The 115343-nt window shown below is 49.1% G+C and carries 91 protein-coding genes (2 of these 91 cut by a window edge); 40 read left to right on the top strand and 51 right to left on the bottom strand.

The features are described from left to right. Nucleotides 1-184 carry the 3' portion of a hypothetical protein gene (locus H7F15_RS06965; RefSeq protein WP_185196236.1) on the top strand. Its footprint begins 128 nt before the window's first position, so only the last 184 of its 312 coding nucleotides appear in the window; its start codon lies off the left edge, out of view; the stop codon is at nt 182-184. A gap of 17 nt (nt 185-201) precedes the next feature. Here H7F15_RS06965 and H7F15_RS06960 read toward each other — a convergent pair whose 3' ends face one another. The 4 genes from H7F15_RS06960 to H7F15_RS06945 all read right to left on the bottom strand — a co-directional run bounded on the left by H7F15_RS06960 (nt 202) and on the right by H7F15_RS06945 (nt 4292). Then, nucleotides 202-765: a hypothetical protein gene (locus H7F15_RS06960; protein ID WP_185196235.1), complete on the bottom strand. Its 564-nt coding sequence runs from the start codon at nt 763-765 to the stop codon at nt 202-204. 256 nt (nt 766-1021) lie between these two features. Next, nucleotides 1022-1252, bottom strand: coding sequence for a hypothetical protein (locus H7F15_RS06955; RefSeq protein ID WP_185196234.1), 231 nt, complete (start codon nt 1250-1252; stop codon nt 1022-1024). A gap of 296 nt (nt 1253-1548) precedes the next feature. After that, nucleotides 1549-2949, bottom strand: coding sequence for a neutral/alkaline non-lysosomal ceramidase N-terminal domain-containing protein (locus H7F15_RS06950; RefSeq protein ID WP_185196233.1), 1401 nt, complete (start codon nt 2947-2949; stop codon nt 1549-1551). Nucleotides 2950-2966: 17 nt separating this feature from the next. Then, complete coding sequence (locus tag H7F15_RS06945) at nt 2967-4292, bottom strand: mechanosensitive ion channel family protein (protein WP_185196232.1); 1326 nt, start codon at nt 4290-4292, stop codon at nt 2967-2969. A gap of 376 nt (nt 4293-4668) precedes the next feature. Between H7F15_RS06945 and H7F15_RS06940 the strand changes: the two genes are divergently transcribed. The 11 genes from H7F15_RS06940 to H7F15_RS06890 all read left to right on the top strand — a co-directional run bounded on the left by H7F15_RS06940 (nt 4669) and on the right by H7F15_RS06890 (nt 14865). Beyond that, complete coding sequence (locus H7F15_RS06940; RefSeq protein WP_185196231.1) at nt 4669-6936, top strand: Tex family protein; 2268 nt, start codon at nt 4669-4671, stop codon at nt 6934-6936. 173 nt (nt 6937-7109) lie between these two features. Further along, nucleotides 7110-7661: an outer membrane beta-barrel protein gene (locus H7F15_RS06935; protein ID WP_185196230.1), complete on the top strand. Its 552-nt coding sequence runs from the start codon at nt 7110-7112 to the stop codon at nt 7659-7661. A gap of 133 nt (nt 7662-7794) precedes the next feature. After that, nucleotides 7795-8445 (top strand): porin family protein, encoded by a 651-nt coding sequence (locus H7F15_RS06930; protein WP_185196229.1) that lies wholly within the window; start codon nt 7795-7797, stop codon nt 8443-8445. A gap of 132 nt (nt 8446-8577) precedes the next feature. Continuing rightward, on the top strand, nt 8578-9177 hold the full coding sequence (locus H7F15_RS06925; protein ID WP_185196228.1) for a hypothetical protein: 600 nt from the start codon (nt 8578-8580) through the stop codon (nt 9175-9177). 126 nt (nt 9178-9303) lie between these two features. Next, on the top strand, nt 9304-10200 hold the full coding sequence (locus H7F15_RS06920) for a membrane-binding protein (protein ID WP_255481127.1): 897 nt from the start codon (nt 9304-9306) through the stop codon (nt 10198-10200). Nucleotides 10201-10323: 123 nt separating this feature from the next. Next, nucleotides 10324-10917 (top strand): hypothetical protein, encoded by a 594-nt coding sequence (locus H7F15_RS06915; RefSeq protein ID WP_185196227.1) that lies wholly within the window; start codon nt 10324-10326, stop codon nt 10915-10917. A 119-nt stretch (nt 10918-11036) separates the two neighbouring features. After that, nucleotides 11037-11237, top strand: coding sequence for a hypothetical protein (locus tag H7F15_RS06910; RefSeq protein WP_185196226.1), 201 nt, complete (start codon nt 11037-11039; stop codon nt 11235-11237). A gap of 53 nt (nt 11238-11290) precedes the next feature. After that, the gene (locus tag H7F15_RS06905) at nt 11291-12214 is read left to right on the top strand and encodes a M28 family peptidase (RefSeq protein ID WP_185196225.1); all 924 of its coding nucleotides are present in this window, start codon (nt 11291-11293) and stop codon (nt 12212-12214) included. 207 nt (nt 12215-12421) lie between these two features. Further along, nucleotides 12422-13192, top strand: a complete 771-nt coding sequence (locus tag H7F15_RS06900; RefSeq protein WP_255481126.1) for an outer membrane beta-barrel protein — start codon at nt 12422-12424, stop codon at nt 13190-13192. Nucleotides 13193-13273: 81 nt separating this feature from the next. Beyond that, the gene (locus H7F15_RS06895; RefSeq protein ID WP_185196224.1) at nt 13274-14299 is read left to right on the top strand and encodes an SDR family oxidoreductase; all 1026 of its coding nucleotides are present in this window, start codon (nt 13274-13276) and stop codon (nt 14297-14299) included. Between the two features lie 47 nt (nt 14300-14346). After that, complete coding sequence (locus tag H7F15_RS06890; RefSeq protein WP_185196223.1) at nt 14347-14865, top strand: NUDIX domain-containing protein; 519 nt, start codon at nt 14347-14349, stop codon at nt 14863-14865. A 265-nt stretch (nt 14866-15130) separates the two neighbouring features. Here the strand turns inward: H7F15_RS06890 and H7F15_RS06885 are convergent, their stop codons facing one another. Together H7F15_RS06885 and H7F15_RS06880 are read right to left on the bottom strand one after the other, a co-directional pair. After that, on the bottom strand, nt 15131-15862 hold the full coding sequence (locus tag H7F15_RS06885) for a hypothetical protein (RefSeq protein WP_185196222.1): 732 nt from the start codon (nt 15860-15862) through the stop codon (nt 15131-15133). A gap of 68 nt (nt 15863-15930) precedes the next feature. After that, nucleotides 15931-17754, bottom strand: a complete 1824-nt coding sequence (locus H7F15_RS06880; RefSeq protein ID WP_185196221.1) for a glycoside hydrolase family 3 N-terminal domain-containing protein — start codon at nt 17752-17754, stop codon at nt 15931-15933. Between the two features lie 171 nt (nt 17755-17925). Between H7F15_RS06880 and H7F15_RS06875 the strand changes: the two genes are divergently transcribed. From H7F15_RS06875 to H7F15_RS06855, 5 genes are all read left to right on the top strand, one after another. Further along, entirely contained in the window at nt 17926-18810 is an 885-nt protein-coding gene (locus tag H7F15_RS06875; RefSeq protein WP_185196220.1) for a rhomboid family intramembrane serine protease, read from the top strand. Further along, complete coding sequence (locus tag H7F15_RS06870; RefSeq protein WP_185196219.1) at nt 18752-19477, top strand: TVP38/TMEM64 family protein; 726 nt, start codon at nt 18752-18754, stop codon at nt 19475-19477. The genes H7F15_RS06875 and H7F15_RS06870 overlap by 59 nt, the downstream gene beginning before the upstream one ends. 203 nt (nt 19478-19680) lie before the next feature. Further along, nucleotides 19681-20178: a hypothetical protein gene (locus H7F15_RS06865; RefSeq protein ID WP_185196218.1), complete on the top strand. Its 498-nt coding sequence runs from the start codon at nt 19681-19683 to the stop codon at nt 20176-20178. A gap of 81 nt (nt 20179-20259) precedes the next feature. After that, nucleotides 20260-21087 (top strand): ion transporter, encoded by an 828-nt coding sequence (locus H7F15_RS06860; RefSeq protein WP_185196217.1) that lies wholly within the window; start codon nt 20260-20262, stop codon nt 21085-21087. A 51-nt stretch (nt 21088-21138) separates the two neighbouring features. Continuing rightward, complete coding sequence (locus tag H7F15_RS06855) at nt 21139-21702, top strand: HD domain-containing protein (protein ID WP_185196216.1); 564 nt, start codon at nt 21139-21141, stop codon at nt 21700-21702. Between the two features lie 36 nt (nt 21703-21738). Here the strand turns inward: H7F15_RS06855 and H7F15_RS06850 are convergent, their stop codons facing one another. Beyond that, nucleotides 21739-21930 carry a hypothetical protein gene (locus H7F15_RS06850; RefSeq protein ID WP_185196215.1) on the bottom strand — a complete coding sequence of 64 codons (192 nt, stop codon included), beginning with the start codon at nt 21928-21930 and terminating at the stop codon, nt 21739-21741. A 139-nt stretch (nt 21931-22069) separates the two neighbouring features. On the opposite strand from H7F15_RS06850, the gene H7F15_RS06845 reads away from it, so the two are divergent. Then, entirely contained in the window at nt 22070-23002 is a 933-nt protein-coding gene (locus H7F15_RS06845; RefSeq protein WP_185196214.1) for a sterol desaturase family protein, read from the top strand. Between the two features lie 39 nt (nt 23003-23041). Here H7F15_RS06845 and H7F15_RS06840 read toward each other — a convergent pair whose 3' ends face one another. Then, entirely contained in the window at nt 23042-23548 is a 507-nt protein-coding gene (locus tag H7F15_RS06840; RefSeq protein WP_255481125.1) for a hypothetical protein, read from the bottom strand. A gap of 24 nt (nt 23549-23572) precedes the next feature. Continuing rightward, nucleotides 23573-24622 (bottom strand): nucleoid-associated protein, encoded by a 1050-nt coding sequence (locus H7F15_RS06835; RefSeq protein WP_185196213.1) that lies wholly within the window; start codon nt 24620-24622, stop codon nt 23573-23575. 553 nt (nt 24623-25175) lie between these two features. On the opposite strand from H7F15_RS06835, the gene H7F15_RS06830 reads away from it, so the two are divergent. After that, nucleotides 25176-25865, top strand: coding sequence for a porin family protein (locus H7F15_RS06830; protein WP_185196212.1), 690 nt, complete (start codon nt 25176-25178; stop codon nt 25863-25865). A 153-nt stretch (nt 25866-26018) separates the two neighbouring features. Here H7F15_RS06830 and H7F15_RS06825 read toward each other — a convergent pair whose 3' ends face one another. The 3 genes from H7F15_RS06825 to H7F15_RS06815 form a co-directional block, all read right to left on the bottom strand. Then, entirely contained in the window at nt 26019-26654 is a 636-nt protein-coding gene (locus H7F15_RS06825) for a hypothetical protein (RefSeq protein ID WP_185196211.1), read from the bottom strand. Between the two features lie 233 nt (nt 26655-26887). After that, the gene (locus tag H7F15_RS06820; protein ID WP_185196210.1) at nt 26888-27586 is read right to left on the bottom strand and encodes a response regulator transcription factor; all 699 of its coding nucleotides are present in this window, start codon (nt 27584-27586) and stop codon (nt 26888-26890) included. Between the two features lie 131 nt (nt 27587-27717). Continuing rightward, nucleotides 27718-29886, bottom strand: coding sequence for a HAMP domain-containing sensor histidine kinase (locus H7F15_RS06815; RefSeq protein WP_185196209.1), 2169 nt, complete (start codon nt 29884-29886; stop codon nt 27718-27720). Between the two features lie 269 nt (nt 29887-30155). On the opposite strand from H7F15_RS06815, the gene H7F15_RS06810 reads away from it, so the two are divergent. Beyond that, nucleotides 30156-31328, top strand: a complete 1173-nt coding sequence (locus H7F15_RS06810; RefSeq protein ID WP_185196208.1) for a T9SS type A sorting domain-containing protein — start codon at nt 30156-30158, stop codon at nt 31326-31328. Between the two features lie 62 nt (nt 31329-31390). Here the strand turns inward: H7F15_RS06810 and H7F15_RS06805 are convergent, their stop codons facing one another. Then, nucleotides 31391-31618, bottom strand: coding sequence for a hypothetical protein (locus tag H7F15_RS06805; RefSeq protein ID WP_185196207.1), 228 nt, complete (start codon nt 31616-31618; stop codon nt 31391-31393). 220 nt (nt 31619-31838) lie between these two features. Here H7F15_RS06805 and H7F15_RS06800 point away from each other — a divergent pair, with 220 nt between their 5' ends. Both H7F15_RS06800 and H7F15_RS06795 read left to right on the top strand, forming a co-directional pair. Beyond that, a complete protein-coding gene (locus H7F15_RS06800) occupies nt 31839-32213 on the top strand; it encodes a hypothetical protein (protein ID WP_185196206.1) in 375 nt (124 codons plus the stop codon). A 138-nt stretch (nt 32214-32351) separates the two neighbouring features. Continuing rightward, the gene (locus H7F15_RS06795) at nt 32352-32951 is read left to right on the top strand and encodes an AraC family transcriptional regulator (RefSeq protein ID WP_185196205.1); all 600 of its coding nucleotides are present in this window, start codon (nt 32352-32354) and stop codon (nt 32949-32951) included. A gap of 37 nt (nt 32952-32988) precedes the next feature. Here the strand turns inward: H7F15_RS06795 and H7F15_RS06790 are convergent, their stop codons facing one another. Both H7F15_RS06790 and H7F15_RS06785 read right to left on the bottom strand, forming a co-directional pair. Next, entirely contained in the window at nt 32989-33405 is a 417-nt protein-coding gene (locus H7F15_RS06790) for a two-component system response regulator (RefSeq protein ID WP_185196204.1), read from the bottom strand. Continuing rightward, the gene (locus H7F15_RS06785; RefSeq protein WP_185196203.1) at nt 33374-36760 is read right to left on the bottom strand and encodes a PAS domain S-box protein; all 3387 of its coding nucleotides are present in this window, start codon (nt 36758-36760) and stop codon (nt 33374-33376) included. The genes H7F15_RS06790 and H7F15_RS06785 overlap by 32 nt, the downstream gene beginning before the upstream one ends. 397 nt (nt 36761-37157) lie before the next feature. On the opposite strand from H7F15_RS06785, the gene H7F15_RS06780 reads away from it, so the two are divergent. Further along, nucleotides 37158-39395 (top strand): cation-translocating P-type ATPase, encoded by a 2238-nt coding sequence (locus H7F15_RS06780; protein WP_185196202.1) that lies wholly within the window; start codon nt 37158-37160, stop codon nt 39393-39395. A gap of 27 nt (nt 39396-39422) precedes the next feature. Continuing rightward, on the top strand, nt 39423-39629 hold the full coding sequence (locus H7F15_RS06775; protein WP_185196201.1) for a heavy-metal-associated domain-containing protein: 207 nt from the start codon (nt 39423-39425) through the stop codon (nt 39627-39629). A gap of 136 nt (nt 39630-39765) precedes the next feature. Here H7F15_RS06775 and H7F15_RS06770 read toward each other — a convergent pair whose 3' ends face one another. The 3 genes from H7F15_RS06770 to H7F15_RS06760 form a co-directional block, all read right to left on the bottom strand. Further along, nucleotides 39766-40140 carry a transmembrane 220 family protein gene (locus tag H7F15_RS06770; protein ID WP_185196200.1) on the bottom strand — a complete coding sequence of 125 codons (375 nt, stop codon included), beginning with the start codon at nt 40138-40140 and terminating at the stop codon, nt 39766-39768. A 124-nt stretch (nt 40141-40264) separates the two neighbouring features. Continuing rightward, complete coding sequence (locus H7F15_RS06765) at nt 40265-41284, bottom strand: type IX secretion system membrane protein PorP/SprF (protein ID WP_185196199.1); 1020 nt, start codon at nt 41282-41284, stop codon at nt 40265-40267. 9 nt (nt 41285-41293) lie between these two features. After that, nucleotides 41294-48502: a gliding motility-associated C-terminal domain-containing protein gene (locus H7F15_RS06760; protein WP_185196198.1), complete on the bottom strand. Its 7209-nt coding sequence runs from the start codon at nt 48500-48502 to the stop codon at nt 41294-41296. A 1087-nt stretch (nt 48503-49589) separates the two neighbouring features. On the opposite strand from H7F15_RS06760, the gene H7F15_RS06755 reads away from it, so the two are divergent. The 7 genes from H7F15_RS06755 (at nt 49590) to H7F15_RS06725 (ending at nt 57072) form a co-directional block, all read left to right on the top strand. Next, nucleotides 49590-50984, top strand: a complete 1395-nt coding sequence (locus H7F15_RS06755; RefSeq protein ID WP_185196197.1) for an undecaprenyl-phosphate glucose phosphotransferase — start codon at nt 49590-49592, stop codon at nt 50982-50984. Further along, nucleotides 50974-51801: a WecB/TagA/CpsF family glycosyltransferase gene (locus H7F15_RS06750; RefSeq protein WP_185196196.1), complete on the top strand. Its 828-nt coding sequence runs from the start codon at nt 50974-50976 to the stop codon at nt 51799-51801. The genes H7F15_RS06755 and H7F15_RS06750 overlap by 11 nt, the downstream gene beginning before the upstream one ends. Before the next feature lie 386 nt (nt 51802-52187). Next, a complete protein-coding gene (gene rfbF / locus H7F15_RS06745; protein ID WP_185196195.1) occupies nt 52188-52991 on the top strand; it encodes a glucose-1-phosphate cytidylyltransferase in 804 nt (267 codons plus the stop codon). Nucleotides 52992-53031: 40 nt separating this feature from the next. After that, nucleotides 53032-54120, top strand: coding sequence for an NAD(P)-dependent oxidoreductase (locus H7F15_RS06740; RefSeq protein ID WP_185196194.1), 1089 nt, complete (start codon nt 53032-53034; stop codon nt 54118-54120). Between the two features lie 12 nt (nt 54121-54132). Beyond that, nucleotides 54133-54696 carry a dTDP-4-dehydrorhamnose 3,5-epimerase gene (rfbC, locus tag H7F15_RS06735; RefSeq protein ID WP_185196193.1) on the top strand — a complete coding sequence of 188 codons (564 nt, stop codon included), beginning with the start codon at nt 54133-54135 and terminating at the stop codon, nt 54694-54696. A gap of 43 nt (nt 54697-54739) precedes the next feature. After that, entirely contained in the window at nt 54740-56107 is a 1368-nt protein-coding gene (locus H7F15_RS06730) for an NAD(P)H-dependent oxidoreductase (RefSeq protein ID WP_185196192.1), read from the top strand. 203 nt (nt 56108-56310) lie between these two features. Further along, complete coding sequence (locus H7F15_RS06725; RefSeq protein WP_185196191.1) at nt 56311-57072, top strand: sugar phosphate nucleotidyltransferase; 762 nt, start codon at nt 56311-56313, stop codon at nt 57070-57072. A 45-nt stretch (nt 57073-57117) separates the two neighbouring features. On the opposite strand, the gene H7F15_RS06720 is transcribed toward H7F15_RS06725, so the two are convergent. From H7F15_RS06720 to H7F15_RS06705, 4 genes are all read right to left on the bottom strand, one after another. Then, nucleotides 57118-58224 carry a glycosyltransferase gene (locus tag H7F15_RS06720; protein ID WP_185196190.1) on the bottom strand — a complete coding sequence of 369 codons (1107 nt, stop codon included), beginning with the start codon at nt 58222-58224 and terminating at the stop codon, nt 57118-57120. A gap of 79 nt (nt 58225-58303) precedes the next feature. Then, nucleotides 58304-59539: a DUF563 domain-containing protein gene (locus H7F15_RS06715; protein ID WP_185196189.1), complete on the bottom strand. Its 1236-nt coding sequence runs from the start codon at nt 59537-59539 to the stop codon at nt 58304-58306. Nucleotides 59540-59593: 54 nt separating this feature from the next. Beyond that, nucleotides 59594-60712: a hypothetical protein gene (locus H7F15_RS06710; RefSeq protein WP_185196188.1), complete on the bottom strand. Its 1119-nt coding sequence runs from the start codon at nt 60710-60712 to the stop codon at nt 59594-59596. 12 nt (nt 60713-60724) lie between these two features. After that, nucleotides 60725-62203 (bottom strand): MBOAT family protein, encoded by a 1479-nt coding sequence (locus tag H7F15_RS06705; protein ID WP_185196187.1) that lies wholly within the window; start codon nt 62201-62203, stop codon nt 60725-60727. A 340-nt stretch (nt 62204-62543) separates the two neighbouring features. Here H7F15_RS06705 and H7F15_RS06700 point away from each other — a divergent pair, with 340 nt between their 5' ends. The 4 genes from H7F15_RS06700 to H7F15_RS06685 all read left to right on the top strand — a co-directional run bounded on the left by H7F15_RS06700 (nt 62544) and on the right by H7F15_RS06685 (nt 73322). Further along, entirely contained in the window at nt 62544-65921 is a 3378-nt protein-coding gene (locus H7F15_RS06700; RefSeq protein ID WP_185196186.1) for an Ig-like domain-containing protein, read from the top strand. Between the two features lie 6 nt (nt 65922-65927). Continuing rightward, nucleotides 65928-66905, top strand: a complete 978-nt coding sequence (locus tag H7F15_RS06695; protein WP_185196185.1) for a type IX secretion system membrane protein PorP/SprF — start codon at nt 65928-65930, stop codon at nt 66903-66905. Between the two features lie 364 nt (nt 66906-67269). Next, on the top strand, nt 67270-69585 hold the full coding sequence (locus H7F15_RS06690; protein ID WP_185196184.1) for a LamG-like jellyroll fold domain-containing protein: 2316 nt from the start codon (nt 67270-67272) through the stop codon (nt 69583-69585). Between the two features lie 179 nt (nt 69586-69764). Continuing rightward, entirely contained in the window at nt 69765-73322 is a 3558-nt protein-coding gene (locus H7F15_RS06685; protein WP_185196183.1) for a LamG-like jellyroll fold domain-containing protein, read from the top strand. Between the two features lie 167 nt (nt 73323-73489). On the opposite strand, the gene H7F15_RS06680 is transcribed toward H7F15_RS06685, so the two are convergent. From H7F15_RS06680 to H7F15_RS06630, 11 genes are all read right to left on the bottom strand, one after another. Further along, nucleotides 73490-76870, bottom strand: a complete 3381-nt coding sequence (locus H7F15_RS06680; RefSeq protein ID WP_185196182.1) for a PA14 domain-containing protein — start codon at nt 76868-76870, stop codon at nt 73490-73492. 697 nt (nt 76871-77567) lie between these two features. Next, on the bottom strand, nt 77568-78452 hold the full coding sequence (locus H7F15_RS06675; RefSeq protein WP_185196181.1) for an alpha-1,2-fucosyltransferase: 885 nt from the start codon (nt 78450-78452) through the stop codon (nt 77568-77570). A gap of 85 nt (nt 78453-78537) precedes the next feature. Beyond that, the gene (locus H7F15_RS06670) at nt 78538-79776 is read right to left on the bottom strand and encodes a glycosyl hydrolase (RefSeq protein WP_255481124.1); all 1239 of its coding nucleotides are present in this window, start codon (nt 79774-79776) and stop codon (nt 78538-78540) included. Between the two features lie 12 nt (nt 79777-79788). After that, on the bottom strand, nt 79789-80628 hold the full coding sequence (locus H7F15_RS06665) for a glycosyltransferase family 2 protein (protein WP_185196180.1): 840 nt from the start codon (nt 80626-80628) through the stop codon (nt 79789-79791). Between the two features lie 16 nt (nt 80629-80644). Next, a complete protein-coding gene (locus H7F15_RS06660) occupies nt 80645-81892 on the bottom strand; it encodes a glycosyltransferase family 4 protein (protein ID WP_185196179.1) in 1248 nt (415 codons plus the stop codon). Between the two features lie 3 nt (nt 81893-81895). Beyond that, nucleotides 81896-82837, bottom strand: a complete 942-nt coding sequence (locus tag H7F15_RS06655) for a nucleotide-diphospho-sugar transferase (RefSeq protein WP_185196178.1) — start codon at nt 82835-82837, stop codon at nt 81896-81898. A gap of 52 nt (nt 82838-82889) precedes the next feature. Beyond that, on the bottom strand, nt 82890-84188 hold the full coding sequence (locus tag H7F15_RS06650) for an O-antigen ligase (RefSeq protein WP_185196177.1): 1299 nt from the start codon (nt 84186-84188) through the stop codon (nt 82890-82892). Nucleotides 84189-84211: 23 nt separating this feature from the next. Beyond that, complete coding sequence (locus H7F15_RS06645; RefSeq protein WP_185196176.1) at nt 84212-85420, bottom strand: glycosyltransferase family 4 protein; 1209 nt, start codon at nt 85418-85420, stop codon at nt 84212-84214. Between the two features lie 20 nt (nt 85421-85440). Next, the gene (locus tag H7F15_RS06640) at nt 85441-86967 is read right to left on the bottom strand and encodes a lipopolysaccharide biosynthesis protein (protein WP_185196175.1); all 1527 of its coding nucleotides are present in this window, start codon (nt 86965-86967) and stop codon (nt 85441-85443) included. 88 nt (nt 86968-87055) lie between these two features. Next, nucleotides 87056-89431 carry a polysaccharide biosynthesis tyrosine autokinase gene (locus tag H7F15_RS06635; protein WP_185196174.1) on the bottom strand — a complete coding sequence of 792 codons (2376 nt, stop codon included), beginning with the start codon at nt 89429-89431 and terminating at the stop codon, nt 87056-87058. Between the two features lie 3 nt (nt 89432-89434). After that, entirely contained in the window at nt 89435-90124 is a 690-nt protein-coding gene (locus H7F15_RS06630; protein WP_255481123.1) for a polysaccharide biosynthesis/export family protein, read from the bottom strand. Nucleotides 90125-90491: 367 nt separating this feature from the next. Between H7F15_RS06630 and H7F15_RS06625 the strand changes: the two genes are divergently transcribed. Next, nucleotides 90492-91481 carry a polysaccharide deacetylase family protein gene (locus H7F15_RS06625; protein ID WP_185196172.1) on the top strand — a complete coding sequence of 330 codons (990 nt, stop codon included), beginning with the start codon at nt 90492-90494 and terminating at the stop codon, nt 91479-91481. Between the two features lie 802 nt (nt 91482-92283). On the opposite strand, the gene H7F15_RS06620 is transcribed toward H7F15_RS06625, so the two are convergent. The 6 genes from H7F15_RS06620 to H7F15_RS06595 form a co-directional block, all read right to left on the bottom strand. Continuing rightward, nucleotides 92284-92913, bottom strand: coding sequence for a class I SAM-dependent methyltransferase (locus H7F15_RS06620; protein ID WP_185196171.1), 630 nt, complete (start codon nt 92911-92913; stop codon nt 92284-92286). 154 nt (nt 92914-93067) lie between these two features. Beyond that, a complete protein-coding gene (locus H7F15_RS06615; protein ID WP_185196170.1) occupies nt 93068-93280 on the bottom strand; it encodes a DUF1737 domain-containing protein in 213 nt (70 codons plus the stop codon). A gap of 302 nt (nt 93281-93582) precedes the next feature. Next, nucleotides 93583-94221 carry a hypothetical protein gene (locus H7F15_RS06610; RefSeq protein WP_185196169.1) on the bottom strand — a complete coding sequence of 213 codons (639 nt, stop codon included), beginning with the start codon at nt 94219-94221 and terminating at the stop codon, nt 93583-93585. Nucleotides 94222-94276: 55 nt separating this feature from the next. After that, a complete protein-coding gene (locus tag H7F15_RS06605; protein WP_185196168.1) occupies nt 94277-94807 on the bottom strand; it encodes a CopD family protein in 531 nt (176 codons plus the stop codon). Between the two features lie 942 nt (nt 94808-95749). Further along, entirely contained in the window at nt 95750-97123 is a 1374-nt protein-coding gene (gene hemN, locus H7F15_RS06600; protein WP_185196167.1) for an oxygen-independent coproporphyrinogen III oxidase, read from the bottom strand. A gap of 220 nt (nt 97124-97343) precedes the next feature. Next, nucleotides 97344-98219, bottom strand: coding sequence for a hypothetical protein (locus H7F15_RS06595; protein WP_185196166.1), 876 nt, complete (start codon nt 98217-98219; stop codon nt 97344-97346). 189 nt (nt 98220-98408) lie between these two features. Between H7F15_RS06595 and H7F15_RS06590 the strand changes: the two genes are divergently transcribed. Next, entirely contained in the window at nt 98409-99521 is a 1113-nt protein-coding gene (locus tag H7F15_RS06590) for an alanine racemase (RefSeq protein WP_185196165.1), read from the top strand. A gap of 275 nt (nt 99522-99796) precedes the next feature. On the opposite strand, the gene H7F15_RS06585 is transcribed toward H7F15_RS06590, so the two are convergent. From H7F15_RS06585 to H7F15_RS06575, 3 genes are all read right to left on the bottom strand, one after another. Further along, nucleotides 99797-100561 (bottom strand): hypothetical protein, encoded by a 765-nt coding sequence (locus H7F15_RS06585; protein WP_185196164.1) that lies wholly within the window; start codon nt 100559-100561, stop codon nt 99797-99799. A 197-nt stretch (nt 100562-100758) separates the two neighbouring features. Next, nucleotides 100759-101802, bottom strand: coding sequence for an SDR family oxidoreductase (locus H7F15_RS06580; RefSeq protein ID WP_185196163.1), 1044 nt, complete (start codon nt 101800-101802; stop codon nt 100759-100761). Between the two features lie 12 nt (nt 101803-101814). Beyond that, nucleotides 101815-102447 (bottom strand): hypothetical protein, encoded by a 633-nt coding sequence (locus tag H7F15_RS06575; protein WP_185196162.1) that lies wholly within the window; start codon nt 102445-102447, stop codon nt 101815-101817. 473 nt (nt 102448-102920) lie between these two features. Here H7F15_RS06575 and H7F15_RS06570 point away from each other — a divergent pair, with 473 nt between their 5' ends. After that, nucleotides 102921-103163, top strand: a complete 243-nt coding sequence (locus H7F15_RS06570; protein ID WP_255481122.1) for a hypothetical protein — start codon at nt 102921-102923, stop codon at nt 103161-103163. Between the two features lie 32 nt (nt 103164-103195). On the opposite strand, the gene H7F15_RS06565 is transcribed toward H7F15_RS06570, so the two are convergent. Genes H7F15_RS06565 through H7F15_RS06540 form a run of 6 tightly spaced genes read right to left on the bottom strand, consistent with a single transcriptional unit; the run spans nt 103196 to nt 109819 of the window. Beyond that, complete coding sequence (locus H7F15_RS06565) at nt 103196-104587, bottom strand: alkaline phosphatase family protein (RefSeq protein ID WP_185196161.1); 1392 nt, start codon at nt 104585-104587, stop codon at nt 103196-103198. Beyond that, a complete protein-coding gene (eboE, locus tag H7F15_RS06560) occupies nt 104580-105812 on the bottom strand; it encodes a metabolite traffic protein EboE (protein WP_185196160.1) in 1233 nt (410 codons plus the stop codon). The genes H7F15_RS06565 and eboE overlap by 8 nt, the downstream gene beginning before the upstream one ends. A 12-nt stretch (nt 105813-105824) precedes the next feature. After that, nucleotides 105825-107018 (bottom strand): 3-dehydroquinate synthase, encoded by a 1194-nt coding sequence (locus H7F15_RS06555; RefSeq protein WP_185196159.1) that lies wholly within the window; start codon nt 107016-107018, stop codon nt 105825-105827. 28 nt (nt 107019-107046) lie between these two features. Then, entirely contained in the window at nt 107047-107949 is a 903-nt protein-coding gene (gene eboC, locus H7F15_RS06550) for a UbiA-like protein EboC (protein ID WP_185196158.1), read from the bottom strand. Further along, nucleotides 107950-108891, bottom strand: coding sequence for a TatD family hydrolase (locus H7F15_RS06545; protein ID WP_255481121.1), 942 nt, complete (start codon nt 108889-108891; stop codon nt 107950-107952). 37 nt (nt 108892-108928) lie between these two features. Next, nucleotides 108929-109819, bottom strand: a complete 891-nt coding sequence (locus H7F15_RS06540) for an EboA domain-containing protein (protein WP_185196157.1) — start codon at nt 109817-109819, stop codon at nt 108929-108931. A gap of 278 nt (nt 109820-110097) precedes the next feature. On the opposite strand from H7F15_RS06540, the gene mug reads away from it, so the two are divergent. Beyond that, nucleotides 110098-110661 carry a G/U mismatch-specific DNA glycosylase gene (gene mug / locus H7F15_RS06535; protein WP_185196156.1) on the top strand — a complete coding sequence of 188 codons (564 nt, stop codon included), beginning with the start codon at nt 110098-110100 and terminating at the stop codon, nt 110659-110661. A gap of 703 nt (nt 110662-111364) precedes the next feature. Here mug and glgP read toward each other — a convergent pair. Further along, nucleotides 111365-113017, bottom strand: a complete 1653-nt coding sequence (gene glgP, locus H7F15_RS06530; RefSeq protein ID WP_185196155.1) for an alpha-glucan family phosphorylase — start codon at nt 113015-113017, stop codon at nt 111365-111367. Nucleotides 113018-113321: 304 nt separating this feature from the next. Here glgP and H7F15_RS06525 point away from each other — a divergent pair, with 304 nt between their 5' ends. Next, nucleotides 113322-114392 carry a transglutaminase domain-containing protein gene (locus H7F15_RS06525; protein WP_185196154.1) on the top strand — a complete coding sequence of 357 codons (1071 nt, stop codon included), beginning with the start codon at nt 113322-113324 and terminating at the stop codon, nt 114390-114392. Nucleotides 114393-114465: 73 nt separating this feature from the next. Here the strand turns inward: H7F15_RS06525 and H7F15_RS06520 are convergent, their stop codons facing one another. Together H7F15_RS06520 and H7F15_RS06515 are read right to left on the bottom strand one after the other, a co-directional pair. Continuing rightward, nucleotides 114466-115122: a YitT family protein gene (locus tag H7F15_RS06520; protein ID WP_185196153.1), complete on the bottom strand. Its 657-nt coding sequence runs from the start codon at nt 115120-115122 to the stop codon at nt 114466-114468. A 69-nt stretch (nt 115123-115191) separates the two neighbouring features. Continuing rightward, nucleotides 115192-115343 carry the 3' portion of an aminoacyl-histidine dipeptidase gene (locus H7F15_RS06515; protein WP_185196152.1) on the bottom strand. 1312 nt of this gene lie beyond the right edge of the window, so 152 of the gene's 1464 nt are visible here — the last part of the coding sequence; its start codon lies beyond the right edge, outside the window; the stop codon is at nt 115192-115194.

Here is a 115343-nt window from a genome sequence, read left to right as displayed (position 1 = left end):
GCTCGTGTACGCCTTCCTGCTGGATAAGGCGCTGGAAAAACAAAAAGAGCGCCTCCTGCGTCTGGGAGCCCATAGAACAGGAAAGCGGTGCGGGAATACTCCCACACCGCTTTCCCGCATCCGCCTGGCGCTGACCAAGCTCTGGAAGCTGCCCTTTCTGTCCATAAGACAAACTCCGGGATGAGTCATGTCTTCGTGATATTATTTTGTTTTCAGCAGGTACTTGCCGTCGTAAAAGCCGATATATAAAAAGCCGTACGCTTTATTGAACAGTATCTGCTTCACGCTGCTTGGCTTGGTGCTGTCCGGGGTTACTTCGTACACGTTGGTGTAGGTCTGGCCATCCAGTTCAATGGTTGGGTAAGTCGGGTTATCTATATCCAGCGACCATTCGCCACGGTTCTCCACACTTACTTTTACATCCAGTTTGTCTGGCCTTTTCAGAAAATAGGTGATCAGGTTCAGGTTTCGGTCGGTTGTATCCTGTAAAATAACCCAGCCCTGTGAGTCCAGCTTATCAATACACTCATCGCTGACAGAATAGCCAATGCCCGGCACGTTGTTAACAGCTGTATTGGCAAATTTGTACACAACGGTTTCCTCCTTCTCGTTTACAAAGTCCACCATGCTGGTGCGCTCATACACCAGCCAGTCCAGGTCAGACTGTGTCGGATCGGTTACCTGTGGCTGTGCGCAATCTTTGCACGAAAACAGAAGGGTACTGCCCACTAAAAGGGTAAAGACAGTGGTAAGCGTTTTTTTCATAATTTATGGTATAATAGAAGTGCAAAATAACAGATTATCTGTTAAATGGAAAACGTTTTCCATTCCTATGCAAATATATAGTCTGTATTGAATGTTGCAACATTAAACCACATGTATTTACCGGAAATATAACCAGGAGAGGAAAGGGCATAAAAAAGCCGGAAGCAAGGCTCCAGCAAATGAAATCGCACTTCAACTACCCAACTTCACTTCATTTGCTTCTGCGCTGCTTACCGGCAGTGTAAAAATGCAGTTTTTAATAACTGCTGATAGGCTGCGGTTTAAGCTTGGGCCTAAAAAGCAACCATACGAATGTCCCGGCTATAGTTCCGGTTAAAAAGGTGATAGCGGTAACAAGCCACCCATTAACTCCACGTAATTCGGCATCGTGGTATACCCAGGTAAGGATAAATACCAGTAGCGCCATGTATAGTATAAAGGTGCCTAAAACTACTGCTGATGTTATCAGAGGCATCCAGGTTTCCATAGTATCTGTAATCGTTGTAAAACAAAACAAGTGTGTAAAATTGCACTTGTTACTGTAGGTTAAACCACGAAACAGAACTATAGTTTTGGATATTATTTAGAATGTGCTTGTATTGTAATTAATGTACAATAAGATTCATTGCATTATTCTAAAACTATAGTTGTAAAAGTTGCATTACCTTACGCAGGGAGCACATTAGCAACTATAGTTTAGATGGAGAAGGCTGGTGCGCTTTTATCAGGTTTCGGAACAGGTCTGTCAGGTAATCGCCTCCCCATTTGCCGTAAAAATTCATATCACGCACTTCGTAGGCATCCAGCATATAGTGCCGGGAAGGAGTGAGGTAGCTTTATCAGGTTTCGGAACAGGTCTGTCAGGTAATCGCCTCCCCATTTGCCGTAAAAATTCATATCACGCACTTCGTAGGCATCCAGCATATAGTGCCGGGAAGGAGTGAGGTAGCCCATGTAGCCGCCGTTAAATCCGGTAACTATAAGTTGTTGATCCTGCTGCCCGGCCAGTTGCTCCAGCTCTTTCATGTATTCGCCGCTATAGTCGGCCGGGGCGCCAACCAGCAACAGGTTCCCTATTTGCAGGGAGTTTACAAACGAAGGATAGTTGCCAAACAAACTATAGAACAGCCAGGGCGCCAGGTGGTAATTATCACTTATCCTGAACTCAGGTTGCGGCAAACTGATCGGTGTCCTGCTGTAGCCAAGTTTTGTAACATAGTGCATTTGTACGTCCGGCAGGGCTGTAGCTATAGTTCGGGCCAGCTGTGTTCCTAAAGAATCCACGCTCTGGAAAGTATCGCCGTGATGGTAAACCGGGCGGTGACTGGCAACGGCTCCCGCGGCAAAGGCTGCAAAATCTACTTGTTCTTCCAGCTTATCCACCAAAGCACCCGGGTAATCGCGCGACAGGACAGGTTGTTTGGATGGTAGTACCGTGGCATGCGCTGCAAAAGTGGTAAGCAAAGCAACGTCGCCGTCGGCCTGCTCAAATTTTACAAACCGGATGGTGGTGTCGAGTACGCTTTCGTTGCCGGTCAGGCGGTTTTCCACCAGGTTACCTGCAAACGCTTCGCCATACCCAACCCTGGCTTTCCCGGCGTTGGCGCGGGCCTGTTTTATGCTTTCTATAATGGTGGCGGTAGTTTTATGCAGTTGCTCCTCGCTATAGCTGCCGGCCATTACCCAACCCATCAGTTTTTCGCCCCAGCCGCCAAAACTGGTATGCGTGTGCGTGGCCGAGAGGTACAGTTGTTCCGGCTTCAGCCCGATCTGCTGCGCAGCTTTGTTCAGTTCTGCAGTCAGGGTCATCGGGGTTATCAGCATATCCAGGGCAATAAAGTAGGCCTGCTGCCTGCCATTGTCAAAGGCAAATGTTCTTACATAAGCAGAGTCGTGCACTTCGGTGTATTCTTTGCCCAGGCGCTTGCCATAACCGGCCAGCGGAAAAGGTGCGGGCGGTGTAATGCTCCGCTTTGCCCAACCAACTTTCAGGGTATCGCCTTCGGTTATAGTTGGTCTGTGCTGGTCCAGTGCTGCTATAGTTTGTTTATAGTAGGCTGTTTGCTGGTAAGGTGTATAGTCGTTTTTGCGGATGGCGCAGGCCAGGAAGAGCAGCACCAGTACCGGAACCAGCAGGTAACGGAACACCTTGCGGCGGGTAGACACTTTTTTGACAGGTTTCATGGTAGGGCAGCGCCGGCTTAGTTTTTCATAGTTTCGATGGCCGCGTAGAGGGCATTTTTATCGGTGGCAGGGCGGCCGGAAAGCTGGCGCACATCATCAGCAGCCGGATGCTCAAATACTTCCAGGTCAAAATAACGGACTGCGGCCAGCAGGTGGTCAAAAATATCAGCTGATATCTGCTCGTAATAGGCCCAGCGCACATCGTTGGCAAACGCGTATAGTTCGATGGGCATGCCGGTGGTGGTAGGCTCCAGCTGGCGCACCATCATGCTCAGGCCTTTGTGTATGTTTTCGTTCTGCTCTAAATACGCGCTCGCATACGCCCTGAAAACCCCCACATTGGTCAGGTTTCGGCCATTTATCAGCAGGTTCTTGTCAATGCCTTTGGCCTGGTTGTAGGCTTCAATTTCCAGTTGCTTGCCCTGCAGGTAGTCTTTTATAAGCTGTATCTGGCTCAGGCGCTCGAGGTCGGCGTGGGACAGAAATTTTATGCTGGAGATCTTGATATGAACCGAACGCTTGATGCGGCGGCCTCCTGTGCTTTGCATGCCACGCCAGTTCTTGAACGAATCCGAGATCAGGTTATAAGTCGGGATGGTGGTAATGGTCTTGTCCCAGTTCTGTACTTTCACAGTGGTCAGGTTTATCTCGGTCACATCACCGTCAGCGCCATATTTCTCCATGCTTATCCAGTCGCCGATGCGTACCATGTCGTTGGTGGTTACCTGTATGCTGGCTACAAAACCGAGGATGGTGTCTTTAAAGATCAATAACAAAATAGCCGATGCCGCACCCATGGCAGTAATAAACGTCCCTACATCCTTGCCTGTCAGCAGCGAGAAAATGAGCAACGCTCCCACAAAATATAAAAAGATAGAGATCACCTGCAGGAAACTGTCAACAGGTTTATCCTTAAACAGATCGGTGGTTTTAAGGTAATCCTTTACCGAACGCAACAGGGCCCGAACTATAGTTATGGTCAGCACCACGGTATACACGTCCGTCAGGGTCTGCAGCGGCTTTATCCAGCCCGGGAAATCGGCGAAAACAACAGGCAGGCTCTGCACCACTATGATCAGGGGTACAATTTTGGCCAGGTGCCTGAATGTGCTGTTCCGAATCAGGAAGTCATCGAACTGGGTAGAAGTTCTTTCTGAAAACTTCTGGGCAGCTGTCAGCATAATTTTGCGTGCCAGCACGGCCGTAACGTACACCAGCACCAGCACCATTGTTAAAAGCAGGCCCATGTTCAGGTAAATGGCCGACGCTTTAGAGATGCCCAGGTTAAGAAGTGTCTGGTAGGTAAAATGGCTGATCTGGGTGGCAAAGGCGGCAGTTTCCATGAACAAAAGGTATTGGTTGAAAGATGGATTGCCCTGCAAAGGTAAGAAAAAATAAAGGGACCTTATGGACGTGTTATAGTTGCGGGATGTAAACTATAGCTGGCCGGTTTCGGCAGATAAAGTTTTCAGGTTTGGTAATTACGCTTAAATTTGAAGCTTCTGAAGAGCCGGCGCCGGACTTGTGAGCACGAAACTGCGGGGTAGGGCTGAAAACTATAGTTATAAAACGGAACTACCGGGTTGTTTACAGCACCAAAAAAAGCAGATGTACAGCCAACTATAGTTTAACAGCGCCACGGGTTAACTTCAGTCCGATTGTATTTTTACCTGGAATTAAAAACTCATTTTAACTGATCTGATCAGTCTTTTACCACTTATGGATTTCAACATCACACATTTGCTGAAAATTGCGTCGGAGCTTAACATTACCATTAAGCAGATAGAAGCAACAGCTACCTTACTGGACGAAGGTGCCACGGTGCCATTTATCTCCCGTTACCGGAAAGAAGCGACCGGCTCGCTTGACGAAGTGCAGGTAGCCGCTATACGCGACCGCCTGGAACAGCTGCGTGAACTGGACAAGCGCCGCGAAAGCATCCTGAAATCGATCAGAGACCAGGAAAAGCTGACGCCGGAACTGGAAGACCAGATCATGGCTGCCGAAACTATGGCCGTGCTGGAAGATATTTACCTGCCATACAAACCGAAGCGCCGCACCAAAGCAACTATAGCCCGCGAAAAAGGACTGGAGCCACTGGCGCAACGCCTGTTTGCCCAGGAGAACTTTGATGTGGATGCCGAAGCTGCCAACTATATCTCGGAAGAGAAAGAAGTGAAAGATACAGCAGAAGCCCTGGCCGGTGCCCGCGATATTATGGCCGAGTGGATGAACGAGAACGCCGAAGCCCGTGCCACCATGCGCCAGCTTTTCGAGAAGAAAGGCGTGTTTAAGAGCCGCGTGATGCTGGGTAAGGAAGAAGAAGGCCAGAAGTTCAAGGATTACTTTGAGTGGGAAGAGCCGATCGAGAAAGCGCCGTCGCACCGTATTTTGGCCATGCGCCGCGGCGAAACCGAAAATATACTGATGCTGAGCGCACAGCCGGACGAGGAGGAAGCACTTGCTAAACTGGAGGCTATGTTTGTGCAGGGCAACAACGCCGCATCGGAGCAGGTGAAACAGGCTGCAAAGGATTGCTACAAGCGCCTGCTGAAAATGAGCATGGAAACCGAAGTGCGTTTGAGCTCAAAAAAACGCGCCGACGAAGAAGCGATAAGAGTATTTGCCGATAACCTGCGTCAGTTGCTGCTATCCTCGCCGCTTGGCCAGAAAACGGTGTTGGCATTGGACCCTGGTTTCAGGACCGGTGTAAAATCGGTGGTGCTTGATAAGCAGGGCAAACTGCTGCATAACGAGACAATTTATGCCCACTCCGGCCAGCGCCAGCAGGAGGAAGCGGCACAGGCAGTGCGTTACATGGTTACCCGTTTTGAAGTGGAAGCCATTGCCATTGGTAACGGAACAGCCAGCCGCGAGACCGAAGCCTTTGTAAAATCCTTGAAACTGCCTGCCTCGGTGATGGTAGTGATGGTAAACGAAAGCGGTGCCTCTATCTATAGTGCCTCTGAAGTTGCCCGCGAAGAATTCCCTGACCAGGATGTAACGGTGCGTGGAGCTGTATCTATTGGCCGCCGTTTAATGGACCCGCTGGCAGAACTGGTGAAGATAGACCCTAAAAGCATAGGCGTAGGCCAGTACCAGCACGACGTGGACCAGTCTGCATTAAAACACTCGCTTGATGATGTGGTAATGAGCTGCGTGAACGCCGTGGGCGTTGAAGTGAACACGGCCAGCAAGCAGCTGCTAACTTACGTTTCAGGTTTAGGACCAGCCCTTGCCCAGAACATAGTAGACTACCGTAACGAGAACGGCCCGTTCCGTACCCGCACCGAACTGAAGAAAGTACCGCGTCTGGGCGACAAAGCGTTTGAACAGGCAGCTGGCTTCTTAAGAATACGCGATGCGAAGAACCCGCTGGATGCCTCGGCTGTGCACCCGGAAAGTTACCCGATTGTGGAGCAAATGGCCAAAGACCTGGGCGTAACCGTGCAGGACCTGATGAGGAGCGATGAACTCCGCAAAAAGATAGAACTGAAGAAATACGTGACTGATACCGTTGGTCTGCCAACCCTGCAGGATATCTTAAGCGAGCTTGCCAAACCAGGCCGCGACCCGCGCCAGACCTTCGAAGCATTCAGCTTTACCGAAGGCGTAAATGAAATAAAAGACCTGCGCGAAGGCATGAAACTACCGGGCATCGTGACAAACGTGGCTGCTTTTGGTGCTTTCGTGGATGTGGGGGTGCACCAGGACGGCCTGGTACACGTGAGCCATTTATCCGACCGCTTTGTAAGCAACCCGCACGACGTAGTAAAAGTTGGGCAGAAGGTGGAAGTAACCGTGCTGGAAGTAGACGTGAACCGCAAGCGCATCTCGCTGAGTATGAAAGGTGACCCGGCTGCTCCAAAACCTGCCGGTGGCGGAAACAGAGACCGAAGCAACAGCAAAGGCGCCAGCAAGCGCGAGGAAGAACCAATGGACGATTTCCAGGCGAAGCTTGCCAAGCTGAAAGGCATGTTTAAGTAAGCTAACAACTATAGTTCATAAGAAGAGCACAGTCATTTAAGGCTGTGCTTTTTTCTTTTATAGTTATCCGTTCGATACCTACTTCTGATGACTTTTCAGAAATAAATATATCCGGACTTGAATATTAGAATTTTTTTATAAAATTTTGCAGGTAATCTTTCAACCAAAATTTTATGAAAATGAAAAAATTATTACTCTCTTTAAGCCTTATTTTTATGGCTGCAGGTGCAACTTTGGCACAGGAGCAAGGATCAATCAGAATCGGTGCAGGTTTAGTTTATGGCACTAAAGCTGGTATTAACGATGAAGGCGATTCGAAAGGTGGTATAGGTATCAACATTGGAGGCGAATACTTCTTTACTGATAAAATCTCTGCTGCTCCAAGCTTAACTTATTTTTTGAAATCAGAATCTGAGGTTACTACTGGATTTGGTACGTACAAAAGCTCTGTTCAATTCACATCAATAAACATTGATGGTAGATATTACTTCGGCGAAGGTGATATTGCTTTCTATGGCTTAGCAGGTCTATCAATTGCATCTGTTAAAATAGATTCTAATAGTGACTTCGGTGGTTCGGGTTCAGCAAGTGAAACAGGTGTTAACCTTGGTGCTGGTTTAATCTATCCTATTAATGACCAGCTTGGTTTAAACGGCCAGATAAAGTACAACACTCCACTTGAGCAACTTGCAATACAAGCTGGTATTTCTTATACTATCAAGTAAGTTTTACTTGCATTACAAACAGAAAAGCCCGGCCGCAAGCCGGGCTTTTTTTATTCCTTTGATCCAAAAAATAAAATAAACGTAGAGCTTTCCGAGTTAATAGAGATAATATTAAATAACCGGAATTATGAATATGAGATTTGTATTGGCTTTGCTTTTTATAGTTGGCTTAAGCTATAGTTCAATGGCACAAACTATAACCATTGGTCCGCGGGTAGGTGTAAACTTTGCCACTCAGGTTATAACCGGCGACGACGATGAGTATGCTGAATGGTGGAACGACGAGGTAAAGGCCTCTCCGGGGCTACAGGCGGGCCTGGTGTATAACATCATGGTAAGCGACATGTTTTCGGTGCAGCCGGAACTGCTATACACCCGAAAAGGCTATAAGTTTACCACTGACGACGAGACCGTGATCGGCAAGTATAGTTACCTGGATCTGCCCATATTGGCCAAGCTGTCGTTAGGCACCGGTGATTTAAAAGGCTTTGTAACAGCTGGCCCAACCCTGGGCTACTGGATGAGCGGCAAAGACACATATGAGTCGGATGACCTGAACGGAGATGTGGACATTGACTTTGACAACGACAACGACGGCTTAGAAAAACAGTTTGAGTTTGGAGCCAGCATTGGTGTGGGCATGGGCTATAATACCGGCGCCGGCGAACTGAACCTGGATGTGCGGTACGGCACCGGCTTTACCTCCGTGTACGACTCCGACGACAAGGCCAAACTCAGAAACAGCGGCATCAGCATTTCAATAGCATACCTGTTTGGTTTGTAACATGCAGCATAACTATAGTTTGAGAAAGGCCCTGCACCGCGCAGGGCCTTTTTGTTTGCGTATACTAAAAGGTCAACTATAAACTATAGCTGGCCTGTAGTTTGCTTAGCAACTGTAAAACCTGAATAGCACATGAAGTATAAAACTATAGTTTTCGGGATAATGGTCTGGCTGGCGGGGCTAACCTCGTGCAAGCAGGCTGCCGACCTGAAAGCCTTTACCGAAGCCAACTATAAACTACAGGGCATCGAAGACCTGCGCCTGAACGGAGTAGATGTAACCGACAAACGCAGTCCGTTCGATTTCAGCAGTGCCGAAGGAGACAGCCTGCTGAATGCCTTTACCACTAACAAACTACAAGCCACCACCACGCTGTACCTGGATGTGCAGATGCCCGACCCGGAAGTTGCCCGCTCGATGCAGGTGACCAACCTGACCTGGCAACTGCTGGTAGATGGCCGCGAAACACTGACCGGAACTATAGCCGAACCGCTGCACCTGCAAAACGGACTGAACAAGCTCCCTGTAAACTCTACAGTAACATTGGCTGAAGTAGGAGGATTACAGAATTACGAAGGTTTTTCGCTGCTCACCACCCTGATCTCGTCGGGGAAGGATGCGCGCGACAGGCTGGAATTCCGCATCAAACCAACTATAGATACGCCTGTCGGCAACATCACGCTCCCTGATTACATAACCGTAGCCAAGCCATCGGCAAGGGCTCCACAATAAACCAGCACCCAAAAAAATAACTATTTTGCTTTTTCGTTTTAAAGGCAGCTAAATTGCTGTTGTGGTTATAGTTAAGTTAAATTCTGGCAACATAGTTGCTACCTGTATTCAGAGATAAGAACTGCTATGATGAAGAAGAAAATGACTCCGCTGGTATTGGCCCTTGCCCTGCTGCTGTCGCCGGTAGCAGGCGTTTTTGCGGCCGGCAATGCTTCTGCTGCCCCGGAAATAGCCACCACTACAGCCGGCGCCCGCGATATTGTAAAAGAGATAATTGATGTGGTAGGCCTGAAACCTCGCTTTGAGTTGCGGGCAGCCAACATCGAGAACGCCGCTGCCGTGATCTATAACGGGAACCGCTACATCCTATACAACGAAGATTTCCTGGCTGCCATTAACAATGCCGTGCACACCGACTGGGGTGGCGTAAGCATATTGGCGCACGAAATAGGCCATCATTTAAACGGACACACCCTTACAAGGCAGGGCAGCAACCCGGCCGATGAACTGGAAGCAGATGAGTTTTCGGGGTTTGTGCTGCGTAAAATGGGAGCCAGCCTGGCCGAGGCGCAGGCAGCTATCAACCTGTTATCGGAAGAGCGTACCTCGAGCACGCACCCGGGCCGTAACTACAGACTGGCCGCTATCAGTAAGGGTTGGCGCAACGCCGATGCCCAGCTACTGGCAAGTGCACAGGGTACAAAACCAGCCAGCAACGAAATTGCCACCCGACCGGCACCCCGCCAGCCACAACAGCAGGCACAGCGTGTATCGCTGGATAGCCGCTATGTACTAAGCCGTGTGCATTTATCCGGGGCACCAAACGAGCAGCTTTACCTTACCACGCGTCTGCAGCTGGTGTATGTAACCGGAGATGGGCCTAAAGTGATCGGCAAACTGACTAAAACAGGAAACGCCAACTACCCTTATTACCTCGAGAGCGAACACCTGCAGCCGCTTTTCGTTACAGACCGCGGCGAACTGGTTAACCAGAAAGGGCAGCGGGTTGGTTACCTTACCTAATTGTTTGCGGCCACTTACACGGTGGCCGCTCTCATTTTATAGCTATAGTTGCTTTGTAGTAACTATAGTTGCCACGCAGCACGTTGCAAAGGCATAATTCCCGGATTTACGTATCTTTAGCACATGATCAGAACCAACATATCAACTATAGTTAAAGTGGCCGTATGGCTGCTGCTGCCGCTGTTTATACTGAGCTGCAGCACCAAAAACGATGTGGAAGCCTTTAAGGAAGCCGACTACGATCTGGCAGGAATAGATGCTTTGCAGTTGAACGGCATTAACCTGCTGAACAAGTCCGATATCAGCGATTTTTCTTTTTCGGATGCAGCCCAGCTTTACAGTGCCGTAGCGCATAACAAACTGGCAGCAACCTCTACCTTAGGCCTGCGCGTAACCCTGCCCGAAGGCAGCAAGGACAGAACCATGACCGTGCAGCAACTGAAATGGCAACTGCTGGTAGATGGCAAACAGGCCGCCACCGGGCTGGTGAGCGAACCGGTTGAGCTGAAGGATGGGTTGAACACGATAAACGTAAAATCGCCGATAACCCTGGTGGAGCGCAATGGCCGCGTGGATATGAACCAGTTGCTCGACCTGGCCTTGTTACTGAACCAGAAAGGTGCTGATAAGCCATCGGTTTCGCTGCAGATAAAGCCAACTATACAGACTTCCATCGGGCCAATAGAGTTGCCGGCTTTTATTTCGGTAACTAAGTAATGTAATATTTTTAGATAAGTTTATAAATAATTATAACTTTTATAAAAAACTGCCGTAGCATGGCACATTCCTTGTAATAGTTGTGTTAGCACATCAATAACCAACTAATAGCCAAGGGAATGAACACAGACGTAAACGTAAACCGCGACCAGCTGAACACGAACAGTACTGTTAAAAATACAATGCTGAATGGCTGGGTAAAGATGGGGAATGTGATTGCACAGACTGACCGAATGGTTAAAGCGATCTCAAGCGACCCTTTCCTGAAATATAACACACAGCAGGCCATCCGTGACCAGCGCAGCTGGGTACGCTGGTAACCAATGTAGGTAGGGCTGTTGCTTTTTGATGCAGCTTATACGTACTTTGGTTTATGCTACAGAAACTTATACTTGGGGCGTTTTTAGCCCTTCCATTGGCCGGACTCGCACAGCAACCCAAGCTGGAGTCCGGCCAATTGCTTAATGATGTCCGGATACTTGCAGCCGACTCGATGGAAGGACGCCGCGTAGCCACAGCGGGCAGCCAGATGGCCCAGGACTACATCATCAGCCGGTTCAGGCAGGTTGGGCTAAAACCTTACGGCAACAGCTATAAGCATCCCTTCACATTTACCCGCCGCGACAAGCAAACCTACCAGGGTACGAACCTGATCGGCTACATTCCAGGCAAGTCCGGTAAAGCTATCGTTATCTCAGCTCATTACGACCACGAAGGCGTAAAGCGTGGAGAGATCTTTAACGGTGCCGACGACAACGCCAGTGGGGTAGGAGCTTTGCTGGCCATTGCTGCTTACTTTAAAAATAACCCGCCACAACACACGCTCATCTTTTTATCGCCGGATGCCGAAGAAATGGGATTGCAGGGAGCCAACGCATTTCTGGACAACCCATCGGTGCCTTTAGACAAGATTCTTCTGAACGTGAATATGGACATGCTGGGCGTAAACGACAAAGGCGAACTATATGCCAGCGGCACCTATCATTATCCGGAGCTTAAAACTATAGTTGATAAAATAGCACCACGGCCCAACGCTAAACTAAAGACCGGCCACGACAAACCCGAAGAAGGCCCCAACGACTGGACCCGCCAATCCGACCATTACCAGTTTCACAAGCGCGGCATCCCTTACCTGTACTTTGGGGTAGAGGATCATCCGTATTACCACAGGCCAACCGACGATTTTGAGCATATAAAACAGCAGTTTTACCCCGATGCAGCTGCCCTGGTGCTCGATTTTATACTGCTCGCCGATAAACACGCACATAAATTGCCAGCCCGCAAGCACAAAAAGTAAACTACAAACTATAGTTGTTACCAGTGTATTACATTATTTTGATATAATGATGTAATTATCTTTAATTCGCTATCTTTTTAAGCAGTGCCGCGTAGACGGAAAATAGCAGATGCCCCGTTAAAACTATAACTGTCTGTGCCGGTGTAGCAATCATGTACGGGCGCCTACTCACAGCTTTTCCTGATAACAAACTCTTACCTGTGTAACATGAACAGGATCAGTACGATCTATATAATTATACTTTGCAACCTGTTTTTCTTTTCAGATGCTGCCGGGCAGTCGATGCTGCTGAAGCGCATGCAGGTTAGCAAAACCCCGGAGCGCGGGCTGGTAGTGCTGGCTGGTGCCGGCGTTGCAGCCGTACGCAGCGATATCTGCGGTACGCCGGGCTGTAATGAGTTCAGGCCGGTGTTTGGCATCGGAGCCATGTATAAATTCGATCCGATGTGGTCGGCAAGTCTGAACCTGGACTATGTAAAACTGGGAGCGACTGAAAAAAGCGAGGCACGGCCTCTGAATGTCTCTTTCAGAACCGACTTATATGAAGTGACGGCTAATATCCATTTCAATCTGCTGGATGCTTACAGCGGCTCGGGCGGTTACCGGTCCTCTCGTAAGCGTTTTGTAGTGCCGTATGCCAAGTTTGGGGCTGGTTTTATCTACTATACGGCCACCTCGTACCCAGGCACCGGCGATCTCAGTGAGTCGCAGACCAAGTATGATCCGGAGCGGGAATACCCGGCTTTCGGTATTGTGGTGCCGTTTGGCGGTGGCCTGCGTTTCCGCTTCTCCGACCAGGTAAGCATTGCCCCGGAACTCATCTACCACCTTACCTCCTCCGACTATCTGGATAACATAGGCCCGCGCCTTGCCCCCGGCAACAGCCGCGACCATTACGGTGTAGCTTCTATCCGCCTGATGTACACGCCCGCCATCAAAGAAAACATTTTCAGCCGCAAAGCGCAGCAGGGCAAGTAAGTGAGCCCGAACCAGCACAGGTGCCTGCCGTAGTGTTAGTATATTTTGCCGGTCAGGCTTTTGTACTTACACAACTTACCTATGAAAACAAATCAGAAAGAAAACAAACTATGGTGGCTGGCTGCCGGGGCAGCAGCTCTGATGGCAGGCGTAGCCGTGTATCGCAAACTTACGTCCTATGATTTTAACGGAAGAGTAGTGCTGATAACCGGTGGCTCGCGCGGGTTAGGGCTGGTAATGGCACGCCAGCTGGCCCGGGAAGGCGCCCGCCTGGTGCTTTGCTCCCGCGACGCAAACGAACTCGAAAATGCCCGTATGGAACTGGCCGGCAACGGTGCCGATGTACTGGTAACCAAATGCGACGTGACCTCAGAAGAACAGGTGAACAGCATGATCACGAATGTGCAGAACGAGTTCGGGCCGATAGATGTGCTGATAAACAATGCCGGTGTGATACATGCCGGGCCGGTAGCAGAAATGACGATCGATGATTTTAAGGAATCCATGGACACGCACTTCTGGGGTCCGCTTTATACGATTTTAGCGGTACTGCCCGCTATGAAAGCCCGCGGAGAAGGTCGCATCCTGAATATCTCCTCCATTGGTGGCAAAATAAGTGTACCGCACCTGGTGCCCTACAGTGCCAGTAAATTTGCGCTCACCGGTTTGTCAGAAGGGTTGCGTGCCGAACTGGCGAAGTATAACATAACCATAACTACTGCTACGCCCGGCTTAATGCGCACCGGCAGCCCGAGACATGCCATTGTGAAAGGCCGGCACAAGGAAGAGTACGCCCTTTTCAAGATCATGGACTCCAGTGTGCTGACCTCTAAAAGTGCCGAAGCCAGTGCTGCTAAAATAATTGATGCCCTGCGCTATGGCGAAGCCGAAGTAACCACTACCTTGCCGGCTATAGTTGCCGAATACCTGCACAACCTGTCGCCGGGGCTGATGAACTCAGTGTTCTCAGCGGTAAACAGCATACTGCCCGGCGAAGGCGGCATCGGCAAGAACAGGGCAAAAGGCTACGAAAGCGAAACCGAGCTCTCGATGTCCGGGTTGACGGAACGCACGCAAAAAGCCGCCGCCCGAAACAACGAACTATAGTTTACCAATGATCACCCTTAAACGCTGCCTTGCAGCAAAATAAAACCATGGAAGTAAAAGCCAGAAAAAAAGTATACGACGGCTATTTTAAGATGTATGAATTAACCGTGGAGCAGGACGGCCACACGTTTACCCGCGAGCAGTTTGACCGTGGAACCGCCGTAGCCGCCCTGGTGCACGATACCGAAAAAGACAGCTATATCCTGACCCGGCAGTTCCGCATTGGTTCGGAGTCGGAGCTGGTGGAAGTGGTGGCAGGCATGGTAGATGCCGGCGAAAGCCCGGAAACAAGCATTAAACGCGAGATAGAAGAAGAGATCGGGTACCATGTGGATCAGTTGGAGCATCTGTACACTTTTTACTCCTCGCCGGGCGGTACAACCGAGCAGGTGCTTTTATATTTTGCCGAAGTAAGCAGGCAACACAGCAACGGCGGTGGCAAAGCCGATGAGCACGAAAAGATAGAGATCGTGGAATTATCAGAACAGGAACTGCTGCAGCTTGAAACACCGGACGCTAAAACCATTATAGCCCAGCAATGGCTGCAACTGAAAAAGAAACTATAGTTACATGGCAAAGCCCTCGTTATGTTAAGCGAGCGTTTTTAAGAACTTCCAGTTGTGTTATGTTTCGGCAAGAAACTATAGTTGCATGGCAGGAACTTAGTATCAGCAACTATAAACTTTAGTTTTAAGCGGCTGGAGTTCGCGGTTGGCACATGTATGCAGGTCGCGGGCGATGGCTCAGGCAAGTGATTTTAAACTATAACACAAAGGCCGGTCTCAGAACCGGCCTTTGTGTTATAGTTGGTAGCTTTTAGGTAACTATAGTTTACTTTTCGTCCACCCCATTGATCATGCTGCGGGTATCGGCGGCTCCTTCCAGAGCCAGGTATTCGGCTTGCAGGGTGCGTATCTTCAGTTTATCGGCAGTGCTCAGGTTATTTTCTACCTGGCCGCGGCGGGCGTTCAGCGAGCTGTAAACATGATCCACATAATCCCAGTCGTCCTGTGTCCAGTTGCGGCGCTTGGTGCGTACGGTTCCCATAAAGGTCAGGTAAGCTTCGCGCAGGTTGGCTGGTTGTATGTTGCTGATATCTTTGTACTCGCGCAGCAATTGTTCTCTCCAGGTACGCAGTTTGCTTTCCTCTAAGGGCTGGTTCTGGCGCCGGTCCTGCCGTTCTTCCCATCGCTGGTAGCGGTCGCGCAGCTGCCGGTATTCTTCCTTCGATTCAGTGGAAAGGCTGTCGACGTTGCGTTCGAGGTCGGCGTTTATGCGACGCAGCTTTTCGCGTGTCGCTGGCCAGTTGCTGCGGATGGCCGTATCGGTGCGGTCGGCTTTCTCGTTCATCCAGGAGCGCAGTTCTTCCAGCTTTTCCTCCGTGGTCTCGCCGGTTTTTGCCACCACCGTGGTGTCACGATCGCGTTCACGGTCGTTGGTCTGCTGTTCTGTTAAAATTATTGTCTCGTTCTCGTCGGTGGTGCGGCTGCGCTCGCAGGCTACTAAACTACAGCTCAGGAGCAGCGCAGCCAGCAGGTATAGTTTGTCAGGTCTTCTTTTCATTTTTATGGGCCGGTAGCGGCTTTTTTTGTTGTAGCCTTACCTACGCAAACCCTGCCCTGTAAGATGCTTCAGCGCCGCGCAAATACTGCTTTGCCTTTCCGGATGCCATCGCCGTAGCGGTAGTGCCTGTTTACGGTTACCGGTAGCCTGCCATGTGCCGGAAGCTCGCCGAACACAATACGGGCAGCTGCCAGTTGGGCATGGTACAACGGCTGGTACGCCACGATCAGGGCGCGACTCTTCTCGATGCCCGGAAACTGGTTAAGGCCATAGGCATTTTCGAACAGGACCGTTACCGTTTGCTTATGGCGGATGATGTCCTGCACCAGTTTGGTAGAGGCTTCGGAATACCCAAGGTTGTTGCTGGGCCGTATGCTGGAACCGTATAGACTGAGCAGCACCACATCGTAATTCCGGAGTTGTTTCCGGAGTTTGTTAGCTTCTTTTCTGCTGGCTTTGCGCGAGATAACAAACGCTGTTGTTTTGTGATGCCTGGCAGCTTCGCGCTGAAAAGCAGTTGGCCTAACCGCACCCACCGATACCGTGGCAATACGTGCCTTCCGGCGTGCTTTTATGGGCAACATTCGTTTCTCGTTCTGCAGCAGGGTAATGGCAGCCTCGGCCAGCACCTTGTTCGTACTGTCCGAAATAGGCGGGTTCAGGTCCTCGTACAGGTTGTTCAGGTCAATGGGTTTATAGTTATGCAGCCCCAGCCATTGCTTGGCCGCCAGCACCCGTTTGCATTTCAGGTCTATTTCTTCCTGTGTCAGGTAGCCGTGCCTGATAGCTGTTTTGATGGCTTTAATGGCTTTGGGAACATTGTTCAATCGCTCCAGTATATCGTTGCCGGCCATCAGGGCACGCACTTCAGCCTCGCCTGGTTCAAAGTATTTGGTTACGCCTTTCATCACCATGGCATCTGTAAAAATCAGCCCTTTAAACTTTAGCTCTTCCTTCAGCAGGCCGGTAACGATAGGTTTGGATAGGGTAGAGGGCAGGTACCGCGATGAGTCGAGCTGTGGGATGTGCATGTGCGCTACCATAATACTGCCCACACCATATTTGATCAGCTCTTTAAACGGGTATAGTTCCAGCGAGTCCAGGCGGTGTTTAGAATAGGGGATGATCGGCAGGTCGTAGTGCGAGTCTATATCCGTATCGCCGTGGCCCGGAAAGTGCTTGGCGGTAGCCAGTATACCGTTGTCCTGCATGCCGTGCATGTACGCCAGGCTTTTAGCGGTCACGTCCAGCCGGTCTTCGCCAAACGAGCGGTACCCGATAATGGGGTTAGCCGCGTTATTGTTGATATCGGCAACCGGCGCAAAGTTAATATGCATGCCCAGGCGTTTGAATTCCTCGGCTACTTCAGCACCCATCTGGTAGATCAGTCCGTTATCTTCTATGGCGCCCAGCATCTGCTGAAAGGGGTACTGCACCGTGCTGTCCAGTCGCATACCAACGCCGGTCTCGGCATCCATAGCGATCAGCAGCGGTACGTTGGCAGCGGCCTGGTATTTATTGGTAAGTTTTGCCTGCCGCACCGGCCCGCCCTGGAAAAAGATAATACCGCCTACCTGGTACTTTTTGATCAGCCGCATCACATCTGCTTCGTACTTAGGGCCTTTGTCCGAGAAGGCTTCTATGATCATGAGCTGGGCAATGCGCTGTTCGGGCGTAAGGGTATTAAACACCGAATCAACCCACTGCGACGAGGGATTTTCAAGTGCTTCGATGATTGTTGCCGGGCGTACGTATGGTACATGCTCTTGCGGATGGAAATCGTCCTGCTTGGTATGGCGCCCTGTATCGGTGCCCTCGCAGCCAGTAAGCAGCAGTGGCAGAAGCACGAACAGGCAAACTATAAACAAGGGGTGACGGTAGAAGCGGAGCATAATCTTGTTAAACACATACCTACTTACTTTTTATAACCGATTTAGTTATAAGCGAAAGGGGGTTTTAGTTGAACCTATCTCAGAAAATACCCCGAAAGGTGGGCAACGTATAGATTTGAAACACTATTTTTAGCTACTTTTTGAGTTAACACCACAAACTATAACCAACCAATGAGCACAGGGCAACACGAGCTTTTAACCCACGGTCAGCCGGACGGCAACCGCTTTGCCTACAGCTTTCTGCCCGGGCTGCTGTTTGTGGCGCTCATCTGGCTGGTGCACCTGCTCTCTTACCTCACCGGCGCCGACCTGGTCTGGCTGGGCGTGCTGCCGCGTAATTCGCTTGGGCTGGCAGGTATTTTCCTCAGTCCGCTTATCCACGCCGATCTGAAACATCTGCTATCCAATACCTTCCCGCTCGTGCTGCTTTCAGGGTTTATCCTTTTCATACACAGGTGGCAGGGCGTGCGGGCCATTGTGCTGGTGTATGTGCTCAGCGGCATCCTTACCTGGTTAATCGGCCGGAACGCTTACCATATAGGGGCAAGCGGAGTAGTATACGGGATGGCTGGTTTCCTGTTGTTTCGTGGTTTTTTCGGCAGAGACAGGGGCGCGCTGGCTGTTGCCCTGGCCGTACTTTTCCTGTACAGCGGGCTTTTTTACGGCCTGTTTCCGAATGAGGAGCGGGTGTCGTGGGAAGGGCACCTGGCAGGCATGCTGGCCGGGCTTGTAGCCGCACTGATCTATGGCAAAACCGACAAACCAGTACAGGAAGCAGCAGAAGAGGGACAGCAGGTGCCTGTTTCGGTGACGCAACGCCATGTAAGCAGTACCTTTGTTCCGTATTACCAGCACTATAGTTTGCAGTATACCTTACCAGCTGCAGCAAACACAAAATTAACTTATACCCTAACTTCCGACACTTACCCGGCACCCGTACAAACCAAGCGGCCCTTTACTACGTCTTTACAAGCTGAAAATTTAGCGACATCACAGTATGACTCTGCAACAAAAAGATCAGAACGAGCACCACACCCACGAAGAGAAGGAAAGTAAATGGCCGCTGGTACTAACCGGGCTCATTATCATCAGCCTGGTGCTTTCTTACTTTATTTTTCCGGGCTTTAAAGAAAATATGCAGGAAGGCTGGCACGTGCTGACCAGCGGCGACGAACAGCGCATTTCGGATTGGGTGAATCAGTTTGGGTTATGGGGACCATTTTTTATCATACTGGCTATGGTTGCCCAGATGTTTTTGCTGGTGGTTAATGTGGTGCTGCTGATGCTGGTAGCTATACTGGCTTACGGACCTGTGTGGGGCTCGGTAATAGCCATAGTTGCTGTGCTTGTCGCCTCTACTGTAGGGTATATGATCGGGAAGAGCGTGGGAGAAGCCGGTGTGCGCAAACTGATAGGCAAGAAGACAGAGCGGAAAGTATCTGAATTTATGGATGAATACGGCATCTGGGCCATTATTGTAGCACGTATTTCGCCTTTCCTGTCGAACGACGCGGTCAGTTTTGTGGCGGGGTTTGCTACCATGCGGTACTGGCAGTTTATGCTGGCTACGGTGGCCGGTATTGTGCCGTTAACTGTGCTGCTTGCCTGGCTGGGCGGCAACAACGAGCGCCTTAAAACCGGCCTTATCTGGGTATCGGTAGCAAGTTTGTTGCTGTTTATCGGGTACGTTGTCTGGGATAAGTTTTACCGGAAGAAAAAGTAGGAACCTGCGCGTTGCTATAGTTGAATATCGGGTTACGGCTATAGTTTGATTTGTATTTATATTGAAATATTCTTTATGTAAATAATTATATAAAGAATCGCCTTTTTTATAGTTGTAATCCAAATATTACATAACCTAACCGAAAGTCTGTCGTTTAAGCGGTTTGTTGTTGCCAAATCGATGTTTCACTTAAAGGATTACTTATGATTAGGTACAAATTGCTTGCGGCCGTAATCTCTATTTTTGTAGCTGTCGCCGAAGAATTTTCACTGCTGAAGGCTGAAGTCCCCGCCCCGAAAGCAGAAGTTGACCACAGCCAATGGCTGCCGATTACCGAAGCTCCTGCCGCCACCACCCTGCCCGAGATAAATTCCTTAGAAGTTTCTGCCTCTGTTTACTTCCCCGAGCCCCACCAAACAGATAATACTCCCTTTATCACCGCTGATGGTTCCCGAATTAACCGCAAAGACCCGGCTGCTCATCGCTGGATAGCTGTATCGCGGGACCTGCACACCCGCTGGGGCGGCGACCTTGCCTTTGGCGACTCCCTGTGGGTTACCGGCATTTCCGACGAACTGGATGGCCTTTACATTGTGCGAGATGTGATGAACCGCCGTTTCAGGAAGCAGGTAGACATACTGGTTGGCCGCAAAGACAAGATTATGGGCTACTGGGACGATGTACAGATAGAAAAACTATAGTTACCCAACCTGCACTGCACAACACCGTAACCACCCTTGCAACCGGGCATAGCCCTACCCTTTGCCCGGCCACAGAACCTTATGCCAGAGCAGCAGAATAAAACAGTACAGGACAAGCAACTGGAGCGGGAGAGGTATAAGCTCCTGAACCGGCTGCAGCATGTACTGGAAGGCCCGATGGTGGTGCTGGGCCTGATCTGGCTGGTGTTGCTGGTAATTGAGCTGATACGGGGCCTGAACCCGGTCATGGAGCATATCAGCACGCTGATCTGGGTAATTTTTATACTCGATTTTGTTCTCAAGTTTATTCTGGCGCCGCACAAGTCCCGGTTTTTAAAGCATAACGTGCTCACGATCGTGTCGCTGGCTGTTCCGGCGCTGAGGGTGTTCCGGATTGCGCGGGTCTTCCGGCTGGCGCGCTCGGTGAGGGCTGTGCGAGGGCTGCGGCTCGTAAAAGTAGTGGGCTCCATAAACCGGGGCATGAAGAGTCTTGGAGCTGCTATGCAGCGCCGCGCCTTTGGCTATGTGGTATTGCTGACGCTTGTGGTTATTGCTGGTGGTGGTGCCGGAATGTACGCCTTCGAGAACGAGCATGGGCTGCAAACCTATTCCGAAGCGCTCTGGTGGACGGTTATGCTGCTTACCTCTATTGGAAGCGATTATTTCCCGTTAACAGCCGAGGGGCGGGTACTTTGCTTTTTGCTGGCGGTGTACGGGTTTGCTGTTTTCGGGTATTTTACGGCCACATTGGCTACCTTTTTTATTGACCGCGATGCTGCTGACAACAAAGCCGAAGTAGCCGGAGCCAGGCAGGTAAAAGCGCTGCAGCAGGAAATAAAAGAGCTTCGCGCCGAATTGCAAGCCCTCCTGAACTATAACAAACCCGAGCCTCCTGATACCAAAGGTTAGTTTGACGGAAACTATAAAAACGCTATTTTGGCTGAAAGATAAACCATAGTTATGACCCGAGAAGAAGCCCGCCAGATCCTGTACCAGATGACAAACAGCGACAGCCTGCTGCGCCATGCCCGTACCGTAGAACTGGTAATGGAAGCCTATGCCACCAAACTGAACCAGGATGTAAACCAATGGGCCATAACCGGCTTGCTGCACGATGCCGATTACCAACTATACCCGGACCAGCACCCCAACGTGATCGTGAAGGAGCTACGGGAACGCGGCGAAGAAGAGATCGCGCACGCCATATCGGCGCATTATACGCACTGGGGAGTAAGCTATGATACCTTACTGGATAAAGCCCTGCTGGCCTGTGATGAGCTGACCGGATTTATAGTTGCCTGCGCACAGGTAAGACCGCAGCGCCTGGAAAGACTGGAACCTAAATCAGTTATAAAGAAGCTGGGGCAGAAAAGTTTTGCCGCCTCCGTGGACCGCGACGAGGTACGCATTGGTACCGGGCTGTTCGGGGTAGACCTGCAGGAACACATTGCCTTTATTATAGAAGTACTGCAGCAGCACCAGCATGAACTTAACCTGCAGCCACAAACCGGCGCACAGGTTTAAATAAACTATAGTTAAAGCGGGATAGGCCCGCTTTTTTTATTGCATGTAGTCGCTCAGTATCTCGAAACCTTCTTTTTCGTCGCGGGCTTCAACCACTTCGTTTATCACAAACTGTATTTCCTGTTCGCTCCAGTTCTCTTTCTCGGCAGCTTTCACAAACACGTCCAGGGCAGCATAACGGGTGCCGGTGGCGGGTACTTTTTCCTTTACTTTTTTACGGATCCTCATCTTCGTTTTTCTCTTCCCGAAAGATACGCAAACCTGTAATTTTATAAAAACTGCTGGCTGGCAGCGCGGCTTCATAAGTCAACAACCCAACCCGGCGGGGCCTCCATCGTTTCAGAAGAGGGATTAGCTGCTACTGCCCATGGAGAAGGTTATTTACTCGTTGGACCAACTGGATACATTACGCAACCTGACCATTATGCATTACATGGCTCCGGTTATAGTTGTGCTGGTGGTGGCAGAGGGGCTGATCAGCTATTTTAAGGACAAGCAGTATTATGATACCCGGGATACGCTGGCCGCGCTGGCCATTGGCGCCGGCAACGCAGTGCTGGGCGCTGGTTTAAAGATAGCCCTGTTTTGGGTGGCGCTGGTTATTTACAACCAGGTGCCCTGGGCTATACCGCGGGCCTGGTGGGCTTTTGTTATTTGTTTTATTGCTGTGGATTTTTGCCGGTACTGGGCGCACCGCATCGCACATGAGCAGCGTTTCTGGTGGGCTACCCATGTTACGCATCACTCTTCCCGTAAAATGAACTTCCTGATATCGCTGCGTACCGGCTGGACCAACCCCATCAAGTTTGTCTTTTTTGTGCCGGTCCCGCTACTCGGCATCGATCCGTTCACCTTCTTTATTTGCCACCAGGTAGCAGTGCTGTACCAGTTTTTTGTGCACACCGAGCTGGTTCGTAAAATGCCCGCTTTTATAGAATATATTTTTGTTACGCCCTCGCATCACCGGGTACACCATGGCTCAAATGCCGCTTACATTGACCGCAACTATGGCTCTACCTTTATCATCTGGGACAGGCTTTTCAACACTTTTCAACCTGAAACCGAAAAACCGGTGTACGGATTAACCACGCCGGTAAGGTCATACAATCCGGTGTACCTGGTATTTCATGAGTGGGTGGATTTGTTCCGGGACCTGCGACATTGCAGCACTGTAAAGGAAGGCTGGCGGGTACTGTTCAGTGCGCCGGGAACTATAGTTACGGACCACCAGAAAGCCAGAAAACCTGATAAAAATGACCAAGCTATAGTTGGCGGCACGGTGAAGGAAAAGGTAGTATAGGTACCAAAAAAGGCAGGGGTGAGCCTGCCTTTTATAGTATTAATTGTTGTACTGTTCGTTGTAGCGGCTGCCTTCCTGTCGGCTGGCCGGGTTGCTTTTTATCTCGTTTGGCACACCCATTTTTTCTTCGCGGCGCTGCTGGTACTGGGCAAACTGCTGCGGCGTCAGGATGTCTTTGATGAGCGACAGGCGGGTTTCGCTGATGGCATCGAGTTGGGCTACTACTTTTTTCGGATCCTTCTTATACTTTTTCTTCGCTTCTTCGGCCATCTTCATGCTGTTCAGGTTCACTTCGGCTAAGCGGCGTGCCTGCTCCGGGTTGAGTTGCAGGTGTTTTACCATGCCGTTGGTAATGGCGGTAGCGCGTTGCTCCAGGCTGGCAGGCGCCGACTGGGCCGGGTTTTTAGGGCCTTGTGCAAACGCCGTGGCGCTTACAAAAACAAGCAGGGCTGCAAAAAATATCTTTCTCATATAATAAAGGCTTGGGTCGTTATAGCTGGCAGCAAGAATTGTTCCGGTTATGCGGCGCTGCGGTTTAGGTAACATTGCCCGTCAAACTATAGTTTCTGGTTACGATTCGTTGTAGAAGTATACTTTATAGTAGTGCATGCCCCGCTCTTCGTCGAAGCCGCGCTCTACGTACTGCTCGCTCTGCTCCGGGTTATACCCACTGAACTTTATCTCTATCTGGGTATCCAGCTTTATAAAGTTGCGGAACTTGCGCTTCATATTACGCACGGTGCTCTTATTTATTGTGAAGCCCTGAATATCTTCCAGGTTTCGCTCCTCGGCAAAGTTCTGGGTATAGTTCTTAAAACGCTCCGCCGATTCCGGTTCATCTATCACGCTGCTGGTAAAATCTTCCAGGTCAAAGGTCTCGTTCTTCGAGAAATAATCCACGGAGCGGCTGATGAATTCTACCTGCGCCTTTTTGCTTTCGGTGGTAGCAAAAACTTCCTCCGAAAAATCCTTACACATGTTCAGGACCGTACGCGTCGAGAAGTTGGTATCCTTCAGCTCGTCTACGTGCAGAAAATCATCTTTCCAGAACTGGGCATCGGTGCTGTTGGCATCCACCATTTTTACGCGGTAACCATCCTCCGCCTCGGTGTTGTAGATCATGCAGCCTTTGTCCACGCTTTTCAGGTTAACACCGGCGTGGTAATCGATGCTCAGGTCGTCGCTGCTGTCCTTAAAGGTCAGGAAGGTGTCCTTGTTCTCTGATTTAAAGATACCGATCGCGTCTACTTCCTCGTCGTTCAGGATGCAGCCCGAAAAATAGGCCACGTATAGTTCGCCGCTCTTTACCTTAGGGTGATCCGATTGCTCGTACAGGTGGTTCAGGATGTGCACTGAGTACGTATGAAACTTGGCAGGCTCGTTAAAAATAAGCGTAGCATAGGCAAACAGCTCGTTCAGGGCCAGGTCAGAGGAGTGCGTAAACCGGAAAAACTCTTCCTGCTTAAACGGCGAAATAAAATAACGCAGCAGCAGTTCCCGCAACTGTTCGTCGCTCAGATCTACCAGCTCCTGCGAGGCCACCACACCTTCTTCCTTTGCTTTGTTCCCGACCCGATGCACGGCCACTTTTTTCAATTGCACCTGTATCTTATCACTCATCTATCGTTCGGCTTTCTGATTCTGGAGTGCAAAGGTATAGTTTATATTTATAGTTATTGGTTGGTAGTTATTAGTTTATAGTTATAGTTGGCAGGTATCATATTCTGCTATTTGTTTAAGGTGTAAGGGCAGAATAGCGTTAGGGTAGCTGAAAATGTGGAGTGCCTGTGTTGCAGCTTGATTTAAAAGCTTTAGAGTTTAAAAAGTCTTTTGTCAAAAAAATCTTCTAACAGGAGAAATGGTTTTGGGCGTGCCGGCAAGCCGTCGGGCTCTCGCGGCTCGCTCTATAGTTGGTGCCCAACTACAGGAGCTCAAACAACCGCTCCATCCCTCACGCAAACAATAGCTACCACTTTATTCAACTATAGCCTTAGTAACTATAGTTGCTGATTTGTAATTGCAAGTTGTTGATTATGAGTTGGCAATAATAATTATTCATTACTCATTATTCATTAGTCATTCATTTGTCCCTTTTCTGGCATGGTTTTTACATAGTGGGTATCAGAGCCGCGCAGCTTCTTAAAAAGGTAGGAACTTAAAATTACAGGGGATCATGAAAAGAATATTTTTACTCATAGCCGTGGTGCTGGGCTTTGCGGCTACAACAGTAAATGCGCAACAACAGCAGCAACAAAATCCGATAAAATTTGGAGTACGTGTAGGAGCCAACCTCTCTAACTGGCAAGGCGAAACCGTGAACAGTGCCCAGAACCTCATCGACCTGTCTGACGGCAACGTGAGCCGCAAAATGCGCGAAGGCGTGCATGCCGGCGTTTATATGAGCATTCCGGTAGGGCCGGGCTTCGAAATTGAGCCGGGGCTGCAATACTCTCAGAAAGGTACACGCTTAACCGGTAAACTGCCCTGGGTAGAGACCGAATTCCTGAACGCAAACCTTACTGTTACCAACAAAGCAGAATACATTGAGCTGCCGGTAATGGCCAAACTATACGTAGGCGAAGGCTTCCATATTTTTGCCGGTCCGCAGGTGGCTTACCTGTTATCCAACAAAGTGCAGGCGCAGGCCAGCGTGCTTGGTTTTAATGCCCTTAACCGCGAGTGGGACATGAAGAACGGTTTCCGGGAGATGGACTTTAGCGTGGTAGGCGGTATCGGTTATCAGTTTGCAAACGGCCTTAACCTGAGTGCCGGCTACGACCATGGCCTGAATACTATTGATCAGAACGGAAATTTTGAAACCTATAACAGAACATTCAAAGCGTCTGTGGGTTATACATTTTAAAGTGTGAGCTAATTGTTTAGTGTTTTGGTGATTGCAACAGGCTGCTGGTTAACCGGCAGCCTGTTGCGTTTTAAGCACAAAGGGCCGCAGACACCAACGTCTGCGGCCCTTTATAGTTTACTGAATGGGTTCAGTGGCTACCCGTTATGGTTACTATGATCTTTTGTAAGGGAATTTCTTAGATGAATTTTTCATCAGGGCATTGGTGAGTGACTGGCGGCTGCTGCCCACGCTACCTGATGCCTGATAATCGTATTTCCACATCAGGTCGCCGGCTTTGCCTTCGTGTACGGTAATGGTCGTGTTTACTGAGTTTGTATTGCCCCAGGCACCTACCAATAAACCAACGGCAATGGCAGCGCCATCCGACATCGGCTTAGACATAATTGTTTTGCCCGATACTACTGCATCCACGCCTAACAGCTGGCAGATCTCGTCTTTTGATTTCAGGCGCAGGTCATCATAGCTAAGGCCTGCATCGTTCAGAAGGGCATTGGTTTTGCTTACATCCTGGAAATTAACAGTGTACTTGTTTTTGCTCATTTCCTTCAGAAAGTAACCGTACACATCGCTCTGTATGCCGTAACCGTAGTCGCGCTGCTGGTCCTGCACCATGTCGGCGGTAACACCTTTCGGTAATCTTCTGGATTCGATGGTAACTTCGAAAGGCAGGACCGCAACAACTTTGTGCGTATCCTTCACCTGGCTGAATGATGGAGCCTGGTAGATCTGTGGCCCGCAGCTGCCCAGCGTAAAGCAAATGAGGGCAAAGAGTATAAGTTTTTTCATGGCTAAAAATTGATTGTTATAAAATTCCGGATAGCTCAGGTTAAACTATAGACTATAACAACCCGGCTTTTGCAGAGGCATCAAAGTTTATAGCAAACGTAAATATAACAGTATTAACTATATATTGCATTTGTATAGCATTCAGAATGGAATAATATTTTAATGTTGCAACTTTAAGCAGGGTGAATGGTGCGTGCTATAGTTCCTGCAGGTAATGTTACGGATACCAAAACTTATAGCATCACCCCTTGCTGCACACAAAGCCTGTAGCCCTGGCCATGCAGGTTTACGATCTCTACTGTCGGGTCGTCTTTCAGGTATTTGCGGAGCTTGGCTATGTACACATCCATGCTGCGGGCGGTAAAGTAGCTGTCCTCGTGCCAGATGTTTTGCAGGGCCAGTTCGCGCGGCATTACATCATTAAGATGCTTGCAAAGCAGGTGCAGCAGCTCAGCTTCTTTAGGCGATAATTTCTGGATGTTCCCATGCAGCATGAGCTGGCGCAACTTGTGCAAAAACCGGTATTTGCCGATGGCATATTCATCTGGCTCAGGTTTTTCTATGGTTGCCGGGTGGTGGCGGTTCAGTATTGCTTTTATTTTATAGAGCAGCACTTCCGAATCAAAAGGCTTGGTAATATAATCGTCGGCACCAATTTTAAAACCTTCCAGCATGTCTTCTTTCATGGCCTTGGCCGTCAGGAAAATGAGGGGAATATCCGGGTTCAGTTTCTTTATTTCGCGTGCCAGTGTAAAACCATCTTTTTCCGGCATCATCACATCCAGTATGCAGATATCAAAGGTCCCTTTCCTGAATGCCGAAATAGCCAGGCAACCATTCACGCAGAGCGTAACTTCATAGTCGTGCAGCTCCAGGTAATCGCGGAGCACGATACCAAAATTCGGATCATCTTCGGCCAGTAATATCTTCATAGCTACTTTATTTGCTGGTTGCTAATTGTTAAATGGTTAAATGGTTGGATGGTTAAATTGTTGTTTCTGCTATAGTATCAGCCGCAAAGTATTGCGGCTCTACGTTTCTAACTTTCTAACTTCCCAACTTTCTAACTTTCGTGCCTGAACGGTAAAAATATCTCGAAGCGGCTGCCTTTGCCGGGTTCGCTCCACAGTCGGATGTTGCCATGATGTGCCTGAACTATAGCTTTCACGTAACTGAGGCCGAGTCCGAAACCTTTTACGTTGTGCAGGTTACCGGTAGGCACACGGTAAAACTTCTCGAACACACGTTGCTGGGTATCTTTGCTCATGCCCATGCCTTTGTCATCTACGGCTATCAGAATGCCGCCATCTATGTTCCGGGTGCTCAGGCTTATTTCGGGTGCAGCTGGCGAGTACTTGTTGGCATTATCCAGCAGGTTGCAGATCACATTGTATAAGTGTATCTCATCCGATTTCAGCTCATGGGCAAGTGCATCCAGCTGCACATTAATGTTACCAAGGCGCTGTTCTACCTGCAGGCGTATGCTTTCGATGGCTTTAACTATAAGGAGGTGCACATCTACCGGGGCCAGGCGCATCTTAAATTCGTTTTTTTCGAGCAGGGCAATTTGCAGCACGTTCTCTACCTGCGTGTTCATGCGCTTGTTTTCCTGCCGGATAATGTTGGTATAGTACTTTATTTTGTCTGGGTTCTCGTAAATTTTGGGGTTGGCAATAGAGTCGGTAGCCAGCGAGATGGTAGCGATAGGTGTTTTAAACTCATGCGTCATGTTGTTGATGAAGTCGTTCTTCATCTCCGATAGTTTTTTCTGCTTATAGATAATGTGGATGGTGGTACCGAACGTTGCTATGATGATCAGTGTAAAGAATCCGGATAAAGCCATCATGCCCCACAACGACTGGATAGCATAGGTGCTGCTGTCAGGGAAATAAACGGCCAGATAGTCTTTTTTCTCGATCAGGTCGTTTGGGAAAAGTGCGGCTGCATAGTAGTGTAGATTGCCTTCTTTCGGGGCATGTTTCACGAGCAGCGTATCGTTTTGCCCGCTTACCACATGGTAGCCAAAAGGCAGGTCAATGCCCTGCTGTTTCAGCTCATCTTTCAGCAAAACAGGGAGATTTTCCAGGTTCAGGCGCTTTTGTAGGGGCTCGTCTTTGGCCACATACTCTACCACCATTTTCTGCACTACATTGTTAAGCTTCTCTTTTTTATGCTCCAGCTTCTCAATAGTAGTTTTGGAGGGTTGTGTTATAGTTGCGTTGGCAGCTTTGTTCGCATCTTTGCTGGCTTGTATAGCTGCTATAGTTTGTGCCTCTTTTTTTGCCGCCGCAGCTGCTCTCAAGTGTTTGCGCTCCTCAACTATAGCCTGAATATCCTGCCCGTACATTCTGAATGCTTCGGGTTGCCGGATTAGGGACGGAGCAGCAGAAATGTTGGCTCTGCGCTGCTGATTAACATGAACCGGTCTTTTTTGTCCCTTTCGTGTAATGTAAACGCTGTCGTTACGTACCAGAACTCTCTCCAGGTCTGCCGGATTAATGGTGGTAGCAAAATGAGTGAGGTGGTGCAGGCTATCCAGCATTGTAGCCACCATCTGCAAAGTATCCACCGAAAATTCAAAAGCTCGTTTGTAGGTTTTTGCCAGTTTAAGCAACGAGTCGGTCTGTACATTAATGTGCTGTAAGATATGCGGCGGCCGTACTTCATCTGTTACATAACTATAAACCTGCACTTTCATATCATTAGCAGGCTTTACTTTGCCATTCAGCTCAACATACTTTACCGGTTTTTTGCCCGGAACCCGGAACCCGGTTACCGGAATGCTGTCTCCAGTGAGCAAGCGTACGCGGGCGCGTTCAGGATGGTAAACTATAGAACCAGGTGCCATTTCCCTGATCTCAGTCCGCTCGCTGTTGTCGGCAAGAGTAGGTTTGTTTTTAGATTTGAGTTTAGGGGCTTTCTGCGGTTCTGGTGCTTTAGGCGGCGTTTGTTTAGGTGTATGGTTTAATGGTTCAGGGTGAGGAGGCTGGTCTGTAAGGGTATCGGGAGCGGGGAGATGCTGCAGGGTGCTCATTTTGCTGGTAACTACCGCTAAGGCTTCCTGGGTCTCAAGTTTATCAACTGTGCTGGTCAGGGCGCTGTTTACGGCCTGCTCAAACTGGGCCTGCTTTACTTCTATGGCATCGTTGATCCAGTATAGTTGCAGGCCTACCACCCCAAGCAGCGAAACGCTCATCAGCGCAATTACCCCTATAATTGTGTACTTGTTCACGTATCAAATTTACTCCTTATAGTTCAACACCGCCCGATTTTAACTTTTATTTAACACATCGTCTAAGGTAAGCTATAGTTACCAGCTTAAAACCGAGGACTGTTTATAAGTTACAATTTTATCTATAGATACACCCATAATACAATAGGTGCAGGATGTTTGGTGCCCGGGAAGCAAACTTTAACTTTTCCTTAACATTCTTTAACGAAGCCTTAACTAAAGCCGGTTTAAAAGGCCCGTACATTTGTATAAACCTTAACGCTAAAACTATGAACCTATCTATCTTACAGCATTTCTTTAAACTGGCCATCAGCTTACTGTTAGCATTGCTGCCAGTCTATTCACTTTTAGCTCAGGATACAAAAAAGGAGCAGAAGCCCGAAAAGATGCGGGTGAAAGTCCTGAAGTACGAAAACGGCGACCTGATCTATAGTTCGGATACGGTTATCAGCGCTGCAGACCATGAGAAACACATGAAAGCCCTCAGGAAGCTGGATGCAGTTGACTGGAAAAAGCTGGACGGAATGAAAGGGAAGGTGGATTCGCTTTACGCTAATAAGAAGCTGCGCGAGCTTGAAACTATAAGCTACAGAATTGCAGGTGATACAGCACTGATGGGCAAAATAAAAGAAGTGCGCGTGCTACGTGGCAAGGCTATGAGCGACGATGAACGTGCATTGCTGTTTGAAAGGCTGGAGACCATAAAAGGCGATTCGTTTATAGTTAAAGCCCTGAATGGTGCAAAAGTAATGACTCTACACGGAGACAGCCTTCAAAACAAACACATACAGGAGCTTATTGTGAAAGGAAAGCCTGGCCGTGCCTTCAGTATTATGGGCCCGGGAGATGGCTCGGATTCTACGCATACCATCGTCCGGATTACGGGGCCGGAAGGAGTTAGAATGCAGGGAAAACATGCTATAGTCTATCCTGGTGATATAAAAGCCCGCTACAGCACGTCAGATAAGATCAGGATCGAAACAGACGAGACCGGCAAAACCACGGTTTACGAAATAGACGGGAAAGGAAACAAAAAAGAGATCGACGCTTACCACTTCGGCAGATCAGGTGAAAAATCGACAGTGATCCTGATGGACCGGACCAGAATAGAACGCATCACCGAAGACGACAAGAAAACCCTGAAAGAGGCAGGCGTAAAAGTAGAGAAGTCTGAAAAGAAAGAACTGAAGATTGAAGACCTGAGCTATTACCCAAACCCGAGCAGCGGACAGTTTAACGTTAGTTTTACATTACTGGAGAAGGGGCAGGCAACTATAAAAGTACTGAACAGCGCCGGCAAACAGGTATACCAGGAAAAACTGGACAAAAACGCACGCCAGTATGCTAAACAGCTGGACCTGACAGGAATGGGCACCGGGATTTTCTACCTGCAGGTTGAGCAGAACGGAAGAACCCTTACCAAAAGACTGCTGGTTAAATAAAGAAAAGTATAGCTTAGTTTGTGAAAGAAGAAAGCCGGCACACACGTGACCGGCTTTTTATATTAATGGTGGTGGTGATGGTCGTGGTCGTCGGGGGAGCTGTTGAAATTGGCGATGGTGCCCAGCGTAAAAAATACGGCCCAGCAAATGTACAAGGCCACAAAGTTGTCTACGGTTTTGCCAACTATAGCCAGTATCAGGTGTGCTACCAGCGTCATGACAAGGCCAGTAGCTGCCACAAACTGGTAAGAATTCATCTGGCGCGGGTCGTAAATCTTCGAAAACTTCATATAATGCCTGGTTTGTACTCTCTAACGCAACAACTATAGCTTAGGTGCCCGCCGCGCAGTTTATCCGCAAATATAATTGATTTATCCGGCACAGGTGCAGTGTACCGAAAAGGCTATAGTTATAGTTCTATAGTTTGTAACTTATGTTAAGTAAAACGATGGCTTACGAACAACCAACCCAGCCGCGCGTATACAAAGCTGTACCTATTGATTTAGAACTATGGCAATTGAAGAAGAAAACATACAAAATACCCCCGACCGGGACAAGAACGTGAACAGCGATTATAACAAACGCATGACCATGAACAACCACCCCGACCCAACTGCCAAGCGCAACATGGGGCCGGGCGGTACAACCGAACGCTCGGGGCAGAAAGGCAAACTGGAGAACATGCACATCAGAGGCAACGAGGTGACCGGCTATGGCGCCAACGACCCTAAAAGCACTGATTACATGGCGCAGGGACCTGGTTTTGAATACGAAGGCAGCGACACCGCCATGGACGATAACCTGAACGGTATCCGGAGCCAGGAGCAGCCGCTGGGCCAGAAACGCACAAACCCCGACGATGATACCGACCATTCCAGAACATGATAATGATAGCAAGCCACAAAAGCGGGAGAGTTTAACAATTCTCCCGCTTTTGTGTTAATAAGATAACCAGGTGTCTGAATGTAAATTTTGCTAAGTTTGCTTCTCACTCAGCGTTAATCTTATAGTTACAAAACCTCTATGGCAGCCCAGCACCCTTATACCACCCCGGCTTATACCCTGCACATCCGCAACATGGTGTGCCCGCGCTGCATAAAAGTGGTAACCGAAGAACTGCAGAAACTGGACCTGCCGGTGGGGGAAGTAAAACTGGGAGAGGCCAGCCTGGCGCAGGAACCCACTCCCGAACAACTCAGCCAGTTAAAAGCAGCGCTCTCTGCCGAAGGCTTTTACCTGATACAGGATGTGAAGACAGAACTTACCGAAAAAGTTAAGATCGCGGTGATTGAACTGCTGCGCTCGGGCAGAGTAGAGGAGTTGCACGTAAACCTGTCTGATTACCTTTCAGATCTGTTAGGTAAGGACTATAACACGCTCAGCGCGCATTTTTCGGCTTCTGAAGGCATTACCATTGCCCGGTTTATGGTGCTGCAGAAAGTGGAAATGGCCAAAGAACTGCTGGACTATAACGAACTTAGCCTGAGCCAGATTGCCGACAAGCTTGGCTATAGTAGTGTGGCCCATTTATCCAGCCAGTTTAAGCAGGTAACCGGCCTTACCCCATCGGCATACAAAAAGAGCAGCACCGTTTCCCGCAAGCCTTTAGATCAGCTCACCTGACTATAAACTATAGTTACTATAGTTACAGCAACGCTTGTTACCGTAAATTACAGGCAAATTCTTCCTGTATAAAGCTCAGTATTTCCGGCGAAAGCGGTTTTGAGAAAAAGTCTTTTACCTCTTTTATGCTTTTGGCGCTGATAATGTCCTTGCGGTCCACAGCCGAGGATAGCATGAACAGGCAGCACTGGTTGGTTACTTCTTCCGGTAGCTTACGATACTCGTCTATAAAGCTCCAGCCGTCCATGCCCGGCATATTTATATCCAGAAAAATAAGGGAAGGAAAATCTTCAGGGTGCTCTGCTGCCGTCTTTTTTAAGTGATCCAGCGCCTCTTCAGCTAACTCGTAACTGATCACTTCATCTGCAAACTGCTCTGTTTTAATGATGCTCTCGCAAACAAAATTGTTTACCTGGTCATCATCAATCAACATTACTTTTTTTAATATGCTCATGTACTACACTACTCTTTAAAAAGTAAACACTAAAGGTTGTGCCTACTCCCACACTGCTATCCACCTCAACTTTACCGCCAAGCAGCTCTGCCTGTGTCTTAACCAAATGCAGCCCCAGGCCTTTGCCTGCAATACCCGGATGGAATCGTTTGTAGAGGCCAAAGATCTTGTCTTTCTCTTTTGCCATATCAATTCCCAGGCCATTATCGCTGATTTGCAGACAAATATAGTTATCAACTACAAAAGATTTTAGCTTTATTGTTAAAATTCGCTTCGGGTCGCGGTATTTTATGGCATTGGATATCAGGTTATGCAGGATGCTTTGCAGGTAGCTCCGGATAGTAACCACCGATGGCGCTTCGCTGAAATCGCTGGTGATGATGGCGCCGCTTTGCTCAATTTCGTCGGCCAGGCTGTCGGTTATGTGTTGCAGCTTGGCATCAAAATAGATTTCCTCCAGCATACCCTCCAGGTATTCGCTTCGCACGGTCAGCAGCTCGTTCAGGTCACGGATGGTGTTATCCAGCAGCCGGGCCGATTTAAACAGGTTATCAATTACGCGCTCGTTTATAGGAGCACCCGGATCGGTTTTGTTGTAAATAGAGGTGAGGCCCAGGATGTTGGCAATAGGCGCCCGCAGATTATGCGATACAATGTAGGCAAACTGCTGCAGGTTACGGTTCTGGTTTACCAGCTGGCGGTTCAGGTCTTCGCGCTTGGCTTCTGCCATTTTTGCCTGGGTCATGTCGGCAGCCGAGCCGTCCAGGCGTATAAGCCTGCCATTGGCATCTAAGGTAGAAGATAAGCGCAGCAGCAGCCATCTTACCTGCCCGTCCCGCCGGATTATCCTGATCTCATACTGCACCCGCTCCTCTGCCATTAAGCGCTGTATCACTTGCTTCAGTTTCGGCAGGTCATCAGGGTGAATGTTTTTGTACCAGAGGTCGGCGTTGCCTGTCAGCTCTTCGGCAGGGTAGCCCAAAATTTCCATGCACTGCGGGCTGATGTAGGTAACATTAAATTTGGCATCGGTAGAGAAAATGATCTCCGGGATGTTGGCCAGCACCGATTGCAGCAGGTTACGGGCTTCTGTTATTTCCTGTTCTGCCCGTTTTTGTTCGGTAATATCCTGCATTGCGCCGGATATGGAGACAGGCCTTCCGTCGGCATCTTTGATGATCTCGCCATTCTGTAAAAATACCCGTTCTTTGCCGGTAGCTGTTATAACGCGGTGCTCTAATATAACAGGTTTTCCTGTCTGGATACTTTCCCTGTAGGTTTTTGCCTCCAGTTCAGCATCCGCAGGGTGTATAAATCGTCGGATAAAGGTAGGCGTAAGTGTGGTGGTTTCCTTATCTACCTCCAGCAGCTTGTACAGGTTGTCAGACCAGGTGATCCTGCCGCTTGCCAGTTCGTATTCCCAGCTACCCATGTGGTTAAGTTCCTGGGCTCTGGCCAGCTGTTCCTCGCTGTGCTTTATTGTTTCCAGTATCAGTTTCTGCTCGGTTATATCTTCTATGCTCAGGGCAACCGCCAGCACGCGGTTCTCAGGGCCAAATACCGGACGGTAGGCCACTTCGTACCAGCCACCGCCATTGTTGGTTTCGTACACGGTAGTCTCGCCCTGCAAGGCTTTCCGGTGATAATCTTTTGTTTCGTCGAGGAGGCCGGAAGCGATATAGTTGAGGATAGACTCACCGGCCTGCAGTTTTTTAAGTTGAAGAAAGCTTACCTCTTCGGCGGCGCGGGTATTAAAGGCAATGATATGCAGCTGGTCATCGAGCAGGTAGATGGCCTGTGGCGAGCTGTTGAGCAGGTAGCGCAGGTTAGCCTCGCTGGCAACAAGTTTTTCCTGTGCCTCTTTCTGCGAGGTGATATCGATCAGGGTTCCGTTCCAGGTAACTACGCTGTCCTGCTTGTGGTTGGGGAGGCTGTGGCCGTGCAGCCATTTATACTTCTGCTCGTCTTTCTGCCATGCCCTGAACTCAAACTCCCAGGGTTTTACCTCGTCGTAAGCCTCTTTAATGGTTTCCCAGAGTAGTTCCAGCTCGTCCGGATGCACTGTATCAAAAATCACCTTCGGGTTAATTTTAACCTCCTCCAGTTTAATATGGAACAAGCGCTCGATGCCTTCGCTGATGAACGGGAAACTATAGTTCAGGTCCCCATCCAGCTGAAACTGGAACACAACGCCCGGTATGCTGGCGCTTATCTCACGCAGCTGCCGCTCACGCCATTCCAGCGCCTGTATGGCCAGCACACGCCGGTCGATATTAATGGCCACTACTACCCGCGGGCGGATAGGGCCGTTGGTTGGCAGCAGATGCGACTTTACATCCACATAAAACTGGGAGCCGTCTTTACGCTGGTGTTTCCAGCCGGGCAGCGGTGGTAACTTACCATCCAGGTTAGCGAGTACTTCCCGGAGTTTCTCGCGTTGGTTTTCGGGTTGCAGATCGGCAATGGACATCTTGAGGAACTCCTGGCGTGTGTAGCCATACTCTTCTTCGGCAGCTTTATTTACTTCCAGTATCTGAAAAGTATCCTGGTCAAAAACCCACATGGGCAGGGCAATGTTCCGGAAAAGCGACCGGTACACCGACTGGCTTTCATTGAGGGCGTGGCGTAGCTGTTCCCTTTCCCTTATTTCGGATTTAAGGATGACATCGTGGTAACGCAACTGCCGCAGTACCCGCCGGATGAAGTAGGAAGCTACAGCGGTAACCAGTATAGCAGCCAGCAGCAGCAGGTTATAGCTGCGCATGGTATTGTTTATAGTTTGCAGCGCTTGCTCGCCCCGTTCCCTGGTCGTCACACTGATGCTGTCACTGAGTTCATTGAGGTAGGACTGGTGCTGATGGTGGGCAGGCAAAAGTCGCTGGCCTTCCAGGGTAATGGCTTCATCGTTCTGGTTTTCGCTGCTGAGCCTGAGTATATTTTGCAACAGTGCTGTATACTGTTGCCGGCTCTTCATGTAATTCTGGATTGTCTGCTTGCGGCTGGGATGTGACAATTTCTGATTCAGGGCCTCCAGGTCCGCCATTACATTGGCGTTGAACTGCATAATGCGTTTCTCCAGCTCGACCATCGTTGCCGTGTCGGTGGTCTGCAAATGCTTTATAGTGGCGTTATAGATCTGGTCTTCGTTGTTATGCAGGCTGTTTATCAGTTCCAGCTTATGCAGCGAGTCCGATACCATGGTATTATACTTTTCCTGCACTTCGCGGGCTGCGAGATAGGAATAGGCACTGATCAGGAGCAATGCCAGCGCAAGCACAGCCAGCACAATGGCAGTAAGCCGGGTAACTCGGGTATTGCGCGCGAAGTTAAAAATGCCTTCCTGCTCGTCTTTCATGTGCGGGTCTGTAGTGGAGCCAGTATGTTAGTAAATCTACAACTATACCTTATTTAATTTATATACGATAAAGTTGTTCGTTTTCATACTTCAAACGGGTGGCGTAGGTTGAACAGGCGTCGCACTTTATTCAGCGGGAAGAAGAAATGCCGGCAGGGCATGGCTAAAAGAACCCGGAAACAAGTGTATGCGGCACCCGGCTTTTTGTGGCCAGGCTCAGCGACACTAAATATAGCAATATAAACCCAATGGCAAAGTGTATATCCCGTTTCCTATATCTGTTAATTTTTCTGACCTGGTACCATCCGGGGAATTATGTAAATCATAGTAGTAAATGTGTAAGGGCTTCGGGCAGGGATGTTCGTAAATTTGTACTGTTGAAAATGACCTGACTGATATGGAAACGTTAACTAAGACCAACTATAAAAAAGCGACCTACCCCGTAGAGGGCATGACCTGTGCGTCCTGCGCCTCGAGTATTGAAAGTATGCTGCGCCACCGCGAGGGCGTAGCCGAAGCCAATGTGAATTTTGCCGGTAAAAGCGTGCAGGTAACCTATGAGCCAACTATAGTTAACCCGGCCCAGCTGCGCGAAACGGTACAGGAGATCGGCTTTGATATGCTGATCGAGACCCAGACACAGGAAGAACTGGAAGCCCGCGAAGCCAGAGCGCTGAAAACCCTGAAGACCAAAACTATAGTTGCCGTGGTGCTGGCCTTGCCGGTGTTTATATTAGGCATGTTCTTCCACGGACACTTCACTTGGGGCAACTGGGCCATGCTGCTGTTTACCACGCCAATCCTGCTTTGGGCAGGGCAGCGTTTCTTTACCGGGGCCTGGGCACAGGCTAAACACGGCCGCGCCAACATGGACACACTGGTAGCCCTGAGTACAGGTATCGCTTTCATCTTCAGTGTGTTTAATACCGTTTATCCGGAGTTTTTCCTGAGCCGGGGACTGGAGCCACATGTTTATTTCGAAGCCGTAGCCGTAATCATCGCTTTTATCCTGATAGGTAAATACCTGGAAGAAGGGGCTAAGAACCGAAGTTCCGAAGCCATTAAAAAGCTGATGGGCCTGCAGCCGAAAACAGTACGTATTCTGCGGGATGGTGCTGAACTGGAGATCAGGATAGAAGAAGTGCGGGTAGGTGACAGGGTAATTCTGTTGCCCGGCGACCGCGTGCCTGTAGATGGTGAAGTTGCCGCAGGTACTACGTATGTGGACGAAAGCATGCTGAGTGGCGAACCGTTGCCAGTGCAGAAACAAGCAGGCGATAAAGTATATGCCGGAACTATAAACCAGAAAGGCAGTGTACAGCTTATCGCGCAAAAGACCGGTGGCGAAACCATGCTGGCCCACATCATTAAAATGGTGCAGGAAGCCCAGGGCAGCAAAGCCCCGGTACAAAAGCTCGTCGATAAGATTGCCGGAATTTTTGTGCCGGTGGTGCTGGGCATCGCTGTGCTTACCTTACTTTCCTGGATCGTGCTGGGTGGCGAAGCTTACCTGACGGAAGGTTTCCTGTCGATGATCTCGGTGCTGGTAATTGCCTGCCCGTGTGCGCTTGGTCTGGCAACCCCAACGGCTATAATGGTGGGCGTTGGCCGCGGTGCCGAAAATGGTATCCTGATTAAAGATGCCGAAAGCCTGGAGCGTGCCCATGAAGTGAATGCCGTGATACTTGATAAGACCGGAACTATAACTTTAGGCAAACCAACTGTAACAGACGTGATCTGGGCAAATAACGCACAGCAGCACGCGCAACTGGAAACGTACTTTTACTCCATGGAAGCCCAGTCGGAGCACCCGATCGCGCAGGCTGTGTATAGTTACTATAGGGAAGCAGGCGCCCAGGTGCTACAACCCGACTATTTCAGCAGTTTGACCGGGTTGGGTATTGAAGCAGATTTTAATGGTAAGCGCTACTATGCCGGTAACTATAAACTGTTGCAGCAGCACGGTATAACTATACCGGATGAACTGGCACAGCAAACTATAGCGCTGCAGAACGAAGCTAAAACCGCTATCTACTTTGCAGATGCTACCCAGGCACTTGGCGTTTTTGCGGTAGCCGACCCAATTAAAGAAAGTGCCGCCCAGGGTATAAAAGCCATGCAGGATGCCGGCATAGAAGTGTACATGCTGACCGGCGATAACAGCCAGACAGCCGCTGCCGTATCCCGACAGGTGGGTATTACGAACTATAAGGCCGAGCTAATGCCGCAGGATAAAGCCGATTTTGTGAAGCAACTGCAGGCAAACGGCAAACACGTAGCCATGGTAGGAGACGGTATAAACGACGCGCAGGCACTGGCCACTGCCGACATCAGTATAGCCATGGGGCAGGGCACCGACATTGCCATGGACGTAGCGGGAATCACACTCATGCGCTCCGACCTGACGCAGGTAGCTGCTGCTGTAAAATTATCCAGAGCCACTGTTAAAACCATCCGGCAGAACCTGTTCTGGGCCTTTTTCTATAACGTGATCTGTATTCCGGTAGCTGCGGGGCTGTTATTTCCGTTCACCGGTTTCCTGCTAAGCCCGATGATTGCCGGTGCAGCCATGGCCTTCAGCTCCGTATCGGTGGTGGGTAACAGTTTACGTTTGCGTACTATAAAGTTAAAATAAGTGTTTAGTTAATAAATTATGTTAAATATGAAGACCTATAAATTCAAGACCAATATTAATTGCGGAAATTGCGTAAAGGCCGTTACCCCACACCTGAACAAGCTGGAAGGCACAAGCTGGGAGGTAGACACGAATAACCCGGACAAGATACTGGAAGTGAAGACCGAAACGCTTGATGCAGATCAGATCAAAAGCACGGTAGAGAAAGCTGGCTTTACAGCTGAGCAGGTATAAACGATAGCAACTATAAAAAGAGAAGGCTGGCCCGAAATGGTCAGCCTTTTTTACATTAGAGAGGCCCCGCACCCTTTGCGTAAACCTTAGCGCTCTTCGTGGGTAAATTTAAACACAAGGGACGCAAAGTAGAGCGCTACGTGCGCAAAGATGGTTCACTGGTAGTTATGTTTCTGACACGGCCAGGCAAAATGGCGTAGAAGAACATTACCAGCCCGATCAAAAGCAATCCCAGTGATTCGCGTGCTTCTTCAATATTTTTGATATCGCCGCCACCAACTTCCAGGCCTTCGTACTTTACCGGCCAAACCATAAAAGCACCGATTACGCAGGCCGCGCAAGCCACTGCCATCACCACCATAGGCAATTTACCAAAAGCTGCCAGCACACATATGGCACCAGCCACCACATAAATTGCTATCCACAGGGCAGGGTCCGGGTCGTTGTACTGCATGGCCGCAAAACTGATGAACAGCAGGCAAAGAATGATTCCAGTCGTTATCCGAAGCATAGTTAGGGAGTTTGAAAACGATATAGCTATACTTGAATTTTTACGAAAAGTTATAGTTGCTATCAAAGCAAAAAGGACAGCCGAAGCCATCCTTTTATTACTTGTGAACCTCTGAAATTTATAGTTACCAGGCCCATTCCGGGCACAGGATGCGACGTGTGTTGCGCAGTTTAAAACCTACTACCACTTCGTGGCTGCCGGCATGCGCCTGTCCAAGTGGCGAGGTACTGGCATCATAAGAATAAGAGATATCAAACAAATGGCTGACGTTGATACCCGCCATGGCTGCGACAGACTCGTTGTGGCGGTACGTAACCCCAGCCCAGATGCGGTTGGCATACATCACCTTGGCTGTGGCATCTACCGAAACGGGGCTGGGTTGTGCCATTTTCACCATCACCGATGGAATAACCGACAAATAAGGCGAAACATCTACCCTGTAACCTGCTGTGGCAAAATAATGCTGCTGCAGTCGGCCTTCGTTGTCGGTTATCACAGAGTTATCGTTGATGTATTTCCGTTTGCTTGGCACCAGCTGCGAGCCGGCTAAACCTACATAAAAATCATAGGAGTAAAGCCAGATACCCATGTTCAGGTCAAACTTCATTTCGTTTACGCGGCCATCGTAAATAGCCGGGTCATTGCCTTGTGCTGTAGTTACCGTGCCCGGGTCCAGGCTGTACTGTATAAAGCCCGGTGCCACACCCGCCGATACGCGCAACGATTTGGTGAGCGGCTGGTGATAGGCATAGCTGAGGCTCATGCTACCACGCTTTAAAGGACCTGTTCTGGTGCTGGCTGCCTGCACGCCAAGTCCGTGGTGCGGACGTATCTTTTTATACTTGCTCGGCTTTTTGGTAGTAGCTTCCTTAGCTGCCGACCCAATGCGCCCGCCCCTGTAAGACGAAGACATATCCTTGTTGATCGGCATATGAAAGCTAGCATAATAAGACTGTGGTGCACCTTCCAGTCCGGACCACTGCTGTCTTGTACCCAGTTTCAGGTCGCCATAATCTTCGATACCTGTAATGGCAGGGTTAAGCAGGTAGTTGTTGGTAGAATACTGTGTGTACTGTGGTCTTTGCTGCGCCATGGCCTGGCCGGCAAGCAGTAACACAATAACTAAGGCTAAAAGTTTGTTCATAGATTACCGTTATTTAACGATTGTTATACTTCCTGATAATGGTTTCTCACCTGGCTCCAGCTGGATGATGTAGTAATAAGTAGCAAGTGGTAATTCCTGCCCGTTGTGGCGGCCATCCCACGGCGACTGGTACCCGTTCGACTGGAAGACCATAGTGCCCCACTGGTTAAACACCTGCACCTTACAGTTCGGGTACTTCTTCAGGTTGGCAATTTCCCAGGTATCGTTTATGCCGTCGCGGTTTGGTGTAAAAGTGTTTGGTATCTCCACAAAAGGAAGCACTGTTACCGTAACTTCATCCGTGAAAGTACAGCCACCCGCCGTCGTTATAGTTACTTTATAAGTTGTAGTCGATTCTGGTGTAGCCACCGGATTTGCCACATTAGGGTTGCTCAGGCCAACCGCCGGAGACCAACTGTAGCTATCACCGCCACTGGCTTCCAGCGTAGTGCTTCTGCCTTTGAGAATAGTTACATCCGGGCCTGCATCTGCGGATGGCTCTGTAACTGTTACCGTTACGGCTGTGCGTTCGCTGGCACAAGAGAGTGTTACTTCCTGCACGTAGTAAGTGGTGGTATGCGTTAGCGCAGGCGTAGTAAAGGTATTGCCCACACCCAGCAAGGCACCCGAGCTTGCCGAAGCGTACCATTCCAGCCTGCCTTCTTTGCCTGTAGCCGATAGCGTCACATTGTTGCCAGAGCAAACTATAGCACCTTTCGCCACCGGTGCATCCGGCTGTGCAGTGATGTGCACAACTATAGCATTGCTCACCAGGCCTTCGCACGACTCAGAAGTAACCACTCTTCTGAACCAGGTTTTCTGCGTCAGTGGCATTGGGTTATAGTTTTGCCCGTTGTTGGCGCCCGGTGCAGTTGTAAAACCTTTGTCCGGACCAGTAGTGCTGTATTCCCATAGGTAACTATAGTTGCCGCTGCCACCGGTTGGCGTAGTGCCAGTTAATGTAGATGGCGCTGTAGCGTAACAGATCGTTTGGTTGGTGCTGATCTTGTTATTGCTCATAGCAGGCTTCACCGTGATCATCACTTCCTGACTCTCGTGCGAGCGCGGGCCCGAGATCACAATTCTGCGGAACCAGGTATCTTGTGTTAGTGCTGGCGGAGCATAATCGATGCCGTTGCTCACACCTTTGGCAGACACCCACACAGCGCCTGGCTCCGATGTTTTGTACTGCCACTGGTAAATGTAGCCGCCTTCGCCACCTTCCGGCGTAGAGCCTTTCAGCACCTGTGGTGTGTTACCGAAGCAAATCACCTGGTCAGCCTGAATATTGTTGTTTGAAATTGATGGTGTAATCGTAATCTTGACAGCGTTGGAGATGCTTTCGCAACCACCCGAGAACACGCGTCTGCGGTACCATGTATTTTCAGAGAGAACGCCCGGACTATAGTTTCTGCCATCGTTTAATCCGGTTGCAGTCTTATAGTTTGTGCCATCTGTACTCACTTCCCACAGGTAGGTGTAAGTATTATCGCCGCCCGCCGGCAGGGAACCTGTCAACGGAGCCGGACGCTGGCCTGAGTAAATCGTCTGATCAGTTGTGATTGTGTTTCTGGTGATTTGCGGAGACACGGTCACTTTCACCACATTTGATACATGCGCACATGCACCCGAAGTAACTACTCGTCTGAAGTAAGTTGTTACCGACAAAGCGCCTGGCTGGTAGTTAACACCTGTACCCACTGTAGTGAATGCCGCAGGCGAATTAGTTGTAGTAGACTGCCACTCGTAACGATAGGTGCCATTGCCACCATTTGGGGTAGATCCTTTCAATAGGGCAGGAGTACCACCCACACACACCATTTGCTCTTCGGTGATCGTGTTATCTGCGATCACCGGATTCACATCAATCTTAACTGCAGCCGAATAATCGAAACATTTGCCGGATGTAACCTTGCGGCGGAACCAGGTTGGCACAGTTAGAGCTGCTGGCTGGTACGATTGGTTGCTGTTCACGCCCGGAGCCGGACTATAGGTTACACCATCGGTACTAATTTCCCACAGGTAAGTAAAGGCACTGATGCCGCCTGCATGCTTAGACCCGTTGATGATGCCTAGTTTGCCGTTCTCGCAAACTATAGTTTCGGTAGCTGTGATGGTATTGGCAACTATAGCCGGATGCACTATCACCTGCACCACATTGCTTTCCAGTTTAGCGCACGGTCCTGAAACTACAGTTCGCTTATACCAGGTTGTTCTGCTCAGTTTGCCCGGCTGGTAGTCTTTCACGTTGCTGTTGGCGATCTCTGTAAATGATGTGCCATTCTCACTGTAAGACCAGCTATAGCTATAGTTACCATCGCCACCTGTCGGATCTGAGCCAGCAAGTAAAGCAGGTGTTTCACCTTCACAGATAGCTACAGCCGGCTTAACTGTATTATTTTCAAGTGCTGGCAATACATCTACTTTCACCGGCTCGCTTACATGCTCGGCACATGGCCCTGAGATCACCACGCGGCGGAACCAGGTTGTTTTGGTAAGTGCTGTTGGCTGGTAAGTTGCCGAAGTTGCGCCTGCAATGGTTTTAAAGTCAGCATCCACGCCTTCGGTTTTCTTTTCCCAACGGTAAGTATAGGTACCGTTTCCGCCATCCGGTCCTGCGCCTGCTCCGCTAATTAAAGCTGGTGTTTGTCCGGCGCAGATGGCTGCAGTTGGCGCTACAAGGCTGTTGTTGCTGATGTTTTTGTTTACCTTAACGGTAACGGCAGTGCGCTCAGAGCTTCCGCAACCATTAGCATTTACTGTCTCAACATAATAAGTTGTAGTAGCGCTCAGTGCAGGCGTTTCGAAGCTACGGCCAGTGAATACCGGTTTCGTGCCATCAGCAGTTGTGTACCAGTTATAGTTGCCTGATGCAGAAACAGTAAGCGTAGCTTTGGTGCCTTCGCAGATGGTAACACCCGCCACGGCAGGAGCCACCGGAAGCGGCACTACCGTTACCTCAATGGCCGGCGACACATCCACGCACGTGCCTGACATTACTTCGCGCTTGTACCAGGTGGTGGTAGCCACAGCGCCCGGTGTATAGTTTGGCAGGTTGTTAGTGCTTGCAGCCGGTGTGTAAGTGCCGTTTGCGCCAGTTGTGCTCACCATCCAGCGGAAACTATAGTTACCATCTCCGCCGGTTGGCGTTGTACCGGTAAGCACTGCAGCTTCAGTACCGAAACAGATTACCTGGTCTCTGGAGATGATGTTGCTGGCAATAACCGGGTTCACATGAATTTTGATGGTGTTGCTGATGCTCGCATCGCAAGGGCCGCCGGTAACTTCGCGCTTAAACCAGGTACTGCGGGTTAGTGCGCCTACCTTATAGTTGATGCCGTTGTTCTGGCCGGTAGCAAGGGTAAAGTTTTCGCCGTCGGTGCTCATGTACCAGCGGTAGCTATAGTTGCCATCACCATTTTCCGGTTGACTTCCTTCCAGCACCTGCGGTATGGCATTGGCACAAACTGTTTGTTCACCAACTATAGTGTTGTTTGTGATCGGTTTATAGATCGTGATCTTCACCGGCTGGCTGATGCTCACCTGGCAAGTGCCTGATGTTACTTTTCTGCGGAACCAGGTATTTACATCTACTGAGCCCGGCTTATAGTGCTGGTCTGAATTGTTACCTGGTGCCTGCGTGTAAGTACCGTTCTCGCCGGTGGTGCTCATTTCCCACAGGTAGCTATAGGTATTGTTTCCGCCGTCTGGCAGACTGCCGTTCAGCTGGGCTATAGTTGCGCCAAGGCAATAGGTAGCATCTTCCGACACTGTATTGTTGCTGATAACAGGTGTTACACTCACTTTTACCGGCTCCGATACGTGCGAGCAAACCCCAGAAGTAGCCACTCTGCGGAACCAGGTAGGTACAGTAAGCGCGCCCGGTCGGTAATCTTTGCCAGTAGCACCTTCCACTTTACTAAAGCCTTCCGTTGCCGATTTCGTGCTGATTTCCCAGTAATAGCTATAGTTGCTGTCACCGCCGATAGGAGTAGAGCCCACTAACGGATCAGGTGTCTGACCTGCACAGATCTCAGCTACAGGCTCAATAGTGTTATTACTGATCACATCCAGCACTGTTATAGTTGCCGGAGTTCTCGGGCTGATACAACCATCAATAACCGCCTGCACATAGTAAGTTTTGCTCTCATTTACAGATGCGATGCCAAACGAACGGCCCTGGAATAACATCGTACCGCCTTCTGCCACATCAAACCACTGGTAGATGGTGGCATTGCCTTGCGCTATTAACGTGGCGCCACTGCCTGTTCCGCATAGGGTAACCGGGGCAACTGTAGGCGCCGGAGTGGCCGGACGAACTGTAACTTTTACAGCAGTACGCACGCTGGTACAGCCGCCTTCTATCGTTGTCTCTACATAATAAGTAGTGGTTTTGTCAAGAGCAGGTGTTTCAAAAATAGCGCCTTCGCCTAACAGGTTGCCACCTGTGGCAGCATCGTACCAGGCCAGTTTACCTACCGGGTTTTGTACCTGCAAAGTAGTGCCGAAGCCAGGGCAAAGAATTTCCGCCGCAGCAACATTGGGGGCTTTAGGTAGTTCGTTTACAGTAACTATAACCTGGTCCTTTGTCTCGCAGCTGCCTTCGCCGAAAGTATAGGTTAAGGTATAAACGCCTGCTTTCGATGGTGTAAACGTGCCGTTAGCTGTTACCAGCGCAGAACCGCTCCATTTACCACCAGCCGGGCTTGCTTTCAAGTTGAAGCTGCCGCTGTTCAGACACACCGTAATATCCTGACCGGCATCGGCAACCGGAGCTTCGTTAACAGTAACCTGCATTGTACTATAGTTGCTGCAGCCGTTCGGGTCGGTGTAGGTATAGGTTAAGGTAATAGTGCCGGTTTGGGCTGGTGGTGTAAACGTACCGTCTGCCGATACATGCGCACCGCTCCAAACACCACCTGCAGGGCTACCCAACAGTTTGGTTGGAACCGGGTTGTTACAAACCGTGATGTCAGGTCCTGCACTTACAACTGGCAATGGGTTTACTTTTATAGTTACCTGTGCCGTGCTGCTGCAACCGGTTTCATCATCAAATCCGGTAACGGTATAGGTTGTGGTTTGAGCTGGCGTGGCCGTTACTTCAGCGCCGGTTGTAGCCGATAAACCTGTTGCCGGAGACCATTCGTAACGGTCGGCACCGGATGCAGTAAGCACTGCCTGTCCCTGACCAACACAAATCTCATACACATCAGCAACCAGCTCTACTTTCGGTGGTTCGTTTACAACTATAGTTACAGTAGTGGTGCTGATACAGCCCGTAGCACTGTTCTTGCCAGTTATAGTATAAGTGGTTGTCTTGGTTGGTTTTGCTGTAACCGTGCTGCCAGTGGTGGCACTCAAGCCATCGGCAGGTGCCCAGGTATAAGTGTCAGCGCCGGTTACGGTTATAGTAGTGCTGCCGCCTTTACAAAGTACAGGCATTTCGGCCGTAGCTTTCAGTTCTGGCAAAGCATCAATTCTAATTTGTTGTACTGCCGGCTCCGAATCACCACATTCGTTTATCGCTACTACGCTAACTGCATACAAGCCAGCTTCCGGGAAGACTATAGTTGGGTTAGCCGATGTGCTGCTGCCTTCTGTAAAGGTTGTATTCCCGCCGGTTACTGTCCAGCGGTAGCCAGTTATAGTTCCGGATTGCGCATCGTAAGTGGGTTTGTGGGCTGCGTTAGCTGCTGTAAAAGCTATCGTTTTCGGACCACAGTATACGGCATTGGCAGGCAGCGTAACAACAGGCTTACTGCGTATAGTTATTTTCTGCTCTTTTATACTGGCCGGGGCACACAGGTTGGTTGCAACAAGCTTTATAGTGTAATCTCCTGCCTTCGTGAAATTGAACTCCGGATTTTCAGATGTAGCCGTAGTGCCATTGGCAAAGCTCCAGCCGTCCGCAGATAGTACCTGCCAGGTATAGGTTACGCCATCGCCAGTTGAGGTATTAAGGGCTTTAAACGTAGTAGGCGTACAGTTTGCAGACGGGGCAGGATCTAAGGTGAAATCTGCTACAGGCGGAGCCGCAACTATAATTTCCTGCTCTTTGCTGCTCGATCCGCAGGATAAGCTGGTATCCAGAGACTTGGCTGTTAACGTAAGTTTATATCTGCCTGGCTCGGTAAATACAATTTTAGGGCTTTTAGAGGTAGCCGTTCCGGATACAAAACGCCAGCCGGTTGCCGGCTCTATTTTCCATTCGCTCTGGTAGGTTTCGGTATTGTTGGTAGCATCGTACCCGCTCTTGGTCAGGTTTTGCAGGTTTACCGGCACGTTCACACACAGCGATGTGCCGTTGCCAACAGCAAAGTCCGCTTCAGGGCCTTTGGAGATACGAATACCGGAAAACGTGGCGCGTGATGAACTACAAGGGTTTTTGGCGTATCCGGTTAAGGTAAATCCAAACTCCGTGTTCTTTGATGATTCGTTGAAGGTATGGTAAATGTAACGGTCGGCTGGCAGCTCGTCGTGCTTGTAGGTAATGGCTGGGGTGCCGTCATCAAACTGGAATGTGTACACGGTCTCAGGGGAGTTGCCATCTACGCCAGTGATCTTGAAGCGGTAAGTGGCAGGGGCGCATTGCGTGTTATTACCATCGCTGGAGATGCCCAGTCCCGGGTTGCTGCCCACAAACATACGCTTAGTAGTGGTAGTACTACAGCCGTTTTCGCCAATTACGGTAAGTACGATATCATAGCCACCGCCGGCAGTATAGGTATGTGTTACTCTATCGAAGTTTTTGCCATAGGTATTGGTTTTGCCATCACCCCAGCTAATGTGGTATTCTTTGTTTGTTTCCTTGGTTTTGGAAGTGTTCTCTATGTTCAGCGTGAACTTAAACCCGGATGAGCTGCTGGAGTAGCTGCAATAGGTAAAGTTGAGTTCGGGATACTCGGGATCTGTGATGCTGGCATCCGGTGCACCTGCAATTGTTATGCTATCAGATGTCCCTTCGCACTCAGCGGTATTGGTGGTCTTTACCCAGTAAGTGCCAGGGGTTGTGATCTTTATGCTAGGTGTTGTTTCGCCGGTAGACCAGGTATAGGTTTCGGCTTCTGAAGCTTGTAAAATCACCTCGCCGTTACAGAGAGAAGCTCCCTGTGGCGTGCTTATTTCAGGTTTACAATCCTGTGCGAGTACACTATTTGCCCACGTCCCGAAGAAAAAAATCAGGAAGGGCAGAAGGCTGCCTCTAAGATATGACTGCATGGCTAAAAGTCAGTAAAGTGTGTTACAAAAGCAGTTTTGTTATTGTATTGATTTAAAACAGAGAGAGCAGTTCCTTGCCGCCCGCTTTGTGCGAAAAATTCAGATCGATAGTGTACTGGTACTTTTCCGGTTCTCTATCTGGTCATTTATTATGCAGCAGGTAGTTAATCTGCCTGCCTGCACAAGTTTCACTCAAATCGAAATAATAAAAATCGATCCGAGGCTTTGGAGTCAGCTGGTAATTGCAATTTTTAAAGTGTTGTAAATTACAATCCCCGTTGCGTGACAAACCAAATTTAAAAATAATAAGTTTAATCCTGTTCCTGTTTTTTTATGAAACTGCTCTTGTATCAGATGTGTAGAATATATTTTAAGCCTGGTAAGTGGTAGGTTGAGCTGCACGTTCCATAAATTCTATGCTGCGGCATTGATTTGTAACTATAGTATGATGTGTAATTATTTTTATACTATAGTTTGGGTTGAAAGTGTATTAGTTAATAAAATTATTGGTTTTGTTAAACATTTGAAGTTGCGCTAACACCGCCTGCCTTACCTGCACCTCACTTACCCATCCTTAACTATTGTTTTGGACTCCTTTTAGCGGAGTGATTCCCTTTAGCAGAAAAAAAATTGCACGAAGCCGGTAGGGTCCTTAAAACTGGTAGTACAATGTATGTATTAATAAAGTGCAAAACTATAAATTGATTAATTTTGCGGCGGAGCACTGTGTTATGGGCCAAAATGAGTGCAAAATGGGCTTAATTCTCTAATATTAATATATTTTTATATAGTGTGTTGCTTGTATTAGTAAATTAAAATTATTTAATCAATCTAAAGAAAACACTAAACCATTCGGAATTAGGTGCCGTAATTTAAACTGCCTGAAGCGGAGTAGGATTGTGCTGGCAGAGCCCTTACAGGAAGCAGGCGTACTCGATTATAGTACTATTTATGTTTTACCGGCCATATTCTGAACCAAACCATTAACAGCGGATAAAACCTGATAGCGGGTAGCCAGCATGAGTTACAGAAAACAGCCGGAAAAACGACCAGAAGTATATGGTTATAATTTTACAGTGTCTCTGAAATGAATAAATATCAACATTATTACAGTTTTAACAGGATCATTCTGCTAATTCTGGATGTAGCCCTTATTGCCCTCGCATTTAACTTATCAAACCTTTTCCGGTACGGTACGGTCGAGCTGGATCATCAGTATAGTATCTTCTTCGTGCTGTTTGCGCTTGTGTGGTGGATCGTTTCCGGATTCTCGAATTTCGTATTCCGCGTAGATGGTTTTATATCCATTGGCAAACGGTTCTCTAACCTGATCAATGCCTTTTTGCTGCATGCCTTTATACTGGCTACCTGTATCGTGATCTTCAACCTGGAAGAGATTTCACGTCTGCTGCTGCTGTATACCTATATCTCTACTGCCATGCTGATCGGTTTAAGCCGTCTGTTGTTTATGCAGCTGAGCCGCTATTTTACCAAATCCGACATGGCTTATTCCCGTTACGTTATTGTGGGCAGCGGACAGGCAGCTATAAACCTGTACCACACGTTCAGCAACGACGAAAACCCGGGTACCAAATTTATGGGCTTTTTTGACGATACGCCGGATACAAACAGTCCATACCGTAATTTGGTAAAAGGCTCGGTAGCCGATCTGCAGGAGTACTGCCTGCAACACAGCATCGACGAGATCTATTATACCAAGGCACTGGATAATAAAGAACAGGTAGATGAACTGACCGCTTTCTGCGATGACAACTTTGTGTACTTCCGTATTGTGCCGGATTTCAGTGCCATTGTGCAGAAAGATGTGAACCTGTACTTCTACCACAATATTCCGATCATCAGTGTGCGTAAAGAGCCACTCGAGCAGGTAACGAACCGCATGATCAAGCGCGCTTTTGACATTGTGTTCTCACTGGCTGTTATCCTGCTCATCTTCCCGATCGTGCTGCCGATCATCGCGCTGCTGATCAGGCTGGAATCTGAAGGACCGATCTTTTTTAAGCAACTGCGCCCTGGTAAAAAGAACCGCCTGTTTGTTTGCTACAAATTCAGAACAATGCGTGTAAACAACCAGACCGAGTTACAGGCTACTAAAAACGACCCGCGCATCACCCGCATCGGGGCTATTCTGCGCAAAACCAACCTCGACGAGTTGCCACAGTTCTTTAATGTGCTGTTAGGCGATATGTCGGTGGTAGGGCCACGTCCGAACCTAGTATCGCAGCTCGATCATTATTCAAAAGTGATATCGAAGTATAAAATGCGCCATTTCGTAACACCGGGCATTACCGGTTACGCACAGGTAAGCGGCTACCGCGGCGAGACTAAGGAAGTGCACCTGATGGAGAAGCGCGTGGAATACGACGTGAAATATATGGAGAACTGGAGTTTTATGATGGACATGAAGATCATCTTCCTGACCGTCTGGAACATGATAAAAGGCGAAAAAAATGCTTACTAACGCACCACATACCAAGCCCGCTGCTACTGCACCACCCTTGCAACTGAAGCGCCGATTACTGACTTCGGATATAACAGCAGGCACGTTTAAAGATTTTGTAAAGCAGGTGTTCTGGCTTAGTGAACACAAACAGTCGAGCTACGTGTGTTTTGCCAACGTGCACATGCTGGTAGAAGCGTACCGCGACAGGGATTTTAACCAGATCCTGAACAATGCCGATGTGGCTTGCCCCGATGGCGGCCCCCTTTCCAGGCTTATGAAACTTCTCTACGGTGAGCAACAAGACCGCGTAGCAGGCATGGACCTGTTACCGGCGCTCCTGCAGGAAGCCGAAGCCCGTGGTAAATCGGTTTACTTTTACGGCTCTACCGACGAGGTACTGGAGGCCGTAGTTAAAACAGCCAGACAGAAGCACCCGAACCTAACTATAGCAGGCCATTACTCGCCTCCGTTCCGGAAGTTAACCCACATAGAAGATACAGCTATAGTTAACATGATAAATGAAGCCAATCCGGATCTGGTATTTGTGGCACTGGGTTGCCCGAAACAGGAACGCTGGATGGCCGAACATAAGGGCAAAGTAAATGCCTGCATGCTGGGCGTAGGTCAGGCTTACATGACATTTGCCGGGCTGGAGAAACGCCTGCCGAAATGGGCGCGTGACCTGAGCCTGGAATGGGCATACCGTCTGGTGCAGGAGCCGCGGCGCCTCTGGAAGCGTTACCTGGTAACCAACAGCATGTTTGTGGCACTGACCCTGAAACTGCTGGCAAACAGAGCCCTGGGCAGAAGTTCTGGAAAGCAGTCGCTTGGCTGAATTAATCCAATAAAAAAAGTAGCATGAGGTATGGAGCTTACATAGAACATTATTATCGCTACCATTCAAACTATGGCTACTACCGGCGCTATGTGCTGCGGTACTATACCAAATTGTGTCATTCCCGCCGAAACAACAGCTCTATCCTTTACCCGAAACAAACCTGTGTGGTCACTGCCATGCAATTCTATACGTCCCGAAAAAGCCAGTACGAATTTACTGAGCCTGCTGTAACGGCAGCCTGACGTATTTCTATACAAAAAAATAAAATTAAGTAAATCAAAATATAGCAATAGCCGTATCAAATACCGACCGCAACAAAAGCTGCAGGAATAGTACAGTTTATTGGTGCGGTGCAAATTTTTAACCCGATAACCCTTATACTTATGAAAGCAGTTATACTTGCTGGTGGCTACGGAACCCGGATCAGCGAAGAAAGCGGCGTAAGACCAAAACCCATGGTAGAGATTGGTGGCAAGCCTATTCTATGGCACATCATGAAGATTTATTCTTACTATGGCATTAATGAGTTCGTGATCTGCTGCGGCTACAAGGGCCACATGATAAAAGAATATTTTGCCAACTACTGCCTGCATAATTCTGATGTAACCTTTGACATGCGCAAGAACAGCATGGAAGTGCATCGTAACAACACAGAGTCGTGGAAGGTAACACTGGTTGACACCGGCGAAGGCACCATGACTGGCGGCCGTCTGAAGCGTGTAAAAGAGTATGTTGGCAACGAAACTTTCTGCCTGACTTATGGCGATGGCGTAAGCGATGTGGATGTAGCCGCTTCTATCGAGTTCCACAAAGCACAGGGAACACTGGCCACACTTACTGCGGTACAGCAGCCGGGCCGTTTCGGTGCCTTTAACCTGTCATCAGAAGCAACCCGCATCAACCAGTTCCAGGAGAAGCCAACAGGTGGTGAAATGCCATGGATAAACGGTGGTTTCTTTGTGCTGGAACCAGGCGTATTCGATTACATTGAAGACGACAGCACCACCTGGGAGCGCGAGCCGATGGAGCAATTGGCCAAAGAAGGCGAACTGTCCGCTTACCGCCACACTGGTTTCTGGCAGCCAATGGATACCCTGCGCGACAAGCACGTGCTGGAAGAACTATGGCAGAAAGGTGAAGCCCCATGGAACGTGTGGTGCAAAATGCTGACGACTGCCAAAAACTAAGAAATTCCTTCCTCAACTATAGATTTAAATACCCTCACCTATGAAGATATTAATAACCGGAAATATGGGTTATGTGGGCCCTGACGTAGTTAGCCAGTTGCGCGCCACGTACCCCGAAGCTACCCTTATTGGCTACGATATGGCCTATTTCGCTACAAGCCTTACAAATGCGCCTTTCCTGCCGGAGAGCAAACTAGACCAGCAGCTGTTTGGCGATGTGCGCACCATGCCAGCCGAAGTATTGGAAGGTATGGATGCCGTAGTGCATCTGGCAGCCATTTCGAACGACCCGATGGGTAACAAATTTGAAGAAGTAACACTGGATGTAAACTATAGATCATCGATCAGAATTGCGGAGATGGCGAAAGCTGCCGGTGTAAAGAACTATGTGTTTGCATCAAGCTGCAGCATGTACGGTGCAGCATCAGAGCAGGCCAAGACCGAGGATTCTGAACTGAACCCGCTGACGGCGTATGCCCGCTCAAAAGTTGCCTCAGAGAAAGAACTGGCTCCTCTAGCTGGCGATGGCTTTACCATTACCTGCCTGCGTTTTGCCACTGCCTGCGGCATGAGCGACCGATTGCGCCTTGACTTAGTGCTGAATGACTTCGTAGCTGGAGCAATTTCAACTGGCAAAATCACGATACTGAGCGATGGAACGCCATGGAGACCGTTGATCCACGTAAAAGACATGGCACGCGCTATTGAATGGGCTATTACCCGAACTCCGGAAAACGGTGGCGAATTCCTGGCAGTAAATGCTGGTAGCAACGAGTGGAACTACCAGGTGAAGGAACTGGCCCAGGCTGTAGCGGAAGTGATTCCGGGTACTGAAGTATCTGTGAATTTAGAAGCGGCCCCTGACAAACGCTCTTACCGCGTAAACTTCGACCTGTTTAAGGCGCTGGCACCTAACCACCAGCCCCAGGTATCCTTAAAGCAGGCTATAGTTGAGCTTCGCGAGGGCTTAACGCAGATGGGCTTTAAAGATGGCGACTTCCGTAACTCACAACTGATGCGCCTGAAAGTGCTGAACCACCTGCAGGAAATAAACGCCATCGATGAACAACTGCAGTGGCAGCGCAGTGCCAAAAAAGTAGCTGAAGAAACTGAATTAGAGATCGCATAACATCACCCGACCATGATATTTACAGAAACCAAGCTGAAAGGCGCCTATATAATTGATGTAAAACGTCTGGAAGATGAGCGTGGCTTTTTTGGCCGTTCGTTTTGCCAGAAAGAGTTCGAAGAGTTCGGCCTGACCAATGACATCCGTCAGGCAAATGTATCTTATAACAAAGTAAAAGGTACACTTCGCGGCATGCATATGCAACTGGCCCCAAACGAAGAAACCAAACTGGTACGCTGCACACGCGGTGCTATTTATGATGTGATCATTGACATGCGCCCGGATTCTGAAACCTACAAGCAGTGGATAGGCGTGGAGCTGACTGCCGATAACTATAGAATGCTGTTTGTACCGGAGGGTTTTGCCCACGGCTTCATTACCCTGGAAGATAACACTGATGTGACGTACAATGTAACAGAGTTCTATACACCAGGTGCTGAGCGTGGCTATCGCTGGAACGATCCTGCTTTTAACATCGAATGGCCAATCGAGCCGGTGGTGATCTCTGAAAAAGACCAGGCACACCCCGACTTTGTAGAAGAAACCCAGAAAACTGAAGGAAAACTGCTGGTGTAATGCCGGCAGTTTTCTGCATTTAACCCTTTAACTATAGTATAAAATGATATTAATTGATACTGCCTTAGCCAAACGTCAGGCCGAAAATAACCCGATTAAAGTAGCCATGGTTGGTGCCGGCTTTATGGGCCGCGGTATTGCGCTTCAGATCTGCAAATACGTGCAGGGCATGGAGCTGGTAGCCATCGCCAACCGCGACATCTCTAAAGCAAAAAGAGTTTACAACGAAGCCAGCGTAAATACGGTGGAAGAAGTAGCGTCTCTGGAGAAACTGGAAGAAAACATACGTGAAGGCAAATACAGCATTACCGACGATGCCATGCTGCTATGCCGTGCCGAAGGCATTGATGCCATTATTGAAGTGACCGGTGCCGTAGAATTCGGTACAAACGTAGCCATGCGTGCTATCGAGAACGGAAAGCACATCATCATGATGAATGCGGAAGTAGATGGTACCGTTGGCCCGATCCTGAAAGTGTATGCCGACAAAGCCGGTGTGGTGTTCACGAATGCCGATGGCGACCAGCCGGGTGTGATCATGAACCTGTACCGTTTTGTAAAAGGACTTGGTGTAAAACCAGTACTTTGCGGTAACATTAAGGGCCTGCACGACCCATACCGTAACCCGACTACACAGGAAGGTTTTGCGAAGAAATGGGGACAGCAGCCATCTATGGTTACTTCGTTTGCCGATGGCAGCAAGATATCGTTTGAACAGGCTATAGTTGCCAACGGCACTGGAATGCGCGTAGCCAAGCGCGGTATGCACGGCCCGACTGTGGCGCCAGGTACTCCGCTAAAAGACTGCGTACACAACCTGTACCCACTGGAAGACCTGACAAACGGACCTGGCATAGTTGACTACGTAGTAGCTGCCGAGCCAGGACCAGGCGTATTTGTACTGGGCACGCACGACGACCCAATACAGCAGCATTATTTGAACCTGTACAAGCTGGGCGAAGGGCCATTGTATCTGTTCTACACACCATACCACCTGTGCCATTTCGAAGTGCCAACCACAGTAGCCCGTGCCGTATTGTTTAACGATGCCGCTTTAGCTCCGGCTGGTGCCCCAACTGTAGAAGTAGTTGCAGCAGCCAAAATAGACCTGAAAGCCGGGCAAGTGGTAGACGGCATCGGCCACTACATGACCTATGGCCTGTGCGAAAACGCTGATACAACTATAGCCGAAAACCTGCTGCCAATTGGCGTAGCCGAAGGCTGTATCCTGAAGCGCGATCTTCCGAAAGACCAGGTACTGACTTACGATGATGTAATTCTACCGGAAGGTCGTTTTGTAGACAAGCTCCGCGACATACAGCGCCGCTACTTTAACGCTACCGACGAAGCTGAAAAAGAGCAGATCCTGAAAAGCGTGTACGGCAAAAGCGAATCGCTGACAGAAGCATAATACTCCTTAACTATAAATTCAGCATCCCGGCAAGTTTAACTTGTCGGGATGTTTTGTTTAATCTATAATTGGGGATTAAAGCAAGGACGAGTCAACCCACCCCTACCCCTCCCAGGAGGGGATTTCTCAATAGTACCCAATTCCCCTCCTCGGAGGGGTTAGGGGTGGGTAACTACATTATTAGAAAAAGCTAAACTTTAGCCATGAAGCAAACTATAGCAGGCATTATTCCGGCAGCAGGACTGGGCTCCAGGTTAGGGCAGGTGCCTTTCAGTAAAGAACTATACCCGCTTGGTTTTAAAGCAGATGGTACACCCAAAGTGGTTACAGAGTATCTGCTGGAACTGATGCAGCAGGCAGGAGCGGAGCAGGTGTATTTTATAGTTCGAAGCGGCAAATGGGATATTCCTGCGTATTTAGGCGATGGCAGTAACTATAGCATGGCTTTCGCTTACCTGCTCATGAACCGGCCGTACGGTACTCCGTTTTCTGTGGACCAGGCTTATAGTTTTGTGAAGGATAAAACGATTGTTTTCGGATTCCCTGATATTATAGTGGAGCCGGTAACTGTTTTCCCAAGACTCCTGCAAAAGCAACAGGAAACAGGTGCAGTTATAGTTTTGGGTTTGTTTTCAGTAGCGCATCCGAATAAATGGGATATGGTTAAAACTGACCTGGATGGCAGTGTGAAAACTATAATTCCGAAGCCGGAGAAATCAAGTTTAACTATGGCCTGGTGTGTAGCGGTTTGGTCACCGGAGTTTACGGAGTTCATGCACCACTATCTGCAGCAAATAGAACCACAGTTTATAGTTGGGAAGCTAATGGAAATACCAATGGGAGCTGTAATGCAGGCGGCTATAGTTGCAGGTTTACAGGTGCAGTCTGTTCATTTCCCGGAAGGTAGCTGCCTGGATATGGGTACGCCCGATGATCTCAAACTGGCGATAAAAAACTATAGTTGATGCAAAAGACACTCACAGGAGCTGCGCACACTGTGAGGTCTCCGCTTAATTTATAGAAGCCAGGGCCTGATCTACATTAGCCAGGTAGCGTTTTTTAGAGAAACGGTCCAGTAATTTTGCTCTTGATTCGGCTATCTCCTCAGGTGTCAAGTTCAGTACATCATCCAAGGCCTTTTTAAACGACTCAAATGAGCTCAAACTAAACTCACCGGCTTTGGTGTCCTTTTCCATGATCTCAGCAACCGAAGTTCCTTCCACAAAAACAACCGGCGTATTCAGGAAATAGGCTTCGATGGCGGGTAAACCGAAACCTTCCAGTTCTGACGGAAACAGCAACGCACGCGCTTTCCGGATCTCATCCACAAATACATCTTCCGGCAAATGCGATTTACGCACAACACCAGGCATAGTAGCAACCAGCTTTTCACTTTCCGGGCAAATCTTGCCAATAATATGCAGGTCGGGCAGGTTTTTGTCCGTTTCAGCTAACTGCTTCCAGAATTTAAGCAGGGGCAAAGTGCATTTATGCGGCTGTTCCGAGGCCAGGTGTATCACATAGTTGCCTTTGTCGGTAAAGTTGCTCGGTTCCAGGTCCTCAAAATCTGACGCTTCGTAGGTTACAAAGATCTTTGGCTGTGGAATATTGTACCGCTCGCATACATCGGTTAGCTGCTTTCTGGCACTTTCCGAAACGGTCAGCACATAATCGCACTTCCGTAGGCTTGTCTTCAGGATATTCAACCAGTAGGCCAGGTCCAGTTTAGAGCGAAAATGCGGGTATTTATCAGCGTAATGCTGTAGCAGCGCATCGTGCATCAGACCAACTACCACGCCGTCCGGCTTGCTTAAATAAGGCAAGTAGCCCTTCGGGTAAAGCCAGATATCGGCTGGCACCCGCTTCAGAAAAAAAGGGTGCAGGTTATCGGTAAGCAGACGGTTTACTTTGCTGTTATCGGTGCGCCAGGGCAGGGTATGTTTCTTTATCCGGTCATCCTCAAACGCAAACGACGACTCCGACACCACCTGCGACAAACAATAGTTGGGGAGTTGAGCCAGCCCGCCCATCAGGGTTTTGGTAATATTGGTAATGCCCAGGCTGCGGTCGCGGTGCGGGTTTTGGTCGGCAAGGTAAAAGGCAATGTTCTTAGCCATAGGTAATTAAGGGTGCAGGTAGTAAAACAGCTGCCACAAGGGCAGCTGTTTATAGTTTATAGTTACAAACAAGTGGTTGTTACGCTGTCTGGTAAATGTATTTTACAGCTTTCATTTTCTTTACGGTCTGCATCACCATGTCCACGTCTGCTACAAAATGGCGCGTCTGGCCCTGCGACATGTTCTTGACAACACCGTTGCCTTTGCAGATCACATAATCATAATCCAGCTCAGCCTTGGTAGCAATATCAAAGAAAGGCTCTACCACGAAGTTCTCGTTAAAGATCTCGATAATGCGGGTGCCCGGATTGCAGAACAGCATGTTGATCAGGCCGGCACCTGTGGCCGATACCACCACGCGGGCCTGCGAGAACAAGGCTATTTTTTCGGCTATAGTAAGCTTGCTTGCCACTACGTTTATAAATCCTTCCTGCTCCAGGCTGGCAACCAGCTCATTTTCGTTCAGGATATTGCGCACACTTGAGTCGCTGCGACTGATGTAGATCAGTGGGGCATCCGGTGCCAGTTTCACCTGCGAGGCGGTTTTTGCCTTTGGTACAAACGAGTTGCGGATGTAGTCGCAGAGCCATTTTGGCACAAGTGTATGGTTGCCGCGCGGCGCCGTAGACGCTACAATGCAATCGGCAGTCAGGTGAGGGTACTTATCGCCCGGTATAATGCGGTCACGTGGTATATCCAGCAGTTCCAGTGTCTCTAACTGGTATTCGTACTTCAGGCTTGGTACCAAGAACCAGTCTATCTTATCATACAGGCCGCTTTCGCGGAGCAGGTGCAGGCGGGGAAGTACATCTAAAAACCAGTGGCTGATGTTATTGATGCCAGCGCCGCCGGTCAGCATCGAGAAGACAGTGCCTTTCACCTTAACCGGTTTGGTAAAAAAGCGCTGCTCAAAAATGTTGTTCAGGTTTGGCTCCGTTACCTTTCCGCTTGTCAGGCTCAGCGACACATTTTCCACAATGCGATTGTACTGCGAGATGACGGATACACTGGACTCGTTATCGGTATGGATGCGCCCGTTTGGCACTTCTACTACCATATAGTTGGTGGTAACACTGCGCTCCGGTTTCCAGTAAGGCGAGCAGGCATTGTATAGTTCATCCGGAATATCGAGGGTGGTAACAGCATCTTTATAAATGGTGTAGGCTGTTATTTCGCGTGGGGTAAGGCCAACCGGGTTGTCGTGGTTCAGTCTGCACACGCTGGCTGGTCTGTAATGCGTATTATAGGGTATAATACGGCCAAGTATTTTAGCTGCTTTTTTAGATCCTTTACTATAGAGGGTTTTGAGTTTCATAGGTCTGTATGTTATAGCTGTTTTGCCGGAAGCTTATAGTTGTCCGGCGTTAGCTCAGTGAGTGTAATTTACAAGGTACTTTTCGTCTTTATTGTGTTGTGCGGGCTCCTGGAGCTCATCTAATTGCGTTACTACTTTTTCTGATGCAACCTGTACGGCTATGTGATTCCAGTGTGCATCATCCACCGGAAACAGTGGTATATTTTTCTGCTGGTACAATTCTTCAAAAGGTCCCTGTATATCTACCACACTTATATTCCGCTTACGCAATTCTGCGATAAGCTTTGGTAAAAAATTGGGTTTTTTCTGATTTGGCAGCAGTTTATAGTAAATGTTTTCTTTATTAGGTATCGGCAGGAACATAAACCGGATGCCGCGGGCTTCCACAGCCTGCTTGTAACCTTCCAGTACGTCTGCTATCTGCTGTATTTCCTGGTCCGTAAAGTCGCGGTTGGCTTCTTCTCCTTCCAGAAAGAACTCGTTGTTATACGCAATGTATTCGCGTTTGCCGAACCGGCGCTCGATGGCAGCCAGGGTGCGGTGGTATAAGCCAAGTTTTGAGATGCGGTCGGCAGTGATGGCGGCGTAGGTCAGTACCGGCGATGCGTTGATCATATTGCCGGTAAAGTTCCGGATGCGGGAATCCAGGCCGTTGGCACCAACAGCGGGCAGCGAAGGAATACGGCGCTCGATGCTGGAAACGATCACCAGTTCGGGAGCATCTTCCAGGAAGCGGTCGGTTGCCAGAAAGCGGTTCATGGTGGCCGGGGCAAACGAGTATACTTCTTTTTTGAGCTGTCGTTCCAGTACTTCGGCCAGCGTCTCTTCCTGCGTCAGTTTTACGCCTGTTACATTCGAGTCGCCGATCAGGAGCACATCGCAGTTGGTATCGCGGTTACGGTAGCCGTATTCGTCGGTTATCCATTCTACTTTGCGCCGGGCTGCAAAAGGGGTGTGCGGAGCCAGCTCGCCTTCTTCTTCCATCACCCAGCGCTGGTTAGGGTAAAACGGCCCCGACATAATGCGCATCGTATTCACACTGATCGTCTCCCAGATCCGGAAGGTGAAGAAGTTCATGGGCAGTACCGTGGCCTCTATAAGGGGCCATAGTATAAAGGGAAGCACTAACAAGGTTAACTTCGCCAGCAGCTTTTTTACGCCATTGTTTTGCATAACCTTATCGTTTTAAAATTGAAAATAGATAAACTCCTGATGACCGAACTGCCCGAAAAGCAGCACCGCGATCAGGGCGATATAATACACACTCCAACGCACGATAGCCGGCCGCTGTAGCAGCAACGCCGATACACTTCCATTTCGTTGGATCAGATGTACCATCTCCATTATAAGGATAGCTGCGACCGAAACTATAAATACTTTTGCACCCTGCTCCATAAACAGCAGGTGCTCCAGGTTCACGCCGGCAAATACCTGACTGATGTTACTAAGCCCGGTTACACTGGCCTGTATGATGTAGAGCGCATCGCTCAGCGTATTTGCCCGGAAAAAGATCCAGGAAAAGCATACCAGCCCGAAAACCGTAAGTACCTGCACCCATTTATATAACAACGGACGGCTTTTCAGGCCAACTGCACTTACCAGGGCATCGCGCTGTTTTGCGGTAACTATAGCAAAAATCAGGTAAAAGCCATGCAGGGCACCCCACACCACAAAGGTCCAGTTGGCACCATGCCACAACCCGCTTACCAGAAACGTTAGGAACAGGTTATAGTACCAGCGCCACTTCACCACGCGGTTGCCGCCCAGCGGTATATACAGGTAGTCGCGGAACCAGGTAGAAAGGGAAATGTGCCAGCGGCTCCAGAACTCTGAAATAGATTTGGAAAAGTAAGGTCGCCGGAAGTTCTCCATCAGGTTGTAGCCCATCACCTGCGCTGCGCCAATGGCAATATCCGAGTAACCCGAAAAGTCGCAGTAGATCTGGAAGGCGAAAAATACGGTTGCCAGTATCAGGGTAATGCCCTCGTAATCGGTAGGGTTGTTGTATACCTGGTTTACCAGCAGCGCCAGGTTATCGGCAATCACGATCTTTTTGAAAAAGCCCCAGGCCATGCGGCGCAAACCGGCCACTACACGGCTATAGTCAAAGTCATACGTGTTGCGCAGCTGGCCGATGAGGTTGCCTGCCCGCTCGATAGGGCCGGCTACGAGTTGCGGGAAAAAGGTAACGAACAAGGCAAAAATGCCCAGGTGCTTTTCCGCTTTAATACGGCCGTGGTATACATCTATACTATAGCTCATTGTCTGGAAAGTATAGAACGAGATGCCCATAGGCAGAAGCAGCTCAAAAGCAGGTGCTGCATAAGCCACGTTCAGGCCGTGGGCCAGTTGCTGTGCACTTTCGTTAAAGAAATTGTAGTATTTAAAGAGGCCTAAAATGCCAAGGTTGGAGAGCAGCGACAGGTATAAAAAAGGTTTTCTTCTATGCTTCTCTTCGTCAGTGTAACGGCTCATGGCAAAGCCGCACAGGTAATCGATGAGGGTGGAAACAAGCAGGATTATGGTGTAAGCCGGCTTCCAGGACATGTAAAAGTAATAGCTAGCCAGGAGCAGGATGATCCATCTTCGGTTTGCCGGTGTAAGGAAATAAAGGGTAACTACTACCGGGAAAAAAATAAAAAATTCAGTAGAGTTAAATAACATAATCTCGGCTTAAAGGATGTTAAGAAGCATTTCTTACCTGCATCCGCTGATGCAGACCCATGTTTGTAGCTGCTTTCCTGATAGGGCAGGGAGTTAAGCCATCTTTCTTTCTATTATATAGTTATCAGCAAAAAAGGTTGAGTATTTTACACTATATTTTTTTTGTAAGATATAGCTATGGGTAAATATGGATATATACGGGGGTAATTTGGATCAGAATGTGATATTGATAACTTAAAATATAACTTTGTTTATAAATATGGGCAAAAAACTATAAAACTTTCCGGATGCAGCATCGTTTATATGGGGCAATAAATTTTGTATAAATTCAATAGCATCCATGGCTCACCCTTACCCTTTCAGATGGCAGTATCTGCTGCTTCTGTTGTGCCTGTTATCAGCTGTTACTGTGTCGGCTTCCCCGGGAGCAAATAAAGTTGGTATTACCCGTAACAGTCCTTTAGAAACACCTCAGCTTACAGCAGCCCCCGGTGTGGCTGGCTCCATATACCTTACCTGGTCAAATGTAAACGCCACACAATATATTATAGAGTATGCTAAACTGCCCGGCGCAGCTTTCACTACCCTTGCTACGGTCGGGGGCACTACCACTGGTTTTCATCATGGTAACCTGGGCTACTCCGAAACGCTGCAATACCGCATAAAGGCAACCGGCAGCGGGCAAACCGTTTACAGCAACACTGTTACTGCAACCACGCACCCGGCAAACTATAGTTACCGCATCATGCCGCTCGGCGACTCCAATACCGATGGCGGAAGTGGTAGCATCGATCGTGCCGACCGGGTTGGCTACCGCAATACGCTTTACAGGCTGCTTCGCTCCGCAGGTTTTACTATAGATATGGTTGGCAGTGAAGTGTCAGGTACCAACACGGTTACTGCCTTTAAACAGCAATTTGGGTACGCACCCGACCTGGACCATGCCGGTTTCGGAGGTGCCAAGATCACTGACATCACCACGTTACTTAAAAACGGGAAGAACAACAGCGGTACTCCTTACCTGGACCAGTACAAGCCCGATATTATTCTGCTGCATATTGGTACCAACAGCCTGGGCTACGACCAGAACATAACCGAGCTCGAAAGCATTTTAAAGGAAGTTGATGCCTATGAAGCCCGCGCCAAACGTGAGGTAACCGTGGTGCTGGCGCAGATCATAAAACAGTGTACCGATTGTGGTGCCAACGCCGAAGATATGCAGTGGGATATACAGAACACAGCCACCTATAACCAGCGCATGAAGGAAATGGCAACCCGCCGGCAGGCTGCCGGAGACCGGCTGGTGCTGGTAGATATGGCCAACGGAGCAGGCTTGAACTATAGCCGCCTGGCAGATATGCACGATTACCTGCACCCCAACAGCAGCGGCTACGATAAAATGGCGCAGGTATGGTTCGGTGCTCTTAAATCAATGCTTACACCAACCGATACCCATGCCCCGGAAACACAGATCACAGCCAATCCGCCTGCTATAACCAACAGCAGAACAGCTACTTTTAGCTTTACCAGTAACGAGGCAGGTGTTACCTACCAGGCCAGTATCGATGATGGGGCTTTTGCGACAGTCAGTAACCCGGTTACCCTGCAGAACCTGACGGATGGAAAACACACCATTCGGGTACGCGCTACAGATGGCTCGGGCAATACAGACCAGAGCCCGGCTGCCTACACCTGGACAATAGATGCCACCCCGCCACCGGCGCCGGCTATAGTTGCCGTTTCAGAAGATCTGGGCCCGGTTGCCAACGACAGAATTACCTCTGATAACAAGTTGCTCTTAAAAGGAACAGCTGAACCCGAAGCAGATATAACGATAAGCAGAACCGGAACCGGCGTAATAGGTACTTCCAAAGCAGGCACCGACGGCAAATGGGAATTCAGTTATGAACAGACTGCCTTACCGGAAGGCACGCATACATTTACAGCCACTGCCGCCGATGCCCTGGACAACAAGAGCGGAGCAGGGGAGAATTTTACAGTAACTATAGACAGGACATCACCGACTGCGACCCTGGCTACTACCGCCACTTCGCCGGTTAACAAGGCATTCCAGGTACAGATCAGTTTTAGCGAGGCCATCTATAGTTTGCAGGCTTCCGGGTTTATAGTTACTAACGGCACCATCAGCAACCTGCAGTCGCAGAACGAACGGACTTATACAGCTACCCTAACGCCAACTACGGATGGGGCCGTGACGCTACAACTACAGGCCGGTAAAGCCACTGACCTGGCCGGCAATACCAACACGGCTTCCAATACGCTGCAGCTCACTGCCGACATTACAAGGCCAACTATAGCCATCAGTTCAACTACTCCGGAACTGCTGAATACCGGGTTTGCTGTTACCATTAAATTCAGTGAAGCTGTTACAGGTTTCGAGCAGGCCGATATTCAAACAACTAACGGAACAATAACCAGCTTTAGTAAAGCCGATGCCAGCAACTATACTGCCCAGGTAACACCCACCGGGCAGGGAAAAGTAACTGTAAGCATTGCTTCGGATATGGCATCAGATGCGGCATCAAACGGAAACGAGCCTTCCAACACGCTATCCCGAACCTTCGACTCGGTTGCCCCATCAGGATATGCCGTTGCGTTTGATGTGCAGCAGGTAAATGTTAACAACGAGCATAGTGTCAATGTCAAGGTTACTGGTGCCGAAAGCGGTGCCAACTATAACTATACCATAACAAGTAACAATGGCGGCAATGCTGTAACAGGCACCGGAACTGCTACAGGAAATATAGTTGCCATTTCAGGGCTCGATTTGTCTGGCTTGAAGGATGGGACGCTGACGGTTAGTTTGTACCTGACCGACAAGGCCGGAAACCAGGGCGAACCGGTAACCGCGCAGGTAGCCAAAATAACCCGTGAGATCGCTTCTGTAACACCTTCGGGCCACATTACCGTGCCATTTGATACTGATTTCAGCGCGCTCGAACTACCTCAGAAGGCAAAAGTAACCTATACCACCGGCGAGGAGGATTTCCTGAATGTAACGTGGCAGCCCGGCAACTATAACCGCAAGGTAGCCGGTACCTACACACTGGCAGGCAACCTGGCGCTGGCCGAGAACACTACCAACTTCGGAAACAAAAAGGCAAGTATACAGGTAACCGTTGAGCCAAACCTGCCACCAACCGAACTGAACATCAGCGCCACCGAGTTTAAACCGGATGCAGAGCCAACCGATGTGCTTGCCAGTTTCACTACTCAGGATCCGGAGGATGAGGTGTTTACCTATGAACTGGTTTCTGGTGAAGGCGATGCCCATAACTCCTTTTTCCGGGTGCAGGATGCGCAGCTTTACCTTGTTTCGAACAAAGGCCTGTCTGGCAAAAAGGAGTTTACCATACGCGTACGCACCACCGACCCCTACCAGAACAGCCTGGAGCGCACCTTTACACTAACCAAACTGCCCTTCGACCCTGACAGGATAAAGCTGGTAAATGCCTTCTCGCCGGATGGAGATGGAATAAACGAGACCTGGACCGTGCCGGAACTGCGCTTTTACGATCAGGTAGAGATTACGGTACTGGACCGCTCCGGTACGCGCCTCTTCCACAGCACCGACCCGGAGAAAGGCTGGGATGGCAAAGGCCGCAACGGCAATGTGCAGGAAGGCCCTTACTTCTACATCATCCGGATTCTGGACATTGATCTGGTGCAAAAAGGGGTGGTAACTGTTTTAAAATAAGATGTTATGAGATTAACTATACTATTGCTGCTGACACTTTTTACCCTGACCGCTACTGCCCAGAACAGGAAGTATACCGGCAACTTCTCGCAGCTCAAACTATACTATAATCCTTCGCTTACCGGCTTCGACGGGAGCCGCCTGACGGCACTTTACCGCAACCAGTGGACCGGTTTTGAGGATGCGCCCAAAACCATTGCCGCCGCCGCAGAATTTAACCTGGCCGAACTGAACAGTGGCAGAACTTACCAGGATGGCAATCCGGTGGCTGCAGTTCCTTCGGTGCAGCACAACCTGGGGCTGCTGCTGTTTCGCGAGTCGTTTGGCCCCTTCTCCGAGACGCAGGTCCGGGCAAACTATAGTTCGGGCATTACGTTGTCAGAGCAACTGATGCTGCGCTGGGGCGGCGGCCTTACTTATACAACACTTGCGCTGGACGGTAACAAACTGACTCTCGACAACACAAACGACCCCCGCTACAGCCAGATGCTGAACGCCAATAACCGCACCGGCTGGGCAGAACTGGACCTGGGTCTGACACTCTCAGGCCGCGGGTTTTATGCCGGCTATGCCATGCAGCATGTAACAGAGGGTAAAATGCTGAATACCGGCGATGAATTCATCAGCGATATCTATGCGCGCAGGCATGTTGGCATGGCAGGCGTTCGTGCCGAGGTGTCGTCAACTATAGCATTGGTGCTGAATGGCTTGTATCAGTATGATGCTTCTTCAGGCTCAACTATAGAAGGGCAGCTGAAAGGTGTGTACCAGGAAATGCTGTGGGCCGGAGCAGGCTACCGTAACAAGCTTGCCTTTACCGCAACAGCCGGGTTCCGGGTTAATAAATTCCAAGTGAGCTATCTCTACGAAACCCCTGTAGCTGAAGCTGCAACCATTGATCAGCCCACGAACGAAATAATGGTTGCCTACCTGTTCAGGTTGCCGGAAAACAGGAGCAGAAACAGACAGGCAGCAGTTCTATAGTTACTCATACTCAGGCTTTAATTTGTATTATTTTTTAGAGCAGCATAAGCGCTTTTGAGCGTGTATTGGCAACTATAAAGTTGGTTGGTTTGTAACTGGTTGATAGTTAATTACTAACTATAGTTGCGCCTCCGTGGAGGCTATAGTTGCCCTTACAAAAATTGACCAAACCCGCTGACCGAATACCCGTAATATAAGAAGTTTCCAATAATCAGGAATTTTAATACTTACGACTTAGTGTACCAGATGCCAGGTTCCTGAAGCCAAAACACCGGCTCAGGCGTCAGAAACACAATACAGCACAAAGCAGGTTGTTTAGCTCAATCTGCACAGAGCACCCTTTACCAAGTAGATTTCAATACTTATGACATATAGTTACAGTTACAGATACATAAGTAGCTATTTTTCTGATATTACCCAGCGTATCCGCCGCAGCATGGCAGGTACAAACAGGCTACAGACCACCCTTGTCGCCCTGACAGCTATTCTCCTCTTGTTAACAACAACTGTTGTGCAGGCAAAATGTCCGCCCGGCATCGTGCACTATTTTCCCCTCGACGAAACCACAGGCAGCACTTATGCCGATAACGTATCGCCGGTCACGGCTTCCTGTACCAGTTGTCCAACGCCGATCAGCAGCATGTTTGCGGGCGCACAGAAATTCAATGGTACTTCTAACGGCCTGATCATCACGGAAAAACAAGGCTTTGAATGGGGCCGCTACGATAGCTTTACTATTGAAATGTGGGTGCAGGTAACAGGCTCAGCGCCGGACAACCGGGTTATCATGGGCCGCAGCGCCAAAGACTCGGGTATGAGCTGGTGGGTAGGCGTGGACCCGGAAGGCTATGCGGTGTTCGAACTATACGACATGCAGCGCAAAGGCTTCTGGATAGAGAAATCGGGAAAAAAGATAAACGACGGCAAGTGGCACCATGTCGTGGTGATGCGCCATGGCATGCACATGCGCAACAGACTGTACATTGATGGCTATAAAGTAGCCGAGTACCGGTACGATTACACCGCTGACTTCCTGAGTGAGGCGCCTGTTACGATCGGTTACCTGGACCTGAGCCATGGGTACCGCTACAATGGTGCTGTAGATGAGATTATAGTTTACAACCGTGCTTTAGAAGAGAACGAAGTACGTGCCAGGTTTGGCGAAGGCGCCAGTGTATACTGCGGTACAAAAACAATTGCTCCAACTATAACATCTGAACCTGTAACATTCGGGGTAGTCGGGCAGCCGTACCTGTACGATGTGCAGGCGACCGGCAATCCGGCTCCTACCTATAGTTTTAACTCAAATCCGCCGGGCATGTCAATCAACGCCTCAACGGGGCAGATAACCTGGACACCTGCAGCTGCCGGGAGGCAGAATGTAACAGTGCTGGTGAAGAACAGCGCCGGCCAGGCAGAGCAGACTTTTACCATTGATGTGAAGAACGCCATCGATAAGAGTGTAGGCCTGCGCCACCACTGGATGTTGCACGAAACCAGCGGCCTTCATTTTAAAGACTATTATACGCCTTACGATGCTACCTGCGAGTCGGGTGCCCGGCCGTCGCCTGTTCCGGGGGTTATATCAGGTGGGCAGCGCTTTAATGGTACCGAAGCCGGACTGGATGTAAAGGAAAGCTACAATTTTAACTGGGACCCTACCGAGAGCTTTACCATAGAACTATGGGCCAGAACCACCACCAACCCTTCTGATAACCAGGTAATGATCGGACGCCAGGCCATGGATTCTGATATGCACTGGTGGATAGGCATCTCAACCACGGGGCAGGCTGTTTTTGACCTGCGCGACCTGCAATGGCAGGGTACTATGGTAGAGAAAAGCGGCCCGAAACTGAATGATGGCAAGTGGCACCAGGTAGTGGCCGTGCGCGATGGCGCTGCCGGCGTGAACAGGCTGTATGTAGATGGCGAAAAAGTAGGGGAGAGCAGTTTCCGGTATCAGAACAGCTTTGCCTCGCTGAGCCCGGTCAATATCGGTTACCTGAACCTGGCCGGCAAATACCGCTACCAGGGCGATCTGGATGAAGTGAAGCTGTTCGGTCGTGCCCTGACTGACGAAGAGATACGCCAAAATTACGAAACGGTGTACGACGGCATTGTGGAGCTCATAAAGTTTGAAGGTGAGTTTGTGAACAACACGGTGCAACTGAACTGGGAAACACAGACCGAAACGGATCTCTCGCATTTTGTAGTGGAAAGGTCTGAGAACGGACTTGATTTTACGGAAATAGGTACGGTGCAGGCTAACGGCTCCAGTTCTGTTTTGCTGGCCTACAACTATACCGATGAGCAACCACTGAAAGGAACCAGTTACTACCGGCTCCGGATCGTGAAAGAAAGCGGTGCTCATACCTTCTCCAACATTGTGATCATTGAGTTTGGCGGTACGGTGCTTTCCAGTTTCTACTTATACCCTAACCCGATACAGCACGGCGATCTGAAGGTAGAAGTAAATAACCTGGTGCCTGATGAAAAGGTAACCTTCATGCTATCGGACCTGTCGGGCAGGCGGATGATGGTAAAAGAGCTGCAGGTAGAAGGAGACGGAACTATAAAACTGACCGAAGTAATACCGGAAACCATGGCCGGCGGGCTGTATATGGTAACTATAGTTACAAAAGCAAAAACACTGAGCAGGAAACTGGTTGTGCTGGACTGACAGCAGCCGTTCTGACTCATCTGAAATAATGGCCTTCCGGGGCCGGAATAGATTTTAACAGGCATGCAGGCAACCGGGCTGTAAGGCTCTGCTGCAAGCCTGTTATTGTGCCTGCCTGTGGCTTTCCGGGCCTCAGGGGTATAAATAAGTGTTAACCATGTAATATTTACGTACGAACTATGAGTAAACTTTACCTGCCAGATCCACGGCCAACACCGATACACAATAAATCTTACAACCTTTATCAGAACTACCGCTCAGCTGTGAAAGCTGCTTCTTTTACCTTACTTGCCTGCCTTTTTTGTTTATTTTCCACTTTCCCGTCTGCTCAAGCACAAAGTTCTGCAGGCCTTCCTGAGGGCTTTATAGAGCAGGAAATAGGCGGCGAATGGAACATGGCCGTGGGTCTGAAATTCTCTAAAGACGGTAAACGGCTGTTTGTCTGGGAAAAAGCCGGTAAAGTCTGGATCGTGGAGAATGGCCAGCGGCTACCGCAACCCGTGCTCGATATCAGCGAAGAAGTAGGTGACTGGGGCGACCATGGCCTGCTAGGTTTTGAGCTGGACCCGAATTTTGAGAGCAATGGCTACATTTACCTGCTTTATGTAGTCGACCGCCACCATCTGTTTCATTATGGAAAAGGCACTTACAACCCTGCCACCAACGAGTACCGCAATGCAACTATAGGCCGTTTAACCCGCTATACCGTTTCCGGTAACAACAAAACGATAGCAGACCCTGCCAGCCGTAAAGTTCTGATAGGTCAGACGCATCAAAACGGTATTCCGATCCTTTTCGAATCACATGGCGTTGGTTCGCTTGCTTTCGGGGAAGATGGTTCGTTGCTGGTTTCGGCTGGCGATGGCGCCTCTGCCGGCGGCCTGGACTATGGCTACATCGAAAACGACCCCTTTGAGCACGCTGTAAAAGATACCTATAACAAACAGGCACTGGCAGATGGCATCATCACGCAGTTAGAAAACATTGGTGCCTACAAATCACAGCAGTTAGAGTCGTATAACGGTAAAATCCTGCGCATCGACCCGGCTACCGGCCGCGGGCTGCAGAGTAACCCGTTCTATGACCCGAAACAACCCGATGCACCTATCTCTAAGGTCTGGGCCCTTGGTTTCCGTAACCCGTTCCGCTTCTCAGTTAAGCCAGGTTCGGGCAGTGCTACCAGTCCGGGCGTACTTTACATCAGCGATACCGGCTGGACATCTTATGAAGAGATAAACGTTGCCGCAAAACCGGGGCTTAACTTCGGGTGGCCCATGTATGAAGGCCTGGAGCAGATGGTGTATTACATGACCTATGACATGGCGAATAAATCAGCTCCGAACCCGCTGTATGGCCAGAATGGCTGCGACCAGCAGTACATGACCTACCAGAATTTACTGCAACAGCCAAAACGTACCGAAGCACCTTATTTTGGTAACTTCTGCGACTGGAACCAACCCATACCAAAGGAATACCCAACGTTTGTGCATGCCCGCCCAGCAATAGAATGGGGTATCGGGAATGGCAACGGTGGTGCCCGGGTAGGTATTTTTAACGGCGAAGATGCAGCCACAGCCATGATCGGCGACGCTAACTCCGGGGTAACAGGGCCGCAGTTTACCGGTAACTCTGCTACAGGCGGTATCTGGTACACCGGCAAAGATTTTCCGGCCGAGTACCAGAACAGTTACTTTTTCGGGGACTATGTAGGCGGCTGGATCAAGGTAGCTACTTTCGATGCTAACCATAAGCTGAAAGCCATCAAGGACTTTAAAGCGAACGATGCTATAGTAGTAGATTTTGCATCGCACCCGGTTACGGGTGGCCTGTACTATATCAACTATGCCTCTAAGGTGGTAAGGGTAATGTACACAGATGGTAACTACCCGCCGGTAGCTGTGGCCAAGGCCGACAAACTATACGGCACCAGCCCGCTTACCGTTAAATTTACAGGCAGCGAATCTACAGATAAAGAAAACAGTGCATTGAGCTACGAGTGGAATTTCGGGGATGGCTCCGCAGTATCAAAAGAAGCTGACCCGACGCACACCTTTACGGCTACAACCCCAAAAACCTTTGACGTTACCCTGAAGGTAACCGACGCGAGCGGTGCCAGTGCAACCGCCAAGGTATCTATAGCTGTTAACAACACACCGCCTGTCGTTAAAATTACCAGCCCTACCACTGATAATAAATACTCTGTACTGGAGCAGACCACTTACAACATGCGGGCAACAGTTACTGATGCAGAACACTCCGGAGACCAGTTGAGCTACGCCTGGCAGGTAGCCCTGCACCATAACACGCACAACCACCCTGAGCCGGTGGATACCCGCAAAGAGACTTCGGCTACCATATCGCCGATAGGTTGCGACGGGGAAGACTATTTTTACCGCTTTACCCTGAAAGTAACCGATGCCGGAGGCCTGTCTGCCACTGATTATGTGGATGTTTACCCGGATTGCAGTGGCGGCGTAGTGCAGGCAGTCAGTCTTTCATCGCCGGCACCGAATGCTGTTTTTGAGGCAGGAAAGGACATACCACTGACTGTTAAGTTTGCCAATGCAAGCCGCAAATGGAGCAAAGTTGTGTATTATGCCGGCAGTACGCAGATTGCCGAGTCCATTACCTCTCCGTTTAACGCTGTCTGGAAAGATGCCCCGAATGGCACGCACAACATTACTGCGCAGGCTACCGACGATGGGGTGCACTTCCAGACCTCTGAAGCGGTGAACATAACAGTAGGCAGCAGCGGTAAAGTAGAACTTCCTAACTGTTTACCAGGCATTGCCCACTACTTCGGGATGGACGAGACCACAACTGACAATGGTATCAGCGATTTTGCATCCGGCTCGGTAGCGTACTGCGAGACATGCCCTGTGCCTGGCGAAGGTAAATTCCATGGCGGATTAACGTTCCAGAACCAGGCTGCAGTCGATCTGAATGACGCCTCCAAGTTTAGCTGGAGCAAGAGCTCGCCGTTCACGATCAGTTTCTGGATGCGCAGCAATACCACAGTGGAGCGTAACTCGGTTATAGTTGGCCGTAATGCCACTACCTCCCAGATGCACTGGTGGATAGGCACAAGTCCGGACGGGCAGGCCATTTTTATGCTGAAAGACCAGAACCACCAGGGCCAGCATATTGGCGAGAAAGGACCGAAGCTGAACGACAATAAATGGCACCTTGTAACCGCTGTGCGCGATGCCGCTACCAATAAGAATATACTTTATGTGGATGGTGTGAAAGTGGATGAAGCGGATGTGGTGTATGAGAACGGCTTTGAAGGGATAGCCCCGCTCAACATCGGCTACCTGCCGGTGGGCGATGGCTACCACTTTACCGGAACCATTGATGAAATGAAGCTATACGAGCGTGCCCTGACTGCTGCTGAGATTACAGCGGAATATAACAACGGCGAAGGTGCCTATTGTGGTACCAATCCACTCGGCACCAAAGACGAGCACAAACTTGACCGCTTCTTCGAAGCTTACCCGAACCCGGCCAGAGCAGGCAGAATAAACCTGTGGATGACCGAGCTGAAGCCAAACCAGGAAATGACGGTTATGCTCACCAACATTACCGGGAAAAAGATACTGCAGAGAAGACTGCATGCTACCCAGGATGGACAGCTGCGCGAGGTAGTGGAAGCTAAAAAACTGAGCCCGGGTCTGTATAACCTTACCCTGATACTGGAGGATGGCACCATCAACCGGAAGATTGTAGTGCTGGAATAAGGACTTGTTTTACACTCCTAAAAGCAGAACTCCGCTACCTGGCCAAAGGGTAGCGGAGTTCTTTGATTTCCGGGTAAGCTATAGTTATAGTTGCAACTATAGTTTGCCGGTTTGTAAGCTATGAAAAAAGGTGTGCCCAGTGAGCACACCCTTTAATAAGTGTTGTGTTATTCTTTCACAACTTTTAGCGATTTGCTATTTCCGTTTGAATCCGTGTACTTCAGGAGATAGATGCCGCTTCTTAAGCGAACTCCCGACAGATCCATTTCCAGTTTGTTGTCTACCAGTTGTGGCGAGCTAACTTTGTAGCGCACGTTGCCATCCTGGGTCATCAGAGCAACTTCCTGTAGTTTTACATTCTCGCTGCCCATATCCAGTGTAAGCACTGTCTTGAACGGGTTCGGATAAGCAGTAGCTTCCGAGAATGTGATGTTTGTATCTTCCGTTGAAGTAGATGCAAGTGTTACTGATCCGGCATCTGTAGTTCCCATCGGCGACAGTCTGTTACCAGCAATTGGTCTTTCCAGGGTGCCATTTGGCAGCTGCCAGCCTACGGCCAGGTTATCGCCACCTTCAACTTCCACGTGCAGCACTTCAATGTAATAGCGCTTGCCTGCTTCCAGCGTGATCTTTGCCGACTGCTGGTTGGTCTGCTTGGTCCACTCACGTGGGTTGGTCCAGCCATTCACCGTTGCAATTCTTACCTTTTTCGCCGGATCTTCTGATGTGCTCAGGTATAGTTCAGCGTTGTTGTCGCCGGCAATCCAGAAAGTGTACTGACCTGAAGCAGGTGCTGTTACATAACCTCTGATGCGCTGGCCATAGTTCTCACCTACATCAGTGCCTGCTTCCAGCAGCGTTAGCTTCTTCGTGCTGTTTGGCGCTTTTGTTAAAGGCAACTGGCTTGGCGACTCTACATTCACGTTGTTCCAGATCTCAGCATAGATCTCACCTGTTACAGATGGAGCAGGCGCTGGAGTCGGAGTTGGTGTAGGAGCTGGAGCTGGTGCCGGCTCAGTTACAACTGGTGCAGTAGTTCCCATTGGCGACAGTCTGTTGCCAGCAATTGGTCTTTCCAGGGTGCCATTTGGCAGCTGCCAGCCTACGGCCAGGTTATCGCCACCTTCAACTTCCACGTGCAGCACTTCAATGTAATAGCGCTTGCCTGCTTCCAGCGTGATCTTTGCCGACTGCTGGTTGGTCTGCTTGGTCCACTCACGTGGGTTGGTCCAGCCATTCACCGTTGCAATTCTTACCTTTTTCGCCGGATCTTCTGATGTGCTCAGGTATAGTTCAGCGTTGTTGTCGCCGGCAATCCAGAAAGTGTACTGACCTGAAGCAGGTGCTGTTACATAACCACGGATACGCTGGCCATAGTTCTCACCAGCATCGGTAGCAGCTTCAAATAGGCTCAGCTCTTTGGTGCTGCTTGGCGTGTTGTTTACCGGGATCTGGCTCGGAGACTCTACGTTCACGTTGTTCCAGATCTCAGAAATGATCTTGCCTGTACCGGTGGTAGATCCTGTTGATGTACCTGGTGCCGGGGTGCTTGCAGTTGGAGCTGTTACGGTAATGTTTGCTGCGGCAGTTGCTTTAGTTGCACCTGCATTGTCGGTAGCTTTTGCAGTGATAGCGTAGCTGCCTGCTGTTGCATTTGACCAGTTGTAAGTATACGGGCTCTTGGTTGATTCACCGATCTTGGTAGTGCCCTGGAAGAACTCTACTTTCGCGATCGTACCATCCGCATCTGTTGCTGTTGCCGTAAGCGTGATAGCTGTGCCGGCTGTAAACGATGCACCTGATTTAGGAGCCGTTAATGTTACACTTGGTGCCTGGTTCGGAGCCGGTGCCGGAGCAGTAGCCGTAGAACCCATAGTTGATAAACGAGTACCAGCAATTGGTCTTTCCTGCGTGCCGTTTGGTAGCTGCCAGCCCACGGCCAGGTTATCGCCACCTTCTACTTCCACGTGCAGTGCTTCAATATAGTAGCGCTTGCCTGCTTCCAGCGTGATCTTTGCCGACTGCTGGTTGGTCTGTTTGGTCCACTCGCGTGGGTTAGTCCAGCCGTTCACTGTCGCAATTCTTACCTTTTTCGCCGGATCTTCTGATGTGCTCAGGTATAGTTCAGCGTTGTTGTCGCCGGCAATCCAGAAAGTGTACTGACCTGAAGCAGGTGCTGTTACATAACCTCTGATGCGCTGGCCATAGTTCTCACCAGCATCGGTAGCAGCTTCAAATAAGCTCAGCTCTTTGGTGCTGCTTGGCGTATTGTTTACCGGGATCTGGCTCGGGGACTCTACGTTCACGTTGTTCCAGATCTCAGCGATGATCTTGCCTGTACCAACAGTTGTACCCGGAGAGGTAGTACCGGTTGATGTTTCAGGAGCTGGCGCAGGGGCCGGAGCAGGAGCTGGTGCAGGTGAGGTAGTAGAACCTGAACCGCCTGATCCGTTAGGACCTAACACGATGCCGTTCTGCTGTAGCTTCTGGTTCCAAAGTGTAAACTCATCTGCCTCTGTCTGGCGGGAGATCGGGTTCGGAAGTGCAGTGTTGTTCGAGAAGCTGGCGTATTCCTGTACCGAGATATCGTTACGGTTGTTTTCCCAGCCCCACGCTACAATACCCATCACGTTGTTGTCAACCGAGTTATTGAAGGTTGTGTTCTTCTTGTAATAGTCGTTGCTCCAGTAGCCTGAAGTGTACATGTTGTACTTCGAGCCATCGGCAAAGGTAGCGGCGTTTACCGCACGGTTGTGGTGATAGCGCAGGTTGTTACCGCCTGCCATACCCATAGAGTAGTTACCAAGGCCCACCAGGTGGTTGCCATACGCTTCTACGTAAGCAGGAGCTACGTTAATATCGCCGTCGCCGTCAGTAATGATACCACCACCAGAGTAGTTGGAACCATTTGCCGGGATCGGGTAAGCACCCTGAATATAGTTATTGTGGATCTTGATAGGAGAGTCAGATGTACCCTGTGTGTTGTAGATGTTGATGTTATCTTCTACAAGCGAGTTGTTTGGCTCGTTGATCACCTGGTTCCAGCCGATCTCCGCGTGGCGGATCTTGCCTTTAAAGTTAAGACCTACGAAGTTGGTAAGCGAATGCTGACCATTGTAAACACGGCCGTCGATGTTCTTAACCTTGTTATAACGGATCTTGATCGTTTCGCTGGCTGTACCATTACCGGTATAGTTTGTTGCGATCTCGATACCTGCTGTATGCTCCATGTAGTTGTTCTCCACAACCACGTTCTTGAAGTTATCTACAGTCAGGAAGCGGCGAGACTTCACATAATCGCGGTAAGGGCCAGGAGTAATACCGTACCCGTTTGAGTGGCGAACTGTAATGTTACAGTTGTAGCCCCAGCTCTTGATCAGGTAACCTGCACCACGGATGTTGGAATGTTCGATGATAACTGGCTCTGAAGTTCTCACTTCGATAGCAGGAACTTCAGAGTCTCTTGATTCCCAGTTACCTTTATAGGTACCACCTTTAGTAATTACAAGCGGCCCGCTGTAGGTTTGGGCATTTGCAAGAGATGGCATTAACACATACACTAGAACGGAGAGTAAAAGGGCAAACAAGGTCCTGCCAGCCCCCTTTTTTTGGGAGGTTAGTGTATTCATTTTCTTTGGCTAAAAGTTGAAAAATGTAAATTATCTAATGTTTGAGCTCTTTCAGATAATGCAGTGTCACCTTTGGCAATTCGACCTTACACTATCAGCTCTTCTTAATGTTGATGTTTCAGTAAGCGTGTAAACTTTAAATGATTAATAAATAAGATGTTGCAAATATAAAGATGAAAACTTTTGAAATGCTACACTTTGCGATTCTTTTTCTGAATAAAATTATAATCGGCGGGTAAATTCATATCTGATTATTATGTTAAAAATGCCTTTTGTAAGCTTAGAAGCTGTTTTATGGTTTTTTATAAGGTTGCAAATATTTTAAAAAACTTTATAAAATCATATTTGTATAAAATTGATTAGTTTATTTAAGTTCTTGAAAATGTTACACAATAAATTATATTAAACAATGCTAATATTTGTACTTTGCCTGAAAGTTAAACCAAAATAACGGGACTTTACCTACGAAAGTATCGGGTGTGGATAAATAATTGAATTGTATATTACTAAGTTGGTATATATAGATGAAACTATATCGGCAGGTATGGAGAGGCTGTAACTATAAAGGCTACCCGAACAGGTGGCCTTTATAGTTGAGAAGAAGAAAGCAGTAAATTTAACCTTCTTTTACGACAGCAAAATCGGCAGGAGTTACCTTTTTGGTAGCAGTATCCAAAGTGCAAAGCGGGGTTTCACCGTAAAAGGAGGCCCACATGGTAAAGGTGCTTGGCGGCCCGATCAGGTAATCGCACTGAGACAGGCAGTAAAGGTCAACTATAAAATGGCGGTCGCCGGTCACGATGTTGATGCCCTTATAGTTGTCGGTATTGATTTTTTCGTTGGAGCAGATGAGAAATACGCAGGTTTTGTTCTCTTGGGCAAATAGCTCCATCAGTTCGCGCATCTTAGCGGCATATACCTCGTCTTCGTAGTACCAGCAGCCATTCAGGAAGGTTTTATAGTCGCCACGGCGGATGTGTACCCCAATAACCACATCGCCAAGCTGCCGGCAGTGCGCCATTGTTTTCTCAATTTCTTCCTGGTATTCGGGCACAGGCGTAAAGATCTCGCGTAGCACCGGCGCATGTTTCTGGAAGTTCCTGAAATCGCGGTACAGCCAGCCATCTATAAACGTAAGTCTCTTTTTAGCTGAGTCCACAAACTCGGGGTCGTTCATATCATAGCACACATCCTGTTTGTCGTAGTCCTGCACATCATGGAAGTGGTAAAGAGGCGTTTTCTTCAGCGGGTTTACCAGTACTTTGCCCATCCCAAGCATCGATTTCCGAATCAAACCGTCCAGTTTGTCGGCAGGCGTTATCTGGGTGCTGATCTTCAGCCCGTTGAAGTTGTTGGAAGAAGTGCTGGTGAAAAACTGCTTATAGTCGTTGAATGATGGGTTTATGAGCGTATAGTTGTATTCGATACTATTCGAGATAAAATGCGCAAAATGGAAAAGTCTGTTTGCCAGCTGCCCGGCTTTATAATTTACTATAACCATAGTCAGGGTGATTAGTAGGGTTGATGTTTTCGCAGTAGTTTATACTTGTAACTGTTGCTTTTGTTGTGTTCCGGAACGTAGGGCATCAGCCTTTTGCCGGACCAGGCCGGATGGCCTTCTGCCGTAATTTCTGTTGCCAGGCACGGTACTCTTCTTTCTCCAGCGATTTGGTTACTTCGCCTTTTATAAAATGGTTGAGGGAGCGCTGGTCCTTTACTTTCAGGCTATCCAGGAACTCGTTGCGCCAGCCGCCATTGTGGCCAACCACTGCCAGTGTGTTGTTCTGTACTTCCACATTGTACGTGCTTTTCATCTTATAAAGGTCCTTCACCCAGATGCCGCTGGTCCAGAAAGGATAGCGTTTTCCGTTCTCAAAAACGCCGGCAACTATAGCTGTGTTGTCATACACTTTAATGTTATTGCCACTTGCCACGCCAATGCAGTAATTCCCAAGTCCTACCAACTGGTTCCGGTAAATTTCGAGGTAAGCGGTAGATTTGGTGCTGTCAGTTTTAGGAGAATCCGAAATGATGCCGCCGCCCGAGTAATCGGTTGCAGTAGCCGGTAAAGGGTAAGCGCCCTGTATATAGTTGTTGTGGATACGGATCGGGGAATCGGGGGTACCGCGCGTGTTATAGATGTTGATATTGTCTTCTACAATAGAGTTGTCGGGCTCATTTATTACTTCATTCCAGGCTATTTCGGCGTGGCGGATAGGGTTCCGGAAGTTAAGTCCTACAAAGTTTACGGTTACCACACTGTCATAGATCCGGCCATCAATATTCTTGACCTTGTTGTACAGGATCTTGATGGTTTCGTTTTCAGAGCCGTTGCCCAGATATTCTACTGATACATTAATGCCGGCTGTGTTCTCCAGATAGCAGTTTTCTACCACCACATTCTTAAATACATCGGCTGTTACAAAGTAGCGCGGTTTGGTATATTCTTTCCAGGGAGTGGGAGGCAGGCCGAAGCCTTCGGTGTTGCGCACGGTCAGGTTGCAGGCATAGCCCCAGCTTTTAATCAGGTAGCCCGCCCCTCTAACTATAGAATTCTCGATGATAACCGGTTCTGAGGTCTGGATATCTACTGCCGGTATTTCAGAATCGTACGATGCCCAGTTGCCGGAATAGGTGCCGCCTTTCGTGATGACGATGGTCTGGTTTGTTTTAGGTTGGGTAAGGATAGCCTCTTTTTGCCCTGGCTGCAGCAGAAAGTATAAGCTGGTAACTATAGCCGCGAGGGCAGCTATAGTTATCAGTGATCTATAGTTGGTATAGTTCGCCATAATAGGTGAGATGCTGTTACCAACACGGTGATACATAAGTTTTATAGTTTAATGTACCAGATACCCGAAAATACGGCGGGCCACCCCATTTACCAGGTAGTATGGTATATACGGTGTTGGGCAGTTCTTTAACGTAAAGCGGGTGAAATCGCGCAGGTTGCCGCCGCCTTTTATATCAAACAGGTGGTTGTAAAAGTTCTTCAGCGATTTTTCTTTGCGGTTTTTGCGCTCGCCGCTCTCTTCGGGGTAGGTGTATAGTTTGGCGTCGTAGTTCACGTATAGTTCAAAGCCGTTGCGTAGGGCAGTGTGCGTATAATCGTAATCGGCTACGTAATGCGGGAAGCGGTCCTGGTCGAACAGGCCGATCTTTTCTATCACAGCGCGCGGAATAAGTAGGCCTCGGCCCGGCAACTGCGATACCGCATGCAAACCTGTCTGTTTCTCTTTTGGCAGTTCATCCAGCAGGTAACGTACTTTGTTGCGCTTAAAATCGATGATCTCGCCGCCACAGAACGGTTCGCGGGTAACGGCATCCATCTCCAGGGCACCAATCACCGCATTCGGTTTCTGCCGGATCCACTTGTAGGTATTCTCGATAAAATCTTCAGCTACTTCCAGGTCGTTGTTCAGGGTCATTACATACTCGGCCCCGTGCTGCAGTGCGTGTTTCAGGCCCATGTTCACGCTGGCTGTCCAGAACAGGTTGCCATCTCCGAAAAGCACTTTTACCTCCGGAAATTCTTCGCGCAGCATATCGGCCGTACCATCTGTAGAGCCATCGTCTACTACTATAACAGTATAGTTCTGGTTAGTGCCTCGCTTCAGCGACAACAAACATTCGCGGGTAAAATTCTTACGATTGAAAACAGGTATTACTATATGGATCATGTCGGGTTAAGGGTAATTAGGGTTGAACAGGTAGTTCTGTGGGTTTAGCTTGGGTATACTTACTATAAAGGCCGGCAATATGTTCTGTTTTTAAGGTCCAGGTTTGGGTTTTTGCAAACGCATAACCGTTGCGGCCCATTTCTTCGCGCAGCATCGGGTTATCGTATAGTTGCTCCACAGCCTTTGCCAGCGCTTTGCAGGTTTGGACAGGGTTGGTGACAGGTACTTTTATACCTGCGCTATCAGGCACCAGATTTTTACCACCGTGCAGGTCCAGTGTTACCACAGGTAGCCCATAGGCCATGGCTTCCAAAAACTGAGCAGGAGAAGAATCGCGCAAGCTGCAGAACAGGAACAGGTCGCTCTCGGTGTAAGCGCGTTTTACTTCTTCCCACGGCACCTGGCCTTTCCAGTCTACTTTGCCTTGCAGGTTGTTTTCAGCTATCCATTGCGGCACCATGTCGCGCATCGGGCCATCGCCGAGTATAGTCAACTTAAACGGTACATCCGGACGAACATGTTTCAGGGCTTCCAGTACTACCGGTAATCCCTTGCGGGCGAACAGGCGGCCTACCCATAGTATGTTCAGTACTTCTTTAGGTTCACGAACAGGGTATTCTGAGGGGTAAAAGCTCTCCGGCAGGCTGGTGTCTAGGAACATCTGCGGGTTTAATGCGCTGGCCTTGGCTGCCATATCGTAGGTGTCCTGGTTAGTGGTAAGTACCAGCGATGCCCGTTGCATGGTTTTCTTTACGTCCGGGTTCACAGCCAGCAACAGTTTACTGATCCAGGAGCGGATGACTTCTTCTTTCCAACTGCTATAAAAATATTTTTTAAAAGCTTTAGGTGCTTCCTGTCCGCCACCACATGGCCCGAAAATGAGCGGTTTATTTAGTTTCCAGAGAGCTGTGCCAAGCTGCAGGCTACCAATCGTTGCATGGTGTACCAGGTCAAAATCTATAGTTCTGTCCAGCTCTTTGGCTTTGCGGTAAGCATACTGCTGCCAGGCGATGTAATGGAAGTAAAAACCCAGATGGTATTCAAAGGCTTTGTCGATCCAGGAGGGCAGCTCTACAAACACGATGTGAAGGTTAGGCATGGCCAGCCTTTCTACCTCAGCTTCTATGGCGGCGCGGCCTTCTATAGTTGTGAGGCACCATACTTCGTGGCCCAGTTTAGCAGTGTTCAGTGCCCAGTTCCAGCCGTTGCCCAGTTCGGTGCCACGGTGCGGTTCGCAGGCGTATGCCGATAAAAGTACTTTCATGGCTTACAGACTAAAATTGAACAACGCTTTTAACTTGGCACTGGCCTTGTCGCGCATCATGCGGTTAAAGTAGCGGCGGTCCGATTCCTGGTCGCGAATAACAAATCGCGGGTGGCGCAACGGAAAACTGATCTCGTTCTCGCGTATTTTGGCCTTCTCCTCAAACTGGTTAAAGGTGTGCGTGGCATCTTCGCCGAAACCAATGTTGCTCACCAGGTTCACTTCCGGCACAATGCAAAGACCGGAGTTAGAGTACACGGTAAATTCCCATTGGTAATCCCATACATCGCCTTTCTGCAGGTTGGCTATAGTTTCCTCTATCTTACTTAAGCGGTAGGTTTCTTCAAATTTGTTCAGGAAGATGCCGTTCAGGTAGCCTTTGTTTTTAAGCTCCGGGTAATTGCCCAGGTTGAAGTCGTATAGTTGCCAGGCACGGCGCCAGGTTGCCCAGCCCCAGCTGTTCACTTTGTTAGAGAAGTAATAAGAGTAATCTGAGTCTCGTTGCCAGCCGTTCAGGTAGTTGTTGCCACTGATGTGCATTACACGGGTATCGTTTTTATATTTCTCCAGCAGTTCCTGGCAGAACCAGAAAAAGCTTTTTGATGGCACACAGTCATCTTCCAGTATAATACCGGTTTCTTCGTGCTCGAAAAGCCAGGTGATCGCGCTGGATGGAGCCACGCCACAGCCTAAGTTCTGCTCTCTGAAAAGTGTTTTTACTTCGCAGTCCCAGTCCACCTGCTCAATTACGGCGCGGGCTTCGGCGCAGCGCACGGCATCGGTTTCATGGCCCGGACGCGGACCATCGGCGGCAACGTATAGTTTCTTTGGTTTTACCTGACGTATGCGGTCCAATACTTTTTGCGTAGTATGTGCCCTGTTAAAAATGATCAGAAGCACCGGGGTGTCTAAGGGTTGTTGTGTATAGTTGGTAGATGTTTGCATAGTAATAAGGGTTGTCATCTAAAAGTACCCGCACGCTACAAACCTATAGTTGTTAGTGCGAGACCAGTCTTTGTTTCAGTGCCAGCAGCGCACGCTTTTTACGGGCAGCAAATTCTTTTAAATAAGATATGTTCTCTGGCTCATCTTCCTCGAGCAGCACAATGGTTAGCCCGAGTATCCCATAGTAATACGCTGGAAGTATATAAGAGATACCAAATACAAAGCCGCTGATGATAAACGCGATCATGATGATCTGGTTTTCGTTCAGGCGCTTTACCCGCAACGCTTTCCAGATAGCATAAAACGCCTGCCATAAAAACAGCGATAAACCAAGCAAACCGGCGTAGAACAGCACATCCACATAAAAACTATGGAAGAAGTGGCCATACCCGTCTTCAAAAACAGGCTTGTCAATGTCGTCGCGGTAAAACTGGATGGGTAGCTCAAACCCCTCGAAGCGCATCCCCATAAACAAGTTCTCTTTTATAAAAGGGAGGTAAGACATCCACTGGTTGTAGCGCCAGCTGCCGGTACCCTGTTTATCAAAATTTTCGATATCCGAGAAGTTCTCCATGATCTTGGTGATGATCTCGGGGTGCATGGAGAACAGGAAGGCACTGCTGGCCAGAGCACCCGCTACGATGATGCCAATGATAGGAAGAATCTTACCGATACCGATAGGTGTATTGGTTTTGAAACGGAACAGCAGGTAGTAAACCCCCAGAACTATAGCCGTACAAACCCACACGGTGCGGTGCTGGAAAAAGAAAATAGTGAGCAGCACAAAAAAGGCCATCGGCAAACTATACCATTTGGCTTTAAAGAAATACTGTGTCAGGAAATACAGAAAAGGTATAATAAGCATGTACACCGATGTGGAATGCACGCCGCGCTCGTGGTGTGTGAACGAAGAGATGCTAAGGGCATCTGGGTTCACCACAAGTACGTTTAACCAGAAACCGCCCAGTATAAAGAACACCAGGTGGTGCATTTTTACGTAATTGTTCCCTTTATAGTAGGTATAGATGAAAAGCGAGTAAAAAAAGATCATCACCTTCAGGAACACGTGCGGGTATACAAAAAAGGTGCTGTATTTATAGTATGATTCCAGCGACAGGCCAAAAAGGTACAGGGCAGTTAAAAAGAAAGCCCACTTCATTGGCACCGACATCCGTTGGAAGAACAGGGCACTATACACAATAGCGATACCGGCTATGAGCTTGGCCGAAGAGCTGATGAGCGTGCCACCACCGCTCGCACTGTTGGGCGCCAGTAGCTCCATAAACAGGTTGTCCAGCAGGAAAATAAGCACCAGCGGGAGCAGGAATAAGAATGTATAGTTCAGCTTCATCGGGCTACAATATAGTAGTAGGGTCAGGCGCTCAGGCGGCGGCCGGGTACAGGCTCATACGGCTCCTGGGCAGGCACCAGCTTACGGCCGAGCACACGGCCAAACAGGGCAAGGTGCTGCTGCAGCACTACATCTTCAGAGAAATTTGCTTTGGCATACTGTTTTGCGTAGCGTACGGTTTCCTGCCATAGTTGTTCGTCTTCCAGCAGTTTTATAGTACAGTTCGCCATTGCCTCCGGCGAAGTAACATCGCAGAGCTGGCCTGCTTTGCCGTGTGCCAGCAGTTCCGGCACAAAACCACTGTTTTCACCGCCTACCACAGGTGTACCTGCCACCATGGCTTCCAGCACCGCCATTCCAAACGATTCTTCATACGACGGATGTACCAGCACTTTGGCACCGGCAATCTCTTTTACCACGTCATCAAACTCCAGGCAACCTATAAACTTCACACCATCGGCAATACCCAGTTGTTTGGCGTATTGGTGTGCCAGTCCATTTTCTTCCATTTCCACACCCACTAAATGGTATTCGAGGTCGGGGAAGCGGGCGCGCACTTTGGCAAAGGCCTGCAGGCTGCCGTGTATGTTTTTGCGTTTGGTAAAGCCCTGCACCACCGACACGATATAGTTGCCCTTCACAGGAATGGTTTTGCTTATCTTTTCAATTTCAGGGGTATAAAAGTTGTTTATAGTTACAGTTTTTGCTTTCTCCGCCGATGCAAGCAAACTATAGGTATAGTTGGAATTGGCTACCAGGTACTCGGCTTTGCTCACCGATCTATAGTTCATCATCCAGCGCACAAACCGGAACACATCGGGCTGCTTCAACAGTATCTTCAGGGCTACATCATGAATGTTGACCACTGCAGGTATATTGCTCCTCAGAGCAGCCAAGGCATATTCGTATGTCCAGAAGGCACTGATGATATCGGCAGGGTAGGCCGCTATCATTTTGCGCAGTTCAGCGATCTCGTAATTAAAGAAACGGCGCCCTGGTTTTGGCTTCACCGTGCTGATACAAATGGTAAGGTTGCCGCTTTGCAGCACTTTAGGTTCCTGCAGCACCGGCGAATTGGTATAGCCAATAACTTTATAGCCTCTTTTTAGCAGAGCATTTATAAAATGAGACGTCAGCGGAAAAGCGTTCGTCTCGGGCAGTTCTTCGTGTTTTAAGTCCCAGTCCAGTAGATTCAGGCCTATAGGTCCGCAGACCCCAATAGTTAACTCCATAGTTTGTATACCTTCCTGCGCTATGCTTCCTTAATAATATACGTTTTGTATTTGTTGATAATCCGGCCGTAGTAAGAGGCTGAATTATCAGCGATGCCCATTTTGGACAGTAGTTTCCCGATCTCTGCTCTTAGAAGTTTGTGAGGGAAGAACAGCGTGGAAACTCCCAGTGCTACGGCACCTGTGGCGATCTGTGCTATTAGTACTACTATGGCAGGCAAATTAAGGTTGCTGAGCAACGAGGTAACTACGTAAATGGCCGCCGCCGCGAACACACCGTTCAGCAGGCCAGGCAAATAGGCCAGCAATTGCTGTCCATAGTTGATATGCAGGGCATCCTTCATCACCTTCTGGTAAAAGCCCATTTTCACCACCTCCGACAGCACAACCGCCCAGGCAAACCCGATCAGGCCAAAATCCTTTAGTAAATAAAAGAAAACGGCTATCACGCCCATCAGTGCTATGTTCAGGATGATCTTCACGTCCAGGATCGCTTTTGCATCGCAGATGATACCGGCAAACATGGTCAGGAAGTTAAGCGGGATACCCAGGCACAGGATCTGCAGCACCGGCACGGCCGCTGCCCATTTCTCGCCAAGCAGGATGCGCACAATTTCCGGGGCTGCTACCAGTATGCCTAAACAAATAGGGATAATGATGGCGGCCAGCAGTGTTATACTCGACAGATAAGCCTTCCCCAGCTTTTCGTTATCCGACTGCATTTTACTGAAAGACGGAAAGATCACTTTGATAAGGGTGCGGGTAAGCATGTGCATGGGCTGGCTCACCAGCTCGCGTGAGCGGTTATAGATACCCAGCTTATAGTCTCCTAAAAAGCGCCCGATAAGGATGGTGTCCAGGTTGATGCTCAGGAACTCGAGGAAACTGATGATGGACATGCGGCTGCCATAAGCAAAAAGTGGCTTATAGGCCTGCCAGTCGAAAAGGAAAAGCACATTGTGCCGGGTAAGCGCATAAGATCCCAGCGAAACAAAAAAGAACTGCGACAGCGAAGCCAGCACCAGTGCCCACACACCAAAATCGAGGTAGGCCAGGATAACACCAATGCCCAGGTAAGATAAGATGTAGGAAATTGTTTCGAGGATGCTGAGTGCTTTGAACTGCATGTTGCGCTCCATCAAGCTCACCGCCGTTGACGAAAGGCCGTTTATCAGGAACATAAAGGCCATGACGCGGATAATAGGCACCGCTTCAGGGTTTTTAAAGAAGAGCGCTGCGGCAGGTGCTGCCACCCAGGTAATAGCTGTAAAAAGTGCGCCCAGCAATACCGACGACGTAAAAGCCGCCCGTATATGCTCCGGGTTTAATTCTTCTTTCTGAACGATTGCTTTGTTGAGGCCCAGGTTAGCAAAATAGGAGCCGAAGCGTAGTACTACACCGGCCAGTGCCACCAGACCAAACGCTTCCGGGTTCAGAAGCCTGGCCATCACGGCCGTATAGCCGATCTGCATCACAGCGTTGGCAACCGTAGAAGCTGACCCCCACTTTATGCCACTCACTGCTTTCGATGCCAAATTGTTACTCATAAACAGATATTCTCGGCGGCCTGCAACAATTATAGCTATAGTTGTTGCAGGCGCCAGGTTAAGGGTATAGGTTTAGGGCAGGCTGCCGCTATACATAGTAATAGGAAGCCTTTTTCTTGTAGCCGTACTCGTAGGTGTTGCTGTAGTCCAGGTCGTTTATGATCATGTAAATGTTCTTGATCTTTTTGGCGGCATACAGCTCGTTTATCTGGCCCAGCATATCCTTGTCGGTATACTTGTGTTTTACTACGTACAGGTTGGTATCCATGTGCTTCATCAGGATGAAGTATTCCGACACAAACCCGATCGGCGGTGTATCTACCACAATGTAGTCGTACCGGGATTTCAGGTTTTCCAGCAGCTCACGCATTTTAGGCAGTTCCAGCAGGCGGATCGCATTTTCCGGGATCGGCCCACACGGGATAATGTCCAGGTTTTCGACCTCTGTCTGCTGAATCACTTCCTCCAGCGGCAGGCCCTGCATCAGGTAAGACGAAAGGCCCGAAGCGTTATGCGTATCAAAGTATTTGCTGAAAGTAGGCTTGCGCATATCCGATTCTATCAGCACTACCCGTTTGCCTGACAGGGCCAGTTCGGTACTCAGGTTTACGGAGCAAAATGTTTTTCCCTCGCCGGAAATGGAAGAGGTAACGCCGATCACTTTAAAGCTGCTTTCCGAGAGCAGGTACTGCAGGTTTATCCGGATAGACCGGAACGACTCGGAAATGGCCGAACGCGGATTGTTTTTAACTGCCAGCTTATCTGATTTGCTGCCGTGTGCCACCACACCCAGGAACGGAATGCTGGTAATGGCGCTCAGGTCGTTTTTGCCTTGTATGGTGTTATCTACGTTGCTCATCAATACTATAAGGCCGGCTGGGATAGCCATACCAAAGAGCAGGGCCAGCATGTAGATCATTTTTGGCTTCACGTTGATAGGCGCGGCGCTTACCATGGCAGCATGGTCTACTATCTTTTTGTCGGTGGTGTTTGTGGCAAGCGAAATGGCTGCTTCAGCACGTTTTTCCAGCAAAAAGTCGTAGCGTTTGTCAATAAAATCAGCCTGGCTCTGCAGGTCCATCAGGTGGCGCTCGTTTTCCGGTATTTTGGCCAGGTTGGTCTCTATCTGGTCCATGCGGCGCTCCACATCTTTCAGCGAAATGTCTGCAGAACGGATTAGGTTTTTCAGGTTGGCAACTATAGCCTGCTTGGTGCTTTCTATTTTACCTTCCAGTACCTGCAGCAGCTGGTTTTTCTGGGTAGCATTTACCTCATAACCGGCTTTTTGCTTGTTCAGCTCCGATAGTTCCAGGAACAGGTTGTTCAGGTTCGGGTTCTGAATACCGGCCACCGTAGGCGAAACCGACTGCGCCACGCCGTTGCCGTTCTGTATCTGCTCTAAAATATTCTGGTAGTAGATCTTATCTGTGGTGATACGGGCCTTCTCAATCTCCAGCTGCGACAGCTTTTCGTAGTTGATGTTGGACTGCACATCGATGTTGGCAATGCGGTTAGCCGATCGGAAAGATGACAGCGCCTGCTTGCTGATGCGCAGCGAATCAGATAGTTGTGCCAGCTCGGCATCTATAAACTCGAGGGTTTTGCGGCCGTTATAGTTCTTTTCCTGCAGGTCGTTGGCAACATAGGTGTTCATCAGCGTGTTCAGGAACAGGATCTCTTTCTCCGGAATGCTGCCCTGGCTAACCAGCGACAGAACGCGGGCCTCACGCTCTATCGGCGATACGCTCAGGTTTGCCTGCTGGTGCCCTACCTGGCTGTCGAGGCTGTTAACCACAAAGTAATGCTTGCGGGCAGGAGAAATGTCGGCATGCTTGGCTGGCAGCAGCGTAAAGCTCATGTACTTATCCTTGTAAGGTTTGCCTACAGGCAGTACTTTGGTAAACTCCACATCGGGCAGCACTTCCAGTATTGTATGGTTTCGGAAATTATAGCGGGCCACATCCTTGCCTTTAACCGTCAGCTCATATTTGTTATCGGGTAACATGCGTATCTGCATCGGCACATCCACCAATTGCGGCGAAGTTGTATCGAGCCTGATAACGTAAGGTGCGGTTTCGTACTGCTCTTCCACTACCAGATCAGTGATGTTGTTCAGCCAGTGGTCGGTTACCTTGTAATACGATACATTAAAATCGAGGTGCAACATGGCCTTCCGGATCATCTCGGTGGAGGTGATCAGACCGATCTCGTCTTCTACTTTAATGCCTTTGTTCTGTACCTCCAGCAGGTTAAGTAACTCCTGCGCTTTTTTAGAGCCTGTATGCTGGTCGCCTAACAGCAACGTAGCACTGAACTTATAGATACGCTCCGAACTTTTAATGTAAACATAAGCAGCAGCCAGTGCCAGCACACTGAAAATAGCAAACAGGTACCACTTTGCACGGAACTTGAAGAACCAGCTTTTCAGGTCTATTTCGTGTTCCTTGGTATGATTCTTTCTCATAGATTACTTTACAAAATTTAGAAATAACGCCGCTGTCGAGATCACACTCAGAATAGTGGTTACAACTACCAGGTTTTCACGCTTCACAAAGGTTTGGCGTGGTTCTACATATAGTACGTCGTTTGGCAGCAGGTAGTAATACGGCGATTGCACAAGTGCCGGATCGGTCAGGTCGAGTAATACGATCTCGGAACCGTTCTGCGTCTGGCGAATCAGTTTAATGTTATGGCGGCTGGCGCTGTATTTCAGGTCGCCGGCCAGGGCCAGGCCTTCCAGCAGGCTTGCCTGCTCGTTGTATACATAGTAGTAGCCGGGTTTTTCAACTTCCCCTAAAATGCTCACTTTAAAGCTGATGAGCTTCACCACAACGGTAGCACCGGTCAGGTACTGGTTCAGGTTTCGCTGGATAAGCTGCTGTGCCTGGGTGGTGGTAAGTCCGGAGACCTTCAGTTTGCCCACGTTTGGCAGGTTTATGTTCCCTTCATTATCAATAGAATAACCACTCAGGTACAGGCTGCCGGGCTCGGCCACACCAAACCCGTTGGTAGGACTGATGATGTTATAGATCTCCGACAGCTCGGCTTCCGCGCTGAGCACTTTTACAGAAAGCACATCATTTACCTGCAGTTTGTACTCAGGAATATTGTTGTTGAAAGGAGTGGGGGTGGAAGTTTTAAGATTTGGATTCTGCATATAAACAAGCTCCTTTTTAGAAATACAGGAACTGATAAACAACAGGCAGAAAAAGAAATAACTAATTCGCTTCATGTTCGGTGGTTAAGGGTGTTTGTGCCGGGCCGAAGTTTACCCGGGTAGTGGCCGCGCCCTGTTGTTATATTGGATTAAAGGGGCTTAACCGGCTTCAATAATTCAGGCATATATACTGGATCGGCTTAAAAAGGATGCTGAAAAATTCAAATATTCTGATGCACAAATAAGGGAGCAGTTGCTGATAAGGCCAGGGCAGGCAAAGGAAGCAAGGTAAACTATAACTAAGCAGCCCCCCGCACAGTATAAGTCTGTAAAATACGGCCAGCGCGCCTTATTACGCTTTACTTACATGAAATCAACACTACGCAAAGCCATCCATCAGGTAGATGTAATGATGGCACCCCTTATACTTTCGGCTGTTAAAGAGCAGAACGCCCTGAATACATACCTGTTCCATGCCCTGTTCCGAGACAGGCAGGAACTAAACCAGCACATAGCAGACCCGCAGCAACAGGTTACAGTTGATATTTTCCGCCAGTTTGTGGCCTACCATAAAAGCAAAGGCTATCGGTTTGTATCGCCAGTAGAGGTGCTGAACGGGCTCCCTGCTGATGACCGCTACATCATGATTACCTTTGATGACGGATACTATAACAACCTGCGTGCCCTGCCTGTGCTGGAAGAGTTCAATGTGCCGGCCCTTATTTTTGTTTCCGCAAACCATGTGTTAAAAGGAAAGGCTTTCTGGTGGGATGTGGCGTACCGCGAGGGAAAAAAAGCAGGCATGACCGATGCTGCCATAGGCCTCGAGAAAAAGCACTTGCTAACCCTCACCGACGATGCCATTGATGCTTACCTGATCGCAAAATATGGTCCCGGCTGCTTCACGCCGGTAGGCGACACTGACCGCCCCTTAACCCCGACTGAACTGAACAAACTGGCCCAGCATCCGCTCATCCACATCGGGAACCACACCTGCGACCACGCCGTGCTGCCTAATTACGATGCTGCCGGTATTAAAGAGCAGATAAGCAAAGCACAGGATATACTGGAAGACATGGTAGGCTACCGGCCTATCACGATCGCGTACCCTTGCGGCGAGTTTAACCAAACCGTGCTGGATGTTTGTAAAGAGGAGGGTATAAAGCTGGGAATTACTGTAGAGCACGCCAAAAACTTCAACCCTGACTTCTACAAGCCTACTAACCTGCTCACGCTTAACCGCTTCACGATCTGGGGCAACGAAGACCTGATCCGCCAATGCGACTTCTACCGCTCTGATTACCACATGTTAGATAGCATGAAAGGGATTTTGAAGAAGCTGAAAACTAAGGTTTAAAAGGTTATAGTTTGAGCCATGGCTGAGACAGTTTAACTGTACCATAGTTGTACTATAATTTCTTATTTTGTCATGTCGAGCGCAGCCGAGACATCTTATATGTCTTATACTTCCACTATTGTCATTTCGAACAACCTGGGAAATCTATCTCAAACTATACTTCGAAATGCTATCTTTTTATAGTTTGCTTTGCCTACTATTCGAACCAAGCCGTTGTTCTATAGTTTCTACCAATCCTGGGAGCTCTAATTACCTACAGTTCTATAGTTTGTTTGGCTCCCTCCCGGGCCGGGAGGCCCCGTCTTCGGGCATCGCGCGGTGTACATTTCCTTTGCTCGTTCCTCGCAATGGCTACGCCACCGGAAATCTACAAGGCGCTCAACCCAAAGACTGATATCACATTCCATAGCTACCCTCAAGCTATAGTTTGCTTAATAGCTCTTGGTTCGGGCAGATCTGTTTTACTCGTGGTTGTATTTCCAAAGGGACAGGTAAACCTGTCCTGTTTGTAATCTGTAACTATGGAACTATAGCTGCTACTATAGCTATGCAAGAATTCCCCTCCTTAGACAAGGAGGGGTAGGGGTGGTTTGACCACAGCAACTATGAAACTATAGATGTCCCAACTATAGCAACAGCAGCAATTCCCCTCTTGAGAGGGGTAGGGGTGTGATATTTCGTAACTATAGAACTATAGCTAAGCTCCTTCCCCTGTTCTTAGGGGAAGGTTGGGAAGGGGTAAATCTCCATCTCCTGTTTTAAGGAGAGGGCCGGGTGAGGTAGCTCTAAACACAATCAAACTTTATCTGGCTCGCAGGAAATCGAAAACATGGGTGGAGTCCGGGAAGGTGGTGCGCTCGGGGAGGCCTTCGAAGGATGTTTTAACAAAAAGCTCCTGGCTGATTTCTAATGCCGTTGGGTCAGGAATAAGGTCGTGGTTCCAGCCTATCTGCAGCAGGCCGCTTGGCTTTAATACCTGGTGCAGTGCCTTGTAAGTCTGGATCTGCATTTCAGGAGTATCCACGCCGTGGCCGAAAATGCCGTTGAGCAGCACGATATCGAAGCTGTGAGGGGCCACATACTTATCTATATCTAAAATGCTGGCCACTAAATGGTTTTTTCCGCCCCATAGCTGGTTGCATTCGTCAATATCTACCGTTACCAGATCTACCCCTTTGTCAAAATACTTCAGCGACTCCCAGGTGTAATAGGCACAGCCCACAAACAAAATGCGACCCTGTTTTAACTTGGCTAAGCGGGGGTATAAGTGCTGGTCGAGCCAGATGCGGTCGGGTTGTTTTTTAAAATAGGTGCTGTCGAGCTTAAAGTTGAGTAAGAGCCAGCGTTTTATAGGAAGGTATAGTAGTTTTTTCAGCGATTGGCCAGAAACAGAGCCTACGGCAGGGCCAGGGGTAGTTATAAGTTGCGCCATGAAGCAATGTATTTTATAAGGGTTAATCACATTGCTATACTGCAGCCGCCCTGATTTGGTTAGGCTTTTTAAAACTATGGAGCAAAGAAAAACCACTCCCGATTTGCTGTAATGCAGTTTCAGGAGTGGCTTTCCTTTGGCTTATATTTAGGTACTACTCAATCCATTTGGTACGTTTTTGCTTAGATGGGCGCTGCTTGGTGCGTTGCATCCTTAACGCATCCGACGGCCTACGCTCCAGCTGTTGTGCAAAACCATTGTTATGTTCCAGAATACTGCCTTTCAGTTTCCAGCCCATCGGGAAAAAGTCGGCCACTTTGGTGGCCAGTGTCTCAAGATCAGGTGCGGTTATAATATTGTACTCCATCGTTTTGTAACTAACTTCAAGTACAATATAGAAATTAAAAACACAGGTTGTACGGGCGCACTACGTTTTTTTTGTGAAGAAGGTTACTTTCTTTTTTATTTTTAGCGCTGGCTTGGTATAGTTATAATTTAAACACTGAAACCCCTGCTACCTGTTGAATTAGTGCTATTATAACACTGGCTTAACATAGCCTGGTTAGCACCTGACACAAATATTTTACATACGGTCGGCTATTATTTAGCTGTCTGATATAAGTTGCTGTTGTTTAGTAAAATAGCACTTAAACTATAAGCCTGGTGGCTTTACGCCTCCGGTTCCTCGCGCATGTCCAGCTTTATTTTCTCTATCAGCAGGTAATTTTTAAACTGATGGATCAGGCGTGTCATTTCGCTCTCTTTGGTTTCCAGGGCGGTAACTTCCTCATCTGAGTCTGCCAGCACGGGGCGCAGGCGGCTCAGGCTGTCCTGCATCTGTGCCACCGAAGTGATGATGTGCTGGCGCATCTGCTCGTTCTGTTCGTTAGGCAGGGCCGTTTCCAGCTCTTTAATGTATAGCTCCAGAAACTCTACCAGGTGCCATGGGTTGTTCGGTCGGTTCCAGGTGAAGGTAATGTTGCAGCGGCGGCATTTATAGGTATTGCAGCGCCAGCCGTGTTCATTGCTGGTCGTACCGGTGCGCTTCAGCATATCAGCGTGCTTGCATTGCGGACACTGTGCATTATCTTCCACTATTTTATCCAGCCGGGCACGTTTATCCAGAATGATGCTTCGGTTCTGGGCGTGCATGTACAGTTGCTGTTCCAGGTTCTGGCAGGCAGCGGTCAGTTTTTCATGCTCCGGGTCCAGCTCACCTGTTGCAATCATGGCATTGGCGCGCTTGCTGAAATAGCGGATCAGCTTGATCAGTTCGCGCTCGTTTGCTTTCAGTTCTGGCTGTTTCATTTATTTAATGGTTGAATTGCTGAATAGTTAGATGGTTTTTACTGCTACGATGATATTAATTCTTCTCGCGCAGGCGTTTGTAAATACGGATGGCCAGCATCAAAATGGCTGAAAAAAGGATAAGACCTATAATTCCCCACACCATGCTGAGCGTGTTTTTAAGTACCACCAGAAACACAATGCTGATCAGAAAAAGCGTGGCTACCTCGTTCCAGATGCGAAGCTGTGTGGAGCTATAGTTTAAAATACCCTGTTGCTGTTGCTTAAAAATGGCGTGGCACAGGAAATGATACACGTAAAGACCGACCACAAAACTCAGTTTCCAGACAAGCCAGCCGGGCGTGCCGCCATACAAGTTCCACATGCTCAGTCCAAAAACAGCCGTCAGCACCGCCGATGGCCAGGTAATGCCATACCACAACCGTTTCTGCATTATTTTGAACTGGTTCTGAAGGATAGATCTCTCCGGTTCCGGTTTCTCAGCGGCTTCGGCGAAGTAGATGAACAGGCGCACAATGTAGAACAGCCCGGCAAACCAGGTTACCACAAAAATGATGTGCAGCGCCTTAACGTAAAAATAGCTCATGAACTATAGGGATAGTTTTATGGCAAAGGTAGTTTGATAAGTTAAGAGTTAAAAGTTAAGAGTTTTTGCTTTCTATCATGTCATTTTAAGCTAAATAATGTTCTCTGTCATGTCGGGCGCAGCCGAGACATCCTATATGTCCTATAGTTTCCATTATTGTCATTTCGAGCGTAGCGAGAAATCTATTTCGGCTTATAGTTTGTAAAGACCTAGCAGCGTGCGCAGCTCCTGCTAGCGTCTGATGCTATAGTTGAAGCCAATTGCAACTGGAAACAAGCCTTTTCTTTCATAGCCACTTGTAATCATGGGAGCTCTACTAACCTATAGTGCTATAGTTTGGTTAGCTCCCTCCCGGGCCGGGAGGCCCCGTCTTCGGGCATCGCGCTGCTGCCTTCTTGCTATCCTCCTGCGTCGGATTGCCTATCGGCACCGCAACAAGTCAAAGGCGCTCAACCCAAAGACTGATAGCACATTCGATAGCTTTTGCCTTTGCTATAGTTTCCTTCTCGCTCTTGGTTAGGGCAGATCGGTGTTACTCGTAGTCGTAATTCTGTAAGGACAGGTCGCGACCTGTCCTATTCTCAGCCTAAAACTAAAACTATAGTACTATAGCTTCAACTATCGCAAAGACAGAGATTGTCCCCTTGAGGGGACTATAGGGGTGTTAAAGCAGCAACTATAAAACTATAGCTGTCAACACATCAATATCAGAATTCCCCTCCTTGGATAAGGAGGGGTAGGGGTGGTTGGACCACGGCAACTATAGAACCATAGCTAAGCTCCTTCCCCTGTTCTGGGGGCAGGGGCTCTCGATGAAAGGAGAGGGTTGGGGTGAGGTAAACAAAAAAGAGCTGCACAATAGTACAGCTCTTCTAAAATCGAAATCAAAACCTAAAACTTACAAAATCATAGTAATCAGCTAAATCCCTTTAATCATTGGTCTTATACAGACTTACTGAACACCGGTGTTGTCGGTTGCTGAGACCATAGTCTTGCATCCAGGCACATGGCAATGTTGCGCACAAACGGGTGACCGGCCGGAAGAATCTCAATACTGTTCTTTGTGTACTCTACCAAGCCATCCTCGGCGAGCGGTTGCAGGCGTACAAGGGCGTCGGTAAAATAAGGCGAAACGGCTTCGTTCCACTCGGTTTTAAACTGGCACATCAGGTTGGTGATGTGCTGGCGGATCAGACGGTCTTCGGCAGTTGACTCGTGCCCCTTCAGAATTGGCAGAATTCCCATCTCTACAGCGGCTTCGTAAGGCTCTACTTCCTTAATGTTCTGCATAAAAGCAGTGCCTGTATCGGAAATGCTGGAGCAACCCAGGCCGATCAACAATTCGGTGTGGCGAGGCGTGTAGCCCATAAAATTGCGGTGCAGGGTTCCGTTTTGCGCAGCCAGGTAAAGTTCGTCGGTTGGCAGCGCGAAGTGGTCCAGCCCGATCTCAACATAACCGGCTTCTTCCAGCATGGCGCGACCCATTTCGTATAAGCCACGTTTTACAGATGGCTCTGGCAGGTCGGCTTCGGAGTAGCGGCGCTGTGCCTTACTCTTCCAGGGCACGTGGGCGTAACTATAAAACGCAATGCGTTCCGGACGAAGCTCTTTTACTCTTTCTATCGTATGGCGCACGCTCTCGGCAGTCTGCATGGGCAGGCCGTAAATAATATCGCCGTTTATAGATGTGTAGCCAATTTCTCGGGCAGCGTCAAATATTTCTTTTGTTTTCTCGAAGGTCTGGATGCGGTTGATCACGAACTGCACCTTAATATCGAAATCCTGGATGCCTACGCTCAGTCTTCTAAAACCCAGGTCGTAAAGCACCTGCAGTTGCTCGGCGTTGGTGGCGTTTGGGTGTACTTCTATACTAAGAGCGGCATCGGGAGCAAGTTCGGCTTTCTCCAGCAGTTTGCCCAGCATCAGTTTCAGGTTCTCGGCCCCGAAAAAAGTAGGCGTACCACCACCCAGGTGTAACTCTGTAATGCGCGGCTTCCTGCCGAAAACCTGCAGATAGCGTTTCCATTCCTTTAAAATGGCTACAATATAAGGCTCTTCTACGGCGTGGTTCTTGGTAATGCGCTTGTTGCAGCCGCAGTAGGTGCAGAGCTTCTCGCAGAAAGGCAGGTGCATGTACACACTAATGCCGTCGGTATCATTTGTTTTATCGAAAGCCTGTTTTACGTGCAGCATCCAGGCGGCTTCGGTCAGGGGTTTTTCGTCCCAGAACGGCACGGTTGGGTAGCTGGTGTACCTCGGCGAAGGCACGTCGTATTTGGCAAGTAGTTCAGTTGGTGTAGTTACTGGTGCGGTCATAACTTACAGATTTAGTACAGTTACCCGTTTTTCGGGCTGAAATTATACTGCAAAGGTCTGAAGTTGCCGCGCCGCAGGAAATGATATATGTCAGTAGTAGGGGAGTGGAAAGGGGGATAATTGTCAGGTTTGGGGGAATAACGTACTTGTGGAAATAACTTTTGAGGCTTCCAACTGAAATATGTAGTGTACAAGTAGTTATTAGTTGATCTTTTACGTTTTAATCATATATACTTCCTCTTTTCTCAAAGTTCTCTGATTTAAATTTAGTAGCTGGGAAATGATTCTCCTTATTTATAAGCCAAGGCCATAATGGGTTAGAAGCATTTTTCTTTGCGTGCTGCTTATAGAAGAAGTCAATTATTTCCTCTGCAGAGGTACAAACTTTGAATATGTCCTTATTGAAATAGTTTTTGTAAAACTCAACTCTATCTATAGACTTCTGATGAATAATATCATGTCTGTATTGTTCTAGTTTTATAAAATGATTCCAAATTGGTTTTTTAGTAATGTCTTCTGTTTCGTAAATTACTACAAGGATTTTACTTATCTTCTGTCTGAGCGGTAACCATCTTTCAATTGCTGCTTTATCATACTTTTCAACTATTCCTTTACTTTCTATTCGCTGTTCATATTCATATTTATCAGGAATACTAAGATTAGCAAATGCTTCAATTGATGTGTAGGAGAATACTATACATGTTTGTATTATCTCAATGAAATCATAAATAATTTTTGATTTTTGGATTAGCGCTTCCCTTCTATCGCCCTCTACATTCTTTAATGTATGATTATAACTATTAGGATCTATTTGCTTATTAAATAAATCTTTAGCTAGTGTGAGCGAGCGGTTGGTAATAGAAAGTAAAACTCCTACATTATTTGGTGTAAAGTATTCTAAGACATTGCTACCATTGAATTTAATGTTATCTACTTCTTGAATTACCATTCCTGGACTGCTTTCGACTATATTATCTTCACCTACATGGTAAGTTGGTTTTGCTGAACGCGGATCAAAAAATGTGTAATCTTTGGGAGATTTGCAGAATACAACTCCTAAATACCCATTCAATTTATTTTTATCTTTTGTTTTCATTCAATAACAGTTAACCATTGTATAATTTAAACAAATTCTAATCTGCTCTAATGCGGATATGATTGTATTGCTTAGATTAAAATTCAAAACCAATATATAAACTTTATCTAATACTATAGCCCCAAACTATAAAAGCATCTCTCCCCAAATCTTGGTAACTTCACGGTCTACATTACCAGAATTTGACCGATGAAAATTTCCGTCCCAACCCTGCTGCTCGACAAAGAAAAGTGCCAGCGAAACATCCGTATGATGGTGGAGAAAGCCAGGCGCAATAATGTAAGGTTACGGCCGCATTTTAAAACGCATCAGTCAGCGCAGGTTGGCGAGTGGTTCAGGCAGGAAGGAGTGGAAGCGATTACGGTTTCGTCGGTAAGGATGGCGCGGTACTTTGCCAACCACGGCTGGACCGATATAATGGTGGCCATACCCGTAAATGTGCTGGAACTGGAAACTATAAACGAACTTGCCGGACGCGTGCGCCTGCACCTTATAGTTGTGAACGAAGAAGTGCTGCCTGCGCTGCAGCAGGGCTTAAAACATAACGTGGCGGTCTGGCTCAAGATCGATACCGGTTACCACCGCACCGGCATCCCGGCCACCAACTATGAAACTATAGACAGCACGCTGCAAACTATAGCTGCTTCGGATAAACTGGAGTTCCAGGGCTTTATGGCGCACGACGGACATACCTACAAACAAACCGATGCCGAAGCCATCCGCGAAATCCATAAAACAACTGTAGACCAGCTAAACCAGCTACGCGAGCGTTACAAAAGCCAGCTTTCAACTATACAACTCTCCATTGGCGACACACCAAGCTGCAGCATTCTGGAAACTATAGTTGCCGTAGACGAGATCAGGCCAGGTAACTTCGTGTTTTACGATCTTACGCAGCATCACATCGGCAGCAATAACTATAACCAGATAGCAGTTTGCATGGCCTGCCCGGTTATTGCCAAACACCCCGAACGTAACGAGATCATCATCCACGGTGGCAGCGTACATTTCTCGAAAGACGTGTTAGTGCAGCCAAACGGCGGTAATTTGTTCGGCAGAGTTGTGGAAATGACCGAAGATGGATGGTCTGACCCGGAAGAAGGCATCAACCTGGTTTCGTTGTCGCAGGAGCATGGCATAGTAAAGGCGACGCCAGAGCAGTTTGCCAACTATAGCATCGGCGATATCATGTACATACTGCCCATCCACTCGTGCCTCACCGCCGGCAGCATGAAAAGTTACCTGACACTGGAAGGCGAACGGCTGGAGCATTTATCGGGTTTGCCGGAGAGCTTTGTCTGAACCGGGATTAAGGGAGATTCTTGAGATTATCAGGATATGTAGAGACGCAATACTTTGCGTCTCCTCTGCTATGAAATTATAGGTTAGAAGCAGCACCCGCTTTGATTTACAACTACAGGCTCAACTATAGCCAGGCGAGTCTGGAGACTCGCGCACACCTTGCGGCAACGGTTAGATACCGGCGCCAGGGTAAAAAAAGAAAAAGAGACGCAACATTTTGCGTCTCCATATTCCTGAAAATCTCAAAAATCTCCCTTAATCCCGGTTCAGACAAGCTACCAGTCATTCTGGCGTTCGTCGCGGTCGCGGGCATAGCTGTTATAGTCGGTGTCGTCGTAGTAGCCGCCCTGGTAATAGCCGCTCATGCCGTATGGTTGGTTATAGTTGCTGCCGCTTTGGCGGCGGTCCGTGTAGTAGCCTGAGGAGCCGTAATCGCCACGTGTAGCACCGTATTCGTTCCGGCGGGGTGTGCGCTCGTAGCCGCTGCCCATGTAATTGCCTCTGTCTCCGCCAAAACTATGCGAGCGGTAGTCGTCGCGGTCGAAATTGTAATAGCCTTGGTCTGCGCCGCGGAACCTTCGGGGTGTATAGTCGCGGTCGTAGCGGTAGTTGTCGGAGTTCTGGCCATGACTGTCGTAGTCGTTTTCGTAGCCACGGCTGCGCTGGTCTGTGCCGCGGCCCCAGCCTGTGCGCTCATGCCGTCCGTGGCCGCTGTCAAATTCCGATGCGTAGCCTGATGAACGCTGCTGGGAGTATCCGCCTCTTGACGAACCGAAGCCCTGTGCACCGCCATAACTGCCCATATTGCCGTAGTTGCGCGAGGTAGCATAGGTGCTCATGCCCCGGTTAGCCACGTTGCGCGAACCACCCATTTCGTTGCCCTGGTTGCCAAAGGTGCCGCCATAGCTTTCGTTGCCATATCCGCCGTGGGCAGCATCGCCATAGTTATCAAAGTGGTAATCCCTGTCGCTTTCAGGATGACGGTAGCGTTCTGAGCGATGTGTATGGTAGCGTTCCCGATCTCTTTCGTTGTAATTCATAGCTTTATAGTTTGTTGTTGTAAATAGCTGTACAATAAATAAACGGCCTGGCAGCGCAGAAGTTAGCAAACCGGGACTTAAACTATAGCCATCCTGCTTTGCAAACATAGCGCCTTCTTCGCGCTCTCAGTGGTTTAATTTTAACACGAGGAACGCAAGGGAAAACGCTGAAAACGCAAAGTCCTCTTTTACTTCTGTCAAATCTGGTAGTCCTGCTCGTCGTCGCAGTCGCAGTTGTTCAGCAGCTTATTTCCTAACAATAGCCCGCCGAGTGCCGCTGCCGCTATAAGCAGCTCCTTTTTATGCATGCTCAGCCATAGTTGTGGCGAACTATAGGTGGCTTCTGCATCGAACGTTCCGTGCGCGCCGTGGTCGCCGGGCAGGGGCTCCCATAAGTTGTTCGGCCGGTCCGGGTCTTCAGGGATGTCGGTCTGCTGCCCTTTATAGCCGGTTTTGGCTAATACCCAGTCGCCTACTTCCGGTGCTATCTTGTCACCAACTATAGCCTGTACGGTAGGGTAGCCCACGTATACTTCGCGGCGGTCGTTTTCGGCAGCGTAAACTATAGCCCGGGCAGCCACTTCGGGCTGGTAGATCTTGCCCATGGGTTTTGGCTTGTTGGGAAGGCGGGTCTTTACAAACTTAAACTGTGTAGTGTTCATGGCTGGCAGCTGCACCATGGTGGCGCGTACATTGGTCTTGTCGTGCAACAGCTCTGCCCGCAGCGAATCAAAAAAGCCCTGAATAGCATGTTTGGAGCCACAATAGGCCGACTGTAGCGGAATGCCACGGTAAGCCAGCGCCGAACCCACCAGCACGATCACGCCCTTGTTGCGAGGCAGCATCCGCTTTAGCGCCGAGAGGGTGCCATATACCTGGCCCAGGTAGGTTACTTCGGTCACGCGTTTGTATTCTTCGGCCTGCATTTCCTTTATCGGGCTGAAGACGCTGTTCATGGCATTGTTCACCCAAACTGTTATGGGGCCCAGTTGCTTTTCTGTTTCTTCGGCGGCCTGCTCTACAGCTGCGGCATCGGCCACATCAACTATAAAATAAGCGGCACGGCGGCCCATGGCTTCCACTTCAGCTTTAGCACCTTTCAGGCCATCTTCGCCGCGCGCCAGCAACGCAACATCGTAGCCTTCTTTAGCAAATTCGCGGGCAATGGAGCGGCCCAGCCCTGCCGAAGCCCCGGTTACTACGACCACGCCTTTACTTTGCTGTTGTTCGTCTGTTTTCATAGTGTATGTTGGTTAGTTGCTTTTGGTCTCGGTCTGATGCACCAGGTAGGAGGTAAGTTTGTTCCACTGCAATGCCTGCACGCCAGCCCAGCCCCCTTCGGCCAGCAAAGTGTTGGCAAGCCCGCGGTCGCCGGCTTCTTCGCCTTTGTTATTAATCGCTTCGTTCTTCCCGATCTCGTATGCGGTCAGCTTGTTTCCCTTCAGCTCCACCCGGAAAGTGCTGCTGGCTTCTTTAGCAAAAAAGTGTTCTGTCACGTTTTCGTTTCCGGGCTCGGGCTGTGGCTTCTCGCTGGGGTGTACTATAAACTCGGCCATGTTTTCCTCTTCGTGCACGTCCGTCACCCGCACCCAGTTCTCCGGCGTTGGTCCCGGCAGGTTTATCCGGATGTAGCAACCGGGCATGGTCAGCGGGCCGCTCATCTCATTGCCATGTTGATCGTAAAGTACAAATTCGGAGTTAATACCGGGCAGGTCCGACCAGCGGTTCACGTCAAATAGTTTCCTCCTGGATTCCTCAAATCCCTGCCGGGCCGAGGCCGCATCGGGGTAAGTGTTTTCGGTGCTGTACACTTTGTCTTTTGATGCATCGCCCTTCAGCACTTCGGCTTCTTCCTTTATCTTATTGATGATGTTTTTAAGTCCCATATGTTTTCTGGTTTAGCTTTTCCGTATTACTCCGGACCTTAGAGTTACGCGACCGCAGACCATGGGGTTAGTAAAGTGCTGGCAGCAACTATAAATACAGCAGCCTGATCTGCCTAAAACGCAATCCAAACAAACCTGACATTGTGTCTTGTTTAATATAGTAACTACTGAATATGATATAGTTGTGATGTAAATGTTAAACTATAGCTATAGGTTCGTTTTTGGCAGAGAATGCAGTTTTGAAAGGATCCTGGCGCATTGTCAGTTCTTTGTTTATAGTTTGCAGGCACAGATAAGCAGAATCTGCATTGCTGATGCGAAAATAAAACCCGCTCTCCAGCCATCTGGCATCTTTTTAATTTGAATATATATATTGATGTTTATGTTTATGTGAGGTTATTTAAAGTATTGATTATGAGATGAATAAACAGAAAATAATACCTATCGTTTTATAAGATAAAATACGCTTTGTTATGATGTTGGCGGACATGATCATAGATGACTTCTGGGCAGGCTTTGGTATCATTGGTATAATTGTCGGGTTGGTACTGCTGGTGCTCTATATCTGGAGCGTGGTATGGGCGTACAAGGATGCGAACAGACGCGGAAAGCCGGGCTGGCTGGTCGCTGTTCTGGTCGCGTTGCTGTCGTGGCCGCTGGGTCTTGTGCTCTGGCTTTTGTTCCGGCCCAACACCACAAACCTCTCGCACGAATAAAAAACGAGCAACCGGGTTAGTTGCTCGTGTGCTTAGTTTAGTACAAATTGTTCGGCTTGCAGATGTTGGAGTATCACATCAAAAACATCGGTGGCTAATAGCTCTTTCTGTGGTATCAGCTCCTTGCTTTTGGTCAGCAACACCGGCCATTCGTCTTTGTCTTCCGGCACCCTTCCGTGCGATCCTTTTATCAATGTCGGGTCCAGTGGTATCACATCCATCACGGTTCTGAAGCCAAGTTTTTTCTTAAGCAGCTTCGCGCCCAGCAGTGCCTTCGGGAATTTTATAGCTGGGTTAACAAACATTTCTACCGGGTCGAAGCCGGGCTTTTTGTGGATGTCTACCATGCGGGCATAGTCGGGCGCTTTGGCATCATCGAGCCAGAAATAGTAGGTAAACCAGGCACCTTTTTCGGCAATGGCAACCAGGTCGCCGCAACGGTCGTGGGCCATGTTATACTTGTTTCGTTCATCGCCAGCCAGCACTTCCTGCACACCGGGCACCTGTGCTATCAGCTCTTTTACCTTGTCCAGTTCGGCTGGATCGTTCACGTAAATATGCGCCACCTGGTGGTCGGCAACAGCGAAGGCTTTGCTTATTCCGGCATCCAGCAGTTCAGTGCCCCGCTCATTACGCACAGCAATATAGCCCTTCTCACGCAGCACACGGTTCAGGTGTACTGGTTTGTCTGCAGCCGATATGCCGTACTCCGACAGGATGATCACCTGCGCGCCTTTGCCTTCATAGAACGTTACCAGGTCTTCCACCACGGCATCTATCTCACGCAGGTCTGTTGCAATTCGGGCATCATTCGGACCGAAACGCTGCAGGTTATAGTCCAGGTGGGGCAGGTATATGAGTGTGAGCGTCGGATTATACTTATTGTCTGTTATCTTGGAAGCATCCGCAATCCATTGGCTTGATTTAATGGACGTGGCCGGGCCCCAGTAGTTGAATAGCGGGAACGTGCCCAGTTTAGTCTGTAGTTCGTCGCGCAGTTCGGCGGGTTGGGTATAGCAGTCGGGTAGTTTGCGCCCGTCGGCCAGGTACTGCGGGCGGGGTGTAAGGGCGTAATCGGCACTGGAATACATATTATACCACCAGCACATGTTGGCTACCGTAAAGGTAGGGTCCATGGCTTTGGCTATTTCCCATACCTTGGGTGCCTGTATCAGCTTGTTCGACTGCCGCCAGAACTTTATCTCGCACTCATCTTTAAAGTACCATCCATTCCCAACTATACCGTGTTCTTCGGGCCATTTACCGGTAAGGTAAGTGGCTTGCGCCGAGCAGGTAACCGCAGGCATGGCAGGCTGTATAGTTGCCTGCTGCCCCTGTGCCGACCAGCGTTTTAAAAAGGGAGTATGTTCGCCGATAAGCGAGCCGGAAAGGCCCACAACGTTTATGACTACAGTTTTACGCATTTTCTTTTACAGCTGTATGTTGCATTACCCATTCCAGTTCGCGGGCAATAGAGGTTGTCAGGTCGGTTTTCAGGTCATCGGGCAGCACTTCCCAGGTATAGGTCTCCACTTCCAGGTGTTGGGTTAATTCTGGATGCTCCGAAACATAGGTCAGCACGGTTTCCACATCATCCTGGGTAGATTGCAACCCGTTATAGTTCTTTGTGAAAAGCGGCACATGGAAGTGCGTGCGCCATTCGGCAGCGGTTGGTTTCTGGATGTGCTGCAGGGCGTAAGGCAGGTCGCTGTAGTAGTTCAGTTTACCAAACACATCGCGCTCCACTACTTGGTGCAGGTACGTTGATTCGGCGAAAGGCTTCAGTTTTTCGGCAATAGCAGCACGTTCGGTTTGGCCGGCAGGTAATTCAGTTTTTAAAGCAGCACTCAGCTGTATTTTGCCTATCTGTATGCCGGCAGCCTGTAGTTTAGCGAAAGCTTCGTGGGGTTGCTCGTAAGCCAGTGCAAAGTGGCAAACATCATAACATAACCGGATGTGGTTCAGCAATGCGGTAACGGCATCATCCGGCGACATGCCTTTGGTGCAGGCTAGGCGCTTGCAGCCGATGTACAACAGCCATTTCTGGTAAAAATGAATCACTTCCTGCGTGTTTTCCAGCAATCCGTCCGGCTCGGGTTCAATATCTAAATGTATCGTCTTGCCTTTGCTTTCTTTCAGGTAAAGCAGTTCTTCCGTCACCTGCGCCAAATGCAGCGCCGATACTTCAAACACTTCCTTGAAACGTTCTTTATTAAAGCCAAGCCATGGTTTATAAGATAACGGCGACGTCGAGATTCCACCTTCCATGCCTTCGGGCAACAGTTCCGCCAGTATATAAGCTAATCGTATGGTGTAAGCCAGACGGTTTTGAGTAGTCCAGTCGGGTTTGTGCACGGCATCCTTTACTTCCTGATTATGGAATCCGCCATACGGAAAACCATTCATGGTAAATACATACAAACCTTCGGCATCCAGCCAGCTTTTAAATTCGGTCAGGTTATGCCCGATCAGCAGTTCCTGGCTGGCCAGGTTCGACAGGCGCAGGCCCACGCCAAAAGGCGCATCCGGGGAAAGTTGCTTTTTTAGCTCGGGCAGGTATTTTTTCAGGCTTGTCAACACATCTTCCCAGTTCTCGCCGGGGTGTATGTTGGTGCAGTAAGTAAGGTGGGTGCCGTTAGGTAATAGCATGGCATAAGGGTGTTAAAAGGGTACTACATGTTCGGGTTCGGGTTTGGCTGAAAGTTGATGATGGAACTGCTGCAGCTCTGTTACGGCAGCGTTAACGATGGATTCATTTATCTGGTGCACTTCTACGCCGTGGCCTATTTCATCCAGCAGCATAATGGTCAGTTGTCCGCCCAGGTGCTCCCTGAACTCAGTTAAGCCCTTGAGTATGCTCAACTGGCCGTTTTCTATAGTTGACAGATGTTCGGAGTACAGATCAAAGCCGAGTTTGCAGAGCAGATTCAGGATGTCGGTGCAGGCAGTTTCGGAGAGCATACCGGTTAATTTTGAGTAAACCACATCCAGGGCGATGCCGATGGCTACCGCTTCGCCGTGGCGCAAACTATAGTTGCTTAGTTGCTCCAGCTTGTGTGCTGCCCAGTGGCCGAAGTCCAGCGGGCGCGACGAACCAAACTCAAACGGATCGCCACCGCCAATGTGCTCCACGTGCATTTCGGCACAGCGGTGAATCAGGCGGTTCATGGCGCGCATGTCGCGTTGCTTTAGCAGGCTGGCATCGGCTTTTATGCTTTGGTAGAAGCTGGCATCTTTTATAAGGGCTACTTTAATGGCTTCGGAAATGCCACTGCGCCAGTCGCGCTCTTCTAAGGTAAGTAGAAAATTACTGTCGTTGATGACGGCTACAGGCGGCGCAAAGGTGCCCAGGAAGTTCTTTTTGCCAAAGGCGTTCATACTGTTCTTAACGCCCACACCCGAATCGTTCTGCGACAGAACAGTAGTGGGTATGCGGATATGACGTATGCCACGATGCGCAATCGCCGCTGCAAAACCGGTCAGGTCCAGCACCGCACCGCCGCCAATAGCAACCAGGTAAGAATGACGGCAAACACCAAACTGGTTTACAGCTTCCAGTAGTTGCTGCAGAATATCGGAGTTGTTTTTGCAGGCCTCGCCGCCCGGTATTATCACCGGATCTGCTGCCAAAGTAAGAGCATCAGCGTTAGCGAAACTATAGTTACGGATGGATTGCAGCAAAAACGGATGCGCTTCGGCTACGCTGCTATCTACCACAAAAAGCACTTTGGCAGGGGCGTGGCTGTTTTGCTGAATAACATCGCGCAGCATAGCGTTTTCCTGCTCAAAAAGGTCTTCGGTAAAGTATACGCCGTAGTTAAACTGAACAGCAAACGATTGTATTATTGGTCTCATAGGCCTTAAATGGCATTAAAACTATAGGTTAGGTTACAGCAAAACGCTTTGCCATAAACATGGATATAGGTAACAACAAAAGCACCGCCAGCCCATATTGCCAGCCGGCAAAACCAGCGGCAATGCTCGCGTTCATCACGATCAGGGCCAGTATACCGGCCTTAACGGCACGCATGATAAAGGGCGGCTCCGGCGATGGCATGGCTTTAAACAAGGGCGGAAAAACCAGGTACGCAAACAGCGCCAGGAACGGCAAACTATAAGCTAACGAAAACTGTGGCAACAAGGCTAAACTGGCAATACCGGCAAAAACCACCAAGTACAAAGCCACCGCACCTTTCAAGGCTTTCGTGCTACCTCCGTTCACTTCCCCGCGACTGATCATAGTAATAGCCGAGATGTAAATGATCGGGATAAAAGCAATGAACCATAGTTGTTCCAGGGCCGCTGGTATAGCACTTACGCCCAGCAGCAGATTCCCACCACGGCAGCTGCCCATGTTTATCGGTCCAATCACCGGGTGGTGTTTTCCTTTCCAGTCGTAGAGCAGGGCCAGGCATGCTACCACAAAAGCTATAGTTGCACTCACTACAGAAACCTGTAAAGCAGCTAAAATACCTATAGTCAGTAAAATAGCTCCGAGTACAGATGCTCCGGCTATTGTTGCTTTCCCGCTCGGGATGGGGCGTTCAGGTCGCTCAATCCGGTCTAAATCCGCATCAAATACATCGTTAAACACTACGCCGCCGCCATACAAACCTATCGTTGAAAGTACAAGCCAGGCCAGCGGCTGCAGGTAAGTAACATCAGTCGCCTGGTCGTAAAAAGCCAACAGGGCACCCGATGCTGCAAAACCCATCAGGATATCGGCAACGGCGGTTACAATGTTGGCTGGCCGCATCAGGCGTAAGTATGCTCCGAAGGTGGTCATTTAGCGGATAATGTTGGAATCGAAAATAGGATTGGTCTTCAGCTCACCTATAGTTGGTGTCTGGCCACCACGCAGAATAGAGTTGTTGAACAGCTTTTCGCTCTGATCTACAGTGGTGTTTTCCATCCAGTCGGTTTCTTTCATCTGACCGCTTTGTCCAAAAGCGTCTAAGGCATTCTGGTAGCACACCTTGTGGATATCGTCTATACTTATACCTTTTTCCAGCATCAAGGCAGCGGTTTTAGGCACGGCCAGCGGATCGCTGATGCCCCAGTCGGCAGCACTGTTTACAATAATGCGCTCAGAGCCATATTGCTTCACAATTTCCACCATGCGCTCGTTGCCCATTTTGGTGTTCGGGTAAATGGTAAAGGCCGCCCAGAAGCCACGGTCCAGCACATCGCGAACTGTTTCCTCGTTGTTGTGGTCTACTATTACCATGCCCGGATCCAGTTTGTGTTCCAGCGCCACTTCCATGCTGCGGATAGTTCCGGCTTTTTTATCGCGGTGCGGGGTGTGTATCTGTACAGGCAGGTTGTTCTCTTTGGCCAGGTCCAGTTGTAATCTATAGTATTTGTCTTCGGCAGCGGTCTGGTCGTCATACCCTATCTCGCCAACGCCCACCACGCCTTCTTTGCAGATGAACATAGGTAGCAGGTCCATTACTTCTTCGGCCAGCGCCTCGTTGTTCGCTTCTTTCGAGTTAAGGCCGATGGTGCAGTAATGCTTTATCCCGAACTGGCTCGCTCTGAAACGCTCCCAACCGATCAGGCTGCTATAGTAATCTTTAAAAGAGCCGAGTTCTGTGCGGGGCTGTCCCAGCCAGAAAGCAGGTTCAATAATGGCCACAATGCCGGCTTTCTGCATCGCTGCATAATCGTCGGTGGTGCGCGATGTCATGTGAATGTGCGGATCAATAAATTTCATGTTCAGCGTGTTCATTAGCGTAAATGGGTTAGGTTCAGGGTGATATTTTATTTCAGGCAACTATAGCTTTCCGGCCGATGTGGTTCCAGGTTAGCTGGCCTTCTTGTATCTTGTGTTTTAACAGCGGGTGTTGGTCCAGTAAAGCCTGTGCTTCAGGGTAATTGTTTTGGGCACAGGCCAGGGCAGCAGCTTCCTGTTCGGTCTCGTTTTCACTGGAGAATAGCTTATTGATGTCCAGAACTATAGTTTCGTTGATGTGCGGACCAACCGGGCGCCATAGTTCAGGTGTTACGGTACGGCCGGCTGCCCAGCGCTCGTGCGCGTAGTCCGAGAGCATGCGGGCCAGTTCGGGGTTGCTGCGTTCATCCAGGCCAAAAATCTTATGTAAAGATTTACCCGTGAAGATCGCTTTCAGCACCATCTGGTTCCAGGCGGCTTCTGTAAAGTTCTCAGCTGGGTAGGGGTTGTGCAGCGCAATAGCTTCGTACACGTTTCCCATGTTTGTCCGGATGCCTTCGGTGGCCTGGTGTACAAACTTTTCGGGGTGTGGCAGCAGGGCCAAAGCAGCGTAAAGCGCAACCAGTTCGCCCATATCGGCGGTGCCAAACAGTTTTAGAATGGTTTTGCTATAGGTATCAGCCTCTTCTGAAGGCAGGCTTAACAAAAGAATAGTTCGTGCCAGTTGGTCTGTAGTCCAGTTGCCCGGGTTAAAGCCTTTGCGCAGCTGGGTTGCTTCTTCGAGTTCTTCTGATGTGAGATTTAATGGAACTTTGCCCACATAACGCGGTGCTGCACTAAAAGGTACGTATAGTTCTTTACCGGTTTCGGAAGCCTGCACCAACTGCTTTTTTTCCTGAAGCCAGTTTAACGCTTCGGGCTTAGCATGGGTAGCCAGTGATTTTTCAAGGAAAGCGATGAGATTAGGTAGAAGTTTACTATCCACGGTTATGTATGGTTAGGTAAAGATCGGTTCGCCGGACGCCGACTTATGCGTTACAGCTACGTAAGCAATCAGCAAACACAAGTATAGTTTCCGGCTATATTAGGTTTTGACTAAGTACGGTTGCCAATCCAGAAGGTTAATACAAATTGCACCGGATACGGCTGCTGTTACCACCCGCGTTCAGGTTTTATACAAAAGAGGACTATATAAGGTGGCATACAACAGCATCGGGAATGATAAAGTATAAATGGCAGGCACAGCTATAAGCAGAAACAAAGATGATAAAACCAAGTAAGGCAGAGATTGCCGCCGCAGTGAACGGCTTTGTTCAGGACGTGATCGCGCCGGAACTGGATGTGCTTTTCTGTGGTATCAACCCTGGTTTGTACTCCGCTGCCACAGGCTTCCATTTTGCCAGACCCGGCAATCGTTTCTGGCCCACGCTGCACCGGTCCGGCTTCACGCCGCGTCTTTTTTTACCTTCCGAAGAACTTGAGCTCATCTCCCTTGGCTGTGGCATTACCAACATCGCCAGCCGCGCGACCAATACTGCCGCTGCGGTATCAACCGAAGAATTACAGCAGGGAGCGCAGCTTTTAACCCGGAAAGTACTGGTCTTCAGACCGCGAGTGCTGGCCATACTCGGCATTTCGGCTTACCGAACAGCTTTCGGTCAACCAAAGGCTGTTTTAGGCAGACAACCGGAGCAGATCGGCGAAACTATAGTTTGGGTGCTGCCCAACCCCAGTGGCCTGAATGCACATTTCCCACCAACTAAATTAGCAGCCGTTTTCCGTGAGTTTCGGGAGGAGTTGATTAAGAGTGGAGTAGTAGAAGGGTGATTTGGTTGTTGAGAGATCGTCCAACTTATATTCCTTTGTCATTTCGAGTGTAGCCAGAAATCTATTTTAGACTATAGTTTTCTACTTGTCATCCCGAGCTAAGTCGAGGGATCTTACACGCCTTATAGTTGATAGGCTTTCTTTCTATAGTTTACTTTGCTTACTGCTGGAAACAAGTCATTGTTCTATAGCTACTTTTATTCCTGGGAGCTCTAAGGGCCTACCGTTTTATAGTTTCTTTGGCTCCCTCCCGGGCCGGGAGGCCCCGTCTTCGGGTATCGCGCTGCTGCCTTCTTGCTATCCTCGCTGCGCTCGGATTGCCTGCGGCACCGCAACAAGTCAAAGGCGCTCAACCCAAAGACTGAAATCACATTCGATAGTAACTTATTTAACTATAGTTTGCTTAATGTCTCTTGGTTATAGCAGATCGTTTTTTTCGTGGTTGTAATTCCGTAGGGACAGGTCGCGACCTGTCCGCCCTTGGTCTGTAACTATAGCAATGTATGTTAAACTATAGCAATGTCAGAGTTCCCCTCCTTGGATAAGGAGGGGTAGGGGTGGTTTGACAAACAGAAACTATGAAACTATGGCTTCTAACTAAGCAACACTCTAATCCTCCAAATCCTTTAATCCAGTAAATCCTGGTTCAGACAAAAAAGCCCTGCTCTTTTCAGAACAGGGCTTTATAATAGCTTAAGCTATATTAGTAGCTATACAACTTCTCATAATACTCATGGGCCATGCGGTCGGAGCCGAAGAAAGGTAGCACGTCGTACATACCCTGCTTCATAATGTTGAGCCATCTCCCCTGGTCGTAATAATAGGTTGGGATGATCTCGTGCTCCAGCATGTTCATCATATTTTTGTGGTCTTCCTGGTCCTGATGGTAATTCGGAAGCGAAGTGTCCACTATCGGTAATATAAAGCTGTTTTCGCCGTGACGCGAGAACTCAGGTAGCCAGCCATCCTGTACCGAGAAGTTAACCGATCCGTTCATGGCAGCAGTCATGCCGCTGGTGCCGGAGGCTTCCCGCGGACGACGTGGGGTGTTCAGCCAAACATCAGAACCTTGTTTCAGCTTGCGCGACAGTTCCATCTCATAGCCAGTCAGCACGGCAACATTTGGCTGTTTGCGCGACAGTCCTACCAGTTTATTGAACGTACTGACAGCGCCTTCATCAAACGGGTAGGGCTTTCCAGCCCAGATGACCTGCACCGGGCGGTCGTGGTTATTTACAATGTCAAGGAAGCGCTCCAGGTCGTGTACCAGCAGGTCGGCCCGTTTATAAGCGGCAAAGCGGCGTGCCCAAACTATAGTTAATACTTCCGGATCAAACAATTTGCCTGTCTGGTCGGCTACAATGCGGAACAGCAGGTGCTTCATCTGTTTTTTTCGTTGTACCAGCTCCTGGTCGTTTCCGGATTTCAGGGCATTCCACAGGTAGTCGTCGGTCCAGTAAGGGGCGTGCTGGGCGTTTGTGATGGCTTTTATTTCGCAGATGCCTTCATTTTCGTGCCACATCTGGTTGGCTACCTCGCCGTGCAGCTGCGATACGCCGTTGGCAACTTTCGAGAGCCGGAGCGCTGCCAGCGTGTGGTTAAACATGTGGCCCTCCATGCGGGTAAGCTTGCGTACTTCTTCCAGCGGCGTGCCGTTAAAAAAGCTCATACGGTCCAGGAAATGGATATCGTGCTCTTCGTTGCCGGCTTTTTCCGGGGTGTGGGTGGTAAATACCATGTGCTGGCGTACCTGGTCCACGTTTCGGTATTTTTCGAGCAGCCAGAAAGCCAGCGGAAGGGCGTGGCCTTCGTTCAGGTGATAAATGTTGGCACCACCCAGGGCTTCCACTACTTTACCACCGCCAATGCCCAGTACAATACTTTGCGCAATGCGGGTGCTCTCTTCAGGGTCGTACAGGCGGTGTGTAATGGTGCGGGCCAGGTAGTCGTTCTCCGGGATGTCGGTGGTCAGGAAGTACATGGGCACTGTTCCGAAAATTTCCGGCTTCAGCACCATGGCTTTCACTTTTACAGGGTGGTTATTCACCGATACCGTAACCTTAATGCCTGTATCTTCCAGAAACGTGTAGAATTTCTTGATAAACTGCGAGCGCATGGTCTGGTCGTCGTTACGAACCTGATCGTAATAGCCGTATTTCCAAAGCATGCCGATCCCGATCATGTTCTGGCGCAGGTCATGGGCGCTGCGCATATGCGACCCGGCCAGAAAACCAAGACCACCGGAGTAGATCTTAAATGCCTGGTCGATGCCGTACTCCATGCTGAAGTAAGCTACACGGTTATTGTATTTTTCATCAATTTCGTAAGGATGATACCACCTGCTGTATTGTTCCATAACTTTCAAATTTTATTCTAAACTCCTGTTCAACGCCTATAGTTTCCGGTCCGGACAATAAACTCTGAATGTTTCTCTTAACTCTTAATATAATTATAACAAGACTTGCTCTTTCGTTGCAAGGTGCAAGAATACAATCAGTTAGTGCGCAAAGCAAGTTGTTCACAAAATACATGCCCAATCCTTTAAACATTGTTTCATAGCTATTTTACTGTATACTGAAGTAACCACCGGCAGCGTTATCAGGGAACCAAAGCCAGACGGGGCGGCTTTTTATGTCCGGATCATTACGTTTTACCCAGGTATGCACCCTTTACAGTTTATAGCATTTACACAAGGCAGGCGATGGCTGCAGCTCAGCTTTCTGATCCTGAGCCTTTCTATAGTTTCGGGCATTTTGCCTGCACAGGCCGGAACACGAAAACCAGACCAGGCGCGCCTCGAACAACTGGATGCCTATGCCTTTAAAGCCGATAACCGCCACACTTCCAGCATCCAAACATTAGCTGCCTATTTAAGCAAAGGCGCTACTACCGATTATGAAAAAGCCCGTGTACTGTTCGCCTGGATAGCCGCCAACATCCGCTACGACGACTATGGCTTTAACACCGGTAAATCGTTGGACAGCTCGCCGGCCTATGTGCTTAAAACCCGGAAAGCCATTTGCGACGGGTATGCGCGCTTGTTTCAGGCGCTGGGCCAGGAGATGGGGTTGAAAGTGGAGAAAGTGAGTGGCTACGCCAAAGGCTATGGTTATGCTCCTGGAAAGCGGTTCGCCCGCACGAACCATGCCTGGAACGCCGTGCGCATTGACGATAGCTGGATTTTAGCGGACCCCACCTGGGCAGCCGGAAGCGCTAAAACGGTAAACGGCAAACTTAAAACAGTATACAAATACGATCCCTACTGGTTTGATACGGACCCGCACGTTTTTCTCTTCAGCCATCTGCCTGTAAACCCCGATTTCCAGTTTATTGCAAAACCGGTTTCGCTGGGGCAATACGAGCAACTGCCAAGAGTAGAGGTTTCGCTTTTCAGGCTGGGCATCGGAGGGGCCGAAATACTGGAAAACATGCTGAAAGGTAAATTGAAAAACTTGCCAGCCACCTGGAAAACTGATTTCGAGATCAGAAATGCGGATATTCCACTGCAAGCCAGCTTGTTAGCGGGTAAAAGTCAGACGTTCTCGTTCAATATTACGGAGGATGTGGAGCTGATCGTGAAGAACGGCAAAGACTGGCATTACTTTACCACAAAAGGGACAACACATACGCTGCAGCTAAAACCAGTTGCCGGCGACCTGGCCATTATGGCACGCCCTAAAGGCTCCAAAGCAAATTATTCTTACTTCCTGGAGTACAAGGTGGGCAGGTAAGGTTCAGTAAAAGCTATAGTTATCGGGCAGGTTGTCAAACTATAGTTCAGCCTATAGCTGTTGGTTTATGCCGTTAATCCTGTTTAAGTGGCTTTATGGTTACTTTTTCCGGAGCGAGCTCGCCGGTTAAATACATGCGCAGTTTCTGGAACCAGCGCAGTGTGATCTGGAACAGCGGACTTTGGATGAAGGTGTATAGGAAGGTAACCACACCGATCGGGCCACCCAGTAAAAAGCCTATACCCAGTACAAAACATTCCACTACGATTCGGGCCTGGCTTACCGATAGCTTCGTGCGCTCTGAAAGGGACAGCATAAACCCATCGCGCGGACCGGCGCCAACGCCACCAGCCACATACAAACCACCCGCAATGCTGCTGATCAATATTGCCGTAAACAGTTGCGCATAATCCTGCCAGGCGTGGGTAGCTTCCGGCAAAAAATCGAGCCACAGGAAGAAGTCCATGAACGGACCGATGAGCAATGTGTTCAGGAAAGTACCTACGTTAATGTATTTGCGGTTTACGAACCAGGCCACCACAATTACGGCCAGGCCGACCAGCACACTCCAGGTACCAATGGTAAAACCAAACTTCTGGAAAAGCGCCACATTCAGTACTTCCCAGGGGTGCAGGCCCAGGTATTTAACTTTCACGGCCATCGCGTTAGCAAACCCAAACAACAGCAACCCGGCAAAAAAGAAACTATAACGGATGATCCAGTTTTTCATGGGGCAAAGATAAAAAGAAAGCGCCTGTGGTTGCAGGCGCTTTCATAACTAAATCTTTAAGGTTATGGTTTAAACCTTCACAGGAATGCGCTCCAGCGTTTCCAGTAAAAAGCCCCAGTATTTCTGTACCGAGCTGATCTGCACTTTTTCGTCAGGGGAGTGGGCACCACGTATGTTCGGGCCGAAAGAGATCATTTCCATGCCCGGGTAATTACCACCCA

This window comes from Pontibacter sp. Tf4, assembly GCF_014212495.1.
In the GTDB taxonomy this organism is placed as follows: Bacteria; Bacteroidota; Bacteroidia; order Cytophagales; family Hymenobacteraceae; genus Pontibacter.
The sequence above is the reverse complement of the archived record's forward strand: the minus strand, read 5'-3'. Positions and strand labels throughout refer to the sequence as shown.

What these genes read in the sequence shown, in the direction of transcription:
- H7F15_RS06960 (WP_185196235.1), bottom strand. Translation starts at nt 765, where the DNA reads ATGAAAAAAACGCTTACCACTGTCTTTACCCTTTTAGTGGGCAGTACC.
- H7F15_RS06955 (WP_185196234.1), bottom strand. Translation starts at nt 1,252, where the DNA reads ATGGAAACCTGGATGCCTCTGATAACATCAGCAGTAGTTTTAGGCACC.
- H7F15_RS06950 (WP_185196233.1), bottom strand. Translation starts at nt 2,949, where the DNA reads ATGAAACCTGTCAAAAAAGTGTCTACCCGCCGCAAGGTGTTCCGTTAC.
- H7F15_RS06945 (WP_185196232.1), bottom strand. Translation starts at nt 4,292, where the DNA reads ATGGAAACTGCCGCCTTTGCCACCCAGATCAGCCATTTTACCTACCAG.
- H7F15_RS06940 (WP_185196231.1), top strand. Translation starts at nt 4,669, where the DNA reads ATGGATTTCAACATCACACATTTGCTGAAAATTGCGTCGGAGCTTAAC.
- H7F15_RS06935 (WP_185196230.1), top strand. Translation starts at nt 7,110, where the DNA reads ATGAAAATGAAAAAATTATTACTCTCTTTAAGCCTTATTTTTATGGCT.
- H7F15_RS06930 (WP_185196229.1), top strand. Translation starts at nt 7,795, where the DNA reads ATGAGATTTGTATTGGCTTTGCTTTTTATAGTTGGCTTAAGCTATAGT.
- H7F15_RS06925 (WP_185196228.1), top strand. Translation starts at nt 8,578, where the DNA reads ATGAAGTATAAAACTATAGTTTTCGGGATAATGGTCTGGCTGGCGGGG.
- H7F15_RS06920 (WP_255481127.1), top strand. Translation starts at nt 9,304, where the DNA reads ATGATGAAGAAGAAAATGACTCCGCTGGTATTGGCCCTTGCCCTGCTG.
- H7F15_RS06915 (WP_185196227.1), top strand. Translation starts at nt 10,324, where the DNA reads ATGATCAGAACCAACATATCAACTATAGTTAAAGTGGCCGTATGGCTG.
- H7F15_RS06910 (WP_185196226.1), top strand. Translation starts at nt 11,037, where the DNA reads ATGAACACAGACGTAAACGTAAACCGCGACCAGCTGAACACGAACAGT.
- H7F15_RS06905 (WP_185196225.1), top strand. Translation starts at nt 11,291, where the DNA reads ATGCTACAGAAACTTATACTTGGGGCGTTTTTAGCCCTTCCATTGGCC.
- H7F15_RS06900 (WP_255481126.1), top strand. Translation starts at nt 12,422, where the DNA reads ATGAACAGGATCAGTACGATCTATATAATTATACTTTGCAACCTGTTT.
- H7F15_RS06895 (WP_185196224.1), top strand. Translation starts at nt 13,274, where the DNA reads ATGAAAACAAATCAGAAAGAAAACAAACTATGGTGGCTGGCTGCCGGG.
- H7F15_RS06890 (WP_185196223.1), top strand. Translation starts at nt 14,347, where the DNA reads ATGGAAGTAAAAGCCAGAAAAAAAGTATACGACGGCTATTTTAAGATG.
- H7F15_RS06885 (WP_185196222.1), bottom strand. Translation starts at nt 15,862, where the DNA reads ATGAAAAGAAGACCTGACAAACTATACCTGCTGGCTGCGCTGCTCCTG.
- H7F15_RS06880 (WP_185196221.1), bottom strand. Translation starts at nt 17,754, where the DNA reads ATGCTCCGCTTCTACCGTCACCCCTTGTTTATAGTTTGCCTGTTCGTG.
- H7F15_RS06875 (WP_185196220.1), top strand. Translation starts at nt 17,926, where the DNA reads ATGAGCACAGGGCAACACGAGCTTTTAACCCACGGTCAGCCGGACGGC.
- H7F15_RS06870 (WP_185196219.1), top strand. Translation starts at nt 18,752, where the DNA reads ATGACTCTGCAACAAAAAGATCAGAACGAGCACCACACCCACGAAGAG.
- H7F15_RS06865 (WP_185196218.1), top strand. Translation starts at nt 19,681, where the DNA reads ATGATTAGGTACAAATTGCTTGCGGCCGTAATCTCTATTTTTGTAGCT.
- H7F15_RS06860 (WP_185196217.1), top strand. Translation starts at nt 20,260, where the DNA reads ATGCCAGAGCAGCAGAATAAAACAGTACAGGACAAGCAACTGGAGCGG.
- H7F15_RS06855 (WP_185196216.1), top strand. Translation starts at nt 21,139, where the DNA reads ATGACCCGAGAAGAAGCCCGCCAGATCCTGTACCAGATGACAAACAGC.
- H7F15_RS06850 (WP_185196215.1), bottom strand. Translation starts at nt 21,930, where the DNA reads ATGAGGATCCGTAAAAAAGTAAAGGAAAAAGTACCCGCCACCGGCACC.
- H7F15_RS06845 (WP_185196214.1), top strand. Translation starts at nt 22,070, where the DNA reads ATGGAGAAGGTTATTTACTCGTTGGACCAACTGGATACATTACGCAAC.
- H7F15_RS06840 (WP_255481125.1), bottom strand. Translation starts at nt 23,548, where the DNA reads ATGTTACCTAAACCGCAGCGCCGCATAACCGGAACAATTCTTGCTGCC.
- H7F15_RS06835 (WP_185196213.1), bottom strand. Translation starts at nt 24,622, where the DNA reads ATGAGTGATAAGATACAGGTGCAATTGAAAAAAGTGGCCGTGCATCGG.
- H7F15_RS06830 (WP_185196212.1), top strand. Translation starts at nt 25,176, where the DNA reads ATGAAAAGAATATTTTTACTCATAGCCGTGGTGCTGGGCTTTGCGGCT.
- H7F15_RS06825 (WP_185196211.1), bottom strand. Translation starts at nt 26,654, where the DNA reads ATGAAAAAACTTATACTCTTTGCCCTCATTTGCTTTACGCTGGGCAGC.
- H7F15_RS06820 (WP_185196210.1), bottom strand. Translation starts at nt 27,586, where the DNA reads ATGAAGATATTACTGGCCGAAGATGATCCGAATTTTGGTATCGTGCTC.
- H7F15_RS06810 (WP_185196208.1), top strand. Translation starts at nt 30,156, where the DNA reads ATGAACCTATCTATCTTACAGCATTTCTTTAAACTGGCCATCAGCTTA.
- H7F15_RS06805 (WP_185196207.1), bottom strand. Translation starts at nt 31,618, where the DNA reads ATGAAGTTTTCGAAGATTTACGACCCGCGCCAGATGAATTCTTACCAG.
- H7F15_RS06800 (WP_185196206.1), top strand. Translation starts at nt 31,839, where the DNA reads ATGGCAATTGAAGAAGAAAACATACAAAATACCCCCGACCGGGACAAG.
- H7F15_RS06795 (WP_185196205.1), top strand. Translation starts at nt 32,352, where the DNA reads ATGGCAGCCCAGCACCCTTATACCACCCCGGCTTATACCCTGCACATC.
- H7F15_RS06790 (WP_185196204.1), bottom strand. Translation starts at nt 33,405, where the DNA reads ATGAGCATATTAAAAAAAGTAATGTTGATTGATGATGACCAGGTAAAC.
- H7F15_RS06785 (WP_185196203.1), bottom strand. Translation starts at nt 36,760, where the DNA reads ATGAAAGACGAGCAGGAAGGCATTTTTAACTTCGCGCGCAATACCCGA.
- H7F15_RS06780 (WP_185196202.1), top strand. Translation starts at nt 37,158, where the DNA reads ATGGAAACGTTAACTAAGACCAACTATAAAAAAGCGACCTACCCCGTA.
- H7F15_RS06775 (WP_185196201.1), top strand. Translation starts at nt 39,423, where the DNA reads ATGAAGACCTATAAATTCAAGACCAATATTAATTGCGGAAATTGCGTA.
- H7F15_RS06770 (WP_185196200.1), bottom strand. Translation starts at nt 40,140, where the DNA reads ATGCTTCGGATAACGACTGGAATCATTCTTTGCCTGCTGTTCATCAGT.
- H7F15_RS06765 (WP_185196199.1), bottom strand. Translation starts at nt 41,284, where the DNA reads ATGAACAAACTTTTAGCCTTAGTTATTGTGTTACTGCTTGCCGGCCAG.
- H7F15_RS06760 (WP_185196198.1), bottom strand. Translation starts at nt 48,502, where the DNA reads ATGCAGTCATATCTTAGAGGCAGCCTTCTGCCCTTCCTGATTTTTTTC.
- H7F15_RS06755 (WP_185196197.1), top strand. Translation starts at nt 49,590, where the DNA reads ATGAATAAATATCAACATTATTACAGTTTTAACAGGATCATTCTGCTA.
- H7F15_RS06750 (WP_185196196.1), top strand. Translation starts at nt 50,974, where the DNA reads ATGCTTACTAACGCACCACATACCAAGCCCGCTGCTACTGCACCACCC.
- rfbF (WP_185196195.1), top strand. Translation starts at nt 52,188, where the DNA reads ATGAAAGCAGTTATACTTGCTGGTGGCTACGGAACCCGGATCAGCGAA.
- H7F15_RS06740 (WP_185196194.1), top strand. Translation starts at nt 53,032, where the DNA reads ATGAAGATATTAATAACCGGAAATATGGGTTATGTGGGCCCTGACGTA.
- rfbC (WP_185196193.1), top strand. Translation starts at nt 54,133, where the DNA reads ATGATATTTACAGAAACCAAGCTGAAAGGCGCCTATATAATTGATGTA.
- H7F15_RS06730 (WP_185196192.1), top strand. Translation starts at nt 54,740, where the DNA reads ATGATATTAATTGATACTGCCTTAGCCAAACGTCAGGCCGAAAATAAC.
- H7F15_RS06725 (WP_185196191.1), top strand. Translation starts at nt 56,311, where the DNA reads ATGAAGCAAACTATAGCAGGCATTATTCCGGCAGCAGGACTGGGCTCC.
- H7F15_RS06720 (WP_185196190.1), bottom strand. Translation starts at nt 58,224, where the DNA reads ATGGCTAAGAACATTGCCTTTTACCTTGCCGACCAAAACCCGCACCGC.
- H7F15_RS06715 (WP_185196189.1), bottom strand. Translation starts at nt 59,539, where the DNA reads ATGAAACTCAAAACCCTCTATAGTAAAGGATCTAAAAAAGCAGCTAAA.
- H7F15_RS06710 (WP_185196188.1), bottom strand. Translation starts at nt 60,712, where the DNA reads ATGCAAAACAATGGCGTAAAAAAGCTGCTGGCGAAGTTAACCTTGTTA.
- H7F15_RS06705 (WP_185196187.1), bottom strand. Translation starts at nt 62,203, where the DNA reads ATGTTATTTAACTCTACTGAATTTTTTATTTTTTTCCCGGTAGTAGTT.
- H7F15_RS06700 (WP_185196186.1), top strand. Translation starts at nt 62,544, where the DNA reads ATGGCTCACCCTTACCCTTTCAGATGGCAGTATCTGCTGCTTCTGTTG.
- H7F15_RS06695 (WP_185196185.1), top strand. Translation starts at nt 65,928, where the DNA reads ATGAGATTAACTATACTATTGCTGCTGACACTTTTTACCCTGACCGCT.
- H7F15_RS06690 (WP_185196184.1), top strand. Translation starts at nt 67,270, where the DNA reads ATGACATATAGTTACAGTTACAGATACATAAGTAGCTATTTTTCTGAT.
- H7F15_RS06685 (WP_185196183.1), top strand. Translation starts at nt 69,765, where the DNA reads ATGAGTAAACTTTACCTGCCAGATCCACGGCCAACACCGATACACAAT.
- H7F15_RS06680 (WP_185196182.1), bottom strand. Translation starts at nt 76,870, where the DNA reads ATGCCATCTCTTGCAAATGCCCAAACCTACAGCGGGCCGCTTGTAATT.
- H7F15_RS06675 (WP_185196181.1), bottom strand. Translation starts at nt 78,452, where the DNA reads ATGGTTATAGTAAATTATAAAGCCGGGCAGCTGGCAAACAGACTTTTC.
- H7F15_RS06670 (WP_255481124.1), bottom strand. Translation starts at nt 79,776, where the DNA reads ATGTATCACCGTGTTGGTAACAGCATCTCACCTATTATGGCGAACTAT.
- H7F15_RS06665 (WP_185196180.1), bottom strand. Translation starts at nt 80,628, where the DNA reads ATGATCCATATAGTAATACCTGTTTTCAATCGTAAGAATTTTACCCGC.
- H7F15_RS06660 (WP_185196179.1), bottom strand. Translation starts at nt 81,892, where the DNA reads ATGAAAGTACTTTTATCGGCATACGCCTGCGAACCGCACCGTGGCACC.
- H7F15_RS06655 (WP_185196178.1), bottom strand. Translation starts at nt 82,837, where the DNA reads ATGCAAACATCTACCAACTATACACAACAACCCTTAGACACCCCGGTG.
- H7F15_RS06650 (WP_185196177.1), bottom strand. Translation starts at nt 84,188, where the DNA reads ATGAAGCTGAACTATACATTCTTATTCCTGCTCCCGCTGGTGCTTATT.
- H7F15_RS06645 (WP_185196176.1), bottom strand. Translation starts at nt 85,420, where the DNA reads ATGGAGTTAACTATTGGGGTCTGCGGACCTATAGGCCTGAATCTACTG.
- H7F15_RS06640 (WP_185196175.1), bottom strand. Translation starts at nt 86,967, where the DNA reads ATGAGTAACAATTTGGCATCGAAAGCAGTGAGTGGCATAAAGTGGGGG.
- H7F15_RS06635 (WP_185196174.1), bottom strand. Translation starts at nt 89,431, where the DNA reads ATGAGAAAGAATCATACCAAGGAACACGAAATAGACCTGAAAAGCTGG.
- H7F15_RS06630 (WP_255481123.1), bottom strand. Translation starts at nt 90,124, where the DNA reads ATGCAGAATCCAAATCTTAAAACTTCCACCCCCACTCCTTTCAACAAC.
- H7F15_RS06625 (WP_185196172.1), top strand. Translation starts at nt 90,492, where the DNA reads ATGAAATCAACACTACGCAAAGCCATCCATCAGGTAGATGTAATGATG.
- H7F15_RS06620 (WP_185196171.1), bottom strand. Translation starts at nt 92,913, where the DNA reads ATGGCGCAACTTATAACTACCCCTGGCCCTGCCGTAGGCTCTGTTTCT.
- H7F15_RS06615 (WP_185196170.1), bottom strand. Translation starts at nt 93,280, where the DNA reads ATGGAGTACAATATTATAACCGCACCTGATCTTGAGACACTGGCCACC.
- H7F15_RS06610 (WP_185196169.1), bottom strand. Translation starts at nt 94,221, where the DNA reads ATGAAACAGCCAGAACTGAAAGCAAACGAGCGCGAACTGATCAAGCTG.
- H7F15_RS06605 (WP_185196168.1), bottom strand. Translation starts at nt 94,807, where the DNA reads ATGAGCTATTTTTACGTTAAGGCGCTGCACATCATTTTTGTGGTAACC.
- hemN (WP_185196167.1), bottom strand. Translation starts at nt 97,123, where the DNA reads ATGACCGCACCAGTAACTACACCAACTGAACTACTTGCCAAATACGAC.
- H7F15_RS06595 (WP_185196166.1), bottom strand. Translation starts at nt 98,219, where the DNA reads ATGAAAACAAAAGATAAAAATAAATTGAATGGGTATTTAGGAGTTGTA.
- H7F15_RS06590 (WP_185196165.1), top strand. Translation starts at nt 98,409, where the DNA reads ATGAAAATTTCCGTCCCAACCCTGCTGCTCGACAAAGAAAAGTGCCAG.
- H7F15_RS06585 (WP_185196164.1), bottom strand. Translation starts at nt 100,561, where the DNA reads ATGAATTACAACGAAAGAGATCGGGAACGCTACCATACACATCGCTCA.
- H7F15_RS06580 (WP_185196163.1), bottom strand. Translation starts at nt 101,802, where the DNA reads ATGAAAACAGACGAACAACAGCAAAGTAAAGGCGTGGTCGTAGTAACC.
- H7F15_RS06575 (WP_185196162.1), bottom strand. Translation starts at nt 102,447, where the DNA reads ATGGGACTTAAAAACATCATCAATAAGATAAAGGAAGAAGCCGAAGTG.
- H7F15_RS06570 (WP_255481122.1), top strand. Translation starts at nt 102,921, where the DNA reads ATGATGTTGGCGGACATGATCATAGATGACTTCTGGGCAGGCTTTGGT.
- H7F15_RS06565 (WP_185196161.1), bottom strand. Translation starts at nt 104,587, where the DNA reads ATGCGTAAAACTGTAGTCATAAACGTTGTGGGCCTTTCCGGCTCGCTT.
- eboE (WP_185196160.1), bottom strand. Translation starts at nt 105,812, where the DNA reads ATGCTATTACCTAACGGCACCCACCTTACTTACTGCACCAACATACAC.
- H7F15_RS06555 (WP_185196159.1), bottom strand. Translation starts at nt 107,018, where the DNA reads ATGAGACCAATAATACAATCGTTTGCTGTTCAGTTTAACTACGGCGTA.
- eboC (WP_185196158.1), bottom strand. Translation starts at nt 107,949, where the DNA reads ATGACCACCTTCGGAGCATACTTACGCCTGATGCGGCCAGCCAACATT.
- H7F15_RS06545 (WP_255481121.1), bottom strand. Translation starts at nt 108,891, where the DNA reads ATGAACACGCTGAACATGAAATTTATTGATCCGCACATTCACATGACA.
- mug (WP_185196156.1), top strand. Translation starts at nt 110,098, where the DNA reads ATGATAAAACCAAGTAAGGCAGAGATTGCCGCCGCAGTGAACGGCTTT.
- glgP (WP_185196155.1), bottom strand. Translation starts at nt 113,017, where the DNA reads ATGGAACAATACAGCAGGTGGTATCATCCTTACGAAATTGATGAAAAA.
- H7F15_RS06525 (WP_185196154.1), top strand. Translation starts at nt 113,322, where the DNA reads ATGCACCCTTTACAGTTTATAGCATTTACACAAGGCAGGCGATGGCTG.
- H7F15_RS06520 (WP_185196153.1), bottom strand. Translation starts at nt 115,122, where the DNA reads ATGAAAAACTGGATCATCCGTTATAGTTTCTTTTTTGCCGGGTTGCTG.